This is a genomic window from Micromonospora sp. L31, from assembly GCF_052068075.1.
Lineage (GTDB): Bacteria > Actinomycetota > Actinomycetes > Mycobacteriales > Micromonosporaceae > Micromonospora > Micromonospora purpureochromogenes.
In genome coordinates this window covers 1-114,285 of sequence record NZ_JBQHDC010000006.1, presented here as the reverse complement: position 1 = coordinate 114,285, position 114,285 = coordinate 1, and the positions used below count along the sequence as shown (strand labels likewise).

Sequence of the window (114,285 nt, the reverse complement as noted above, 5' to 3'; positions counted from 1 at the left end):
CGCCGGGTTCTGGCAGGTGCACCCGGCCGCCGCCGACACCCTCGTCGGGGCGGTGCTCGACCTGCTCGACCCGCGCCCCGGCGAGTCCGCCTGGGACTTGTACGGCGGGGCCGGCCTCTTCGCCGCCGCCCTCGCCGGCCGGGTCGGCCCGCAGGCGCGGATCACCCTGGTCGAGTCCTCCGCGCAGGGGGTCGCCGCCGCCCGGGAGAACCTGGCCGACCTGCCCCGGGTGGAGGTGGTGGCCGCCCGGGTGGAGACCGCGCTGGCCCGCCGCCGGGTCACCGGCCCGGTCGACCTGGTGGTGCTCGACCCGCCCCGCTCCGGCGCCGGCGCGCCGGTGGTGCGGGACGTGGTCGCCGCCCGGCCGCGCGCCGTCGCGTACGTGGCCTGCGACCCGGCCGCCTTCGCCCGGGACGTGCGCACCTTCGCCGGGCTCGGCTGGCGGCTCGCCGGGCTGCGCGGGTACGACCTGTTCCCGATGACCCAGCACGTCGAGCTGGTCGGGTTGCTCCTGCCGCCCGCACGGTGACAGCCTGACCCGATGAAGATCGTCGGGTTGATGTCCGGCACCTCGTACGACGGGGTGGACGTGGTCGCCGCGGAGTTCACCACCGACGGCGACACCCTGCGGATGCGTCCGCTCGGGCACCGGGGGCTGGACTACGACGACGCCCTGCGCGAGTCGATCGGCGCGCTGCTGCCCCCGGCGGCCACCACGATCGAGGCGGTCTGCCGGCTGGACAACGCCCTCGGCGAGGTCTTCGCCGCCGCCGCCGCGCTCGGCGTCGAGCTGGCCGGCGGGCGCGCCGACCTGGTGGTCTCGCCCGGCCAGACCGTCTTCCACTGGGTCGAGGGCGGCGCCACCCGGGGCACCCTCCAGCTCGGCGCGCCGGCGCGGGTGGCCGCCCGGGTCGGCGTACCCGTGCTGGCAGACCTGCGCTCGGCGGACGTCGCTGCCGGCGGTCAGGGCGCGCCGCTGGTCCCGGCCTTCGACGCGCTGCTGCTCGACGCGGCCGGCGGGCCCCGGGCCGCGCTCAACCTCGGCGGCATCGCCAACCTCACCGTCGTCGCCCCGGGCGCGCCGGTCCTCGGGTACGACGTCGGTCCGGCCAACGCGCTGCTCGACGCGGCGGCCCGGCGGCTCCTCGGCCGCCCCTGCGACCTCGACGGCGCCCGCGCGGCCGCCGGCCGGGTGCACGCCGGCCTGCTGGACGCGCTGCTCGCCGAGCCGTACTACGCCGCGCCGCCCCCCAAGTCCACCGGCAAGGAGCTCTTCCACGCCGGCTACCTGGCCGACCGGCTGACCGCGCTGGGCGAGCCGGTGGCCCCGGACGACGTGCTGGCCACCCTGACCGAGCTGACCGCCCGCACGGTCGCCGCCGCGTGCGACCGGCACCGGGTCACCGAGGTGGTCGCCGCCGGCGGGGGAGTGCGCAACCCCACCCTGCTGGGCCGGCTGACCGCCCTCGGGGCCGGGCGCTGGCGGCTGCGCACCACCGACGAGCTGGGTGTCCCCGTTCAGGCCAAGGAGGCGTACGCGTTCGCCCTGCTCGGCTGGCTCTCCTGGCACGGCCTGCCCGGGGCGATCCCCTCGGTCACCGGCGCCCGCCGGGCCGCCGTGCTGGGCGCCTGGACGCCGGCCGGGCCGCCGCACGGCGCCACCCCGCCCACGCCGCCGCGGCGGCTGGTCGTCGTGGGCTGAACCTGGGAACCAGCTGGGATGATCCACGGCCGAGCTGCGGTGCGGCGGGCGGCCGATAGACTCTTCGCTCATGAGTGTTGAAGAGGGCACGGCCAACCACGGTCGGCTGCTGGGCGCCGTCCGCGGTCCGCAGGACGTCAAGCGGATGACCGCCGAGCAGCTGGACATCCTCGCCGCCGAGATCCGTGACTTCCTGATCGCCAAGGTCTCCCGCACCGGCGGGCACGTCGGCCCCAACCTGGGCGTGGTGGAACTCACCCTGGCGATGCACCGGGTCTTCGACTCTCCCCGCGACCGGCTCCTGTTCGACACCGGCCACCAGTCGTACGTGCACAAGATCCTCACCGGGCGGCAGGACGGCTTCGACAAGCTGCGCCAGCGCGGTGGGCTCTCCGGCTACCCCAGCCAGGCCGAGAGCGAGCACGACCTGATCGAGAACTCGCACGCCTCCACCGCCCTGTCGTACGCCGACGGGCTGGCCAAGGCGTACGCCCTGCGCGGCGAGCAGCGCAGCGTGGTCGCCGTCGTCGGCGACGGCGCGCTCACCGGCGGCATGTGCTGGGAGGCGCTGAACAACATCGCCACCGCCGGCAACCCCCTCGTCATCGTGGTCAACGACAACGGCCGGTCCTACTCGCCGACCATCGGCGGCCTCGCCGACCACCTCTCCTCGCTGCGGCTCAACCCCGGCTACGAGAAGGTCCTCGACACCGTCAAGGACGCCCTCGGCTCCACCCCGCTGGTCGGCAAGCCGATGTACGAGGTGCTGCACGCGGTCAAGAAGGGCATCAAGGACGCGGTCGCCCCGCAGGCGATGTTCGAGGACCTCGGCATCAAGTACGTCGGCCCGGTCGACGGGCACGACATCGCCGCCGTCGAGTCGTCGCTGCGCGCCGCGAAGAACTTCGGCGGCCCGGTGATCGTGCACGCGGTCACCCGCAAGGGCTACGGCTACCGCCCCGCCGAGGAGGACGAGGCGGACTGCCTGCACGGCCCGGGCGCCTTCGACGCCGAGACCGGCAAGCTGCTCGCCGCCCCGTCGGTGAAGTGGACCCAGGTCTTCGCCGACGAGCTGGTGGCCATCGCCGACGAGCGCCCCGACGTGGTCGGCATCACCGCCGCCATGGCCGAGCCCACCGGCATCGCCACCCTGGCCCGCAAGCACCCCGAGCGGGTGTACGACGTCGGCATCGCCGAGCAGCACGCCGCCACCTCGGCCGCCGGCCTGGCGATGGGCGGCCTGCACCCGGTGGTGGCGGTCTACGCGACCTTCCTCAACCGCGCCTTCGACCAGGTCCTGCTGGACGTGGCGATGCACAAGCTGCCGGTGACCTTCGTGCTCGACCGGGCCGGCATCACCGGCCCGGACGGGCCGAGCCACTACGGCATCTGGGACATGTCCGTCTTCGGCGTGGTGCCTGGGCTGCGCATCGCCGCCCCCCGGGACGCCGGCAGCCTCCGCGAGGAGCTGCGCGAGGCGGTCGCCGTCGACGACGGCCCGACCATCATCCGCTTCCCGACCGGCACCGTCGCCGCCGACCTGCCGGCCGTACGCCGGATCGGCAGCGTGGACGTGCTGGCCGAGTCGGCGCGTACCGATGTGCTGCTGGTCGCGGTCGGCTCCTTCGGCCAGCTGGGCATGGAGGTCGCCGCCCGCCTCGCCGAGCAGGGCTACGGCGTGACCGTGGTGGACCCGCGCTGGGTCCGCCCGGTCCCGGCCGAGCTGGTCGAGCTGGCCGCCGGGCACCGGCTCGTGGTCACCGTCGAGGACGGCGTCCGGGTCGGCGGCGTCGGCGACGCGCTCGCCCAGTCGATGCGGGACGCCGACGTCCGGGTGCCGCTGCGCGACCTCGGCGTGCCCGCCGGCTGGCACCCGCACGGCACCCGCGCGCAGATCCTCAGCGACCTGGGGCTCACCGCCCAGGACGTGGCGCGCAACGTCATCGGCTGGATCTCCGGCCTGGACGCGGAGCCGGTGGAGCCGGTCCGGCTGCCGGCCAGCGAGGCCAGCTCCAACTGAGGACAGGACCCCGCCGACGGGCGGTCCCGGTGCCCGGGGCCGCCCGTCGGCGCGTCCGGGTACCGGCGGGAGCCCGGGAGCCGGCAGGGTGCCTCCGGCTTCCTGTCGAGCTGATGTCGTGGACGAATCGGCGACGCCCGGCGCATGGGCAAGCTCGGCGTTGAGTCGGTGACGACATCAGCTCCACAGGAGGTGGAGGTCCACCCCGGTCCCGACGGCTCTCCCGCCGTGCGGTGCCCCCGGAGAGGCGCGCCCCAGCGGGTCAGCGGCCGCCGACGGAGCGGTAGTAGGTCTTCTCCGCGCCGGCCAGGCTGAAGGTCTGCTTCGCCGCCGGCATCGGCACCACCGCCAGGCCGGGGCGGTCCACCAGCCGGGGCGTGCCCGGCGGCACCGAGAGCGAGGCGTCCCGGGTGCCCCGCCAGGTCAGCACCACCAGCGGCTGCCCGGGCACCGGCAGCACGTACGTCTGCAGGGGGTTGGACCGGTCCGCCGGGGAGACCACCGGGGTGCCGCCGTCGGCGGGCCGGTAGACCACCGCGGTCATCGTGCCGGCGTCCGTCTCCCAGGTGAGCTGCTCCAGGTCGCCCGGGTCGCCGCCGCCCAGCGCCATCTCGCCGATCGCCCGGACGCTCACCTTCTCCATCGGCCACGACTCGGGGGCCGAGCGGGGCGCGTCCCGGTCGCCGATGCGGCGCGGGACGCTGCCGAACGGTCCCCGCTCGTCGGCGAGCACGCAGGTGTCCAGCCCGTCCAGGGCCCGGCGGCCGGAGCCGGTCTCGTCCCGGACCAGCGGGTAGCGCGGCTCGGCGGTGGCGGTGCCGAGGTCGAGCAGGCGCTCGGCGGCGCGACCGCGCGGCAGCGACTCGGTGGCCCGCAGCGTCGCGGTGACCGGCACGGCCGCGCAGGCCGGCACGCGCACCGGGCGGCTCAGCCCGTCGGAGAGCACCAGCGCCCGGCCGTTCGGGCCGAGCAGGCGTTCCACCCGCCCGGAGGTGAGGTAGCGCCGGCCGTCGGCCAGCTGCACCGGCAGGACGTCGGCGTAGGCGAGGTAGCCGGGGTCGGAGTACTCGCTGGCCCGGGTCACCGTGTACCGGCCGCCGTCGCCGGTGAGCTGGAGCAGCCAGGACGCGCCCTCGCCGGGCACGTCGGCGGCGACCAGGGCCAGCCGGGTGCCGTCGACCTCCCCGGAGAAGAGGATGCCGGAGGAGGGCAGGTGGGCGCGGTCGTCGATCGGCGACCGCCAGGCGCGTACCGCCTCGGTGACCGCCCGCGTCGCCGCGGCGTCCCCGGCGAGCGAGCCGCGCGGCGGCCAGACCGGCAGCGTGCCGTCCAGGCTGTCGTAGCCGACCCGCAGCTCGCGGGCCCCCCGGTCGGCGACCGGGCCGCAGGCGGTCACGGCCAGCACCATGGTGAGCAGTGCGGTGGCCGTCGTGCCGCGGCGGCGGACTGAAGCCACCTGTACGCCTCCCGATCGCCTCGCCGTCGTTGCCGGAAGCCCACATGGTACGCAACGGTCGGGGAGCGCCTCGCGGCCGTGTCCGACGGCCACAAGGGACAGCAGTGTGAATTTCGGGCTATTCTCCGGCTCCGGTAGACTCCGCCGACTGTGACGTCTGTCGAGCCCCGTGGCGCCTCCGCACCGGACCCCGACGCCTCTCCGGGCTCCGCCCGCGGCGCCACGGCGACCGCGACCGCGTTCCCGGCGCGGGTCCTCGACACACCGGCGGCGAAGGCACCCGCTGCCACCGCGCCGACCGGGAGTGCTCCGATCGTGGACACACCGGCCGGCCGAGCGCCGACCGTGGACGCACCGGCCGTGGACACACCCGCCCCGACGGCACCGACCGTGGACACACCTGCCCCGACGGCACCGGCCGTGGACGCGCCCGCCCCGACGGCGCCGGCCGTCGGCGCGCCGGCGCGGGGCGTACCCGGGAAGCGGCCGGCGACGGCGGACGGCGACGGTGCGGCGGCGCCCGCGCGGCGCTGGCGCTGGACGGCCCGGCGCAAGGACCTCGCCGTCTACGGGATCTTCCTGCTCGTCGCGCTCTGGGTGACCAGCCAGCTCTGGGTCGACCCGGCCGGCCGGGTCGCCTCGCTCTACAGCAGCGACCCAGCCCAGGTGCAGTTCTTCCTCGCCCACTCGGTACGCGTGGTGCTGCACGGCGAGTTCCCGTTCTTCACCGACCAGTTCAACTACCCCGACGGCGTCAACCTGATGGCCAACACGGCCGTGCTGGCGCTGGGCATCCCGATGGTGCCGGTCACCCTGCTCTTCGGACCGGCCGTGTCCTTCGTGGTGCTGGTCACCCTGGGTCTCGGCGGCACCGCCGCCGCCTGGTACCACGTGTTCTCCCGGCACCTGGTCCGCCGGCGGCTGGCCGCCGCGGTGGGCGCCTGGTTCTGCGGGTTCTCACCGGCGATGCTGTCGCACGCCAACTGGCACCCCAACATCATCTCCCAGTTCCTGCTGCCGTTCATCGTCTGGCGGGTGATGGTGCTGACCCGCTCCACCCGGCCGGTGCGCGACGGCGCGCTGCTGGCGCTGCTGGTCACCGTGCAGGCGTTCATCAACGAGGAGATCCTGCTCTTCACCGCGCTGGCCTGCGGCGTCTTCCTGACCGCGATGGTGGTGCAGCGCCCGGCGCTGTGGTCGGTGGCCTGGCGTCCGCTGGCCAAGGGGCTGCCGGTGTGCACGGTGCTGGCCGGGGCGCTGCTGGCGTACCCGCTCTACATCCAGTTCGCCGGGCCGATGGCGTACCACGGGCTCAGCGACGCGGTCCGCGACTACGGCAACGACATCGCCGCCTTCTTCGCCCCAGGCTCGCCGACCTTCGGCGGCAACGAGCGGGCGAACGTCAACCTGGCCCCGAACTACTCCGAGGAGAACGCCTTCTTCGGCTGGAGCCTGTCGCTGCTCGCCGTCGGCATCGTGGTCTGGCTGCGCCGCGAGGTGCTGGTCCGGGCGCTCGCCGCGACCGGGTTCTTCTTCGCCGGGCTCTCGCTGGGCGAGCGGGTGTCCTGGTGGGACCGGGACCTCTTCACCGGACCGTGGGACCTGCTGGTCCGGCTGCCGCTGCTCGACGCGGTGGTGCCGACCCGGTTCGCCCTGATCACCAGCGTGGTGATCGGCATGCTGCTGGCGCTGGCCGTGCAGCGGGCATGGACGCTGCGCGGGATCGAGTGGCGGCACGCGAAGACGGTCACCGTCGGCGCCCTGGTGCTCGCGCTGCTGCCGATCGTGCCGATGCCGTTGAAGGTGACCTCCCGCCCGCCGGTGCCGACCTTCATCACCGCCGACCGCTGGCGGCAGTACGTCGGCCCGGACCAGACGCTGGTGCCGGTGCCCGTGCCGAGCATGGGCAACACGCACGGGATGCGGTGGGCGGCCTCCACCAACCTCGACTTCAAGATCCCCGGCGGCTACTTCCTCGCCCCGCGCAACGGCAACACCGGCGACCCTGGTCGCTTCGGCGGCCGGCCCAGCGGCATCGGCGAGCTGCTCGACGAGGTCGCCACCACCGGGCGTACGCCCAAGCTGGACGACCGGCAGCGCCGCCGCTGCCTGGACGAGCTGCGCCACTGGAACGCGGCGGTCCTGGTGCTGCCGGCAGGCCACCAGCACGCCGAGCCGCTGCGGCGCACCGTCGAGCAGCTGGTCGGCCCGGCGAAGCGGGAGCTGGACGTCTGGGTCTGGGACGTCCGGCCGCTGACCGCCCGTACCGCCTGACCTCCCCGCCCTCGGCGGGCCGGGTGGGCGGTCAGCCGACCAGCGGGCGCACGTCCCAGAGCCACACGTCGTCGACCCGCTGCGCCGGCCCGATCAGGCCGGTCATCAGCTCGCGCAGCACCGCCTCGCGCGGGTGTGCGCCGAGCACCACCACCGAGGCCTTCCAGTAGCGCAGGTCCTCGACCGCCTGGCGGCGGTTCTCCTCGGTCAGGGCCGGCACGGTGCCGGTGTCCATGCTGGCGTAGATCAGGGTGCTGGTGGGCCGGTTCGGCGCGCCGAAGACCCCCTCACCATCGAGGTTGGGCCCGATGAAGTAGCCGCCCGGCACCGGAAACTCGTGCCCGGTCAGCGCGCTCCAGCGCAGCGTGGGCAGGCCGTGCACGTTGCTCGGGATCGGCACCGGCACCAGGGTCCGGCCCGCCGGGACGTACGGGCGCCAGCCGCCGGCGGTGATGAAGTGCGGCGGCGGGTCGACCGGCTGCGCCGGCAGCGGGCGCGGGAACAGCGGCAGCACGGCGAGCGTGATCGCCGCGTACCCGACCGGCCGGACCCAGCGCCGCCGGGCCGGCGTGGCTCTCGCCGCCGTCGTGCCGGCGTCGTCGGCCGCCGCGCGGGGCGCGGGGACCCGGGCGCGGCCGTAACCCGCCGCCGCGTCCCAGGCGAGCGCGAGCAGGACGCCGACCGCCGCGGCCACCACCAGGGCCAGCCGGGTCGGCATCATCATCTCCACCAGCGGCAGGTCGTCCGGGATGTACGCCCACGGGCCGTCGACCGTCGTCTCCACCCCGTCGAAGCGCACCTTCGGGCCGATCGCGGCGACGGTGAAGACCAGCACCAGCACGCCGGCGATCCGGGCCGGCAGCGAGCGACGCCAGAGCAGCACCAGGGCGACCAGCGCCACCAGCACCAGCGGCCAGCCGAACCAGGTGTTCTGCTCGGTCAGGCCGATGGTCTTCTCCACCGCCTCGTCACCGGCCACGGTGTCCCGGGCGAAGGTGACGAAGGCCATCAGGTCCTCGCCCCAGTTGTGGAAGATCCCACCCTGCAAGCCTCGGTAGGACTGCGGGCCGTTGAACTGGTACCAGATCGGGTAGGCGGTCAGCAGCAGGGCCAGCCCGCCGCCGAGGCCGAGCGCGGCCAGGAAACCGCCCGCCCGGGCCCGCGCCGCGCGGGGCCGCTGCACCACGTACGCCAGCACCGCCACCAGGCAGGCCAGCGCGGTGAGCAGCAGCATCTCCTCGTTGATGAAGATCTGGTACGCCACCAGCAGCCCCAGCACGACCCCGTCGCGCCGCCACCGGCCCGGCTCGCCCAGGCGCAGCACCCGGGCCACGATCACCGGCAGCAGGAAGTTGGAGACGAAGTTCGGCTGCCCGTTGGCGTGGTGCACGATGCCCGGCGCGAAGCCGAGGAAGGCGCCGCCGACGAAGGCCGCCGCCCGCGAGCGCACCAGGTGGCGCGACAGCATCCAGTACGAGGTGCCCGCGGTCGCGGCCAGCGCGCCGCCCAGGTAGAGCGCGTACGTCACCTGCGGACCGAAGAGGAGGGTGACCGGCGCCAGCGGCAGGGTCATGCCCAGCAGCGAGGTGTTGGCCATCATGTTCACCCCGTCCGGGGCGTTCTGCCGGGCGCTGAACAGCGGGTTCTCCAGGTGGCGCACCGAGTACGCGCCGTGCTGGAAGAGCCACTCGAACCAGCTGTGGTCGGTCGGCAGGTGCGACGAGACCCGGTGCTGCACGTCCATCCAGTAGTTCAGGCACACGAGAACGCCGAGCAGCACATAGGCTCCGATGGCCAGCACGTCGGCCCGGCTCGGGCGCCGACGGGGCCGCCGTGCCGGATCGGCCGCGACGGGCTCGACCGCCTCGGGCGCGGACGTCTGGTTCAACGAGGGATCTACCACCGGCACAGCCACGACGGGCCATCGTACAGGCGGTGACCCGGCGTACCCGCCGGGCCGGTGGGGCGTCCCGCAGGGTGCGCTGCGGCCGGCAGCCGGTGGTCGGGGGGTGGTCGGGCGTGGCGCTCATTGATCTGGGTGACGTCCGCGAGGAGCCCGTGCCGGAACCGGGCCGACGTCGGCCGCATACCGTCGGGCGGCCGGCGCGGGTGGCGGCGGCCCTCGTGCTCACCCTGGTCTCGCTGGCCGGAGCGGCCCCGGTGACGGCGCCGGCCAGCTTCACCGTCCCGGCCCGGTCCACCACCACGGCCTACCTCCAGGGCGACCGGCTGTTCCTGCTGGAGCCGGCGGACGCACCCGCCGGGCGGGGCGGGCAGTTGACCGCGTACGCCGTCCCGGAAGCGGGCGACGGTCCACTCGCGCCGCTGTGGCGCACGCCGCTGCCGGCCGCCGGCACCGACGGTGCGGTCATCGTCCACCGGGACGTGGTGCTGGTCACCGGCGGCTCGGTCGAGGGCGGGCCGCGCCGCGCCCTCGCGTTCGACCTGGGCACCGGGCGGCTGCGTTGGGAGCGGCCAGGGCACGTCGCACCCGCCGGGGACGCGTTGCTGGCGGTGGAGAACGAGGGTGAGGAGCCGGGGCGGGTCAGCTCCGTCGACCCGGCCACCGGGCGGGTCGACTGGTCGGTGGCGACGCCGGTGGAGGCCACCACCTACCGGTTCCGGCCCGACGGTGTCGACCGGATCGTGGCCAGCCCCTCCTCCGGGCAGGTCGAGGTCTGGGACGCCCGCAGCGGGGTGCGGCTGCGCAGCGTCGACCTCCGCCCCGGCGAACTCCCCGTCCACCAGCGGAGCCAGTCGGTCGACGAGCTGCTGCTGATGCTTCGGGACAACGCCGCCCTGGTGACCGCGTACGGCCTGGACGAGCTGGACCGGCGCTGGGAGATCCGGCTGGGACTGGTGGCCTACTTCGCCGCCTGCGGGCCGCTGCTCTGCGCGTACGGGCAGACCGGCGGGATGTGGGCGCTGGACCGGGCCACCGGGGACGTCCGGTGGCGGGCCACCCGCTGGCACGAGACGCTCGTCGAGCGGGAGGGCCGGATGCTGGTCAGAGGCCCGGGCAGCGGCGCGCAGGACTCCTTCGCGGTCCTCGACACGGCCACCGGGCGGGCCGTCGCCGACCTGGGCACCTGGGAGGTCTCCGGCCGGGCTCCGGCCGAGGACCGCCCGATCGGGGTACGGCCCGCCGACGGCGACCTGCTGTTCGTCGCCGAACTGGACGTCGCCGGCGGCCGGACCCGAGTCCTCGAGGTGCTCGCCGGGGTGACCGGCGACTGCCAGGCCGGCACGCGACTGCTGCTGTGTCGCCGCAGCGGCGGTGGCTTCGGCATCTGGCGGCTGAACCGATGACCGTCATCGACCTGGGCGAGGTGGGCCATTTCGTCGAACCGGTCCGCCCGCCCCGCTGATCACCAGTTCGGCTGGGCGGGCGGCGCGGGCAGCGGCACCGACGCCGGGTGGACCACGTACGTCGCCCCGCCGCTGCCGTCCTGCCAGGCCGCCTCGAAGCGCGCCCGGTCCACGGTCCGGCGCACCGACGCGTCGTCCGGCGCGTACGGGTCGTTGAGCACCGGGTCGCCGGCCTCGGTGAAGCCGACCAGCACCATCAGGTGCCCACGGGTGTCGTAGTCCAACCCGGGCACCTGGCCGGCGCGGAACGCCGCGGAGACCACCAGCGGCACGCCGGCGGCCACGAACGCCTCCGCCTCGGCCAGCGAGCGCAGCCGGGTGACGAACGCCTCCACCCCGTGCAGCCCGGCGTACGCGGTGTTGAACGCCCAGTTGCCGGCCCCGGCGTACGCGTGGTCGTAGCAGTGCCGGGCGGCGTGCACCACCACCGGGCGGGGGCCGGGCGGCTCGACCCAGGCGTACCGCTCGGCCGGCGGCCCGGCGCCCCAGAAGGCCAGCACCATGGACATGCAGGTGGGGCTGCACCAGGAGTCCCCGCCGCCGCCCCAGCGCGACTCGCCCCCGATGGCGTGCCGGCGCTGGGAGTAGCGGGGCACGGCCAGCACCACGCCCCGCGCGCCGGCCACACCCGCGCCCGCCGCCGGCCCGTGAGCGGCCGCGCCGGCGTTTGGCCCGGTCGCGGACTCGTCGGTCTGTCCGTTCGTTCCGTGCGGGGGCTGGCCGGTCGGGTCGGCCGCCGGGCGGCGGGCCGGTCCCGAGGCGACCGCGCCGACCGTGCGCAGCACCGGGCCGGTCGTCGCGCCCACCGGGCGCAGCAGGGTCACCCGGACCTGCCAGCCGGTCACCGTGGCCTCGCCGACCACCAGCGTGTCGGTGTCCACCCGGGCGTCGGGGTCCCGCTGGCCCGGCACCGAGGTGCGGCGTACCGGCTCCTCGCCCTCCGCCCAGCGGGCCAGCGTGTACCAGCCGGTGGTCGGGGCGTCCGCGTGCCAGCCGCGCAGCTCCACCTCGGCCCAGCAGCCGGGCGGCGTCCGGGCCGTCCAGGACGGCACCAGCTCCGCGACGGCGAAGCCGGCCGGCACCGGGGGAGAGGTCCAGCTCCCGACCTCGTACGTCCCGCCGTCGTGCGCGCGCCGGTCGACCGGGTCGGTCAGCTCCAGCCCGCCGGCGTGCGGCCGGACGCCGACGCCGGTGCCGAGGCGCGCGTCGACGGCGAGGCGGAAGCCCCGGTAGGCGATGTCCCGCCCGGTCGGTGTCGCGGTCACGGCCCGTCCCCCTGTAGATCAGCGCCGAAAGCATCCCGTACCCCGGAGGTTTCTTGCAACGACCCGGGCGGGCGGTGACGCCGGTTTGGCGGCCGGCACTAGGTTGTCGGGCAGGTCGGCGAGGAGGTCGGGATGCGGGTGCTGGTGGTCGAGGACGAGCGGAATCTCGCCGACGCGATCGCGCGCGGGCTGCGCAAGCGCGGCATGGCGGTCGACGTGGCGTACGACGGCGACACCGGCCACGAGGCCGCCTTCGTCACCCGGTACGACGTGGTGGTCCTCGACCGGGACCTGCCCGGCGTGCACGGCGACCAGATCTGCGCCGACCTGGCCGCCTCCGGCACCCTGACCCGGGTGCTGATGCTGACCGCCAGCGACAGCGTCGCCGACCGGGTGGAGGGGCTCGGCCTGGGCGCCGACGACTACCTGCCCAAGCCGTTCGCCTTCGACGAACTCGTCGCCCGGGTGCAGGCGCTCGGCCGGCGGGCCACCCCGGCCGCCCCGCCGGTGCTGGAGGTCGGCGACGTGGTGATCGACCCGGCCCGCCGGGTGGTCACCCGGGGCGGGGCGCCGGTCGACCTGACCAACAAGGAGTTCGGCGTCCTCTGCGAGCTGGTCAAGGCGCGCGGCGCGGTGGTCTCCAGCGAGGAGCTGCTGGAGCGGGTCTGGGACGCCAACACCGACCCGTTCACCACCATCGTCCGGGTGACCGTGATGACCCTGCGCAAGAAACTCGGCGACCCGCCACTGATCGAGACGGTCGTCGGCGCTGGCTACCGGACGGCCGAGGTGAGCGCGTGACCCGGCGGCTGCGTCCGACCCTGCGGCTGCGGCTGACCCTGCTCAACGGGGTGCTGCTGGTCGGCGCCGGGGCGGTCCTGGTGGTACTGGCCTGGCTGCTGGTCCGCGACGCGCTGCGCCCGAGCGACGAGCTGCGGCCGGGCACCACCGTGCTGCTGGCCGACGGCCGGTCGCTGGACGCCGCCGACTGGCAGCGCCAGCTCGTCGACGCCGCCTCGCAGGAGCTGCTGCTCAAGGGGCTCGTCGCGCTGCTGGCGATCAGCGTGGTCGGGGTGGCCGGGGCCTACCTGGTGGCCGGCCGGGCGCTGCGCCCGTTGCACCAGGTCACCGCCACCGCGCAGCGGCTCGGCGAGGCCACCCTCGACCAGCGGATCGGCTGGTCCGGGGCGGACGACGAGGTGGCCGAGCTGGCGCGCACCTTCGACGCGATGCTCGACCGGATCGCCGCCGCGTTCGAGTCGCAGAAACGCTTCGTGGCCAACGCCTCGCACGAGCTGCGCACGCCGCTGGCCGTGATGCGTACCGAGATCGACGTGACGCTCAGCGACGACGACGCGGACACCGCCGAGTACCGCAGGATGGCCACCGTGGTGCGCGACGCCTCGGAGCGGGCCAACGGACTGGTGGACGCGCTGCTGGTGCTGGCCCGCAGCGAGGCGCAGACCGGCCGCCGGCTGGCCCGGCGTACCGAGTGCGACCTCGCCACCGGCACCGCCAACGCGCTGTCCGCGATGGCCCGGGAGGTGGAGCGGATCGGGCTGCGCGTGCAGACCTCGCTGCGGCCCGCCCCGGTGGTCGGCGACCCGGGGCTGCTGGACCGGCTGGCCGGCAACCTGATCGAGAACGCGGTCCGCTACAACCACCTGCACGGGCGGCTCTGGGTGCGCACCGACTCCGACGGGCGGACGTCCCGGCTGGTGGTGGGGAACACCGGGTTCGAGGTGGACCAGGCCGACGTGCCGGGGCTGTTCGAGCCGTTCCGGCGGGGCGGACGGGAACGGACCGGGGCGCGCGGCTCCGGGCTGGGGCTCTCCATCGTCCGGGCGGTCTGCGACGCGCACGGGGGCACCGTGACGGTGCTCGCCCGCCCCGGTGGCGGCCTGGAGGTGACCGTCGCGCTGCCGGCCGCCGACGTCGACTGCCCGGCGACCCCGGCCCGCTCCGGCGGCGCCGCGCCGGCCCTCCGGTCGGAGCCGCACCGGAGGCGGTGACGCCGGCCCGCCCGGGCGTCCGTACGCTGCCCAGGTGCTCGCCGCCTTCGTACCCATCTGGGTGCTCACCGGGCTCGGCTGGCTGACCGGACGACGCGGACTGCTGGGCGGTGCGGCCGAGCGGGTGCTCGGCGGCTTCGTCTTCCACCTGGCGATGCCCGCCGCGCTGTTCACCGCGCTGTCCCGCACCGAGCTGGACGTGCGCCTGCCCGCACTTGGCGCCTTCGCGGCGAGCACCGCCGCCACCATGGCGCTGGCGTTCGTCCTCTGCGCGGTGACTCGCCGCCGTGCGGGCGGCGAGGCGACGATCGGGGCGATGGCGGCCGGCTACGTCAACTCGGCAAACCTGGGCATCCCGGTGGCGCTGCAGGTGCTGGGCGACGCCACCTTCCTCACCGGGGTGCTGCTCTTCCAGGTGCTGGTGGTCACCCCGGTGGTGCTGGTCCTGCTGGACCGGTCCGCCGGGCGGGCGTGGCGGCCCGGGCGGCTGCTGACCCTGCCGCTACGCAATCCGGTGATCGCGGGGCCGGCCCTGGGCGCGCTCTGCGCGGCCCTGCACTGGCGGCCGCCGGAGCTGATCGGCGCTCCGCTCGCCCTGCTCGGCGCCGCGGCCGTGCCGACCGCGCTGGTCACGCTCGGCCTCTCGCTCACCGCCGGCTCGCGCGCCGCCGGGCCGCCTGCCGGCGACCGGCCGGTTCCCCACGCCGGACCGCCCGTCGGCACGGGACCGCACGCGGCCGGCCCCCCGGCCTCCGGCGGTGTCGCCGCCACCGGCGCCGTCGTGGCAGTGCGTGCGGCGCCGGCGGTCGACGGCGCGGCGGGCAGCACCGTCGGCGAGGTCACCGAGGGCGTCCCGGCGGCCGGCGGTCGGTCGCGCGGGGGCGGCGCGAAGATGGAGGTGGCCCTGCTCTCCGGCCTGAAGCTGCTGGTCCAACCGATGATCGCCTGGTCGGTCGGGCGGCTGGTCGGGGTCGCCGGCACGGACCTGCTGGCCCTGGTGGTCTGCGCCGCGCTGCCCACCGCCCAGAACACCTACATCTTCGCCCGCGAGTACGGGCGGGCCGAGGTGGTTGCCCGGGAGACGGTGGTGGTGACCACCGCGTGCGCGATGGGGACGCTGGCGCTGATCGGCGCGCTGCTGGGCTGACCCGGGTTGTCAGCCCCGGGCCGGGATGACAAGATCGTCGCGTCGGCCCGACGGGCGGAAGGGGGTGCGCAGATGTCCATCACGATCAATGCCGCGCCCCACCCCGTTCACCGCTGACATTCCACGCACCCGGGGCGCGTCCATCCACTGCGGAGGAACACCGTGAGTGCACGGATCCACAACATCGGCATCGACTGCCGCGACACGTACGCCCTGGCCGGATTCTGGGCCCAGGTCTTCGAGTGCCCCCGCCAGCCGGACGACTTCCCCGGCGACCCGGAGGCGATGCTGCTGCCCCCGGGCGGGCCGGAGGTGCTCTTCCTGGCCGTGCCCGACGAGAAGGTGGTGAAGAACCGCCTGCACCTCGACCTCGAGCCCACCGACCGGACCCGGGACGAGGAGGTGCAGCGCCTGCTCGGCATCGGCGCGGTCCAGGTCGCCGACCACCGCCGACCGGACGGCTCCGGCTGGGTGGTGCTGGCCGACCCGGAAGGTAACGAGTTCTGCGTGCTGCGCAGCGCCGCCGAGCGGGCCGCCACGGCCGGCTGAGCCGACGAAGGCCCCGTCCACCTCGGTGGACGGGGCCTTCCTCAGGTCGTACGGGTCAGGACTTCTGCTCGATCTGCCCGCGCATGGTGGGCAGTTCGGCGGCGGCCTCGTCACCGGACTTGAAGTAGACGATGATCATGCCCAGGCTGCCCTTGTCGCTCCACACGCAGACGCCGAGCGGCACGTTGGCGGCCTCGGCGTCGCCGCACTTGGCCTCCCCGCCCAGCGGTCCGGCGTCGACCTTCTTCATCTCGCCGAGCTGCACGTCGCTCTGGCCGGCGCCCTTGATGGTGTCGTCCATCGTCTTGGTCGGGTTGGTGTTCAGGCCGGAGGCGGCGGCGATCATCACCAGGTTCTTCTTGGCCGCCGTGCCGTAGAACGCGCCGACCGTGCTGGTGGCGTCCGGAAGGGAGCTCTTCAGCTCCGTCTCGAGCTGCTTGGCGCCGTTGAGCAGGGCCGGGTCGGTCGACTTGGCTCGACCGGCGAGCGTCGCCGGGGCGACCACCCGGGTCTTGGTGGCGTCGACGGTCTCCTTGACCTCGTCCTTGACCGCGAAGAACGTGATCGCGGCGCCGCCCAGGCAGAGCACCAGCACCACGGCGAGCGAGATCAGCACGATCTTGCCGACGTTGGACTTCTTCTTGGCCGGCGGCAGGCTCGGGTCGCCGTACGGCTGGCCGCCCTGGGCCGGGAAGGCGCCCTGCTGCTGCGGTGCCGGGTAACCGCCCTGCTGCTGCGGCGGCGGGTAGCCGCCGGGCTGCTGCTGCGGCGGGGGATAGCCGCCGGGCTGCTGCGGTGCCGGGTAGCCGCCCGGCTGCTGCGGCGGCGGGTACGAGCCGTAGGGCGCGCCGCTTCCCGGCTGCGACTGATAGGGATCGGACGGCGGCTGCGACATGAGGTCAGCTCCAGATCGTCAGGTGAGGACGCGTGATATTAGCCAGCTCACCCGGCACCCGCTGCCCCGTCCGCACCGGGCACCCCCGGTCGGTCCGAGGTCGACGGTCGCGGTGGCCGGTGCCGCCCGAGCGGGGCGTCCGGCCACCGTGACCTGCGCTTTCCGTCTCAGGAGCGCTTCTCGACCTGACCCCGGATGGTGGCGAACTCGGCCTTGGCCTTGGTCGCCGAAGAGAAGAACATCACGATCAGGCCGACGCTGCCCTCGTCGGCCCAGGTGCACACCCCGAGCGCGATGCCGGAGCTCTTGCCGGCGCCGCACTTGGCCACGCCGCCGAGCGGGCCGGGGTTGACCGTGGACATCTTCTTGACCGCCAGCGACGAGGACAGCCCGGCGACGGCGTCGTCCAGCTCCTTCTCGGGGAAGAGCACCGGGCCGGAGGCGCCGGCCACCATCACCAGGTTGCGCTTGCCGGCGCTGCCGTAGAAGGCGCCGACCGCGCCGGTCTCGTTGCGTACCCCGGACTTCATGTCCCGGACCATCTCGTCGGCGATCCGGCGCAGCTGCGGCTCGGTGTTCCTCGGCCGGCCGGCCAGCGTCTTCGGCGTGACCAGCCGGATGTCCGGGGCCGGCTCGGCCTCCTCCTCCGACGGGCTCGGCTCGGCGGCCGCCGAGGTCGGGGCGGCGGAGACGCCGGGGCTGGAGCTGGCCTTCGGGTCCGGGTCGTCGTCGGAGAGCGCCACGTAGGCCAGGCCGCCGCCGCCCGCGCAGAGCACCAGCAACCCGGCAAGGACCAGCGACAGGATCAGACCGAGCCGGGACTTCTTCGCCGGCGGCGCCGGCGGCAGGCCGTACGCCGGGGCGCCGGCGAAGCCGTCCGGCTGCCCGCCCGGGTACCCGCCCGGCTGCGCAGGCGGGTGGACCCCCGCCTGCCCCGACTGGTACGCGGGGTACGGCTGGGTGGGCTGCGGATCGGCCGGCCGGCCGTACGGCTGGGTGGCGTCGGGGTGGCCGCCCTGCTGCGGCACGTGCGGCCAGGCCTGGGTCGGCCCGGTGCCCGGGGGCGCTGGTGGCTGGTGCGGAGGCGGGTACGAGCCGGGCTCCGGCTGCGTGGACCAGGGGTCGACCGGCGGTGTGGACATGCATCAGCTCCAGGCGAGGGTGAGAACGCGTGATGTTAGCGAGCCGTGGACCGGCCGCGCTGCCCCGTCCGAGTCTGACCGGGCCGGGCAAGTGGCGTCCGGGCTGGCCCGCACCGGTGCCCCAGACGCGACCGCGGTGGCCGGCGACGCCCTGTGACGGGCGTGCCGACCACCGCGATCGCGGTACAGCGGGAGGGATCAGCCGCGCAGGCTGGCGACCCCGCGCGGCAGGAACCGCTTGCCGGTGACCTTCTCGGAGGTGCCGGTCCGGTCCAGGTACGGCGTGACGCCACCCAGGTGGAACGGCCAGCCGGCGCCGAGGATCATGCACAGGTCGATGTCCTGCGCCTCGGCGACGACGCCCTCGTCGAGCATCAGCCGGATCTCCTGCGCCAGCGCGTCCAGCGCGTTCTGGCGTACCTGCTCGGCGGTCAGCGGCTGGTCGCCGACCACGAGCAGCTTGGCGACCTCGTCGTTGATCTGGTCGTCGACCACGATCGGCTGGCCGGAGTCGGCGATCCGCTTGAGGTTCTCGCTGACGCCGAACCGGTCCGGGAAGGCGGCGTGCAGGGTGCCGCCCACGTGGTACGCCACGGCCGGCCCGACCAGCTGGAGCAGGGCGAGCGGGCGCATCGGCAGACCCAGCGGGTCCAGCGCGCTGTTCGCCACGTCCAGCGGGGTGCCCGCGTCGACGGCGGCGAAGACCGTGCCGAGGAAGCGGGTGAGCAGCCGGTTGACCACGAACGCCGGGGCGTCGGAGACCAGCACGGAGGACTTCCGGAGCTGCTTGCCGACCGCGAACGCGGTGGCCAGCGTGGCGTCGTCGGTCCGCCCGCCGCGGACGATCTCCAGCAGCGGCAGCACCGCGACCGGGTTGAAGAAGTGGAAGCCGACGACCCGCTCGGGGTGCTCCAGCTCCTCGGCCATCGCGGTGATCGACAGCGACGAGGTGTTGGTGGCGAGCACCGCCTCCGGCTTGACGATCTTCTCCAGCTCGGCCCAGACCTGCTTCTTGACGTTCAGGTCCTCGAAGACCGCCTCGATGACGAAGTCGGCGTCGGCGAAGACGCCCTTGTCGACCGAGCCGCTGACCAGGCCGTACAGCTTGGCGGCGGTGCCCTTGTCCATCCGGCCCTTACTGACGGCCTTCTCGATCTGGGTGTGCACGTAGCCGACGCCCTTGTCCACCCGGGCCTGGTCCAGGTCGGTCATGACGACCGGCACCTGGAGGCGGCGGGCGAAGAGCAGGGCGAGCTGGCTGGCCATCAGGCCGGCGCCCACGATGCCCACCTTGGTGACCGGCCGGGCCAGGCCCTTGTCCGGCGCGCCGGCCGGCCGCTTGGCCCGCCGCTGCACCAGGTCGAAGGCGTACAGGCCGCTGCGCAGCTCCTCGGAGAAGACCAGGTCGGCCAGCGCCTCGTCCTCGGCGGCGGTGCCGGTGGCGAAGTCGGCGTCCTTCGCCGTCTCCAGCAGGTCCAGCGCCTTGTACGCGGCCGGGACCGCGCCGTGCAGCCGCTGGTCCAGGGTCTGCCGGGCGAAGTAGAGCACGCCGCCCCACATGTCCTTGTCGACCTCGGGCCGGGTCACGGTGACCTCGCCCCGCACGACGCCGGCGGCCCACTCCAGGGACCGCTCCAGGAAGTCGGCCGGCTCCAGCAGTACGTCCGCGATGCCCATCTCGGCAGCCTGCTTCGGCTTGAGCATCTTGTTCTGCATCAGCGGGTTCTGGATGATCACCTGGGTCGCCGCCGGGATGCCGATCAGGTTCGGCAGCAGCTGGGTGCCGCCCCAGCCGGGGACCAGGCCGAGCGAGACCTCGGGCAGCGCCAGCGCCGCCGCGCCGCCGGAGAGGGTCCGGTAGTGGCAGTGCAGGGCCAGCTCCAGGCCGCCGCCCATCGCCGCGCCGTTGACGAAGGCGAAGGTCGGGATCGGGCTGTCCTTGAGCCGGGCGAAGACCCGGTGGCCGAGCCGGCCGATCTCCAGCGCCTGCTCGCGGTCGGCCAGCGCCGGCAGGCCGACGATGTCGGCGCCGACGCAGAAGATGTACGGCTTGCCGGTGACCGCGATGAACGCCGGGTCGGCGGCCAGCGCGGCGGTGATCGCCTCGTCCAGGCTGGTCAGACCGGCCGGGCCGAAGGTGTTCGGCTTGGTGTGGTCGAAGCCGTTGTCGAGGGTGATCAGGGCGGCCGGCTTGTCCAGCCCCGGCACTCGTACCGCGCGCAGCAGCGCCTTGGTGACGACCTCGTTCGGTGCGGCGAGCGCGCTCACTTGTTGCCCTCCCAGTGCGGGTTCTCCCAGATCACGGTGCCGCCCATGCCGATGCCGATGCACATGGCGGTGAGGCCGTAGCGGACCTCGGGGTGCTCGGCGAACTGGCGGGCCAGCTGGGTCATCAGCCGTACGCCGGAGGACGCGAGCGGGTGGCCGATGGCGATCGCCCCGCCCCACGGGTTGACCCGCGGGTCGTCGTCGGCGATGCCGAAGTGGTCGAGGAAGGCGAGCACCTGCACGGCGAACGCCTCGTTCAGCTCGAACAGGCCGATGTCGTCGATGGTGAGGCCGGCGATGCGCAGCGCCTTCTCCGTCGAGGGGATCGGGCCGACGCCCATCACCTCGGGCTCGACGCCCACGAAGCCGTACGACACCAGGCGCATGGCGATCGGCAGGCCCAGCTCGCGGGCGGTGGCTTCGTCGGCGAGCAGGCTGGCGGTGGCGCCGTCGTTCAGGCCGGCCGCGTTGCCCGCGGTGACCTTGCCGTGCGGGCGGAACGGGGTCTTCAGGGTGGCGAGCTTTTCCAGCGAGGTCTCCCGGGGAGCCTCGTCGGTGGTGGCCAGGCCCCAGCCGCCGTCTTCGTCGCGGATCGCGACCGGCACCAGGTCGTCCTGGAGCTTGCCGTTGGCGTACGCCTTGGCGGTCTTCTGCTGCGAGGCGAGCGCGAACGCGTCGGTGCGCTCCTTGGTGATGTGCGGGACCCGGTCGTGCAGGTTCTCCGCGGTGGCGCCCATGACCAGCGCGGACGGGTCGACCAGCTTCTCCGCGATGATCCGCGGGTTGGGGTCGACGCCCTCGCCCATCGGGTGCCGGCCCATGTGCTCGACGCCGCCGGCGATGGCGATGTCGTACGCGCCCATGGCGATGCCGCCGGCCACGGCGGTGACGGCGGTCATCGCGCCGGCGCACATCCGGTCGATGGCGAAGCCGGGCACGGTCTTGGGCAGGCCGGACAGCAGGGCGGCGGTGCGGCCGATGGTCAGACCCTGGTCGCCGATCTGGGTCGTGGCGGCGATGGCGACTTCCTCGACCCGCTCCGGCGGCAGCTGCGGGTTCCGGCGCAGCAGCTCGCGGATGCAGCGGATCACCAGGTCGTCGGCGCGGGTGTTGGCGTACATGCCACCCGCCTTGCCGAACGGGGTACGGACGCCGTCGACGAAGACGACATCCCGAACTTCACGGGGCACTTGGAGCCTCCTCTTCGACCATGATTCGGCCTTCGCGCCGCTAGGCGGCGCTACGGACCGAATGAGGGTCGGCCGGCGCGGGCGTGTTCCCCCGGATGCTACTCGCCAGTAACCAACCCCGACAGCACCCCCCATGTGGCCCACCCCACACCCGGCCGCGCCCGCCCGAGCGCCGTCGATCATGAAGTTATCGCCCCGACACGCTGAGTGGGAGGGCGACAACTTCATGATCAACGAAGGGCGGGGTGGTCAGGAGGTGGGGAGGGCCTCGGTGAGGGCGGGAACCAGGAGGGTGAGCTGCCACTCGCGGGCGCCGTAGCCGCGCAGGGTCTCGGCGACGGTGGCCTCGGTGATCTCGTCCGGGGGCACCCAGGCCAGGCGGCGTACGGAGTCGGGGGCGATCAGGTTCTCCGCGGGCAGGTTGTGCTCCGCGGCCACCCGGACCACCACCTCGCGGCAGCGGGCCAGCCGGCCGGCGGCCACCGGGTCCCGCTCCGCCCAGCGGTGCGGCGGCGGCGGACCCTCGACCGCCGGGGTGACCGGCAGCGCGTCGTCCGGCAGCTGCCGGGCGTCGTCCAGCGCCGCCAGCCAGGTGCGGGCCAGCCGGCGCACCGAACGGCCGCCGAACCCCGGCAGGGTCAGCAGCGTCCTCTCGTCCTTCGGGTCCAGCTCGGCGGCGGCGACGATCGCCGAGTCCGGCAGTACCCGACCCGGGGCGGCGTCCCGGCGGGCGGCGATCTGGTCCCGGGCGTACCACAGGGAGCGGACCCGGGCCTGGGCGCGCGCTCCCCGTACCCGGTGGATGCCGGAGGTGCGCCGCCACGGCTCGGCGCGGACCCGGGGCGGGCGGGCGCCGTTGCGGATCAGCGCGGCGAACTCCTCCGCCGCCCACTCCGACTTGCCTTGCCGCTTCAGCTCCTCGTCGAGGGCGTCGCGCAGGTCGACCAGCATCTCGACGTCCAGGGCGGCGTAGGTCAGCCAGGACTCGGGCAGCGGCCGGCTGGACCAGTCGGCCGCCGAGTGGTGCTTCTCCAGCGTGTAGCCGAGCAGCTGCTCGGTGAGGGCGGCCAGGCCGACCCGTTCGAAGTTGGCCAGCCGGGCGGCCAGCTCGGTGTCGAAGAGCCGGCGCGGGCGCAGCCCCACCTCGGCCAGACAGGCCAGGTCCTGGCTGGCGGCGTGCAGCACCCACTCCGCCCCGCCGATCGCCTCGTCGAGCGCGGTCAGGTCGGGCAGCGGCAGCGGGTCGATCAACGCCGTCCCGGCGCCCTCCCGGCGCAGCTGCACCAGGTAGGCGCGCTGGCTGTAGCGGTAGCCGGAGGCGCGTTCGGCGTCCAGGGCCACCGGGCCGTCGCCCGCGGCGAAGCGGGCCACGACCTCGTCGAGTTCGCTCGGGGTGGCCACCGGCTGGGGCGTGCCGTCGCGGGGAGCGGTCAGCGGAACGGGTCCGCCGTTGGGCTGGTCGGTCCCCACGTCCTCCGGCTCCGGCGCGGCCGAGGGCTGGTCGTCTCCCGTACGGCTTTCGGCGGCCCGACGGCGCAGGGGTGGTTCGTCGGTCACCTGACAACCCTAGTGCGCCGCGCGATCCGGTGTGTGCAGCCGGTCCGGCGTGTGTCGGCGAAGCGGCCGGACGGTGTCGCGAAAGGCCGGACAACGTGGGAGACAAAGCGCGTACGCGCAGGTACGGTCCATCGGGCGTCGCGCCGGTCGAAGTGCCCGAGGTGGCGCCACACGGGGGCGACGGGAAGGGCGGGGGCCACCATGACGACTGGGTACGGGCCGGGCGGCGGGACACCGAGGCAGGGCACGGAAGAGCGCGGGCCGCAGGCGGCCGGCGACGACCGCCCCGGACCGCTGGCACCCCGGATCGAGCGGCCCTGGCCGTCGGCGTACCCGCCGCCGAACGCACCCGGCCAGCCGACCCCGCCGTCGGCGGCCGGCGCCGAGCATCCCGGCCTCGCGGGGCAGCCGACCATCGACATCGCGCCGGCCGGGGCCCACCCGCCGCCCAGCGGCACCTGGTCCCCGCCGCCGCAGCCCGGCCAGTGGGGCGCTGCGGCGCCCGCCGCGCCGGCCTACCCGGGCACACCCGGGCCGTTCCCCGGTACGCCGGCTCTCGGCCCCTTCCCGCCCGCGGCGCTGCCGCCGCCCGGCCCGTCGGCGCCGCACCGGGGGCGTGGGCTCACCGTGTCCGCCCTCGTGCTCGCGGGCGTGCTGGCGGTGGTCACGGGGGTCCAGGCGTACCAGATCGACCGGCTCTCCGACCGCGTCGCCGCCACCGACGGTCGGCTCGCCGCGGCGCGGGAGGGCGCCGAGGTCCGGCTCGACGGCCTCGAGCAGCGGGCCGGGGCGCTGGAGAAGCAGGCGGGCGCCGCCTTTAGCCCGGAGGCCATCGCCAGCGCCGTGCTGCCCAGCGTCTTCCGCGTCCGGGCGGGCCAGTTCACCGGCACCGCCTTCGTCGTCGGCAAGCCCGCCGCCGGGGGCGCGGCGAACCTCTTCACCAACTTCCACGTGGTGGAGTCGGTCTGGGAGGGCGGCGGTCGGCAGGTCTTCCTGGAGCGGACCGACCAGCGCTTCCCGGCCACCATCGTCAAGGTCGACAAGGACAACGACATCGCCCATCTGCGGGCCACCGGCAGGTTCAGCGGCCTGACCACCGCGCCCAGCCCGGTGAAGTCCGGGCAGCAGATCGTCGTGGTCGGCGCCCCGCTCGGGCTGGCGGACAGCGTCACCACCGGTGTGGTGAGCGCCTTCCGCAAGAACGAGGACGGCCCCGGACAGGTGATCCAGTTCGACGCCCCGATCAATCCCGGCAACTCGGGCGGGCCGGTGATCAACGGCGCGAAACAGGTCGTCGGCATCGCCACGGCCAAGGCCCGCGACGCCGAGGGCATCGGGCTCGCCGTGCCGATCAAGACCGCCTGCGACGGATTCCGGATCTGCTGATCCCCGCCCCGGGTCGGCGCTGCGCCCGGCTCCGGCCGGTGTCCACCGACCGCCCCTCCTTCCCGCCGACCGTTCCCGGCCGGCCCCGCCGACACCCTGTCGGCCATCGACCCAGCTCATCCCCGGTCCGTCGCGGCGCATCGCGGCGGACCAGTCACCTGGAGGAAGAACAGATGTCCCAGCCACCGACCGGGCCGGAGGGCTTCCGGCCGGCGTACCCGCCGCAGCCGCCGACCGTCCCCGGTCAGCAGCCGCCGGCGGCCCCCCATGCCGCCGCCGCGCCGAGCGCGCCGCACCCGGGCGGGCCGGTCTCCGCGCCCCCGGTCCCCGGCCAGTACGCGCCCGCCCCGCCGGTCTCCGGGCCCGTGTACGGCCAGCCGATGTCGGCTCCGCCGGTCTCCGGGCCCGCGTACGGGCAGCCGATGTCGGCTCCGCCGGTCTCCGGGCCCGTGTACGGGCAGCCGATGTCCGCCCCGCCGGTGTCGGGGCCCGTGTACGGGCAGCCGATGTCCGCCCCGCCCGGATCGGCGCCCCCGTTCGGCGTGCCCGCCCCGGGTGCCGGCAAGGGCCGGACGGTGCTGATCCTGGCCCTCGTTGCCGGGCTGCTCTTCGTGCTGAGCGGCGTGATGACCGGCCTGTTCGTCGTGAAGAGCAGCGAGCTGGCCAGCACCGAGCGGCGGCTGTCGGGTCAGGTGAGCGAGCGGGACGGCACCATCGCCGCCAACACCAAGGAGATGGAGAAGCTCCGGGTCGACCTGCAGAGCGCCCAGGACAAGCTGGCGGACACCGAGCAGGACCTCACCGGCACCCGGAACGACCGGGACGAGCAGGCCCGGCAGAAGAAGGTCATCGCCACCTGCCTGGACAAGCTGACCACGGCGCTCGGCGCGGCGGCGGCCGGCAACCGCAGCGCCTTCGACAAGGCCAGCAAGGGTATGAACAAGGTCTGCGACGAGGCCGAGAACTACCTCTGAGCGTCCTCGCCAGGGGTCAGGCCGCGCCGGCCGAGCGGCGCTCGGAGAGCGCGGTCACCCCGGGCGGCGGCAGCCCCGCCGTCGAGGCGAGCAGCGCGCACCACGCCTCCAGGTGCGGGGCGAGGTCGTCGCCGAGCGGCGTCCAGGAGGCGCGGATCTCGACGTCCCCGGCGGCGGGCGGGCCGGCCAGCTCGCCGAACCGGGTCGACATCGTCTGGGTGACGGTGCCGCCGGCCGCCCGGTAGCGCGCGTCGTGCGCCTCCAGGGCGTCGACCAGCCAGGTCCAGCCCACCCCGGGCAGCAGCGGGTCGGCGGCCAGGTCGACCTCCAGCTCCGCGGTGACGTAGGTGACCAGCCGCAGGGTGCCCTGCCACGCCTCGTGACCGGCCGGGTCGTGCAGCAGGATCAGCCGCCCGGTGGCCACCTCGTCCTCGTCGCGCAGCACGGCGGCGGAGAGCGCGAAGGCGTACGGGGCGAGCCGCTGGGGGGCGCCGACCTCCTCCAGCGCGATCTCCGCCCGAGGGGTCACCGACCGCAGCCCGGCGACCGCGCGGGCGAAGGTCTCCGGGAGCGCGATCGGGGGGGCCATGACCGGCAGCCTATGCCGCGCCCCGCCCGCCCGCGCGGACGGCGCGCCGAACGCCGGGACCACGGTGGGGGGCCGCAGCGATGCGGCGCGGCGGACCGGCGGCACGGTTCCGCCCGTCCGCACCAGGGCCGGAGGGCCCGGCGGGCGCGGGTCACAAAAGCCGGCGCTGCCCGCTGGGGTCCTCCCCGCGCGTGGCACGATTGCCGCGATGACCACCGACACCACGGGCACTGCCGCCCGAGACGGAGCACCCCGCCCCGGCGGACCGGCCGACTCGCCCTTCGTCCGGGCCTGTCGCCGCGAGCCCGTCCCGCACACCCCGGTCTGGTTCATGCGCCAGGCCGGCCGGTCGCTGCCGGAGTACCGGGAGATCCGGGCCAACGTCGGGATGCTGGAGTCCTGCCGCCGCCCGGACCTGGTGGCCGAGATCACCCTCCAGCCGGTGCGCCGGCACGGGGTCGACGCGGCGATCCTGTTCAGCGACATCGTGGTGCCGGTCGCCGCGGCCGGGGTCGACCTGGACATCGTTCCGGGCACCGGGCCGGTGGTGGCCGAGCCGGTGCGCACGGCCGAGGACGTCGAGCGGATCCGCCCGATCGGCCGCGACGACGTGTCCTACGTGGACGAGGCGGTCCGGCTGCTGGTGGCCGAGTTGGGCGCCACCCCGCTGATCGGGTTCGCCGGCGCGCCGTTCACCCTTGCCAGTTACCTGGTCGAGGGCGGCCCGTCGCGGACCCACGCGAAGACCAAGGCCCTGATGTACGGCCAGCCGGAGCTCTGGCACGCGCTCTGCGCCCGCCTGGCCGAGGTGACGCTGTCCTTCCTGCGGGTGCAGATCGGGGCCGGGGTTTCCGCGGTGCAGCTCTTCGACTCCTGGGCCGGCGCGCTCTCCGAGGCCGACTACCGCCGCTATGTGCTGCCGCACTCGACGACCGTGCTGTCCGGGCTGGCCGACGCCGGCGTGCCCCGGATCCACTTCGGGGTGGGCACCGCCGAACTGCTCGGCGCGATGGGCGAGGCCGGCGCCGACGTGGTCGGCGTGGACTGGCGCACCCCGCTGGACGTCGCCACCCGCCGGATCGGCCCGGACCGGGCGGTGCAGGGCAACCTCGACCCCACCGTGCTGCTCGCCCCCTGGTCGGTGGTGGAGACCGAGGTCCGGCGGATCGTCAAGCAGGGCCGCGCGGCCCCCGGCCACGTGTTCAACCTCGGCCACGGCGTCCTGCCGGAGACCGACCCCGAGGTGCTGACCCGGGTGGTCGCGCTGGTGCACGAGGTGTCCGCGCGCCGGGCCGAGCAGGGCTGAGGCGTCGTGTCGCGGCCGTGGCGGGTGGCGGTGGTCGGCGGCGGGATCGCCGGGCTGGCTGCCGCCGTCCGGTTGCGCGACCGCGCCCCCGCCGGCACCGAGATCACCGTGTACGAGCAGTCCGGCGCGCTCGGCGGCAAGCTGCGCACCGGTGAGCTGGCCGGGCAGCCGGTCGAGTTCGGCGCCGAGTCGTTCCTGATGCGCGACCCGGCCGGCGGGGAGTCCGCCGCCGTCACGCTGATCCGCCGGCTCGGCCTGGCCGAGAGGATCGTCCACCCCACCGTCGGGCAGGCCGCGCTCGCCGTCGACGGCGGGTTGCGCCCGGTGCCGGGCGGCACGCTGGTGGGCGTACCCGGGGATCTGGAGCGGGTGGCGACGGTCGCCCGGCCGGCGGCGGACGCCGACCGCGACGGCGGCCGGCCGCTGCTCGGGCCGGACGAGGACGTCGCGGTCGGGACGCTGGTCCGGGCCCGCCTCGGGGATGAGGTGGTGGACCGGCTGGTCGACCCGATGCTCGGCGGCGTCTACGCCGGCCGGGCCGACGACCTGTCGCTGGTCACCACGATGCCGGCGCTGGCCCGCGCGGCCCGCGTCGAGCACACCCTCACCGGGGCGGTCCGCGCCGCCCAGGCCGCCGCGCCGCGCGCGCCGGGCGCGCCGGTCTTCGGCACCCTGGCCGGCGGGCTCTCCACCCTGGTCGAGGCCGCGGCGACGGCCAGCGGCGCGACCGTCCGGCTCCACGCCGCGGTCCGCGAGCTGACGCCCACCGCGGAAGGTTGGCGGCTGACCGTCGGCCCGACCCGCGCCCCGGAGCTGGTCGAGGCGGACGCGGTGGTGCTCGCCCTGCCGGCCCGGCCCGCCGCCCGGCTGCTCGCCCCGGTCACCTCCGAGGTGGCCACGACGATCGGCGGGCTCGACTACGCCAGCGTCGCGCTGGTCACCCTGGCCCTGCCCGACCCGGAGCTGCCGGCGCTCTCCGGCTTCCTGGTGCCGGTCACCGAGGGCCTGCTGATCAAGGCGTCCACGTTCTTCACCATTAAGTGGGGGCACCTGGCCCGGCCGGACGGGATCGCCCTGGTCCGCGCCTCCGTCGGCCGGTACGGCGACGAGACGTCCCTGCACCTGGCGGACCCCGACCTGGTGGCCACCGTGCACCGGGAACTGTCCGGCGTGCTCGGGGTGGCGCTGCCCGCGCCGCTCGCCAGCCACGTGCAGCGCTGGGGCGGGGCGCTGCCGCAGTACGCCCCGGGTCACGGCGACCGGGTCGCCGCCGCCCGGACGGCGCTGCGCGCGGCCCACCCGACGCTGGTCCTGGCCGGCGCCGGCCTCGACGGGGTCGGCATTCCGGTCTGTGTCCGCTCCGGCGAGACGGCGGCCGGAGAGATCATCGAAGCACTGGGAGGATCGGGTTCATGACCGAGCAGACCAACGCGGCGCGGCTCAGGGAGCTCAACGCGAGCATCCGCTACACCATGTGGTCGGTGTTCCGGGCCACCAGCCCGCTGCCGTCCCTGCGGGAGAACGTCACCGGCGAGGTCGAGGCGCTCTTCGAGGAGCTGGCCGGCAAGGACGTCGTGGTCCGTGGCCTGTACGACGTGGCCGGCCTGCGCGCCGACGCCGACCTGCTGATCTGGTGGCACTCCTCCTCCAGCGACGCCCTCCAGGACGCCTACCTGCGGTTCCGCCGGACCACCCTGGGTCGGGCGCTCACCCCGGTGTGGTCGCAGATGGCCCTGCACCGGCCGGCGGAGTTCAACAAGAGCCACATCCCGGCGTTCCTCGCCAACGAGGAGCCCCGCCCCTACCTCTGCGTCTACCCGTTCGTCCGCTCGTACGAGTGGTACCTGCTGCCCGACGCCGAGCGGCGCGAGATGCTGGCCGAGCACGGCAAGATGGCGCGCGGCTACCCCGACGTCCGGGCCAACACGGTCGCCTCGTTCGCCCTCGGCGACTACGAGTGGATGCTCGCCTTCGAGGCCGACGAGCTGCACCGGATCGTCGACCTGATGCGCGACCTGCGCGGCTCCGGCGCCCGTCGGCACGTCCGCGAGGAGGTCCCGTTCTACACCGGTCGGCGCCGCTCGGTCGCCGACATCGTCAACTGCCTGGTGTGACGGGCTCGCCGGGATTGCGCACCCCCGGTAACGTGTCAGATCCATCACGGTAACTGTCGCTGCCGTGCGGATCCGTCTGGAGGCCCGGTGTCGCAGCTCGTCGAGTTCCCGCTGGACGGCGGTGGCGCGGTCCGGGTCGAGATCGCCGACGAGGAGGGCGTGGTCCCGGTCGGCCGGGCCGGCGAGGTGGTGGCGCGGGCGCACCAGACGCTGGAGTCCGCCCTGACCCAGTTGCGGCCGGTGACCGACGCCGTACTGCGCAACCTGCGCGACGCCGCCGAGCCGCCGGACCGGGTCTGCGTGGAGTTCGGCGTGAAGCTGGCGGCCAAGGGTGGGCTCGTCGTGGCCAGCGGCACCTCGGAAGCCAACCTCAAGGTGCAGCTCGAATGGAACCGCGCCGACCCCGCCGCCTGAGCCGGCGGCGCCGGACCACCGCGTGATGCCCGGCGCGACGGGGCGTCCACCGCAGCGGCCCGCGCGCCCCGTGCCCGGCGAGGCGACGCTGGCGGTGGCGGCCGTGCACGACCGGGCCGGGAACGTCGTCGGCGCGGCCTTCCTGATCGACTCCGCCCGCCTGCTGACCTGCGCCCACGTCGTGCAGGCGGCACTGGGTCCGGAACCGGTGGCGCCCGGGCCGGCCGACGCCGTCGTGGTGTCGGTGAGCTTCCCCCTGGTGGCGCCGGGGCGCCGCCTCGCCGCGCTGGTCCTGCCGCAGCACTGGCAGCCGGGGCGGCCGGACGGCTCGGGCGACTACGCCGTCCTCCAGCTCGTCGCGCCGGCGCCGGTCGGGGCCCGGCCGGTCCGGCTGGCCCGCCCCGGCCAGGCCGGCACCCGGGACCGGGTCTGCCGGGTCTTCGGCTTCCCCCGCGCGCTGCCCGAGGGCCGCTGGTTCGAGGGGTGGGTGGTCGGGCCGATCGGCGGCGGCTGGATCCAGCTCGCCAACCGCAGCGACTCCGGCTACCAGATCGAGCCCGGATTCTCCGGAGCCCCGGTGTGGGACAGCCGACTGCGCTGCGTCATCGGCATGATCGTCGCGGTCGACCAGGTGGTCCGGCCGCAGCCGGCCCGCCCGGCCGCCTTCATGATCCCGATCCGCCGGCTGCCGGTGGCCGACCAGTACGGCCGGCCCCGGGTGCTGCCCCGCTGGCGGCAGCCGTTCAGCCGGTGGCGCACCGGCCCCGCCCCGGCCGCCGCCCGCTGGTCGACTCGGGTCCGGGCCCGGGTGGCGGCGCTCCTGGTGGCGCTGCTGGCGGTCGGCCTCGCCGCCGTGCCCGAGCCGCTGGGCGGCTGCGCCGGGCCGGTCGAGCTGCGGGTCGCCGCCGCCCCGGACGACCTGGTGACCTACCAGGCGGTGGCCGCCGCGTACGAGTCGTGGACGGCGGCCCGCGCCGGGGGCTGCCGGACGACGAACGTCTTCGTCTACCCCGCCGCGCCGCGCGAGGTGGCCCAGGGTCTCCAGCTCGGCTGGTCGGAGTCCGCCGGCCGGCCGGCGACAGAGGGGGACCCGGGCACGCCCGGCTGGTACCCGGCCGACGTCGGCCCGCGCCCGGACGTGTGGTTGCCGGGCGCCGAGATGCCGTCGCAGCAGGTGCTGAACCTGACCACCGTCCGGGACTACCTGACGGTGGCCCGCTCGCCGCTGGTGCTGGCGGTGCCGCGCGCCCTCGTCGATCCCGCCCGCGACGACGCCGACCGGCAGCGTTCGCTGTCCTGGCCCGAGCTGTTCGCCAAGGCCAGCCGGAGCCCGGGGGAGACCCCGACGGCCACCGCCTCGGGCCGGCGGGTGACCGGCACCGGGTGGCAGGTCGTCCGCCCCGATCCGGCGGTGTCCCCCGAGGCCCGGATGGTCGACGTGGCGCTGTACGACGGTGCACCCGACACGGCGTGGATCCGCCAGCAGGTGGAGCAGCGCCTGGAGGCCGCCCAGGACGAGCGCGGCTTCCCGCTGGGCAGCCTCGCCGCCGTGCTGTGCCGGCAGCGGCAGCTCGCCGCCGACCCGGCCGCCCCGGCGCCGCCCGCGGTGGTCACCACCGAGCAGGCGCTGGTCCAGTTCAACCTCGGCGAGCGGCTCGGCGACGGCTGCGTCGAGCGCGGCCGTCCCGCGCCGGGCCGGGCGCTGGTGGCCTTCTATCCGGAGCTGACCCCGGGGGTGGACCACCGCCTGGTCCTGCTGCGCTGGCCGGATTCCGTGCAGAGCCCCGCCGCCCGGGCCGCCGCGGACGACCTGCGCCGCTGGTTGACCGGGCCGGGGCGGGACGAGCTGCTGGCCCGGGGCTTCCGGGTGCCCGGCCGGGACGGGACCGGCCCGGCGCTGACCGAGGAGAACGGCGTGCTGCCGGGCTGGCTGCTGGACAACCCGCAGTGGGAACTCGTCGACGGCTCCGACGCGCTCGCCCTGAACACCGCCGACCAGCGCTACCGGGAGGCCCGGCGGCCGGCCCGGGTGCTGCTGGCGCTGGACACGTCCGGCTCGATGCTGGCGCAGGCGGGCCGGGGCACCCGGTTCGACGTGGCGGTGGACGGCATCGCCGCCTCGCTGCGCCGCCTCGGCGGCCGGGACGAGGTCGGGGTGTGGGCGTTCTCCACCGCCTACCGGGGTAACGCCGGGCGGCTGCGGGAGGTCGGGCGGGCCGACCGGGCGCGGGACGAGGCGCTGGTCGCCCGCCTGCGGCGGACCGTGCCGGCGGGGGACACGCCGCTGTACCGGACCATCGACGCCGCGATCGGCGAGGTGCGCCGGCGGGGCGGCGGGGACGACCACCTGCGGGCCGTCGTGGTCCTCACCGACGGGCGGGACACCGCCAGCGGCGGCCTGGTGCCCCGGGTCGAGGGCGACCCCCCGGTACGCCTCTACGTGATCGCCGTCGGCGAGGCGAGCTGCGACGACCGGGTGCGGACCCGCACCCTGCGGCAGACCGCCCGGGCCAGCGGCGGGCAGTGCCTCCAGGCCGAGGCGAGCACCGTGGACCGGGCGCTGACCGGGCTGTTCCGTCAACTCTGGGAGAAGGGGGCCGGCCAGTGACCGACCGGAAGCCGCACGGTGCGTCCGGGACTCCTCGTCGCCGGCGCCGGGTGCCGGCGTCGTTCCTGCTCGGGGTGGCCGTCGGCACGGTGGTCGGTGTCGTCGCCACGCTGGGCTGGTACGTCGCCACCCGGGAGGAGCCGCTGGAGCGCGGCGAGCTGGTGATCCTCAGCGGCAAGGACACCAGCTCCGGCGGGCAGCGGGAGGAACTGGTCAAGCTCTGGAACGTGCTGCACCCGCAGAGCCCGGCCCGGATCCGGGAGGCGCCGGTCACCACCGACCAGCAGCACAGCGAGATGGTGGGGATCGCCCAGGCGCAGGCGGCGGGCGGCGGCGACGACCCGGACGACGCCGTGGACATCTACAACCTCGACGTCACCTTCACCGCGGAGTTCGCCGCCGCCGGTCACCTGCGCCCGATCGACGAGGCGCGGCTGGCCCCCGGGCACCTCGACGCGTTCGTGCCGGAGGTGCTGGACAGCTGCCGCTACCGGGGCTCGCTCTGGGCGCTGCCCTTCAACACCGACGCCGGCCTGCTCTTCTACCGGTCGGACCTGGTGACCGGCGGGACGCCGGCCGCCCCCGGCGAGGCGCCCCGCTTCGACTGGGACGCCATCATCGACCGGAGCGCGGCGCTGACCGGCGCGGGCGGCGCGACGCAGCGGCCCGCCGCCGGGTACGTCGGGCAGTTCGGCCCGTATGAGGGGCTGACCGTCAACGGGATGGAACTGCTCTGGGCCGGCGGCGTCGACCGGCTCGTCGACGAGACCGAGAACCGGGTGGTCTTCCAGCGGGAGCGGTGGGAGCGCCGGCTGCGCGACGTCGCCGCGGCCCGGCGCGACGGCCTGCTGGTGGGCGACGCCTTCACCGTCCCCGGCGACGAGGCGCGCAGCCTGCGGGACTTCCAGGAGGGCCGGGCGCTGTTCATGCGCAACTGGCCGGTCAACTACCGGTCGCTGGCCGACACCGACACGCCGGGGCCCCGGGTGCCGTTCGAGGTGACCCGGCTGCCCGGCCCGTCGGCGCTGGGTGGCCAGAACCTCGCCATCGCCAAGCAGAGTCGGCAGCCGCGCGCCGCCCAGGCGCTGATCGAGTTCCTGACCCGGGAGGAGGCCCAGCGCACCCTGTTCACGGTGGGCGGCTTCGCCCCGACCCGGACGGACGTCTACGCCGACGCGGCGCTGCGGCAGCGGTTCCCGTACCTCGCGCTGCTCGGCGAGGCGGTCCGGGAGGCCCGGGTACGGCCCCGGGTGCCGCACTACTTCCAGTTCAGCCGGGTGTTCCGGGAGGGCGTCCGGACCGCCCTGGAGGGGGACGGCACGCTGCCGGAGGACTTCGAGTCCCGGCTCAACCGGGCGCTGCGGGGTGGCTGACGCCGGCCGGGTTCGTGACCCGGCGCTCGCCGTCGACGCGGTCGGGGACGGCCGTGACCCGGCTGGCTGCCGGGTCACGGCCGTTTGCGGATCAGAGCGTCGCGGTGCAGGTCGGGGTCGGGTTGGCCCCGCTGCCGGAGCCGAGGAAGCCGAAGGACGTCCTCGCCCCGGCGGCCAGTGACCCGTTGTAGCTGACGTTCCGGGCGGTGACGGCGGACCCGCTGCTCGTCACCGTCGCGTTCCACGCCTGGCTGACCTGCTGGCCGCCGGCGAACGTCCAGGTCACGGTCCAGCCCTTGACCGCGGTGGCGCCGGCGGTCACCTCCACCTCACCCTGGAAGCCGCCGGACCACTGCGCGGTGACCCGGTAGCTGGCGGTGCAGGCCCCGGCCGGCGGCGGCGTCGTCGGCGGCGGGGTGGTCGGCGGCGGGCTGGTGGGCGGCGGCGTCGTGGTGGGCGGCGTACCGGGCCCGCCCCCGAAGTCGACGTCGCTGCACAGGTAGTACGACTGGTCCAGGTGGCTGGCCTGCCAGATCGTGTAGACGATGTGCCGGCCGGTGCGCCCCGGCGCGTTCGCCGGCACCTGGATCGACACCCCCGGGGCCTCCGGGGTCCACTGGGCCGCCGGGGTGTTGCCGATCTGGCCGACCAGTTCCAGGTCGCTCCAGGCCAGCGGCTTGGTCAGGGCGTTGAAGCCCTGCTTCGTCACGTACACCCGGATGTAGTCGGCGCCGTGACTGGCCTGGTCGTACAGCTTGATCCTGAAGTTGGTCGTGGTCGGCACGGTCTTCCAGGCGCCGACCGCGTCCAGCGCGTTGTAGCGGCCGCTGGCGGTGTGCCCGGCACTGCACAACTGGCCGTCCGGGATGGCGCCCTGGTGGTTGCCGGCGACGCCCTCGCGGAACAGGCCGTTCCAGTTCCACATGGCATTCGGGTCGGCCTGCCAGGCCTGCCAGCACATCGGGTCCTCGGTGGCCATCTTCGGGTTCTGGAAGTCGCTGCCCCAGCGTTGCCAGCAGCCGTAGTTGCGCGACGCCGGGTCCACCACCGATCCGTGGGCGGAGGCGGACCGGGCCAGGGCGGTGGTGAGCAGCAGCGCGACGATCGCGCCGACGGTGAGCAGCGCCGCCACCAGTGGGGTGGGGCGTCTGCGCAGCAGGACGGACATGGAGCCTCCGGGGTCTGGAGTGTCGGTCGACGACGCCCGGACGGCCGGGAGTTGCCCCCTCCCGAACCCCTGCGTGGCTCCCGCGACGGCTCTGCCTCGCAGGCTCCCACGGGAAAACGCTATTCGTCAATGTCTCCCGGGTGACCGGGTCGGCTCTGCCGGCGCATCGGGACGTGCGGGATGCCGTCCTCGACGTACTCCGGGCCGGTCACCGCGAAGCCGTGCCGGGCGTAGAAGTCGACCAGGTAGGACTGCGCCTCCAGCACACATGGCCGGTCGCCGACCAGCCGCAGCGCCTCAATCATCAGCCGGCCGGCGTGCCCGCCGCCGCGCGCCGTCGGCGCCACCACCACCCGGCCGATCCGCGCCGAGCCGTCCGGGTCGGCCAGGATCCGCAGGTACGCCAGCACGGCGCCGTCGCGCTCCAGCCAGAGGTGCCGGGTGCCGGGCTCGACGTCCCGGCCGTCCAGCTCCGGGTACGGGCAGTGCTGCTCGACCACGAACACGTCGATGCGCAGCCGGAGCAGGTCGTGGAAGGTGCGGGCGTCCAGGTCGGCGAAGGCGGCGACCCGGACCTGGGTGGTCTGCGGCGGCATCCCGCGATGGTAGGCCGGGCGGTGGCGCGTACTCCGGAGAGCCCCGGCCCGGTGCGGGGCCGGGGCGCGCGGTCAGGCCGGGCGGGCGCCGACCGCGTCGCGGATCTCGGCGCCCTGGGCCTCCTCGGCGCGGGCGCAGTGCGCGCAGCAGAAGAACCGGCCGCCGACCTCCACGCCGTGGCCGAGGATCTTGACCTCGCAGTGCTCGCAGATCGGCGCCAGCTTCTGCGCCGCGCACTCGAAGCAGTCGAAGGTGTGCGTGTCACCGCTGACTGTGCGCACCTCGAACGCCATCCAGTACTCGTTGCCGCAGACCTCACAGGTAGCCACGATCAAAAACCCCCCGAATCAGGACATGTGACATCAGGGTGCGCCAGGGCGGGGCCGTTGGGGGCGAAATGCCGCGAGTGGATCCGGCCGGACGGCGTTTCGCCCCCGGCGTGTCGCGCGTTGGGCCTGGTGAACCGCCTCGACCCCGGAGGACCACGTGATCAAGCGCAACAAGCTCTTCGGCAACCAGACCCGGGTCACCTTCTGCCTGCCCCGGGACACCCCGCCCGGCCCGGTCAGCGTCGTCGGCTGCTTCAACGGCTGGGAGCCCGGCCGGCACGAGCTGGTCGCCCGCCGCGACGGCACCCGGACGGTGACGGTGAAGCTCGGCCCCGGCGAGTACCGCTTCCGGTACCTCGCCAGCGGGGGCGTCTGGCTGGACGACGACTCCGCCGACCGGGTCGACGAGAAGGGCAGCCTGCTGCGGCTCTGAGCGGAGGCCAGGAGCATCATGGACGTCGATGTTTTTATTGACAGGAGTCTTTACTGTTAACAAGGTTTAAATTATGTTGGTGGCACCTTCAGCAGGCCGAAGCCGAGGAGTTGCCATCATGCGTCGAAGAGTCACCGTCCCGGTCCTGGCGGCGGGCGCCGTCGTGTCCTCGCTCGCCGTCGCCGCCCCCGCCCAGGCGCACGGCTACGTCTCCGGACCACCCAGCCGCCAGGCGCTCTGCGCGCAGAACCGGGTGCCCGACTGCGGGCAGATCAAGTACGAGCCGCAGAGCGTGGAGGGCCCGAAGGGGCTGCGCAACTGCCACGCCAACATCGCCCACTTCGCCGTCCTGAACGACGACAGCCGGGGCTGGCCGGCCACCTCGGTCGGCAGCTCGGTGACGTTCACCTGGACCAACACCGCCCGGCACGCCACCAGCAACTGGGAGTACTTCATCGGCGGCACCCGGGTGGGCGTCTTCAACGGGGGCGGCCAGCAGCCCGGCGCCACCGTGTCGCACACCGTGAACCTCGGCGGCTTCTCCGGCCGGCAGAAGATCCTCGCGGTGTGGAACATCGCGGACACCGCCAACGCGTTCTACTCCTGCGTGGACGTGCAGATCGGTGGCGGCGGCGGTCCGGCTCCCAGCCCGACGCCGACCCCCACCAGCTCGCCCACCCCGACGCCGCCGGCTCCCACCACGCCGCCCGCCCCGAGCGGCAGCTGGACCGCCGGTCGCGCCTACCAGGTGGGTGACCAGGTCACCTACAACGGGCTGAGCTACCGGTGCCGGCAGGCGCACACCGCGATCCCGGGCTGGGAACCGCCGAACGTGCCGGCGCTGTGGTCGCAGGTCTGACCGGACGGGTACGGCCCGTGCCGGTGCGGGCCGCATCCGCCCCTCGGCGCTACCCGGTCGGGAGCGGCGTGGCGCGGGTCTCGGCGCTCGCCGGGCTCGCCACCCTGCTGCTGGCCGCCGGCTGCGTCGACGCCCCGTCCCCGCAGGCGACCCCTGCCGCGACCGCGGGCCCGACGGACACCGCGCTCGGCACCCTCGACGTGCTGTACCTGACCATGATGGTGGCCCACACCGAGCAGACGATGGAGATCGTCCGGCTGGGGCGCGACCGGGTGACCGACCCCGAGCTGCGCACCCTGGTCGCCGCCATCGAGGTGACCGAGGCCGACGAGCTGACCACCATGCGCGCCTGGCTGCGCGACGCCGGTCCGGCCGCGACCGCCGGGCGGCACGACCACAGCGGGCACCTCGCCGCCCCGGCCGACCTCGCCCGCCTGCGCAACGCCCCCGCCGGCCAGGTCGACACCGTGCTGCGCGAGCTGCTCGGCAGCCACCAGCGGGAGGCCGCCGACCTGTCCCGGGCGCACCTGGCGACCGCGACCGATCCACGGGTACGCGAACTGGCCCGGCGGGTGGAGCAGTCCCGCACCGCCGAGGTGCGGCTCCTGACGACGGCCGCCGGGCGGTAGGCGACGACGCGCCGACCCCCCCGGCGGCGCCCGGCGGGTCAGGCGTCGGTACGTGGCTCCAGCCGGATCGACAGCGAGTTGACGCAGTGTCGGGTGTCCTTCGGGGTGAAGCCCTCGCCGTGGAAGACGTGCCCGAGGTGGCTGTCGCAGCGCGCGCAGCGGATCTCGGTGCGGCTCATGCCCAGGGTGCGGTCCTCGATCTCCTTGACCCGGCCGGGGATGGCATCGTCGAAGCTCGGCCAGCCGCAGTGCGAGTCGAACTTGGTGTCACTGGAGAAGAGTTCCAGGCCACAGGCCCGGCAGTGGTAGACGCCGGGGGTCTTGGTGTCGACGTACTCGCCCGTCCACGGTGGCTCGGTGCCGGCCTCGCGCAGCACCCGGAACTCCTGCGGGCTCAACCGGACCCGCCACTCTTCCTCGGTGCGGGGCAGCTCGTTCTCGTCAAGACTCACCCGCCAACGGTACGTCGGATGTCGGGGGCGTCGCATATGGTCGCGGAATGGGCGGCTCCTCGAAGGCGACGGTGACCGAGATCGAGGTCGCCGGGCACACCGTCCGGCTGAGCAGTCCCGACCGGGTGATCTTCCCCGGCCGCGGCTTCACCAAGGCGGACGTCTTCCACTACTACCTGGCGGTGGGCGACGGGATCATGCGCGCCCTGCGGGACCGCCCCACCACGCTCCAGCGCTTCCCGGAGGGCATCGAGGGGGAGATGTTCTTCCAGAAGCGGGTGCCGACCCGGGGTGTCCCGCCGTGGGTGCGCACGGCGAAGATCAGCTTCCCCAGTGGGCGCAGCGCCGACGAGCTGTGCCCGGCCGACCTGGCCCACGTGGCCTGGGCCGCCCAGATGGGCACCATCGTCTTCCACCCCTGGCCGGTGCGGGCCGCCGACGTCGACCGCCCCGACGAGCTGCGCGTCGACCTCGACCCGCAGCCCGGCACCGACTTCGCCGACGCGGCGACCGCGGCCGGCGAGCTGCGCGCGCTCCTGGCCGAGCTGGGTGCGACCGGCTGGCCGAAGACCTCGGGCGGCCGGGGCGTGCACGTCTACCTGCGCATCGAGCCCCGCTGGACGTTCACCGAGGTGCGCCGGGCCACCATCGCGCTCGGCCGCGAGCTGGAGCGCCGCCGTCCCGACCTGGTCACCACCGCCTGGTGGAAGGAGGAGCGGGGCCGGCGGGTGTTCGTCGACTACAACCAGATGGCCCGGGACCGCACCATCGCCTGCGCCTACTCGCTGCGCGCCAATGCCCGGGCCACCGTCTCCACCCCGGTCACCTGGGACGAGCTGCCCGACGTCGATCCGGACGACTTCGACCTGCGCAGCGTGCCGGCCCGGCTCGCCGAGCGGGGCGACCCGCACGCCGGCATCGACGACGCCCCGTTCGACATCACCCCGCTGCTTCAGTGGGCCGAGCGGGACGCGGCCGCCGGCCAGGGCGACATGCCGTACCCGCCGGACCACCCGAAGATGCCGGGGGAGCCGAAGCGGGTGCAGCCGAGCCGGGCGAAGCGCGAGGCCGACGAGACCGCCTGAACGGGCGGCAGCGCGGCTCGTCGACTACCTCCGCCGCCGGGCCGTCCAGGCCAGAAACCGGTCGAACAGGTCGGCTGGTGACGGCGCCGGGTGAGGGTTGAGGCGGATCAGGTCGGCGGTGGCGTCGAAGAGGCAGCCCGCCATGTAGACGGAGAGCGCCACCGGGTCCCGGCGGTACTCCATGCCCAGCAGCAGCCGTGCCGGCGGGCACGGCCAGGCGGCGGCGCACACCCGACACAGCCACAGCGGTCGCATCGGCACGTGCGGGCGGACCGCCCGCTGCTGACGGTCGGGTACGGCGGAGGCGTGCGGCATGGCCATGCACCCATGCTGGCTGATGCCATTGTCTACGTCAATAGACACCGTAGTTGTCGGCGTATGGCGACTGCGCCGCTGTCATCGTCAACGTGTGGAGCTTGTCGGCGTGTCGGAAATTCGGGAGATGCTCGGTGGCGTCTCCCGGCAGCGCGCGTCCGTGATCGCCAATCAACGGAACTTCCCGGAGCCGATCGCCGTCCTCGCCATGGGCAAGGTCTGGCGGAAGTCTGACGTCGAGAAGTGGATCAAGCAGCACCGGCCGGACTCGCGGGACTGAGCACCCGCCGACAACTCGTCAGCGGTGCGGATCGGCGTCCGGCACACTGGCCGGCATGACCTCCACCTCGGGCGTGATCCGGCGACTGGTCGGCGTCTACCACGCCGACGGCGGACTGCGCGGCGAACTGGCGTACCTGGTCGGCAAGGTCCGGGGGACCGCCTCGTGCGCGCTGTGTGACGTCACCCACCACGGTCTGGGCCGCAAGCGGGAGTGGCGCGACCTCCAGCCCGAGCTGGGGGTGCCGATGGAGCTGGTGCACCTCAACGAGCGCAGCCCGGCGGTCCGGACGGCCAGCGAGGGCCGTACCCCCTGTGTGCTGGCGGTGACCGACGGCGGCCTGGTGGTGCTGCTCGGCCCGGACGAGCTGGCCGCCCTCAACGGCAGCGTGGCCCGCTTCGCCGAGGCGCTGCGCGCGGCCGCTACGCTGGCCGGTCTGCGTTGGGACGACGTCGGATAACGATCATGTAAAGGGCGCGAACCTTTTCCGGACCGTACCCGCTCTACCTGGTCACCGGCCCAGCGAGGGCCCCGGGGGAGGCGTACGGATGAAGCTGGTGTGGAGGCGGGCCTACGAGGCGCGGGGCCTGCTGGCGGCGGCGGCGGTCGCCGCGTTGGTCGCCGTCGCGCTGGTCACCGGGTTGTCCGACTACAACCAGCGGGCGATCGACGCCGGGCAGCGGGCGATGTTGGCGGCGGCGCCCGCCGCCGAGCGCAGCTTGCTGATCAGCGGGTCCGGTGGCCGGGACGCGGCCGAGGCCGCCGGCCGGGACCGGGCCGTCCGGGACAGCGTCGCCGGCGGGTTGGGCGGGGCGAGGATCGTCGTCTCCGCTGCCCGCCACGGCACCGGCCGGGAGCTGACCGGCGACCTCGGCGCGGCCCGCACCGACGACGACCCGGTCTTCGCCGACCTGGCCACCCTCGACGACCTCGCCGCGCACGCCGAGCTGGTCGGCGGATCCTGGCCCGCCGCCGGGGCGAACCCCACCCAGGTCACCGTCCCCGAACGGGTCGCCGGCGCGCTGCGGCTCACCCCCGGCACCCGGGTGCCGATGACCGACCGCAGCTCCGGACGGGCCACCGACGTGGTGGTCGCCGGGATCTTCCGGCCCCGCGACCCGGCCGCGGCGTACTGGCAGCTCGCCCCCGGTGTGAGCGGCGGCGGTGACACCGGCGACTCGTACGGCCCGTTCGCCCTCGACCCGGCCGACTTCGCCCGCACCTTCCCCGGCTCCACCTCGATCTCCTGGGTGGTCGAGCCGGACCTGCGCAGCGTCGCGTCGAGCCGGCTGCCGGAGGTCAAGGAGGCCGTCGCGACTGCCGCCGTCGAGGTGCCCGAGAAGGCCGGTCTCGGCTCGTCCGCGCAGAGCGTCACCGGCCTGGACCGGCTGATCGACCGGCTCGGCCGCGCCGACCTGGTGGGCCGCTCGGCGCTGCTCACCCCGCTGCTGCTGATCGTGGTGCTCGGCGGCTACGCGTTGGTGCTGGTCGCCGCACTGCTCAACGAGGACCGGCGGGCGCAGACCGCGCTGCTGCGCGCCCGGGGAGCGGCCCGTAACCAGCTCGCCAACCTCGCCGTACGGGAGGCGACGCTGGTGGTGCTGCCGGCCGCGCTGCTCGCGCCGCCGCTGGCCGGCGTGGCGCTGCGCGGGATCAGCGGCGGCGAGGGTACGGGCGGCCTGCGGCTGGACAGCGGCGGCGCCGGGGCGGTCTGGGCGGTCGCCCTCGCCGCGGCGGTGGGCTGCCTGCTCGCCATGGTGCTGCCGGCCCTGCGTCGCGCCGGCAGCTACGTCGCTGACATGGCCGCCCGGTCCCGCCCGACCCGGGCCGCCACCGTGCAGCGGGCCGGGGTGGACCTGGCCCTGGTGCTGCTCGCCCTGCTCGCCTGGACGCAGCTCCGGCAGTACTCCTCGCCGCTGGCCGGCGCGGGCGGCCGGCTCGGCATCGACCCGCTGCTCGCCGTCGCGCCCACCCTCGGCGTGCTGGCCGGGGCGGTGCTCGCCCTGCGGCTGCTGCCCCCGGCCACCCGGTTCGCGGAACGGTTCGTCGACCGGCGACCGTGGACGGCCACCATGTTCGGCATGTGGCAGGCGGGCCGCCGTCCGCACGCCGGGCCGGTGCTGCTGCTCACGCTCGCCGTCGGCGGCAGCACCCTGGCCTGGTCACTGGTCAGCACCTGGGAGCGGTCGCAGCGCGACCAGGCCGACCACAGCGTCGGCGCCGACCTGCGGGTGACGGAGCGCGGCGGTGCCGCGCCGGTGGACCGGGCCGCCGACCTGGCCGGCCTGCCGGGGGTCCGGGCCGTGCTGCCAACCTGGCGGGACGAGGTGCGGCTGGGCCGCGACAGCCTGCCGGCCACCGTGCTCGCCCTGGACGCCGGCGCGGCACCGGACGTGGCCCTGATCGCGGACCGGCTCGCCGACCGGCCACCGGGCGAGCTGCTCGGCCGGCTGGCCCGGGACCGGGGCGCGCCGGCCGGTGTCCCGCTGCCCGCCGACGCCCGCCAACTCACCGGCACCCTCCGCACCCCGGTCCGCGAGCCGGTGACCGGCCAGCGGATCCAGGCGTCGGTGCTGCTCACCCGGGCCGACGGGCTGGCCCTGCAACTGCCGCTGGCCACCACCGACTCCCTGGTCGACCGCCCGGTGCCCTTCGCGGTCGACCTGCCCGCCGGCGCCGCCTGGCGGGTGGCCGGCTTCCAGGCCGAGGCAGGCGACGCGGCGGCCCGCGGTTACGGCCTGCGGATCGACGGGCTGCGGGTGACCGACGCGGCGGGCACCGCCCAGCCGGTCGCGCTGACCGGCGAGTGGTCGATGGTCGACGCGGTCGGCGAGGCGCCGGTGCCGACGAGCGCCGTCACCCCCGGCGGGGTGGACGCCGACTACGACATCGCGCTGACCGAGGGCGGCCGCTTCGCCCGGCAGCCGACGGTCCGCTTCGCCGTCGTACCGGCGGGGCCGAACACGCCGGTGCCGGCGCTGGTCACCCCGCAGGTGCTGGCCGCGCTGAACGTCCGGCCCGGCGACGTCGTGCCGCTCGCCCTCTCCGGGGCGTCCGTGCCGGTGCGGGTGGTCGGCGAACTGGACGCGGTGCCGGGTGCCACCGAGGCCGGCGGCGCGCTGCTGATCGACCTGCCGGCCGCCACGGACTGGCTGGTGCGGCACCGGGCCGCCGTTCGGCCGGTGCCGGAGTGGTGGTTGCGTACCGACGACGGCGGGCACGCCGCCGCGGCGGCGGCGATCCGGGAGCTGCCCGGCGTGACCGTCCTCGACCGGCGGGCGGCGGCCGAGGAGGCCGCCGGCGACCCGTACTGGCGGGGCGCGCGGACCGGGCTGCTCGCCGCGGCCCTCGGCTCGGTGCTGCTCGCCCTGGTCGGCCTCGCCGTGGACGTGTGGGCCACCGCCCGGCACCGGCTCGCCGAGTTCGCCGTCCTGCACACCCTCGGCGCCGGACCGCCCCTGCTGGCCCGCGCGATGCTGGCCGAACAGACCTTCCTGGCCGGCATCGGGGTCGCCGTCGGCCTGCTGGTGGGCGCGGGGGTGGGCGCTACCATGGCCCCACTGGTGATCCTCACCCCGAGCGCCGGCCGGCCCGTGCCGGAGGCGGCCTTCACCCTGCCCTGGACGCCGATCGGCCTGACCGCGCTCGGGCTGCTGCTGGCCGCGCTCGCGTGCAGCGCCGTCCTGGCCACCGGCATTCGGCAACGTGTCGCGGCGGCCCAGCTGCGGATCGGGGGAGAACGATGAGCGTGCTGGCCGTGCTGCGCAGGGTGCGCGCGTACGGGGGGCACTTCCTGCTCCTCGCGGTGCTCACACTGGTCACCGCGCTGCTGGTCACCGGGATGCCGCGGGTGGCGGACCGGCTGTCCGGCCAGGGGCTGCGCGAGCAGCTGGCCGACCTGCCGGGTCTCCGCCGCGACGTGCTCTACCAACGGCCGGCGGAGCCGCAGTTCGGCACGAGCAGGGTGGCCGCCACCCACCGGGCCAACCTGGACTCGCTGCTGGCGGGGATGCCCGCGCCGGTACGCGAGGTGGTGGGCGAGCGCTGGTACGTCGCCGACACCGAGTTCGGTCGGCTGACGGGACCAGAGCTCACGGCCGACAAGGGGCTGTTCGACCTGAGCCTGCGCACCATGACCGGGCTGCGGGAGTCGGCCACCCTGGTCGACGGCCGCTGGCCGGGGGAGGGGGCGGACCGGGCCGCGCCGGTCGAGACCGTGCTCGCCGAACCGGTCGCCCGGCAACTCGGCCTGCGCGCCGGCAGCCGGCTGCGCCTGGCGCTGCTCGATTCCGACGGTCGGGAGTTCTCCGCCACCACCGTCGCGGTGGTCGGCCTGTTCCGACCGGTCGACGCCGGCGGCGGTGCGTGGGACGCGCTCCCCTCGGCGCTGCGGCTCACCCCGCCGGTCGGCGACGGCGAGCCCTTCCAGATGGTGGGGCTGACCGACGACGCCGGCTTCGACGACCGGGCGGCGGCCGGCTGGGCGGTCGGCTTCGGCTGGCGCTACCGGGTCGACCCCGGGCGGCTCACCCCGGGTCGCCTAGACGCGGTGCTCGACGGCATCGCCCAACTGGACCGGGAGCGCCCCGCCGGGCTGCTGCTCGCCCAGGGCGTCGACATTCCGCTGCGGCAGTACGCGGATTCGCTCGCCGCCGCCCGTACGCTGCTGACCATCATCGCCGCCGGGGTGCTCGCCACCCTCGCCGGCCTCACCGTGCTCGCCGCCCGGCTGGCCGTGCGCCGCCGCCGCGACGAGTACCTGCTGCTGCGCGCCCGGGGCGGCTCGACCACCACCGTGGTCCGGCGCGGCCTGGCCGAGTCGCTGCTGGTGGTGCCGGTCGCCGCGGTTGCGGGGTGGCTGCTCGGCGGCCTGCTCCCCGCCGACCCGCTGGGCGCCGGCACACCCGACGCGGCGAGCCGGCTGACCGTGGCGGCGGCGGTACTGGCCACGCTGGCGCTGCCGGTGGCGGTGCTGACCGGCCAGCGGGGCGGCGGTGGCCGGCGGGACCTGCTGCGCGCCCGGGGTGGCGCGAGCCGGCTCACCGTCGAGGTCACCGTGGTCGGCCTGGCCGCGCTGGCCGCGTTCCTGCTGCGCCGCCGGGGACTCGCCCTCGGCGACGAGGTGGACCCGCTGCTGGTGTCGGTGCCGGTGCTGCTCGCGGTCGCCGCCGCGCTGCTGGCGCTACGCGCGTACCCGTGGCCGTTGCGGCTGTTCAGCCGGCTGGCCGCCCGGGCGCGCGGCGCGGTCGCCTTCCTCGGCACCGCCCGCGCCGGTCGGGTCGGAGTGGCCGCGCCGCTGGTGGTGGTCGTGCTGGCGATCGCCACGGCGGCCTTCTGCGGGGTCGTCGCCGTCGGTATCGAGGACGGGCGGGACCGGGCGGCGACCCGGACGGTGCCGGCCGACGCGCTGGTCAGCGGCGACCGGTTCGCCCCGGACACGGCGACCGAGCTGGCCGGGCTGCCCGGGATCAGGGCGGTCACCCCCGTGCTGGCCACCCCCGGGCAGCGGCTCTACGCCGACTCGGAGGGCAGCCCCGGCGGGGCCGGCGAGGCGTACGTGCTGCTGGTGGAGCCCGCCGGTTTCGCGGAGGTGGCCCGGCGCTCCGGGCTCGACCCGGCGGTGCCCGCCGCGCTGCGGGCCGGCGGGGACGCCGCGACGGCGCTGCCCGCGCTGGTGTCGCCGGACTTCGCCGCCGCCCTCGCCGACGCGGAGCTCGCCGACGGCGCGGGCCGCCGGCCCGGCTGGGTGGACGTGCAGGGCAACCGGCTGCCGTTCCGGATCGCCGGCACGGCGGAGGAGTTCCCGCTGATCCCGGGCGGGACGGGACGGTTCCTGGTGCTGCCCTGGCCGGGGCTGCCCGCCAACGCCCCGCACCCGCTCGCGCCGACCGGGTTCCTGCTCGCCGCGGGGGACGCCACGGTCGACCCGGCGGCGCTGGGGCGGGTCGCCGAGGAGGGACAGACCCGCTACCAGACCAGCGGTGCGGTGACCGGCGGGAAGCGACCGCTGCCCCCGCAGGTGACGACCTGGGCGGCCGAGCGGGAGCGGCTGGGCGGCAGCGGGGTCAACGGGCTGCTCGTCTTCGGCTTCGCCACCGGCGCGGCCGGCGGCGGCGTCCTGGGCCTGCTCGCGCTGGCGTTCGCGGTGCTCGCGGGCGCCCGCGGCCGGGCGCAGGTGCTGTCCCGGCTGCGCACGATGGGGCTGTCCCGCCGGCAGTGGCGGGGCCTGCTGCTGGTGGAACTCGCCCCGCTGGTGGTGGTCTCGGTGCTGACCGGCGCCGTGGTGGGCGCCCTGCTGCCGCTGCTGCTGAACCCGGTGCTGGGGCTGTCCGCGTTCACCGGCGGGGCGCCGGTGACGGTGCGTTTCGAACCCGGCCTGGTGGCCGGGGTGCTCGGGCTGGCCCTGCTGGCGCTGGCCTTCGCCGTCGCGGTCGAGGCCGTGAACAACCGTCGGATGCGCCTCGGCGAGGTGCTCCGGCTCGGAGAGGAGAGCTGAGATGACGGCTACCGCCGAGACGTCCGCCGTACCGGATCTCGCCGCGTTGCAGCGGCGGGCCGCGCAGCGCGCGGCCGAGCGGGCCGGCGGGCAGGACCGCCTGCGCGGGCACATCGTCTGCGACGGCCTGGTCCGGATCTTCAAGACCGAGGGGGTGGAGGTGGTCGCCCTGCAGGGGCTCGACCTGGTCATCGACCGGGGCGAGCTGGTGGCGATCGTCGGCGCGTCCGGCTCCGGGAAGTCGACGCTGCTCAACATCCTGTCCGGGCTGGACACCCCGACCGCCGGGATCGCCCGGGTCGCCGACTACGACCTGCTCGCCCTCTCCAACCGGCGACGGTTGAGCTACCGGCGGGACGTGGTCGGCTTCGTCTGGCAGCAGACCGGCCGGAACCTGCTGCCGTACCTGACCGCGCGGGAGAACGTCGAGCTGCCGATGAAGCTGGCCGGCCGGGCCGGCGGCGGGCGGGCCCGGCGGCGGCGGGCCGAGGAGCTGCTGGACCTGGTCGGGGTGGGTTACTGCGCCGACCGGCGTCCCGGCCAGCTCAGCGGCGGTGAGCAGCAGCGCTGCGCGGTGGCGGTGGCGGTGGCGAACGACCCGGAGGTGCTCTTCGCCGACGAGCCGACCGGTGAACTGGACGAGGCCACCGGCGTGGAGGTCTTCGCGGCGCTGCGCACCATCAACGCCGAGTTGGGCGTGACGATCGTGGTGGTCACTCACGACCAGGCCGTGGCCACCCAGGTCCGCCGGACCGTCGCGATCCGCGACGGCCGGACCGCCTCGGAGGTACGCCGGACGGCGCGGATCGGCGCCGACGGCAGCACCGAGCTGGTCAGCGAGGAGTACGCCGTGCTCGACCGGGCCGGCCGGATGCAGCTGCCGGCGTCCTTCGTCGACGCGTTGGCGCTGCGCGACCGGGTCCGCCTCAACCTCGAACCGGACCACGTCGAGGTCCGCCCCGGCGACCGTACGCCGGATGTGAACGGGAGTGACGCATGAGCGAGCAGGTTTCCGCCGGCCGGGCCGGTGCCGCGGCCGTCGTCGACGAGGTGGTCCGGGTGGAGGGGGTGAGCCGGACCTTCGGCCGGGGTGAGCACGCCGTGCACGCGGTGCGCGACGTCTCCTTCGTGGCCGGCCGGGGTGAGCTGGTGGCCGTCCGGGGTCGTTCGGGCGCCGGCAAGACCACGCTGCTGAACCTGGTCGGCGGGCTGGACCGGCCGGACAGTGGCCGGGTGCGGGTGGCCGGGCACGACGTGACCGCCGCCGGTGAGGCCGAGCTGCTGCGGCTGCGCCGGGGCACGGTGGGCTTCGTGTTCCAGACCTTCGGGCTGGTGCCGATCCTCTCCGCCGCGGAGAACGTCGGCGTGCCGCTGCGGCTGGCCCGGGTGCCGGCCGCGGAACGGGAGGAGCGGGTGGCCGTGCTGCTGGAGCTGGTCGGGCTGGGTGGGCACGCCGCGCAGCGGCCGTACGAGCTCTCCGGCGGGCAGCAGCAGCGGGTGGCGGTGGCCCGGGCCCTGGCCAACGAGCCGGCCCTGCTGATCGCCGACGAGCCGACCGGCCAGCTCGATTCGGAGACCGGGCGCTCGATCATGGACCTGCTGCGCGCGGTGGTGCACGCCCGGGGCATGACGGCCCTGGTCGCCACGCACGACCCGGCCCTCATCGAGCTGGCCGACCGCACCCTCACCCTGCGCGACGGCCACCTGGTGGACGCCTGAGCGGCGCCGCTGCGCCGGCACGGTTCGGGGACGATGCCGGCGGGGTCTGGCTTGGTCGGGCCGCTGCGCCGGGGTGGCCGGGGTGGCCGCTGCGCCGGGGTGGCGCTGCGCCGGGGTGGTGCTCCGCCTCTGGAAGGGGGTGGTCGGTCGCTTTGGAGCTGATGTCGTAAACGGATCAGCCCGGGGCGACGCCGGTTGGCCTTCGACCGGGATGCCTCCCGACGTCGCGCCGGAGCGGCCGCGGGAACGGGTCGGGGGGCTTTCGGCGACCTGCCGGTGAATCGTTTACGACATCAGCTCCAAAGGGCGCCGATGTCATCCGGTCGGGCCGCGCCGCGTCGGGCCGGGCGGTCGCGTCGGCGGCTGGCGCCTCAGAGGGGGAGTTTCATGCCCTCGTGGCTGGCGACGAAGCCCAGGCTGCGGTAGAAGCGGTGGGCGTCGGCGCGGGTCTTGTCGGTGGTGAGCTGGACCAGGGCGCAGCCCCGCTGCCGGGCCTGGTCGACGGCCCACTCCATCATCCGTCGGCCCAGCCCCCGCCCGCGCAGGTCGGAGCGGACCCGTACCGACTCGATCAGGGAGCGCTCGGCGCCGTGCCGGCCCAGCCCCGGGATGTACGTGATCTGCATGCAGCCGACCAGCTCGCCCGCCTCGTCGGCGACGATCAGGTGGTTGCGCGGGTCGGCGGTGATGTCGGCGAAGGCCCGCTCGTACGCCTCGTCGACCTCGGTGAAGTCCCGCGCCTTGCCGAGCACGTCGTCGGCGAGCAGGGCGATGACGGCGGGCAGGTCCGCCCGGACCGCCTCCCGGAAGATCACATCGGTCATGGCCGCAGCCTGCCACAGCGACACTCGACGATGTGCGGGCGTGGGTTGCCCGGAGCGGGCAGCATGGTGCGGCATGGAGCCCCTGCTGCAGCCCTTCCGGTGGATCTACCGGGGACTGGTCTGGTTCGCGAACTCGCCGCGCACGCTGATCATCTCTTACCTGCTCATGATCGTGGTGGCCGGCGTCATCTACGCCCAGGTGGAGAACGCCAGCGCCGCCGACGCGGTCTGGTGGGCCGTCGTCACCGCCTCCACCGTCGGGTACGGCGACATCTCGCCGACCACCTGGGCGGGACGCTTCCTCGCCGCCCTGCTCATCTCGACGATGGTGCTGCTGGTCATCCCGCTGATCACCGCGCACTTCGCCAGCCGACTCATCGTCGACGACGACGCCTTCGAGCACGACGAGCAGGAGGAGCTGAAGCACGACGTCCGCCGGATGCGGGCGCTGTTGGAGGAGCTGGCCACGCGGTACGACATCGACCTGCCCGAGCCGGAGCGGCGTCAGCCGCTCAACGCGCCGGACAGCGAAGTCCCTCTCTGGGAACGGTCAAAGAGATCAGGTAAGCGTCCACCGCGTTCGTGACGCAGGTCGTCTGCGGGTAGGCGGTGTGCCCCTCGCCCTCCCAGGTCAGCACCCGCCCCACGCCGAGCATCGAGGCCAGCCGCGGAGTCTGCTCGTACGGGGTGGCCGGGTCGCCGGTGGTGCCGACCACCAGGATCGGCGGCGCGCCGACGGCCTTGCCGGTCGGGTACGGATCCCGCTGCCCCGGCCACTGGGCGCAGCCCAGCATCCCGACCGCCAGGGCCGGCCCGAACAGCGGGTACTTCTGCCGCCACTGCGACTGCATCTGCCGGATCTGCTCCAGGCTCGGCTTCTCGGTCTCGTCCGCGCAGTTGATGGTCAGGTTGGCGTCGAAGAGGTTCGAGTAGCGCCCGTCCTCCTCCCGGCCGGCGTACGCGTCGGCGAGCCGGAACACGTCGGCCGGGTCGCCGCCCTCCAGCTTGTCGATCGCCCGGCCCAGTTCCTCCCAGCCCGACTCGGTGTAGAGCGAGGAGATGACCGCGTAGAAGACCCAGCCGGAGGTGGCCTCGCGCCCGCCGGCGCCGCGCACCGGCGAGGCCTTCGCCTTGTCGATCGCGGCGGTCACCGCCGCCCGGGCGTCCGGTGCGATCGGGCAGCGGCCGGCGTTGGCCGCGCACCAGCGGGTGAAGTTGCCGAACGCCCGCTCGAACCCCTTGGCCTGGCTCTCCGAGCCGGCCATCAGCTTCTGCTGCGGGTCGACCGCGCCGTCGAGCACCAGCGCGCGCACCCGCTGCGGGTAGAGCTGGGCGTACGTGGCGCCGAGCAGGGTGCCGTACGAGTAGCCCAGGTAGGTCAGCTTCTCGTCGCCGACCGCCGCGCGTACCGCGTCCATGTCCCGGGCGGCCTGCTCGGTGCCGTAGAGCGGCAACTGGTCGCCGTACTTGTCGCCGCAGCCGGTGCCGATCTTCCGGTTCAGCGCGACGTAGTCGTCGAACAACTCCTGGCTGGCCGGGTCGGGGTCGAAGCCGAAGCTGGTGTCGAGGTCGGCGTCGGAGATGCACTTGACCGGGCTGGACCGGGCCACCCCGCGCGGGTCGAACCCGACGATGTCGAACCGGTCGGTGATCGAGGCGGGCAGCCCGCCGAACGCCTGCCCGAAGGAGAGGTAGACAGCGGTGTCCACGCCGGACCCACCCGGGCCGCCCGGGTTGATCACGAGGGAACCGATCCGGTTCCGCTGCTTCGACGAGCGGGCCCGCAGCAGCGAGATCTCGAAGGTCTCCCCGCCGCCCGGGCCGGCGGTCGCGCCGCCGCCGGTGCCCCAGTTGCGCGGTACGGCGATCTTCGCGCAGTCGTACCGCATCCCCGGCGCGCCCCGCCCCACCAGGTCCTCCGCGACCTCCGGGCAGCCCCGCCAGGTCGGGGTGCTGCCCGGCGCCGCGGCTTCGCCCTGCGTCTCGGTGCGCGGCGCGAGGGCCGGCAGCGTGCACCCGGCGGCGAGCAGCGCCGCCGCGGCGAGCCCGGCGACGGTGAGCCGGACCCGGCGGACGAGGTGGGGAGTGCGGATCACCAGCGAGCCTCCATGATCGTGTCGACGGCCAGGCTACGCGGGGCCGGCGGCGGCCGGCTCCACGGTGGCCGTCGGGTCGCCGCGCAGGACCTGGTCCACGTCGAAGCGGACCGGCCGGTCGAGCTGGTCGTAGCGGCAGGACCGGGGGTCGCGGTCGGGTCGCCAGCGGACGAACCGGGCGGTGTGCCGGAACCGGTCGCCCTCCATCGCGTCGTAGCCCACCTCGACCACCAGCTCGGGGCGCAGCGGCTCCCATTCGAGGTTCTTGGTGCCGGTCCAGCGGCTCACCCCGCCCGGGATGCGCTGGCCACGCTCGTGGTCGCCGTGCACCCACGGGTGCTCGTCGCCGATGTCCCGGTAGGGGGCCAGTTCCTCCAGCAGCTCCGCGCGCCGGGCCATGGTGAAGGAGGCGCTCACCCCGACATGGTGCAGCACCCCGGCGTCGTCGTAGAGGCCGAGCAGGAGCGAGCCGACCACCGGGCCGGACTTGTGCCAGCGGAAGCCGGCCACCACCACGTCGGCCGTCCGGGCGTGCTTGACCTTGAACATCGACCGCTTGCCGGGCTCGTACGGCAGCTCGGCCGGCTTGACGATCAACCCGTCCAGCCCGGCGCCCTCGAACACGTCGAACCAGCGGCGGGCCGTCTCCGGGTCGGTGGTCACCTGGGTGACGTGCACCGGCGGGCGGACGCCGGCCAGCGCCTGCTCCAGCCGGGCCCGGCGGCGCGGGTACGGCTCGTCGAGCAGCAGGTCGTCGCCGAGGGCGAGCAGGTCGAAGGCGACGAAGTCGGCCGGGGTCGTCTCGGCCAGCAGCTTCACCCGGGAGGCCGCCGGGTGGATGCGCTGGGCGAGCAGCTCGAAGTCGAGCCGGGGCTGGCCGCCCGGGCCGTCCCGGCGGATCACGATCAGCTCACCGTCGACGGCGCACCGCTCGGGCAGCTGCCGGCGGGCCTGCTCGACCACCTCGGGGAAGTATCGCGTCATCATCTTGCCGCCCCGGCTGGCCAGCTCGACCTCGTCGCCGTCGCGGAACACGATGCACCGGAAACCGTCCCACTTCGGCTCGTACGTCAGGCCGGGGTCGGTGGGCAGCTTGGCCACGCTCTTGGCCAGCATCGGCTCCACTGGGGGATTGATCGGCAGGTCCACGGCGACCAGTCAATCAGACGGTGCCGACAGTCGTGAGGCAGATCACCGGCGGTGGCGGTGCGGCCTGTCCCCGTCCGTCCCGCCCGTCCTTCCCGTACGAATCACGTTTGCGCAGGTCAGAGCTACCGTCGCCGGGTGGAGTGGGTGTGCTGCTGCTGCGGGCGGTGGCGGGTCAGCGTGGAGCTGATCCGGGGCCGGCAGCGCTATCGGCTGGTCCGCCGCTACCCGGCCGAGTTCGGCGGCGGCAAGGACGTGCTCGGCGAGGTCGGTACCGTGACCGAGCTGGAGGAGCTGCTGCGCCGGCGTACCCCGCTCGACCTGGCCGACCTCCGCGAAGCCGCCTGACCCCCGCCCCCGCACCGAGGCGGGCCGCTCGCGCCGCCCCCGGCGGGCGTCCACCGGCGGGACCTAGGCTGGACGGGTGTCCGAGCTGACGTACCAGGAGGTCGGGGCGACCCGGGACGGGCGGCTGCCGGCCGGCTGGCACCACGTGCGCCACCGGTACCGGCTGCCCGAGGGGTGCTACGCCATCGCCGCCGAGGCGGTGCTGACCTGGCGGCTGCACCGGACGGCCGGCTTCCGGATGCGCACCGACGCGCCGCGCGCCACCCCGGGCGTCCGGGTCACCACGGGCCTGGGGGTGGGGCCGCTGCGGGTCTGGGGCCCGTGCGAGGTCATCTGGGTCTCCGACGACGAGCGCAGCGCGGGATTCGGCTACGGCACCCTGCCCGGGCACCCGGCGCGCGGCGAGGAGGCCTTCCTGGTCACCCGCGACGACGCCGGCGCGGTCTGGTTCGAGGTGACCGCGTTCAGCCGGCCGGACCGCTGGTTCATGCGCGCCGCCGGGCCCGCCGGCCGCGTCGTCCAGCACGGGTACGCGCACTGGCTCGCCCGCACCCTGCGCCGCCTCTGCGCCCGGCGCTGACGCCGGCCGCCACGGCCGGGCGCCCGCCCGCCCGAGGCCGGAGACGGCCCGGATCAGAAGCGGGCGAAGGAGCGGATCGGCGCGCGCGGCCCGAACTTCGGCGCCTGGATCCCGGCGGCCTCCAGCAGCCCGCAGACCCGCCCCCGATGCCCCCGGAACGGCTCCAGCAGGGTCAGCATCCGGGCGTCGTCGCCGCGCGCCTCACCGGCCAGCGCCCAGGCGACCGTGTTCGGCACGTGGTAGTCGCCGACGCTGACCGCGTCCGGGTCGCCGTACGCGATCCGGACCACCTCGGCGGCGGTCCACGGGCCGATGCCCGCGATCGCGGTCAACCGCCGGGTCGCCTCGGTGCTGTCCGCGCAGCGTTCCAGTCGGTCGGCGACGGCGGCGGCCCGGCGCAGCGTGTCGGCCCGGCGCTGCTCCACCCCGAACGGGTGGAAGACCCAGTACGGCGCGGCGGCCACCACCTCCGGCCCGGGCGGCAGCAGCAGCGGCTGCATCGGCCCCGGCGCCGGCTCGCCGAAGTGCCGGACCGTCGCCGCGTACGCCCGGTACGCCTCCTTACCGGTCACCTTCTGCTCGAAGATGGCCCGCAGCAGCCGGGGGAAGACCTGGCCGGTGGTCGGCATCCGCCGCCCCCGGTGCTGGGCGGCCAGGCGGGCCACCAGCGGGTGCGCGGCGGCCAGTTCGGCGAATCCGGTGAGGTCGTCGCGCAGCCCGGCGATCGCGTCGGCGCGCTCGACCACCCAGTCGGCCCCGGGGCCGTACCCCTCGGCCAGCAGGTCCCCGCCGCCGGAGCGCAGCGCGAGGGTGGCCGGCCCGGCCGGGGTGCGGGTGGCGTACCAGAAGGTGTCGGCCGCGATCCGCGCGCACGGGTCGTACGGGCTGAAGGTGAGCGACCGGACGGAGGCGGCCAGCCGGTAGTCGGCGGGCGGGCGCAGCGCCCGGCGCGCGGCGGGCTCGGTCCAGGTCACCAGCCCACTCTGCCACCTCTGTCGTCGGCAGTCGGAAGAGGTACGTGCCGACGGTCCGGCGGGAGAGCTCAGCGGACAATTTCCGCCTGCCCGTCCTGGTGCGGCTCCACCACCTGAACGGCCAGGATTTTTCCGGCAAGTGCTACAAATCCATATATCTCCAACATGCGAGCATGCCGTTCCGCCCCCTTCCGCCGATTCGTTGGTTTCTCGCCGGTGAACTCGCTGCTAACGTGCCATCTGCGCTGGCCGGAGACCCGCCTCGGGAGACGGCCGCCGGTACGGATCGCGAGGGTCACACCTGACCGGGAGACGGCTCACCGCCCATCCCTGTCCGACCGTCCGGCAGCGCAACGGGGGCTCTGCAGAGAGGCATGCGGTGATGACTGCTCGTGCGGTTGTTCGGCCGGGGCAGGTCGGGTGCGGCGTTTCGTCCCGCCACCAGCAGCACTGACGATGGTCACCGACGAGGTGGCCGTCCGACCGGAACGGCCAGCAGCATGATCGCCCTGCGCGTCTACCGCCTCCTCCCGCCCGCCGCTCGGCGCCGGCTGCTCGGCCTGCTTCCCGCGCACCGGCGGCTCCGCCTCGTGCGCACCTTCACCCGCCCGCGCGGCGGTGACACGGTGCACCCGGTCGGCGCTCGGGTGACCGTCGCCGACGGCGGCGTCCGCACCAAAGCAGAGGTGGTCGCCAGGGCGACACCGCTGGAGATGTGGCACCGCAACCTGGTGGCCGTCACGTCCACGCTGGAGTCGGCCGGGATCGAATACCACTGCCTGCGCAACGACGACTACCTGCGTAGCTCCGTGGCCATCCTGGTCGGCCAGCGGGACGCGGTGCGTCGCCTGGTCCGGTCCGCACCGGAGTTGTCGGGCGCGCACGTGCGCACTGTCGAGGTGCAGCCCGGGCGGAACCAGCCGGACCTCGCCCCGGCCGAGGTGATCCAGGTGTGGTTCCCGGTGACCGACGCCCGGGCGGGCGTGGTCCTGGGGGCCCAGTTCGCCTGCGAGATCGAGTTCTGGACCCGGGTGGGTGACGTCGTCCGGGCACCCCGGCACAACGCGGTGATCGACGAGGCGCCGGCCCGGGCCGAGCCGGTACGCGTGGCCGCGGCTCTGCTCAGCCACTTCGTTCCTGAGGCGGACGACAACACCTACGGCACCCGCCGCGATCTCACCGTCCGCGCCCCGGACCGGGTGGGCTTCCCGATCGACGCCGTCTACACCTGGGTGGACGGCTCGGATCCGGAATGGCTCAAGCGCAAGATGGCCGCGCTCCGTGCTCCCGACGCGCCGCGGCACGCGGTGGCGGCAAACTCGTCGCGCTACCACAACCGGGACGAACTGCGGTATTCCATGCGGTCGCTGCACGGCTTCGCGCCCTGGCTGCGACGGATCTTCCTGGTCACCGACAGCCAGCTGCCGAGCTGGCTCGACCCGACCCACCCGATGATCACCGTCGTCACGCACGCCGAACTCTTCGCCGATCTCGGCGGCCGGTCGTCGTTCAACTCGCACGCCATCGAGTCCCGGCTGCACCGCATCGAGGGCCTGGCGGAACACTTCCTCTACGTCAACGACGACGTCTTCCTCGGCCGGCCGCTGCTGCCGACCCACTTCTTCCATGCCAACGGGATCGCGAAGTTCTTCCTCTCCCCGGCGCAGTTCGGGCTGGGCGAGGCGAGGGCCACTGACCCGCCGGTGAACGCGGCCGGCAAGAACAACCGCCGGCACATCCAGCGGCTCTTCGGCGTGACCATCACGCAGAAGATGAAGCACACTCCGTTCGCCCTGCGGCGCAGCATCATGCACCAGATCGAGCAGATGTTGCACGCGGACGTGACCGAGACGGCACGGCACCAGTTCCGCCACCACGGCGACCTGTCGATTCCGTCCTCGCTGCACCAGTACTGGGCGTACCTGACCGGGCAGGCGGTGCCGGGCGACATCGAGTACGAGTACGCGGACCTCGGTCATCCCTCGACGCCCGCCCGCCTCTCCGAGCTGCTGACCCGTCGGCACCGCGACGTGTTCTGCCTCAACGACACCGACTCGGATCCCGAGGCCTTCGCCGAGCAGGAGCGGATGCTGGCCGACTTCCTGTCCCGCTACCTGCCGTTCCCCGCCCCGTTCGAGCTGCCCGACGACGTGGTCGCCGAGCGGCGGAAGCTGGGCGCCAGCGCGCTGTGGCGGCAGTCGCGCGGCGCGGATCGGTACGGCCGGCAGGTGGATGCCCCGACCACGCCCGCCCTCGGCCGGCAGGTGGCCGCACATACCGCGCCCCCGCTGCGGGTCGGTCCGCGACTGGACGCGCCCACGCTGCCCTCGATGCGCATCGCCGCCACCCGCGAGGCGCAGGAGGACATCGTGTCGCCCGGCTGGTGGGGGACGTACCCCGCCGAGCGGCCCGATGCCTGAACCTGATTCCCGTCGCACCTTACGCTTCGACCAGCTCGTCAACATCTCTGCGAACCCCCAGTGGAGCCCAGTGTGGTAGGCCCTGCCCCCCAGGTCACGATCATCGTCCCGGTCTACAACGTCGAGGACTACCTGCCCGAGACGCTCGAATCGATCGCGGCGCAGACCGTGTTCGCGCAGTGCAACGTCATCCTGGTTGACGACGGCAGCACCGACGGTTCGGTGATCCTGGCGAAGCAGTTCGCTGCGGAGCACCCGAACGTGACCGCGATCCAGCAGGAGAACAGCGGACCGGGCGCGGCCCGGAACCTGGCGCTGGACATGGCTGACACGCCGTACGTCGCGTTCGTCGACTCCGACGACATCCTGCCGCCGCGTGCCATCGAGGTGCTGCTCAACGCGATCGTGGCGAACAAGGCGAGCATGGCCGTCGGCGACATGGACACGTTCCCCAAGCCCACCCCCTTCCTCTGGAAGAAGCCCTTCGGCAAGGGCGACCGCCTGCTGGAGACGGTGGTCGACGCGCCCGACCTGATCTTCGACGCCGGCCCGTGCCACAAGCTCTACGACCTTGCCCAGCTCCGGGCGCACGGCCTGCGGTTCCGCGAGGGGGTCCACTTCGAGGACGCCTTCCTGGCCATCCCCATGCTGCTCAAGGCGGAGCGCATCGCACTGGTCGACGAGGTGGTCTACAAGTACCGCAAGCGGGCGGTCAGCAGCTCCATCATGGACAATCTGTTCGTCCGGGAACAGAACTTCTGGGACCATCTGGAACTCTGCGAGACCCTCGCGGAGCTTCGTTCCGAGCTGGACGTGTTCCGCCGCGAGGTGCTCGAACGCTTTCTCGTTCGCAGCTACCAGGGCTTCGCCATGCGCGCGCACGACCTCTTCGAGGACGCCGACCTGTGGAAGATCTTCGACCGGTGCAGTCGGATCTACCACGACATCGACCCGTCCTTCATCGCGCGTTGGACGCTGGACACCCGGCACCGGGTGGCGTACCTGGCCTTCAAGTCGTACGACTTCGAGCTGTTCGCCCGGCCCTGGGAGCGGTTGCGAGGTGTCGTCGCATGCGGCGGTGACCTGCACCTCGACTACCCGGTCACACCGGCGTTGCTGCCGCTGACCAAGGTGACCGCCGTGGGGGCGCGGCTGGAGCAGGTGCTTCTCTCGCCCTCCGGGGACACGCTCAAGGTGTCCGGGCACATGGTGATCAACGGGCTGCCGATGCGGGCCCCGATGGCCACGCCGCTCGGGCTGCGGGTGCGGGGCAGCAACCTGACCGCGCCGGTCACCGTCGAGAGACGGGCCGACCTCAAGGCGGGCGACGACAACCGGGAGTGGAGCGGCTTCTCGGCCGAGCTCCCGGTGGACAAGCTCCGCAGGGGGCAGCACCACCTCCGGCTCGTGTTCCTGACCGAGACCGGCCAGGCCTCCCGGCAGTGCCTGATCTCCGCCGCCTTCCTGCGTGACGCCACGACGAAGGTGGCTGGCGACACCCGGATCCTGCCCACCTTCACCGGGCGGGAGAACGCGGCGCTGCTGGTGCAGCGGGGAGGCGGGACCGCGGGGCGGCGGCGGTGGCGGCGACTCATGGCGCGCAAGGACCTGCGGCACATCGCCTCGCGGGCCCCCTTCTGGAAGCAGCGCCTGCTCCGCCTGCTCACGGCTCCGCTGATGAGCCGGCGCGACGTATGGCTGATCGGCGAGCGCAGGGACACGGCGCAGGACAACTCCGCGCACCTGTTCCGGCACCTCCGCCAGGTGGAGCGCAGGCGGAACGTCTACTACCTGCTGGCGAAGGAGAGCGCTGACCGTCAGCGGCTGCGAGGGCTGGGCAACGTCGTCACCCACGGCTCCTTCCGGCACAAGTTCCTGATGCTGCACGCCACCAAGCTGATCAACTCGTATGACATCGACGCCTACATGTTGCCGGAGCGTTGGGAGCGGTCGCCGTTCCTGAAGCACCTGAACTGGCGGATCGCCTCGTCCCGGGTCTTCCTCCAGCACGGCGTGACCGAGAAGGACGTGAGCGCCGGTCTGCACCGGGGCCGGGGTTCGTTCGACCTCTTCGTGGCCTCGGCGCACCGGGAGGCCGAGTACGTGGCGAAGGAGCTCGACTACGGGGACATGGTGAAGACCACCGGCATGCCCCGGTTCGACGCGCTGGTACCGGACCGGGGCAGGCGGAGGATCCTGTTCATGCCCACCTGGCGCACGTACCTGGTGACCCCGTCGTACAACAGCTCCGCCCGACCTCGGGTCGCCTTCGACGGATCGGCCTACCAGGTCTTCATCGCCGAGCTGTTCGGCAGCGAGCGGCTGCGGCAGGCGCTGCGCCGGCACGGCTACGTGCTGGAGTTCCTTCCGCACTACGAGATGCGCTCGCTGCTGACCGATGTCGTCCCGGCAGACGACTGCTTCGCCATGGCGGACCAGACGACCCGCACGGTGCAGGACGCGCTGCGCCAGTGTGACCTGTTCATCACGGACTACTCGTCCACCGCCTTCGACGTCGCCTACCTCGGCACCCCGCTGATCTATGCGCAGTTCGACGAGGAGGAGTTCTTCACCGTCGGCGGTTACAAGAAGGGCTACTTCGAGGCCCGGGAGGACGGGTTCGGCCCGGTCTGCGAGACCGCGGAGGAGACCGTGAACGCGATCATCAGGTACCTGGAGAACGGGTGCGTCCGCGAGGAGGAGTACTCGCGCCGGGCGGCCGATTTCTTCGCCGTCCAGGACCGCAACAACTGCCAACGGGTCGCCGACGCCATCGCCGCGCTGCCCGGGCCCCAGCAGTGATCCGGCGACACGTCCCCGTACGGCGGTCGGCGGCCGGGGCGGGCGGACCAGGAGGACACCCGTGACCGAGCCCGGGCCGAGGCCGTCCGAGACCCCGCCGGCGCTCGCGGAGCCGTCGGGGCTCGTCGACGTGTACCGCCGGGTGCTGAGCCCGCAGACACGCCGCGCCATCGCGACCAAGGTGAGTCCGCGGACCCGGCACCAGTTGAAGCAGTGGGTCGCCCGAGCGTCGGGCAAGGGCGTGGCCCCCGGACGCCGGGGCGAACGGATCGCGAGGCGGCAGCCGCAGTTGCTGGCCGAAGGCGACCGGGCGGTCGTCACCGCCGACCGCGCACCCCGCATCGCCCAGGTCGACGCCGCCCTCACCCCGCTGCGCGCCCGGGAGGGGAACCTCACCGCCGTCACGGCGGCACTTCACGAGGCCGGCGTGGACCACTTCCGAGTGCGCGGCAGGGCGGACGTCGCATCGGTGGTCGGCGTCGACGACGCGGACCGGGAACGGGTGTACGCCGCACTCGCCGCCGCCTGCGCCCGGGTTCCCGGCTATGTCACCGTGCCGCGTACCCACGCGGAGCGACCTCCGGCGGCCGGCTTCGAGCCGCGCACCTGGGAACGCCTGGCAGACGCTCCGGTCGTCCGGCTCACCTGGTACCGCACCGACCCCCGGCACCGGCTCGTGCTCGGCCAGGCGTACGGGTGCGAGGTCGAGTTCTGGACCAGGCAGGGCGACGAGCTCATCGCTCCCCGCCCGAACCCGGTGGCCGAGCGGGTCCAGGTGTCGGCGCCGCCGGTGCTGACCTCGGAGTCGCTCTTCACCGGCCTGGTGTCGCCGACCGTCACGACGACGGCGCGAACCCGGCACGAGTTCGCCGGACGGCAGCCCGAAGACGTCGCCTTTCCGGTCGACGTCGTCTACACCTGGGTGGACGGTGCGGACCCGGAGTGGCTGCGCCGCCGCGCCGAGATCGCCGGCGTCCCGTACCACGCCGAGGCGGCGAGCGCGGCGCGCTTCCTCAGCCGCGACGAACTGCGTTACTCGCTGCGGTCGCTGCACCAGTTCGCGCCCTGGGTACGCCAGGTCTACCTGGTGACCGACGACCAGGTGCCGGAGTGGTTGGACCGGTCGGCGCCGGGGATCCGGGTGGTCAGCCACCGGGAGATCTTCGCCGACCCGTCCGTGCTACCGACCTACAACTCGCACGCCATCGAGAGCCAGCTGCACCACATCGACGGGCTCTCCGAGCACTTCCTCTACCTGAACGACGACGTCTTCTTCGGCACCGAGGTGCTGCCCCGGGACTTCTTCCTGGCCAACGGCATCTCCCGGTTCTTCCCGTCGCCGGCTCTGGTGCCGCCGGGTGCCCCGACCGCGGAGGACATCCCCTCCTCGGCGGCCGGGAAGAACAACCGTGCCCTGATCGCCGAGCGCTTCGGCACGGTGCTCACCCGGAAGATGAAGCACATGCCCCACGCGCTGCGACGCAGCGTGCTGTACGAGATCGAGGAAACCTTCGCGGCCTCGCACCGGGTCACCGCCGGCAGCCGTTTCCGCAGCATGTCGGACATCTCGATCGCCTCGTCACTGCACCACTACTATGCGTTCCACACGGGCCGGGCGGTGCCGGGGGACCTGCGCTACACCATCGCTGAGTTGTCCCACCCCGACACGCCGGCACGCCTGGCGCACCTGCTCGCCCGCCGGGACCGGCACGTCTTCTGTCTGAACGACGCGTTCTCCACCGAGGAAGACCTGGCGGCCCAGCTTTCGGTCCTCACGCCCTTCCTGGACACCTACTTCCCGGTGCCCAGCCCGTGGGAGAAGGGCTGACCCTGCGTACGCGCAGCGGCGCCGGCCCGCCTCCGGGCGGGCGCCGTTGCGGGCTCTGCGGATCGTGGCGCGCACCCGCAGCAGTCGTTCCAGGTGGAACGGTGATCCCTCACTCCGAGGAGTCCAGGCCTACCTCCGGGAGCGCCTCGACTCGATCCTGCAGCAATCGTCTGGGGCCGTCGAGGTCATGCCGGTCCGGTCCGGATCGGCTTGCGGAGGTCAGGCGCCGGTCGGGTTGGGGTAGAGGTGGTAGCGCGCCGCCAGCAACCGGTGGTCGGAGAGCGGCGCCTGGATCGCATCGCAGCCGAGCGGCTTGAGGCCGGGTCCGGAGAACAGGTAGTCGATCTTGACCTTGCCGAACGTCGCCTGCATCCTGCCCAGGTCGCAGTCGACGCTCTGGTCGTACAGCGGTTGCAGGACGAGCTGGCGCCTGCCGGTCACCGTCGCGGCCGGGGTGGTGTTGAAGTCGCCGCCCACGATGGTCAGATATCCCTGTGCGCGGCCGCGGCGCGCCTCGGCGGCGAGCCGCGCGGCCTGCGCGGCCCGAATCCCACCGTCGGGATCCTGCTCCGGCGTTGACAGGTGGGTGCCACAGACCTGGAGCCGGGGCACGCGCAACCGGACGCACACCGCGAACCGCTGCTCCATCCACCTGCTGTTCCTGGGTTTGGGTGACGGGAGCTGAACCAGCCACGACGCCTGGACGGGCGATGCCGCACGGGCGCCCCGCTCGACCGCCGCCCGCACCGCCACCGCCTGGCCGTACCGGTCTCCGTTGGCCCCGCAGGTGGTCGGTCGGCTGACCCTCGTGCCGCGCTTGACTGCGGCCGTCGTGGCCTGGCGGAAGTGCACCGTCCAGTCAGTGCCGAGGCTGCTCCCCAGCGCGGGCAGCAGGTCGGCGCACATCTCCTGCAGCAGCACCACGTCGGCCGAGCGATTCCGTGCCGCCTGACCAATGGCGGCGGCGAGCTGCCGGTGCCGGCTGGCGGCGGGACAGCGCTGTTTGGCGTTGGCGCACGCGTTCCAGGTGAGCACCGTCAACGGAACCAGCGCGGGCGGTGCGGGAGCCGGCGAGGTGGACTGGGTGGGTGCCGCGATCGCGGGGCGGTCGTCGTCCACGGGCCACCGCGCGGCTGCCGTCGCGCCGATGGCGCCGATGAGGGAGCAGGCCAGCGCGAGCACCACCGGCAGGGGTGTTCGGCTCCGCTTCGGCGCCATGCCGCCCCTCTTCCCCGGATATCGGCGGTGCCGTGCTGTCGACCGTGGACAACCATGTCGCAGCCGCCGCTGGGCTGCCAGATTAGCGGTCGGCGGGCCCGGTGGCGGAGGCAGGGGCCATGCCGGACGAGAGGTGCTACCGGTACGACGGCGTACATGACGATGGCCGGCCGCGCCCTCCCCGGCTGCGACCGGCCACCGTGTCCGAGTGGCGGCGGGAGATCAGTACGAGTAGCCGGAGCCGCCCGCGTCCGCGCCGCCCGAGTCGCCGGCCGCCGGCGGAGCGACCGCCTTCGGGGTGCCGGTCGGCAGGCAGGTCAGGTTCTTCTTGCCGTTCGGGTCCACCACGAACCAGGTGCCGCCGACGCCCTGGCCCTTCCACTGGCCCGGCTTCTTGTCACCGATGTAGCGGTAGACCGGCCAGCCGCCGATGGTGATCTGCCGGGTGCCGTCCTGGCGGGTGACGGTGCCGACCTTGTCGTCGGAGACGCCCTGCAGCTGCGGGTTGCCGTCGGTCAGCGCGGGCGGCCACACCTGGGCGCACTTGTCCACGCAGTTCGACGACGGCGGATCGTCGGAGTCCTTGTCGAAGCGGTAGAGGATCCAGCCGTCCTGGTCGGTGACCACGTTGCCCATCCGGGCGACCTTCTTGCCGACCAGCTCGTCGGTCAGGCGCACGTCGGCGGGGGGCGGCGCCTGCTCGGCGGCGGGCGCCTCGGCGGAGGCGGAGGCCTCCGGTTCGACCGCCGCGGTGGGCTCGGCCGCGGCGACGGCGACCGGCTCGGCAGCGCTGGAGTTCGCCCCGTCGTAACCCGCGGGAGCGCAGGCCGTAAGTGCGACCATCGCGCTCGCGACGATGACGGTTCGCTTCATCTGTGCCACGTGCCCTCCTCATTCTTGGCAGTTCACCGAGTAGTACGGAGGGTCCACTGTCAAGGTTGAACGATTGACAGTGGGCAATTTCACTCAAGCCCGTTGAACCGTTCCGGGTCCCCGTACGTGTGCAGGCACGTCGGCGTCGCCGCGGCCAAAGCCGAAACGGCGCCGGCCCATGCGGGCCGGCGCCGATCGGGAGTTCGCCGGTCAGGGAACGACGGTCACCAGCGGGCTGGCCACCCCGTTCGCGTCGACCGACTGCACCTGGACCTTGGCGATGTCGCTGGGCGACGCCGAGGTGGACGCCTCCAGCTGGAGGTCCTGCGGGTTCAGGTTGGTGCCGTAGCCGGTGCCCGGCACCGACCAGGTGGAGACCACCTCGGTGGTGGAGTTCTTGCGGAGCACCACCAGCCGGCAGGTGCGCGGACCGGGCAGCCGGGTCAGGTTGAACCCGATCCAGGTGCCGTACTCCTTGCGGGCCAGCCACATGGTGGCCTTCACCCCGGTGCTCGGGTCGGTGGCGTCGTGCTGCTCGCCCTCGATCTCGTTGCCGCCGACGGCCGGCCCGGAGCGGGTCGGCTGCGGGCTCGCCGGCCCGTCCACCGTCGCGGTCACCGTCGGCTCGGCGATCACCTGGTCGCCGCCGCCGTTGCCGTCGAGGACGGCCACCCCCAGGCCGCTCAGCGCGCCGACCGCCACCACCGCGGCGGCGGTGGCGAAGACCCGCCGCAACTGGGCGCGACGCCGGTGGGTGCGGACCGCGACCAACGTACGGTCCAGCAGGGCCGGGTCGGTGGCGGTGTGCTCCATCGCCATCATCGTCTCGCCGTCGATGTCGGAGAGCAGCCCCACCACCGGGACCATCGTCTCCAGCTCCGCGGCGCAGGCCCAGCACGTGGCGAGGTGCTCCTCGAACCGTTCGGTGTCCTGCTCGTCCAGCACGCCGAGCGCGTACGCGGCAACGTCCATGTGGTCTGCCCGGCTCATTCCGTCACCCCCCTCTCCTGCAGAGCCGTGCGCAGCGCGCGCAGCGCGTAGTAGACCCGCGACTTGGCGGTGCCGAGCGGAAGGCCCAGCTCCTCGGCCGCCTCCGGCACAGTGCGACCCCGGAAGTACGTGGCCACCAGGATCTCCCGGTGCGACTGGCTCAGCGTACGCAGCGCGTCGGCCACGGTCATGGTGCGCAGCACCCGGTCGGTGCTGTCCGCCTCGGCGAACGCGGTCAGGTCCCGGTCGTACGTCTCCGCCGGCCGGGCCTGCTCACTGCGGTGCTCGTCGATGGCGATCCTCCGGGCCACGGTCACCAACCAGGGCCGAAGCGAACCCTGGCCCTGCACGCCGAGGCGGTGCGCGTTGCGCCAGGCCCGCAGCAGGGTCTCCTGCACGATGTCCTCGGCGCGCTGCCGGTCACCGCCGGTCAGCCGCATCACGAACATCAGCAGCGGCCCGGCGTGCTCGGCGTAGAGCAGCCGGACGAGCTGGTCGGAATGGCTGGCCTCGGGGGACGCCGCCTGGTGGCGTCCGGGCGCCGGTCGCGGCGTCACCGGGCCATTCTGGCGATCGGTGGGGCCCGCGTCGACCCCCCGGCCCGACCTCGAGGCACGGGACTGGGGCTGGGCCCGGGCGAACATCCACCCTGGCCTGGCCATCTCGCCGTGCAAGCCGGCCGCGACCGCGTGCATGCAGACCTCCTGGTGTCCAACGACATCAGCCGGCCCACGGGGAGGGCCGCCCCGTGATACGTGCGGGTCGGCCCGGCGGATCAACGACGTACCGAAAAAATTCCCGGCGGCGGCGGGGTGGAGTCGGTCGCGTCGGCGTCGCACACCACCGGCGCGCCCCCGGCGAACCGGTCGAGTTCCGCGCCGGCTACCACCCGCCCGGGGAACCAGTCCCCGGCGGCGCGCCGGGTCAGCTCCGGCACCGGCGGCTCGACCCGGCCCGCGACCAGCACCAGGTTGCCGTAGCGGCGCCCGCGCAGCACCGCCGCGTCGCCGACCAGGCAGGCCCGGGGCAGCACCGTGCGGACCGTGGCCACCTGGGCCCGGGCGTGCCGCAGCGGCGGACCGTCGGCGAGATTGGCCAGGTACCAGCCGGACGGGGCCAGCACCCGGGCCACCTCGGCGGCGTACTCGACCGAGGTGAGGTGCGCCGGGGTACGCGCGCCGGCGAAGACGTCGGCCACCACCACGTCGTACGCGGCGTCCCGGGTGGACGCGAGGGTCGCGCGGGCGTCGGCGACCCGCACCTTCAGCCGGGGGTCGGCGGGCCAGGGCAGCGCCCGCCGCACCAGCTCGACGAGCGCGGCGTCCACCTCGGACACCCGTTGGGTGGAGCCGGGGCGGGTGGCCTGCACGTAGCGGGGCAGGGTCAGCGCGCCGCCGCCCAGGTGCAGCACCCGCAGCGGCGCGCCGGCCGGGGCGAGCAGGTCGAGCGCCGCGCCGATCCGGCGGACGTACTCGAACTCCAGGTGGGTCGGGTCGGCCAGGTCCACGTGCGACTGCGGGGCGCCGTCGAGCAGCAGGGTCCACGAGCGGGGCCGGTCCGGGTCCGGCACCAGCTCGACCTCGCCGGTGTCGACCGGCGCCACGACCCGGTCGTCGCCACGGCGGCGCCCCATCAGCGGCCCGCCACGCCGGCCCGGGTGGCCATGGTCAGCGCCCGGTGCAGCAGTCGGGCGTCGCCGAGCAGCCCGCGCAGCCGCCGCTCCAGCCCGGCGATCGGCACCAGGTTCTGCGGGGCGCGCGGATCCTTGTACGGCGAGGAGGCGAACCGGGGCAGCGTCACCAGCGACAGGTCGGCCAGCGCGATCGCCTCCTCCGGTGGCAGCTCCGCCGAGCACTCCATCCGAACGATGCCGGCCCAGGGCGCGCCGAGCGCCACCGGCAGCCGCAGGTACCAGGACCAGCCGCCCCAGGCGGTGCCGAGCCGGAACACCGGGGACCGCTCGCCCGGCGCGAGCCCGGTGACCACCGCGGTGAGCCGGGCGTCGAGGTACTGGCTGTGCTGCGTCTTGATGTAGCCCAGGGTGCGCGGCAGCTGCCGCCGGCTGCGCAGCGGCCCGTCCACCACCAGCAGGTCGCCGTCCACCCGCGCGGCGTCGGAGACCGCCACCTCCAGCGCGGTCAGTGGCGCCTGCACCGCCGCGGGGAGCTTGCTCAGCTCGCCCGTGCCGCCCACCCGGTGCACCGGGTAGCGGACCCGCCCGCAGACCACCTCCTGCGCCGACGGGCTGGCGGTGAACAGCCCGCGCCCGACCTGCGCGCCGGCCAGCTCCGCCGCGCCCCGCTCCAGGTCGCAGCGGACCACCCCGGCCGCGTACGAGGCGGCGATGCCGGGGAACGAGGCGCCGTCGTCCTCGGCCGTCCAGACGCTGGCGTCGATCCGGCGTACCCCGTCGACGAGCAGCACCACGTCCGGCGCGCGCAGGCCCGGGCGGGGGCCGATCGCCCGCCAGTCCACGGCCGGCAGCTCGACGTCCGCCTCGACCTGGGCGCTGCTCTGCGCCGCCGGCCCACCCACCGAGGCCTCGAAGGAGGCCCCGTACGACGGGTCCCAGGCGTCGACGAAGAGCCGCGGCCCGGTCACGCCACGCACCTCGCGCTCACAGGCCGGTCCGTTCGACGCGGGCCGTGCGGGCGTCCTTGCGGACCTCGTAGCGCACCGGGATCCGCTCGGCCAGCGCCGGCACGTGGGTCACCACGCCGACCATCCGGTCGCCCCGGGCGGCCAGGCTCTCCAGGGTGGCGGCCACCGTGTCCAGGGTCGCCGCGTCGAGGGTGCCGAAGCCCTCGTCCAGCACGATCGACTCCAGGCTGGCCGCGGTGGTGGACATCCCGGCGAGCTGCTCGGACAGCGCCAGCGCCAGGGCCAGCGACGCCTGGAACGTCTCCCCGCCGGAGAGGGTGCGCACGCCCCGGCGCAGCCCCGCGTCGTGGTGGTCGACCACGGCGAACTCGCCCTTGTCGTGGACCAGGTCGTACTGGCCGTTGGAGAGGTCGCGCAGGATCCGGGAGGCGCCGTCGACCAGCAGGTCGAGCGCCTCGGCGAGCAGCCACCGCTCGAAGTTGTTGGCCCGCAGGTGACCGGCGAGCGCCCGCGCGACACGGGCCTGCCGCTCGTGCTCGTCCCGCTGCCGGCGCAGCTCACCGGCCTGCTCGCGGCGTTCCTCGATCCGGCGCCGGTCCGCCTCGGCCCGCTCGGCGGCGACCGCGACCGCGTGGACCGGGTCGTCGGCGGGCGGCAGCCCGGCGGCCGACAGCAAAGCGGCCAGCCGTTCCTCCACCGCCTCGGCCGCCGCCTGTGCCTCGGTCACCGCCTCGGCCAGCCCGACCCGTTCCGCCCGCCGCCGCTGCGCCTGCCCGGCCGCCCAGTCGACCAGGGTGGCCCAGGCGGCGGCGACGTCGTCCCGGTCGGTGGCCGGTGGCCCGAAGGGGGCCAGCCCGTCCCGCGCGGCGTCGAAGCCGCGCCAGGCGGCGCGCAGCCGCTCCTGCGCCGCGTCCAGCGCGCCACGGGCCCGCCGGGCGGCGTCCCGGCCGGCGCGTACCGCCCCCGCCGCCTCGTCGAGGGCCCGGCGCAGCCGGGCGTGCTCGTCCAGCGCCGCGCGCAGTGCCGTCGGCGTCGCCGCGTCGGCGAGCTGGACGTCCAGTTCGGACAGTCGGGCCGCGAGCTGGTCGTGCCGGGCGCGGGCGTGCACCAGCACCCGCTCCAGGTCGCGGGCCGCCGCGTCGCGCTCCTGCACCAGCGCCTGGGCCGCCTTGCTGGCCGCCCGCGCCGCCTTGCCGGCGGCGGTGGCCGCGGCCACCGCCGAGCCGGCCGGCACCGCCGGCACCCGGGCCACGGTCTGCTCGCACACCGGGCAGGTGCCGCCGTCGGCCAGGTGCGCCCGCAGGGCGACCGCCTGGTCGGTGGCCTTGGCCTCCTCGTGGGCGCGGAACGCCGCCTCCAGCTCGGCCTCGGCCCGGGTCGACGCGTCCCGCGCCGCGGTCAGGGCCGCCACCGCCGCGTCGTGCTCCCGCTGCGCCTCGGCGACCGCCGCGCGGACCGTCTCGGCCTCGCCGGTCAGCCGTTCCCGATCGGTGTACGCCCGCAGCAGCAGCCGCAGCGTGCTCTCGTCGCCGGCCCCGGCCAGCTCGCCGCGCAGCTTCTCCTCGCGCTCCTCGGCCAGCGTCACCGCGGCCGCCGCCTCGTCGGCCGCCGCCCGGGCGGTGGTCACGGCCCGGGCCACCTCGGCCACCCCGTCCGGCGCCCGCACCCCGCTCAGCCCGGCCAGATCCGCGTCGAGGTCGGCCAGCGCCGCCGTCGCCGCCCGGGCCGCCGCCCGCGCGCTCTCCCGCTCGGGTACGGCCGATCCGACCGCCTGAGACAGCTCACGCATCCGGTCGACCTGCGCGGTCGCGGCGGCCAGCGCCGCGTCGTCGACGTCGGTCAGCCCGGCGAGCACCTTGTCCACCGCGGCCAATCCCGCCTCGGCCTGGCCGGCCCGTTCGGTGGCGCGTTTCTGCACCTCCTCGTAGACGCCGAGGCCGAGCAGGTTGACCAGGATCTGCTGCCGGGTGGCCGGCTTGGCGTGCAGGAAGTCGGCGAACTGCCCCTGCGGCAGCAGCACGCAGGAGGTGAACTGCTCGTACGGCAGCCCGACCGCCGCCAGCACCGCCAGCTCCATCTCGGCCGGCGTCCCGGCGACCACCTCGCCCAGGTCCTCCGGGCTCAGCCCGGTGTCCAGCTTGGTGACGTCGAAGCCGGCCGGCATGAGCTGCAACCCGGCGTTGGCCGTCTTGACGTTGCCCCGGCCGTCCCGGCGGACCACCCGGGTGGCCACGTAGCGGGAACCGGCGGATTCGAAGACCAGCCGGACCCGCGCCTCGGTGGCCGACGGGGCGAGCGCGTTCGCCAGGCCCCGCGTGCCGCCCCAGCGGGGCACCGTGCCGTAGAGGGCGAAGCAGATCGCGTCCAGCACCGTCGACTTGCCCGAGCCGGTCGGGCCGACCAGCGCGAAGAAGTCGGCGTCGGTGAAGTCGACCGTGGTCTCGTCCCGGAAGACGGTGAAGCCCGCCATGTCCAGCCGCATCGGACGCATCAGCGGTCGACCTCCTCGAAGAGCTCGTCGAAGAGCTCCCGCACGCCGTCGTCGTCGTGGCCCCGGCTGTCCAGGTAGTCGGCGAACAGCTCCCGGGGGGAGCGGCCGGCCCGCTGGGCGACCCGGGTGCCGCTGCCCGGGGCCGGGACCAGCTCCGGGTCGATCCGGATCTCCAGCGCCCGGGGGAGCAGCTCCTGCACCTCCTCGCGCAGGCCGGCCCGCGGCTGCTCGCGGACGAACACCCGCAGCCAGCCCTCGGGCGGGGTCAGCTCGGCCAGTTGGGCGAGGGTGCCCCGCACCGTGCGCAGCGGCACCGCCGCCGGCACCGGCACCTCGCGGACCTTGGCGGCGGTCTGCGCGGTGACCTCCACCAGTGTCACCGAGGGGACGTTCTCCTGCTCGCCGAAGTCGACCGCCAGCGGGCTGCCGCTGTAGCGGATCGGGCAGGGCCCGATCACCCGCTGCGAGCGGTGCAGGTGGCCCAGCGCCACGTAGTGGGCGTTGCCGGGGAAGACCGTCGCCGGCACGGCGTAGCCGAGCACGGTGTGCGCGTCCCGCTCGCCGCCGCCGGTGGTCGCGCCGACCACGGTGACGTGGGCGGTGACCAGGTGCACCCGGTCCGGCTCGGTGAAGCCCTCGGTGAGTCGGGCGAGGACCCGGCCCAGGTGGTCGGCGTACGTCTGGGTGGCCTCGGCGGCGGTCAGCTCGTACATCTCCACCGCGCGGACGGCGTACCGCTGGGAGAGGAAGGGCAGCGCGGCGAGCTGCCAGCGCTCGCCGTCACGGGTGGTGCCCTCGATCACGTGCTCGGCCGGGTTCTCCCGGACGCCGCCGCGCAGCGTGATGCCGGCCGCCTCGGCCCACGGGCGCAGCGCGTCCAGGGCCTGCCCGTTGTCGTGGTTGCCGCCGATCGCCACCACGTCGGCGCCGGTGCGCCGCAGCGCGGTCAGCGCCCGGGTGACCAGTCGGGTCGCCTCGGGGCTGGGGGCGGCGGTGTCGTAGAGGTCGCCGGCGACGATCACCAGGTCGGGGCGCTCGTCGCGGGCGATCTCGATGACCCCGGCCAGCACCTGCTTGTGCTCGTCGGCGCGGGACTGCCCCTTGAGCACCTTGCCGACGTGCCAGTCCGAGGTGTGCAGGATCTTCATGGGTGCGCGCTCCCTAGAACGGGATGTCGTCGTCGCCGGCGCCCGAGCCGACCACCGCGAACGGGTCGGCCGACTGGGTGATCGAGCGCAGCGTCTGCGAGGGGGGCCGGCCCGCCTCGGAGACCCGGGTCGCCCAGGCCGGGAAGGGGAACTCCAGGCAGAGCGGGACCGGGATGTCGGGCTGGTTGACGAACATGGTGCCCGGCTTGGCCAGCAGCGCCCGCTGGCGCTGGGCCGGCGGGAGGAAGCCGTACTCGGGGCGGGACGCCTCGGCGGGGTCGAGCCGGCCGACCACCCGGATCGCCGAGTTGGTGACGATCCGCCGTTCCACCTCGCTCGCCGTCTGCTGCGCGCCGATCAGGATCACCCCGAGCGAGCGGCCCCGCTCGGCGATGTCGAGCAGCACCTCCTTGATCGGGGAGGAGCCCTCGCGCGGGGCGTACTTGTTGAGCTCGTCGAGGACGACGAAGAGCAGCGGCTTGGCGGTGCCGGACTTCTCCTTGCGCTCGAACTCGCTCTTGAGCGTCACACCGACCACGAAGCGCTGCGCGCGGTCCGGCAGGTTGTGCAGGTCGACCACGGTGACCTGGGCGCTCTCGGCGGTGTTGATGCTGTGCGGGCGGCGGGTGGCCAGGTCGCCCCGGATCAGCCGGCCCAGGTCCTTCTTGCTGCCGATCAACCGGCGGGCGAAGGCGTTGACCGTGCCGAGGCCGACCGCGCTGCCCGCCCAGTCGCCCCGGGTCTCGTCGTCGTTGAGCTGCTCGACGATGTGGTCGACCAGGTCGCCGTACGAGCCCAGCCGGACCCCGTCGACGCTCACCCCGCCGTCGGCGGGCTGGGCGTACCGGGCCAGGTGGGCGGCGACCGAGTGGACCACCATCGTGTACTGCTGGCGCTCGTCGTCGGCGTCGGCGAAGACGTACGGCAGGAGCCGGTCGGCGCAGAACTCGCTCAGCGTCCAGTAGAAGCTGTCCACGCCAGTGAGCCGGCTGCTCACGTCCGGCGTGCCGGAGGCGTCGCCGACCCGGGGCGGGGCGTAGACCCGCACGTCGGGGAAGGCCCCGGCGTCCAGCCCGAGCTTCGCGTACGCGGCCCGGGTCGGGTCGTCGAGCCGGGCGTTGGGGTGGTCGAGGAAGAGCAGGTCCTCGCCCTTGACGTTGAAGATCAGCGCCTTGGCGTTGACCGCGTCGCCGCCGAGCACCCCGGAGCGGAAGACCGAGTAGAGCAGGAAGGTGGCGAAGCTGGTCTTGGTGGCCACGCCGGAGATGCCGGAGATGGAGACGTGCGCGCCCCGGCTGCCGTCGAGGAAGTCGGCGTTGAGGTAGACCGGCACGCCGTCGCGGCCCATGCCCATCGGGATGCGCCGCTCCATCCGGTCGAAGTGCAGCGCCCGCGCCCGGGCGTCGCCCTCGGCCCGGTAGACCGCCGCGCCCGGCGCGGGCGGCACGTAGAACTCCGGGTCGACCCGGGTCGTGGTGATTTCAGCGGCCTCCTGCACCTGGGCGGGGAGGGTGCCGTCGGCGATGGCGAACACGTCCGAGTCGAACTGGGCGCCCTCGTGCCGGGCCCGGACCTGGGTGACCACCCCGGCGATGGTGACCGGCTCCCGGTCGGGCAGCTCACGGCGGGTGACGACCACGTCGTCGAGCTGGAGGTAGCTGTCGGGGGAGACGGCGGTCCAGAACTGCAGCGGGGTGGCGTCGGCGGTGCCGAGCACCCGGCCGACCGGCTGGCCCGGGCCGTCGAGCAGGTCGTCGGTCATCGGGGGACTCCGGTCAGCTGCTCGTCTGGGTCAGGGCGCACGCCCTGCATCCTGCCCGAGGAGTACGACACGTTGCCACGCGACGCGGCGGACGCCACGCGTCGTCGTCGCGGGCCGTCGCGCTGCGGGACGGCGCGACCACGGTGCGTCCCTCTCGTCCGTGCGATTCCGCCACCGAGGGGCGGGATACGCGAGAGCATCGGAGGGCCGCGAGAGCGAGGAGTGCCGTGGGGACGACACGAGGCCGACTGGTGGGGCTGCTCGGTCTCGCCGCGCTGCCCCCGGTGCTGGAGGAGGCGCTGCTGGTCGGCGTCGGCCTGCACGCCGCCCGGGGCCTGGCCCCGCAGGTCACCGCCGTGTGGCCGTACGACTCGTACCACGACCTGCGCTGGCTGCTGGTCTACCACAACTCCTGGGAGATGTTCCTGGTCGGCCTGCTGCTGCTGACCGTGCTCCGGGGCGTGCTCTCCGCCGGGCTGACCGCGCTGGCCTGGCCCGCCGGGGTGCCCCGGCCCTCCTGGCGCTGGCTGATCCGGCGCAACCTGGAGGTCGCGGTGCTCGCCGCGGTGGTCATCTCGCCGTGGGCCGCGCTCTCCGTCGCCTTCTCGGCGGTGGCGTTGTCGTGGTACCTGTTCGCCTCGCTCGGCCCGATGCTGGTGCTCGCCCCCTTCCTGGTCCGGGCCGGAGTGGTGAGCCGGTGGTGGAAGGGGCTGCCGACCATCGAGCTGTTCGGCTGGGCGTCGCTGAACTTCGTGGTGCTGACCCTGGCCGGCGCGGCGATCTCCACCGCCCCCGGCTGGTGGGCGGTCGTGATGGCCGGCCTGGCCGGCGCGGTGAACGGGCTGCTCTGGCAGCGGACCGTGGCCGCCGCGGCGGCGCCGGTCCGGCGCTGGGGGCGGGTGCCGGTCGGCCCGATCGCGATCGCGCTCACCCTGGCCGGCTCCATCTGGGCCCAGGCGTTCATCGGGTTCGCGGCCGGTGGGGGGCAGGGGCAGTGGCGGCCACCGGTGCTCACCCAGCGGTTGCCCGACCGGGTGCCGCACGCGGTGATCGTCCTGGGCGGGCACAACTCGAGCTGGGACGGGACTCCTGCCGCCGACCCGCGGGTCGAGCGCTTCTCCTACCGTGGCCTGGACGCGCAGGGCCGGCCCCTGCCGTACCCGCCCGAGGCGACCCACCGGTCACTGGACTCCAGCAGCGCCCTGCTCGCCGACCAGGTCGAGTCGGTGCACCGGCGCACCGGACGCCCGGTGGCCCTGGTGGGGCAGAGCGAGGGTTCCATGGTGGCCCGCACCTACCTGGAACGGCTTCCGCGCGGCCCGGTGACCACGGTGGTGATGTTCAGTCCGCTGGTGCAGGCCGGCCGGACCTACTACCCGCCGCCCGGGCACGCCGGCTGGGGAGTGGCGGCCGGTTGGGAGCTGCGCGTCATGTTCTGGCTGGCGAACCTGCCCCTGGCGGTGAAGGACCACCCCGACAGTTCGTTCGTGCGGTCGGTGCTGAGCAACGCGCCGTTCTACCGCAACCGCACCCTCTGCCCGGTACCCGGCGTCCGGATGATCGCCTTCCTGCCGACGATCAGCGCCGCGGAGGCGCCGCCCGGGGAGTACAGCCACGTCCCGGTCTACCAGCAGCCCGCGCTGCACGGCGGCCTGGTGGGCGAGCGGGCGGTGGCGGACCGGGTGGTCGCCTTCCTGGCGGGCGAGCCGGTGGAGATGCCCCGGCGGGAGTACGGCCTGCTCCAACGGCTGGGCGCGGCCTGGCAGGCCCCGCCGCTGGCCCTCATGCTCAATCCGATCTGGTCGGCGACCAGGGAGGGGGATCCGGCGATGACGGGCCGGGTCTGCGAGGCCCGCTGAGCCCATCCGTGACCCGGCCCGTGCGACGGTGTCGCAGCAGCAGTCGCAGGACCGCGGCGTCGAGCCCCACCACCAGCAGCGCGGGGACCGGCGCGTACGGGAACAGCAGCAGGTCGACGGCGGCGCTCACGGTGGCGCAGCCGAGGGCGACCGCCGTCGTGCCCCGGCGTCCGGTGGCCGCGGCCAGGCCGGCGAGCGTGACCGCCGCGCCGATCGCGACGTGCAGCCAGGCCCAGCCGGTGATGTCGACGAGGTACATGCCCCGGGCGGTCTGCACGACGAACGGGTCGTCGGTCGTGTTGGCCCACGAGGACAGCAGGTCCACCAGGCCGCTGGTGGTCAGCAGGGCGCCGGCCAGCAGCGGTGGTCCGGATCGCTGCGCCCGGGCGGTGTCGACCGGCTGCGGAAAGCCCATCTGCCCAGGTTAGGGCCGGCACGTGAGTTCGCCGCCGCGAACGGCAGGGACCCGCGCCCGTCGTCGTGGCCGGGGCGGACTGTCCGCGTACCCCCGTTGGTGGCGGCCGGGGGACGGCCCGGCGCGGCCGGGGCGCGCCCGATGGCCGGCGGACCCGGCAGTTCAGGGCGGCCGCTAGGCGGGCGGGGCGGCTCCGGCGGGCGGCGGCGCGGCGGCGTCCCGGGCGTGGCGCAGCATCAGCACGCCGTCGTCGGCGGCGAGCACGTGCCGCAGCGGCAGCTCCCGGGGCGCGCCCGGGTCGCCGGCGGTGATCCGGCCGGGACCCGCCCCGGCGAGCAGCGGGGCGACGGTCAGGCAGAGCTCGTCGACCAGGTCGGCGGCGGTGAGCGCGCCGAACAGGTGCGGGCCGCCCTCGCAGAGCAGCTGGCCCAGCCCCCGCCGGCGCAGCTCGGCCAGGCCGGCGGCGACGTCCACCCGCTCGTCGCCGCAGCGGACCAGCTCGGCGACGTCGGTCAGCCCCGGGGGCGGCGCGGCGCCGGCGTGGGTCAGCACGACGGGTCGCACCGGCGCGTCGGCGAACGCGGCCTGCGCCGGGTCGAGGTCCAGCGACCCGGAGACGACCACCAGGGTGGGGTACTCGGGCAGCCCCCGCTCGCGCCGCCAGGCCCGGCGCGGCTCGCTCAGCCGCACCGCGCGGTAGCCCTCGTGCCGCAGCGTGCCGGCGGCCACCAGCAACCCGTCGCAGAGCATCCGGAGCAGCCCGAAGACCCGCTTGTCGGGCCCGCCCGACAGCCCGGCGGAGTAGCCGTCCAGGGTGACCGCGCCGTCGAGGCTGGCCACGAAGTTGACCCGCAGGTGCGGGCGGTCGGCGCGACCGTAGAGCGCGGTCAGCTCGGCGTCGTTCAGGGGCGGGGTGGCCGGCGTCGGCCAGATCCGGCGGATCGGGATTCCGACGGTCATTCGCCGGCCGGACCGGTGACCGGAGGGATGGGTCCGGGGGTACGGTGCTGGCAGTCGCACCACTTCCGGCCGGGACAGTCGTCGTGCCGCCGCTCCCGGCAGGCTCGGCAGATCATGTCGGCAGCCTATGCGGTGGGAGGAGGGGGCAGCATGCCACGTCAGATCTTCCAGCTGAAGATGTCCCTCGCCGGGGTCCGCCCGCCGGTCTGGCGGCGGGTGCTGGTGCCCGGTGGTTACACCCTGGACCGGCTGCACCGCGTGGTGCAGCACGCGATGGGCTGGCGCGACTGCCACCTGCACTCGTTCGAGATCGACGGGGTGCAGTACGGCGAGCCGGACCCGGACGGCGAGCTGTCGCTCCGCGACGAGCTGGACGTCCGGCTCGACGCGGTCCTCGGCAAGGGCAGCAGGTTCCGCTACACCTACGACTTCGGCGACTGGTGGGAGCACGACCTGGTGGTGGAGGACGCCTTCACCGCCGACCCGGTGGAGCGGTACCCGTCCTGCCTGGACGGCGAGCGCGCCTGCCCGCCGGAGGACGTCGGCGGCCCGTCCGGCTACCTGCTCCTGCTCGCCGCGCTCGCCGACCCGCGGCACCGCGAGCACGCGGCGATGCGGGAGTGGGCGGGCGGCGGCTTCGATCCCACCCGGTTCGACCCGGGGCGGGCCAGCACGCTGCTGCGTCGCCTCTGCTGATCGCCTCCGTCCGGTGAGGACCGGTCGAGGGCATCGGCCGTAACGATCTGGGAACGCTCCCATCGGTCTATTGACACCCCTGACACCTCCCGGCAATCTCATGGGAGCGTTCCCAGAGCGTGGCGCGGATCACCACGGCACACCGCCCGGGCCGACCCGGTACGCCGGCCGGCGGGAGCGCGCAGATCACCCCCCACCACACCCAAACCCAGCCTCACCACTGAAAGAGGGGTCAGGATGAGCGTCACCACGCGGCGTACCCGCCTCGCGGCTGCCGCCCTGGCCGCGGTGACCGCACTCGGCGGTCTCGCGGCCTGCGGCAAGGACGACGACGACGCCACGGCGTCCGGCGGGAAGCCCGCCAAGCTGGTCGTGGACACCTTCGGCGAATTCGGCTACGACGAGATCGTCAAGCAGTACGAGAAGGACACCGGCATCAAGGTCGAGCTGCGCAAGACCGCGCAGCTCAACGAGTACCGGCCGAAGATCGTCCGGGCGCTGGCCACCGGCAAGGGCGCCGCCGACGTGGTCGCCCTGGAGGAGGGCATCCTCAACGAGTTCAAGGCGAACCCGGCGAACTGGGCCGACCTCGGCAAGCTGGTCGCCAAGGACCACAGCGGCGAGTACCTGCCCTGGAAGTGGGAGCTGGGCAAGGCGCCGGACGGCCGGCTGATCGGCCTGCCCACCGACGTCGGCAGCCTCGCCGTCTGCTACCGGCGGGACCTCTTCCAGGCCGCCAAGCTGCCCGTCGAGCGCGACCAGGTCGCGGCCCTCTGGCCGGACTGGAACGCCTTCATCGAGACCGGCAAGAAGTATCGGGCCGCCACCGGCAAGGGCATGCTCGACTCGGTGACCACCGCCTCCAGCGCGGTGATGTTCCAGCAGGGCGGCGACCTGTTCTACGACAAGGACGACAACGTCGTCGCCGACAGCAGCGCCTCGGTGAAGAGCGCCTGGGACACCGCGATCGCGATGGCCGACGCCAACATCACCGCCGAGACGGCCACCTGGTCGCCGGAGTGGTCGGCCGGCTTCAAGCAGGGCACCTTCGCCGCGACCTTCTGCCCGTCCTGGATGCTCGGCATCGTGCAGGAGAACTCCGGCCCGGAGAACAAGGGCAAATGGGACGTGGCGCCGGTCCCCGGCGGCGCGGGCAACTGGGGCGGCTCCTGGCTCGCCGTGCCGACCCAGAGCAAGTACCCCAAGGAGGCGGCGAAGCTCGCCGAGTACCTGACCAACGCGCAGAGCCAGGTGGCGGCCTTCAAGGCCAAGGGCCCGCTGCCGACCAACCTGGAGGCGCTGAAGAACCCGGAGTTCCTCGCCTACACCAACGAGTACTTCAACAACGCCCCGACCGGCAAGATCTTCGGTGACAGCGTCTCCAAGATCCAGCCGCTGCACCTCGGTCCGAAGCACCAGGCCGTGAAGGAGAACGCCTTCGAGCCGGCGCTGCGGTCGTACGAGAGCGGGCAGTCGACCAAGGACAAGGCCTGGGAGCAGTACGTCAAGGACGCCAAGACCCAGGGCGCCTTCTGAGCACTGACCCACCACGGCGGGTGGCGTCCGGGTCTCCCGGGCGCCACCGGCCGCGTCCCGTTGCACGTACCGCCCGCCTCACCGGCCCCGCCGGCGCCGGGAAAGGATCCCGCATGAGCCTGTCGGCCACGACCGCGCCGCCGTCACCCACGGCGTCGCCGCCCCCACCCACCCGGCGCCGCAGCCGGGCGCTGTCGCTCAACCGCCTCGACCTCAAGCTCTCCCCGTACCTCTACATCGCCCCGTTCTTCGTCATCTTCGGCATCTTCGGGTTCTACCCGATGCTGCGCACCGCGTGGATGTCGCTGCACGACTGGAACCTGATCGGCGAGCACAGCTTCATCGGCGTGGACAACTACACCCGGCTGTTCACCGACGAGTACTTCTGGAACGCCACGGTCAACACCTTCGGCATCTTCCTGCTCTCGACGATCCCGCAGCTGCTGCTCGCGCTCTTCCTGGCGACCCTGCTCAACCGCACGTTCCTGCGCGCCCGGACGTTCTTCCGGATGGCCATCTTCATGCCGAACGTGGTGTCGGTCGCCGCCGTGGCGATCGTCTTCGGCATGCTCTTCCAGCGCGACTTCGGGCTGATCAACTGGTTGCTCGGCCTGGTCGGGATCGACGCGGTGGACTGGGACGCGCAGCGGTGGAGCTCCTGGACCGCCATCGCCTCCATGGTCAACTGGCGGTGGACCGGCTACAACACGCTCATCCTGCTGGCCGGCATGCAGGCCATCCCCAAGGACCTCTACGAGGCGGCGGCCATCGACGGCGCCAACCAGTGGAAGCAGTTCTGGCGGATCACCCTGCCGATGCTCACGCCGACCTTCGTCTTCGTGGTCACCCTCTCCACCATCGGCGGGCTCCAGCTCTTCACCGAGCCGCTCGTCTTCGCCAACGGCAACATCATCGGTGGCGACCAGCGCGAGTTCCAGACCCTGGCCATGTACATGTACGAACTGGGTATCGAGAACCTCAACACCGCCGGGTACGGCGCCGCCGTGGCCTGGGCGATGTTCGTGATGATCGCCCTGGTCTCGCTGGTCAACTTCCTGCTCGTCCGCCGTACGGTCAAGTGAGGAGCGACCGAGTGAACTCCGCGTCCCAGCGCCTCTGGCGCACCAGCCCGCTGATGTACGTCGCCCTCGTGCTGGCGGTGCTCTTCTCGATCTACCCCTTCTACTACATGGTCGTCATCGCCACCCGCAGCCTTGACTCGATCAACGACGTGCCGCCGCCGGTCACCCCGGGCGGCTCGTTCGGCGACAACTTCGACCGGGTGCTCGCCAACGACGCGGCGAACTTCCTCACCGGCCTGCTCAACTCGGTGATCGTGTCCGGCGTGGTGACCGTCTCGGTGGTGATCACCGGGTCGCTGGCCGGCTTCGCCTTCGCCAAGCTGCGCTTCCGGGGCCGCAACGTCCTGCTGCTGTCGATCATCGTGACCATGATGATCCCGACCCAGCTGGGCCTCATCCCGCTCTGGGGCATGATCCAGGACCTCGGCTGGTACGACACCCTCTACGCGGTGACCGTGCCCTTCCTGGTCAGCGCCTTCGGCGTGTTCATGATGCGGCAGTACGCCACCCAGGCCATCTCCGACGAGCTGATCGAGGCCGGCCGGGTCGACGGGGCCAGCACCTTCCGGATCTACTGGAACATCGTGCTGCCCGCGCTGCGCCCGGCCGCGGCCGTGCTCGGCCTGCTCACCTTCATGGAGACCTGGAACTCCTACCTGTGGCCGTACGCCGTGCTCACCCCGGAGAATCCGACCCTGCAGGTGTCCCTGGCGTTCCTCTCGTACGCCTACTACACCGACTACTCGCAGGTGTTCGCCGCGACCGCCATCGGTACCGTGCCGTTGGTGCTCGTGTTCGCCCTGTTCGGCCGCCAGATCATTGGCGGGATCATGGAAGGTGCCGTCAAGTCGTGAGCAACCCAGACCACCCGCCCGCAGTCGGCGTACTCGACCAGGGGCCGGAACTGATCTTCCCGCCCGGCTTCCTGTGGGGCGCGGCGACCGCCGCGTACCAGATCGAGGGGGCGGCCACCGAGGGTGGCCGGACCCCGTCGATCTGGGACACGTTCAGCCACACCGAGGGGCGGGTGGTCGCCGGGCACACCGGTGACGTGGCCTGCGACCACTACCACCGGATGCCGTCGGACGTCCGGCTGATGGCCGAGCTGGGCCTGAGGTCGTACCGGTTCTCGGTGTCCTGGCCGCGGGTGCAGCCGGGCGGCTCGGGCCCGGCCAACGCCGCGGGCCTGGACTTCTACCGGCGGCTCGTCGACGAGCTGCTGGGGCACGGCATCGAGCCCTGGCTGACCCTCTACCACTGGGACCTGCCCCAGCCGCTGGAGGACGCCGGCGGCTGGCCGGCCCGGGACACCGCCGGGCGGTTCGCCGACTACGCCGAACTCGTCGCGGACGCCCTCGGCGACCGGGTGACGTACTGGACGACGCTGAACGAGCCCTGGTGCTCGGCGTTCCTCGGCTACGGCTCGGGCGTGCACGCGCCCGGCCGCTCCGACGGGGCGGACGCCGTCCGCGCCGGGCACCACCTGATGCTGGGCCACGGGCTGGCGGTGCAGGCGCTGCGGGCGTCCCGGCCGCAGGCCCAGCTCGGCATCACCGTCAACCTCTACCCGGTCACCCCGGCCAGCGACGCGCCCGCCGACGTCGACGCGGCCCGGCGGATCGACGCGCTGGCCAACCGGTTCTTCCTCGACCCGGTGCTGCGCGGGTCGTACCCGACCGACCTCGCCGCCGACCTGCGCGAGGTCACCGACTTCGGGCACGTGCGCGACGGCGACCTCGCGGTCATCTCCACCCCGCTGGACCTGGTCGGCGTCAACTACTACAGCCGGCACGTGGTCGCCGCCCCGGTCGAGGGCGCCGAGCCGGAGCCGTACTGGCGGGCGCCGTCGTGCTGGCCGGGCAGCGAGGACGTCCGGTTCGTCACCCGGGGCGTGCCGGTCACCGACATGAACTGGGAGATCGACGCCCCCGGCCTGACCGAGACGCTGCGCCGGGTCCACGAGGAGTACACCGACCTGCCGCTCTACGTCACCGAGAACGGCTCCGCCTTCGTCGACGCGGTGGTCGACGGGCAGGTCGACGACGTCGACCGGCTGGCGTACTTCGACGCCCACCTGCGGGCGGCGCACGAGGCGATCAACGCCGGGGTGCCCCTGCGCGGCTACTTCGCCTGGTCGCTGATGGATAATTTCGAATGGGCCTGGGGCTACACCAAGCGGTTCGGGATGGTCTGGATCGACTACGACAGCCAGGCCCGTATCCCCAAGTCCAGCGCCAGGTGGTACGCCGAGGTGATCCGACGTAACGGTCTGGCCGCACAATAGGCGAAGGCCAGCCAGTTCTCGGGCGGCTCCGCGCCCACCCGCTCCCCACGGGTGGCGCGGATCCGCCCGACGTCGGAGGAGCAGACGATGACAACGCAGCGCACCCGGTCGCTCGGGCGCCCGACCCTCGACGCGGTCGCCGCCCGCGCGGGCGTCGGGCGCGGCACGGTCTCCCGGGTCGTCAACGGCTCGCCGCAGGTCAGTCCGGAGGCCCGGGCCGCCGTCCAGCAGGCCATCGCGGAACTGGGGTACGTGCCGAACCGGGCCGCCCGGGCGCTGGTCACCCAGCGGACCGACTCGGTGGCCCTGGTGGTCTCCGAGTCCGGCGACCGGGTCTTCACCGAGCCGTTCTTCGCCGGCATCGTCCGGGGCGTCAGCTCCGGGCTGCTGGAGACGCCGTTGCAGCTCTGGCTGGCCATGGTGCAGTCCCCGATCGAGCGGGAACGGGTCGAGCACCACCTGACCAACCAGCACGTGGACGGGGTGCTGCTGCTGTCGCTGCACGACTCCGACCCGCTGCCCACGCTGCTCGAGGAGCGCGAGCTGCCGACCGTGCTCGGCGGCCGGCCCGCGCGGATGCTCCAGCCCGGGGCGCGGCCGTCCTGGTTCGTCGACGTGGACAACGTCGGCGGCGCCCGGCAGGCGGTGGAGCACCTGGCCCAGCGGGGCCGGCGCCGGATCGCCACCATCGCCGGCCCGCAGGACATGGGTGCCGGCCTGGCCCGTCTCGCCGGCTACCGGGACGCCGTCCGGGCCGCCGGGGCCGAGGTCGACCCCCGCATGATCGCGTACGGGGACTTCAGCGAGGGCAGCGGCGCGGCGGGGATGCGCCGGCTGCTGGAGGTCTGCCCCGACCTGGACGCGGTCTTCGTCGCCTCCGACCTGATGGCGTTCGGCGCGCTGCGTACCCTGCGCGAGGCGGGGCGTCGGGTGCCCGAGGACGTGGCCGTCATCGGCTTCGACGACGCCCCGATCGCCCGGCAGGCCGACCCGCCGCTGACCACCGTCTTCCAGCCGGTCGAGGAGATGGGCCGCCAGATGGCGCGGCTGCTGGTCGCCCGTATCCGCGGCGATGAGATCCCCGCCCCCCACATCCTCCTCGACACCCAACTCATCCACCGCGCCTCCGCCTGACCCACCCCCGGCGCTCCGCGCCCCCCACCATCCGACCCCGCCCCGTCACCCGCGCGCCGCACTTCCTACCTGCGGGCACTTTCAGAGAAAGCGTGGCTGTTCGGCCGTGAATAGCCACGCTTTCTCTGAAGTTGCAGGCGCGTGGCGCGTGGCGCTGGCGCGGGGCGCGGGTGACGCGGGGTGGGGGAATGCGGGGCTCCGGTGGCCGAGCTTGCCGCTTGGTGCGGGATGTCCCGGGGGCCTCGTCGGGGCGGTCGTGCAGGCGGAGCTGCGGCCTGGGCCGGCGTCCGGCGGCTCGGCGGGGCGGGCGGCGAACCCGCCGTCGTCACCTCTCGCGGGCTGCGCGTAGGCCGTGCGCTACCAGCGGGGCCACCATGTCGCCGATGCGGTCGAAGCCGGGGCCGAGCGTCTGCCCGAGGGTGTGCCGGTAGTGGATGCCCTCGCAGATCACCGCGAGCTTGAAGCAGCCGAGCGCGACGTGCCAGTGCAGCGGCCCGACGTCGACGTCGCTGCGGCCGGCGTACCGCTCGATCAGCTCGGCGCCGGTGGGGAAGCCGGCGCGCGGGCCGAGGCCGTCGGCGACCGGGTTGCCGGCGGCGAGGTCGCTGTCGCCCAGCACGTCCCAGTAGGTCAGCAGCAGGCCGAGGTCGGCCAGCGGGTCGCCGAGGGTGGCCATCTCCCAGTCGAGCACGGCGCGCACCGACACCGGGTCGACGGTGGCGAGGAGGTTGTCCAGCCGGTAGTCGCCGTGCACGATCCGCCCGGCGTTGGCGCCCTCCGGAACGGTGCCGCCGAGCAGGTCGCGCAGCTCGTCGATGCCGGGCAGCGGACGGCTGCGGGACCGGTCGAGCTGGCCGGCCCAGCGGCGTACCTGCCGGCCGAGGTAGCCCTCGGGGCGGCCGAAGTCGGCCAGCCCGACCGTGGCCGGGTCGACGGTGTGCAGGGCGGCGAGGGTGTCCATCATCGCCAGGGCCAGCTCGCGCCGCTGCTCGGGGCGGAGCGGGTCGGTCTGGGCGCGGCTGCGGAACACCTCGCCGCGGACCCGCTCCATCAGGTAGAACGGCGCGCCGAGCACGTCGGTGTCGGCGCAGTGCAGCAGCGCCGCCGGGACCGGCACGTCGGTGGGCGCGAGGGCGGAGATCACCCGGAACTCGCGGGCCATGTCGTGCGCGGTGGCCAGCACGTGCCCCAGCGGGGGTCGGCGCAGCACCAGCTCCCGCTCGCCGACGCGCAGCAGGTAGGTCAGGTTCGACTTGCCCCCGGCGATCAGGGTGGCCGACAGCGGCGCGTCGGCCAGCTCGGGCCGGTGGGTGGCCAGGTAGCCGGCGAGCCGGTCGAGGTCCAGCCCCCGGGGGGACCCGTTCCGTGCGGCGGCGGTGGGCGGGGTATCGGGGGCAGCCGGAGAACTTCCCGGCCGGAGCGCGTCGACGGCCGGATCGGTCATCCGAATAGTTGATGGCAGCTCAGCTTTCTTGTCAAGCCGGGGATTTCCCCCTGGGACATGCCGCTGCAACAGGGGCGAAATGGTCAACCGGCAGGCTGGTGCCCAGCCTGCCGGCCGCCACGGTCGGCCCGCCGAGCGGAGGGACAGACATGTTGCTGAGAGTTCGGGTGACCCTGCCGGACCGTCCCGGCACGCTCGGCCAGGTGGCCCGGACGCTCGGCGTCTCCGGCGCCGACATCGTCCAGGTGGTCGTCCTGGAACGGCTCGGCGGGCGGGCGGTGGACGACTTCACCGTGGTCTGGCCGGGCGCCGCCCGGCTGGAGCGGTTGATGGCGGGTCTGGCCGCCATCCCGGGGGTACGGGTGGACGGGGTCTGGCGGGCGATCGGCGCGCCGACCACCACCGGCCAGGACGCCGAGCTGCTGGCCCAGGTCGCCGCGAACCCCGCCGACGGGGTGGCCACCCTGGTCGACGCGGTGCCCGGGCTGCTCGCCGCCGACTGGGCGGTGGCCGCGGTCGTCCCGATGGACTGGGCCTCGCGGGCCGGCGGAGGGACGGCGACGGTGGGGCACGCGAGCTGGCGGGCGCCCCAGCCGCCGCTGCTGCCCGAGGTGACCCCGCTCCGGGCGCGGGCACTGACCGGCGCCGACGGCAGCCACTACGCGATCGCGCCGTTCGGCCGCAACGGCCTGGTGCTGGTGGTCGCGCGCGAGCACACCGAGCCGCTCACCGCGGCCGCCTTCCACTCCACCGAGGTGGACCGGCTGGCCCAGCTGGTCCGGGCCAGCGCGGTGATCCTCGGCGACCGGCTCGACCTGGTCGGGGCGCCCTCGGTGACCAGCGTCACCTGATCACGCGCAACGGTTCCCGGGGTGTCACCGCCGGGCAACGGCGTGGCAACAGCCCTCCGGCAGTCTCATAGGTGGGGAAGGGAGCAGACATGGTGCTGTGGCGGATTCGAGCCACCGTGGACGACCGGCCGGGCTACCTGTCGGTGCTCACGGCGAGTCTCGCGTTGCGGGGGGTCAACATCCTCACCGTGCAGGTGCACACGACCGAGGCCGGGGCGGTCGACGACTTCCTCGTCGACGCGCCGGCCGCGGTGGGCGAGGCGGAGCTGGTGGCCGCCGTGGAACGGGGCCGGGGACGGGACTGCTGGGTGGCCCGCAGCGAGGCGCGGGGCCTGGTGGACCAGCCGACCCGGGTGCTCGGGCTGGCCACCCGGCTGGTCCGGGACCCGGACGCGACCGGGGAGATGCTGCGTGCCCTGCTCGGCGCGGACGAGGTGACCTGGCGACCGGCGCCGGCCGTCCCGCACGGCGGTGTCGGCGCGGCGAGCATGCTGGTGGCCGACCCGTGCGGCGGGTCGTACGAGCTGCGCCGGCGGGCGCCCAGCTTCACCCCGGCGGAGTACGCCCGGGCGCAGGCGCTGGTCGAGCTGGCGGCCACCGCGGCCCGCCGGGCGGCCGACCGGGTGACCCTGGTGCTGCCCGACGGCGGGGAGCTGGTGGTTCGCCCGGCCACCGTCGACGACCTGGCCGGCGTGGTGGACCTGCACGAGGCGTGCTCGGCGCGCAGCCGCCAGCGCCGCTATCTCGGTGGGGGCGCGTTGCCGTCGCCGAGCCGGATGCGCCGGCTGCTGGAGCCGAGGCGGGGGACCACGCTGGTGGCGACGACCGGCTCCGGTGCGGGGGAGTCGGTGGTCGCGATGGCCAACCTGCTCGGTGAGGGCGACGAGGCCGAGGTGGCCCTGCTGGTGCGCGACGACTGGCAGCACCGTGGCCTCGGGTCGGCGCTGCTGCGCCGGCTGCTCGGGCAGGCCGGCCGGTCCGGGTACGCGGCCGTGGTGCTGCACGTCCAGGCGGAGAACACCCCGATGCTGCGCACCGTACGCCGGCTCGGGCGGCCGACGCCGATCGAGCGGGACGGTGCGCTGCTCACCGTGACGGTGCCGCTGGCCGCCCGCCCCGCGGGGCCGGCGCGGCATGCCCTGCCCCGGCAGGCGGACGCGACCACCCGCCGAGACCGGGCGGGCTGAGACAACGGTCGTGGCCGCGCCGGCCCGGGTGCCAGCACCCGGCGGCGGCGCGGGGCGACCCTCACCGGCGCCGGGTGGCGTACCCACGTCGCCCGGCGCCACCGGGCCGACCTCCGGTGCGGAGGACGGTGAATCGGCAGGGCCCCCGGTGCGGGGGCCCTGCCCATTTCCGGCGGTCGGCGGCGGCCCCGCCACGGCAACCCAGGGACGCCGTCACGGCGGGCCGTACAGGAACTGTCACGGCGGGCCGTACAGGAACGCCGTCACGGCGGGCCGCACAGGACGGCCGCTACGGCGAGCCGCGGAGGAACCCGCCACGGCGAGCCGCGGAGGAACCGCCGCGGCGAGCCGCACAGGAACGGCGTCAGGGTCAGCCGAAGAAGAACCCGGCCCGGCGGTGACCCGAGACGCAGAACCGGTTCCCCTCGGTGTCGGCGAGCACGACGTAGGGCAGCTGGCCCGGTTCCGGCTCGGCCGGGTAGTGCCGCCAGTCGACCCGTTGCGCGCCGAGCGCGACCAGCCGCGCCACCTCGTCGTCGAGGTCGCGGTCCCCCGCGTCCAGGTCGAGGTGGACGCGGGGGAAGTCGGCCACCGGGCTGTCGCTGACGTCCATCGCGATCGCCGCGCCGGAGACTCCGGGTGGCGGCTCGACCACGATCCAGTCGTCGCCGTCGTGGCGCGGCGGTCGACGCACGTAGCCCAGGGCCGCCGCCCAGAACCGGCCGGCGCGGCGGTCGTCGGTCACGCCCAGCGAGATCTGCTCGATCCGTGCCATCGACCGAGGCTGGCGTCGCCTCAGGTGGCCGGGTAGCTGCTGTAGTCCGGGAAGTTGCCGTAGAGCCGCCCGTCGCCGCCCTGGGTGACCGCCTGCACCAGCAGGTCGCCGCCGACGAAGGCGCCCTTCCAGGAGGCGCCCCGGCCGCCGAACGGCTCCTCCCGGTCGCCCCGGGACCGCGGCTTGTTGATGCCCACCTTGAACGCCTGGAGGTCCACCGCGAGCTTGCCGGCCAGTTCCTCGTCGTCGCAGGCCAGCGAGGCCACCAGTGCGCCGTTGGAGGCGTTCATCGCGGCCAGCAGTTCGTCGGTGGTGTCCACCACGACGATGGTGTCGACCGGGCCGAACGGCTCGGCGTGCATCAGCCGGGACCGGCCGGGCGGGGCGAGCAGCACCGCCGGCGCCACGTACGCGGAGGTGTCCTGCCCGTCGAGGAAGGGCGCGCCGTCGAGCTTGCCGCGGTGCAGCGGCACGGCGCCGCCGCGTACCGCCTCGTCGACCTTGCGGCGCAGCTCGTCAGCCTTGGCGCCGCTGATCAGCGGGCCGAAGTCCAGCTCCGGCAGCGGGTCGCCGGCCTGCCAGGTCTCGTCCACCGCGAGCGGGTGTCCGAACCGGACGGAGCGGACCACCGGCAGGTACATGTCGAGGAACTCGTCGACCAGGTCACGCTGGACCACGAACCGCGGGTACGCGGTGCAGCGCTGCTTGCCGTACTCGAAGCCCTTCTTCAGGTGCGCGGCGAGCAGGTCCCACTGGGAGAAGTTCCAGACGCCCCAGGCGTTGAGGCCCTCCTGCTCGATGAAGTGCCGCTTGTCGGTGTCGAGCAGCGCGGCGGCCACCTTGCCGCCGTTGGACCGCCCGCCGACGAACGCGACGGCGCCGATCTCGGGCGCCCGGACGAGCACCTCGGAGAGTTCCTCGCCGCTGCCGGAGAGGAGGGTGGCGGGAAGCCCGGCGCGGCGCATCAGGGCGTGCGCCACGGTCAGGCAGACCGCGCCGCCCTGCGACGGGGTCTTGGCGATGACCGCGTTGCCGGCGAGCAGCTGCACCAGCTCCGCGTGGACCAGCACGCTCATCGGGTAGTTCCAGGAGGCGATGTTGCTGACCGGGCCGGGCAGCGGCTCGCGGCCGCCGGCCAGCATCCGATCGATCTCCTCGACGTACCAGCGGACGCCGTCCAGCGCGCGGTCGACGTCGGCGCAGGCGAGCCGCCAGGGCTTGCCGATCTCCCAGACCAGCAGCATGGCCAGCAGGTCGCGGTGCGCGGTGAGGGCGTCGACCGCCTCGCCGACCCGCGCCTTGCGCTCGGCGAGCGGGGTCGCCGCCCAGTCGCGGTGCGCGGTGGCGGCGTGGGCGACCGCCGCGCGCGCGGTGTCGGCGTCCAACCGGGGCAGGTTGACCAGCACGGTGTTGTCGACCGGCGTGCGTACGGCGCTCGGCGTACCGACCGCCTGCCACTGCCCGGAGACCAGGTTGTGCAGGGTGGTGACGCCGTCGACCTCGGGCCCGAAGGCCTCCGGTGCGGCGGCTGCCGCGCGGGCGAGCGTGTCGGACCAGGCGGTTCCGTCGGCGAGTCGTAGAGCCATCGCATTCTCCTCAGGGTCGACCGGGGGAGCGGCGGCGTCGACGGCACCGCTGGTGTGGCGTACTGTCCCGCGCCGGAAAGCGGCGCGGCAACAGTACGTTCGTATGGCGGAACGCGAGGCCCGCGCCGGACCGGTCCTGACGCGACCGTCCGGCCCGCGCAGCGGGCCTTGACCTGCGCGTACGCGGACAATGCATTCACATGTCTCGATGATGTGATGAATCTCCGGGCGACGTCGACCGGGTTACCCGTCAGTACGCGCGGACGCCTCGGACGGATCAACGCCCGGCGGAACCGGTGCGTAAACGGCGACCGGCCGCCGGACGAGGAGTCCGGCGGCCGGTCGGGCGCTGAATGAGATCAGCTGGTGAAGGTGATGTTGTCGCGTCGGCGGCGCAGCATCAGCAGCACGCCGCCACCGATCAGGACGAGGCCGCCCAGCGCGATGCTGCCGGTGGCCACGCCGGTCATCGGCAGGCTGCCCCCGTTGCTGCCGCCGCTGCCGCCCGTGCCCTCCGACGGGGAGCCGGAGGTCGACGGCGAGCCCGACTCCGACGGGGAGCCCGACTCCGTCGGGGTGACCGAGCTGGTCGGCGAGGTCGACTCCGACGGCGAGCCCGACGGCTGCGGCGACTCGGAGGTCGTCGGCGAGGGGCTCGGCGACTGCGTCGGGGCGGTGCCGGCGCAGGCGTGGCTCAGGTTGAACTGGTCGGCCTCGCCGCTGATCGTGGCGCTGCCGTCGACCAGCGTCCACCCGGCCGGGGTGAAGAGGTAGGCGTGGATCATCCGGTCGGTGTTCCCGGCCGGGTAGAGGTGGTCCGGGTAGGCGTCGGTGCTGTCGGGCACCTTCACCGTCACCGTGTTGGTGCCGTCGCTGAAGGTCAGGGTCAGCGTCTCGAAGCCGCCGGACTCGGCGCCGCCGGGAAGCACGAAGTGCCAGCCGTCCTGCCCGGACGTCCGGCCGGCAAAGCGCTCGTCCTTGCACTGCTGCTCGGCATCGGCCGCCGTCGAGCCCTTGTGGGCGGGGTTGAGCGGGGCCGTGCTGCTCGCCCAGGCCGGGGTGGCGAAGGCGAGGCAGGCCGTGGCGGCAGTCGCGGTGAGAGCCGCGCGCGCCACGTACCGACGCTGGGGCATGAGTATTCCTCCGGGATCGGTAGAGGGGACGGCACATGATCTCATGCACGGCATCGAAGTGCGACATCGGGCGAACGGTCTGAGCTGGGACGACGTGGCGGATCGGATTCGGGAATCCGGCCAAACGGCGGGGATTTCGCGGCGTGTCGATGTAACGCGGACGAGACTGTGGACGCTCCGCCTGCCGCCGTCCGGCCTTCCCAAGGACCTGACCGGCAGTTTACATTGTCGATCATCCATGGGAGCGCTCCCACGCCCTCGATGGCCACCCCACCACCACAGCCGCCGGCGGCGCCCACAACCCCCGACACCCGTCCCCGTCGGGCGTGCGCCGCCGGTGGCGCCCACCGACAGGAGTACCGCCATGCAGCACCCGTACCGGCCCCGCCGGCCGGTCCGCGGCCGGCTCCGCCGCCTGCTCGCCGTCGGCGCCGCGCTGAGCACCGGGCTGGCCCTGGCCGTCGGCGCACCGGCACCCGCCCCGTCCGCCGCCGCGCCGCTCGGCCCGGACGCCGCCGCGCCGCCTCCAACTACGGCGCGGCCCCCGCCGGCGCGGACGTGCGGACCAGGAGCCTCGCCGCCGCGCCCGCCTTCAACTATTCCGAGGCGTTGCAGAAGTCGCTGTTCTTCTACGAGGCGCAGCAGTCCGGGAGGAAGCCGTCCTGGAACCGGGTCTCCTGGCGGGGCGACTCCGCCCTCACCGACGCCGCCGACGTCGGCCTGGACCTCACCGGCGGCTGGTACGACGCGGGCGACCACGTGAAGTTCGGCTTCCCGATGGCGTTCAGCGCCACCATGCTCGCCTGGGGTGCGGTCGAGTACCGCGACGGCTACGTCGCCTCCGGCCAGCTCCCGCACCTGCTGAACAACCTGCGCTTCGTCAACGACTGGTTCGTCAAGGCGCACCCCGCGCCGAACGTCCTCTACGGACAGGTCGGCAAGGGCGACGACGACCACACGTGGTGGGGTCCGGCCGAGGTCATGCCGATGGCGCGGCCCGCGTACAAAATCGATGCGAGCTGTGGCGGCGCGGACCTGGCGGGGGAGACGGCGGCCGCGATGGCCGCGTCGTCGATGGTCTTCCGGCCCACCGACGCCGCCTACGCCGACAAGCTGCTCGGCCACGCGAAGCAGCTCTACACGTTCGCCGACACGGTGCGGAAGAGCTACCACGAGTGCATCACCGACGCGACCAGCTTCTACCGCTCCTGGAGCGGGTGGCAGGACGAGCTGGTCTGGGCCGCGATCTGGCTGCACCGGGCCACCGGCGACCCCGCCTACCTGGCCAAGGCCGAGAGCGAGTACGACCGGCTCGGCACCGAGAACCAGAGCACCACCCGCTCCTACCGGTGGACCATCGCCTGGGACAACAAGCAGTTCGGCGCGTACGTGCTGCTGGCCAACCTGACCGGCAAGCAGAAGTACGTCGACGACGCCAACCGCTGGCTCGACTACTGGACGGTCGGCGTCAACGGGCAGCGGGTGCCCTACTCGCCGGGCGGGATGGCGGTGCTCGACTCCTGGGGCGCCCTGCGCTACGCCGCCAACACCGCGTTCGCCGCGCTGGTCTACGGCGACCGGACCACCGACGCGACCCGCAAGGCGCGCTACCACGACTTCGCCGTCCGGCAGATCAACTACGCGCTGGGCGACAACCCGCGCAACTCCAGCTACGTCATCGGGTTCGGCGCCAATTCACCACGGAATCCGCACCACCGCACCGCGCACGGCTCCTGGTGGGACAGCCAGACGGTGCCCACCGAGACCCGGCACGTGCTCTACGGCGCGCTGGTCGGCGGCCCGTCGTCGGCCAACGACGCCTACACCGACAATCGGTCGGACTACGTGATGAACGAGGTCGCCACCGACTACAACGCCGGCTTCACCTCCGCGCTGGCCCGGCTCGCCAAGGAGTACGGCGGCAGCCCGCTCGCCGGCTTCCCGGTCGCCGAACAACCCGACCTGGACGAGCTGACCGTGGAGACCACGGTGATGCAGCCCGAGCCGCGCGCCACCGGGCTGAAGGCGATCGTCTACAACAGGTCGGCGTTCCCGGCCCGCGCGCTGACGACCGCGAAGTTCCGCTACTACTTCCGCCCCGACGGCACCGCCCCGGTGCAGGTCACCCCCGGCTACACCCAGGGCTGCCCGGCACCGGCCACCGCGAAGCAGTTCTCCGGCGACATCTGGTACGTCGAGGTCGACTGCACCGGGTACACCATCGCCCCGGCCGGGCAGTCGCAGCACCGGATGGAGGTCCAGTTCAAGATCGGCGTACCGGAGGGTGGCACCTGGGACCCGACGAACGACCCGTCGTACCAGCCGACTGCCGGGCCGAACCGGAAGGTGCCGCTCTACTCCGCCGGCACCCGGGTCTGGGGTGAGGAACCCGGACCGGCCACCCCGGACACGACCGCGCCGACCACCCCCGGCACCCCGGTCGCCTCGGCGGTCACCTCGACCGGGTTGACCCTCGCCTGGGGACCGGCCACCGACCACGTCGGGGTTACCGGGTACCGGGTGTACCGGGAGGCCGGAGCGACCGACGCGCTGGTCGGCTCGCCCGCCGGCGCCACGCTCACCCTCACCGGGCTGACCGCGTCGACCGCGTACACCTTCTACGTCGTCGCGGTGGACGCGGCCGGCAACGTCTCCGCGGCGTCCGCGCCGATCACCGTGACCACCGCGGACCCGCCCGCCGCCGGGGCCTGCACGGTCGGGTACGTCACCAGCGACTGGAGCACCGGCTTCACCGCGAACATCACCATCACCAACACCGGTACGAGCACCCTGACCGGCTGGACGCTCGGGTTCAGCTTCCCGTCCAGCGGGCAGCAGGTCGGCCAGGGCTGGTCGGCGACGTACCGCCAGACCGGCACGGCGGTGACCGCGACGAACCTCTCCTACAACGGCACGCTGGCGCCCGGGGCGTCGACCAGCCTCGGCTTCAACGGCACCCACACCGGCAGCAACCCCAGGCCCGCCACCTTCACCCTCAACGGCGTCACCTGCGCGACCGCCTGACGGCTGCCGCGTGTCGAGATCTTGGACAGTTGCCGTTCGCACCGGACGGCAACTGTCCAAGATTCATCTCGGCGGACGCCAGCCGGCGGCGGTCAGTGCGCGGTGGAGAGTGGCGGCGACCTCGTCGGGGCGGGCGCGGACCAGCCACGCCGGGAAGCGCAGGATGCGATCGCCGGACGCCCAGACGTCGTTCTGCCGCGCCATGTCCGCCGCCCAGTGCCGGACATCCATGTGGTGCGACCCGTCGACCTCGACGTGCACCCCCCACTCCCGCCAGTACGCGTCCAGCCAGCGGGCCCGTCCGGCCGCGTCCTTGCGACGATGTTGCAGCTCGGGTCGGGGGAGGCCGTACCGGCGGCAGAGCCGGAGGAAGTCGATCTCCGACAGCGCCTCCGCCCCACCGGCGATGTCGGCGACGGTCTCCCGGATCAGTTGCCGACGCGGGGTGCGGGGCAGGGCGTCGACCACCGCCCGGATCTCCTCCGGAGTGACCCGGCGCTGCTGGCAGCCGGCGGCCAGCGTCGACTGCGCCTCGTCGACGTCACGCGCCCAGCCGGCCGCGTCCACCAGGGCCCGGGCGGTGGTGGTGCGGGTGGGGCGGGCGAGTTGCAGATGCGCGTCGGGCAGCACCGACGTGCGGTGCACGATGACTGCGGCCATGTCGATGGGCAGCCGTCGCCGCACCGTCCGGGCGGCGCGGCGCGCTGCGGGGACCAGTACGTGCAGAGGCTCTCGGCGTAGCCCCCGCACGCCCGCTTCGGTGGCGGCGGTCGCACCGGCCAGCACCGCGCCCGGGCCGGCGGCGAGCACGGCCACCCACAACTGCTGGTCCCGCGTCAGCCGGCCGTTGCCGGTGAGCAGAACGCCTCGGCAGATGGGCCGCCAGCGTCCCGACCGGACCATGCCGCGTACCACGCCCTCGGTGAGCAGCCGGGTCGCCTGGGCGGTGGTGACGACGCCGGCCTGCTCGAAGGTGAGCCAGTCCAGCGCGTCGGCCTCGTCGCCAGGAAAAGTGAGCACCACCCCACCGACCCTGTCCGGCGAGCCGGGACCACGCCACCAGATCTTGGACACTTACCGTTCGGTCCGAACGGTAACTGTCCAAGATTCAGAGCCGGCGGCGGCTCCGGGTGAACCGCTCCGCCGGGCGGAAGGGGCTGGCTAGGCTCGACGGCGTGCGGGCCGCGGAACGCAGTGACACCGTGCTCTTCGTCGTCTACGACGGGGTACGGCTGCTCGACGTCACCGGGCCGCTGGAGGTCTTCACCGTCGCCAACGAGCACGGCGGGACGTACCGGCTGGTGCTCGCCTCCCCCGACGGCCAGGACGTGGTGAGCAGCGCCGGGGTCCGGCTCGGCGCCGACGTGGCGCTGCCGGAGGTGACCGGGCCGATCGGCACGCTGGTGGTGCCCGGTGCGCCGGACTGGCAGGCCACGGCCGCCGACCGTCCCTTGCTCGACCAGGTCCGCCGGCTGGCGGCCGGCTCGTCGCGCACCGCGTCGGTCTGCGCGGGGGCGTTCACCCTCGCCGCCGCCGGGCTCCTCGACGGCCGCCGGGTGACCACCCACTGGGACCTGGCCGACCAGCTCGCCGCGCACTTCCCGGCGGTCACCGTCGACGCCGACCCGATCTTCATCGCCGACGGGCGGGTGATCACCTCGGCCGGCATCACCGCCGGCATCGACCTGACCCTCGCCCTGGTCGAGGCGGACCTCGGGCCGGAGACGGCACGCACGGTCGCCCGGCAGCTCGTCGTCTTCATGCAGCGCCCCGGCGGGCAGTCCCAGTTCAGCGTCCGGGCCGCCACCCCGAGCACCCGGCACGACCTGCTGCGGCGGGTGCTGGACACCATCGCCGCCGACCCGGCGCAGCCGTACGACCTGCCGGGGCTGGCAGCCCTGGCTGGGGTGAGCCCGCGTCACCTGGGCCGGTTGTTCCGCACCGAGCTGGGCACCACACCGGCCGGGTACCTCGACCGGGTCCGGGTGGAGGCGGCCCAGGGGCTGCTGGAACGCGGTGACGACACCCTCGACGTGGTGGCCCGCCGGGTCGGCTTCGGCTCGCCGGAGACGATGCGCCGGACGTTCCTGCGGGAGCTGGGCATCACCCCGGGCGCCTACCGGTCCCGCTTCCGCACCACCGGGATCGACGAGCAGCGGTCACCGCCCGTCACCGGCGGGCGGGTCGTCCCCGACGACGTCGCGTCGGGGACGGCCCCCGCCTGACCCGGTCGCTACGGGGCCGGCCCGCGCGTGACCGGGCCCGGTCAGCGGCCGGCGGCCGACGCCGGCTCGGCGCTGCCCGACCCGACGGCCAGCGCCGGCTCGGCGGTGCCCGGCGCGGCAGCCGGGGCGGGGTCGCGCTGGCGCAACGCGACCAGCCCGGCGGCGGCGAGCAGCCCGACCGACAGCCAGAGCCCGACCTCCACCCCGCCGGAGTCGGCGAGCAGGCCCGAGAGCAGCGGGCCGACCGCCTGGCCCACCGAGAAGGCCACCGTCAGCAGGGCGATGCCGGCGGTCCAGCCGCTCGCCGGCAGGGCCCGGCGGGCGAGCATCGTGGCCGCCGTCGGACCGGCCATGAAGGAGCTGCCGAAGACCACCGCCGACACCACCGCCGCGGGCAGCCCGGCCGGCAGCAGCAGCACCGGCAGCACGCCGAGCAGCACCAGCAGGGAGACCAGCGCCGGGGCCCGGCCGCCCGCCAGCCGGCCGACCACCCGCCCCCACACGGTGAGGGTGGCGACCGCCGAGGCGAGACCCAACACCACGAAGAACGTGGCGACGCCGGGGGTGCCGAGGCCCCGGTCGCGCAGCAGCGCGATGACGAAGGTCAGGTAGCTCACGTAGCCGGCGCCGAAGAGGACGTACCAGCCGAACGTCGGGGCGAGCCGGGCCAGGTCCGCGCGGGGCAGCCCGGCCCGGGTGATCCCGGTCACCGGCGCGACCCGCCGCACCGCGAACAGCGCCGGGCCGACCGCCAGCACCGCGACCACGCCCAGCAGCAGCCAGCCGGACCGCCAGCCGGCGTCCCCGACCACGGTGAGCGCCGCCGGCACCAGCAGCCCCGAGAGCGCCACGCCGACGCCCACCCCGGCCATGTAGATCGCGACCAGCAGCGCGCCCCGGCGCTGCCCGTCGCCGGTGGCGATCCGGGCGGCCAGCGCCGAGCCGAGGACGAAGGCGACCGCGGTGGTCACGCCGCCGACGAACCGCAGGAGGTTCAACACCGGGTAGTCGGCGGTGGTCGCGGTGAGCAGCAGGGCCAGCGCGCCCACCGCCAGGGTGCCGACGAAGGCGGCGCGGTCACCGAACCGGCGGGCCCAGAACACCGCCGTGCCGGCGCCGATGACGTAACCCGCGGCGTTCGCCGTGTTCAGGCCCCCGGCCTGGGCGTACGTCCAGTGCAGGTCGTCGCGCATGGCCGGCAGCAGCAGCGCGTACGCGAAGCGGGTGAAGCCGAGCGCGACGACCGGCCCGGCGGCCAGGCCGAGCGCGGTCAGCGGGTCCCGCCAGCGCGGGGATCGGGACATGGTTCCTCCTTGGTCGGCGGGCTCGTCGACCCGCTGATCAGGTGGAACCGGGTGGGGTGGGTGGGTGATGGCCGGCGTTGCGGACAGCCGACCCTCGGATCGGGACATGCCGGGTCGCGGCCCGGATGACCGGAATGTGGCTCAGTCGGCCAGTTCGTCGGCGAGCAGCTCCATCAGCAGCGCGTCGTGCCAGGTGCCGTCCTCGCCGCGCTCGTACCGGCGCATGATGCCGACCGGCCGGAAACCGACCTTCGCGTACGCCCGGATCGCGGCGGTGTTCGCCGCCGCCGGGTCGATGGTGAGCCGGTGGTGGCCGTGCGCGGCGACCAGGTGCCGGGCCAGGGTGCGGATCGCGTCCCCGCCCAACCCCGAGCCGTGCACCGCCGGGTCGAGGTAGATGTCCAGCGCGGCGTGCCGGTAGTCCGGGTCCGGCTCGGCGTAGTACTGGACCAGGCCGACCACCCGCCCGTCGTGCTCGACGGCGTACGCGATCAGGTCGTCGTCGGCCAGCTCGGCGCGGACCGCCGCGGCCAGGTCGTCGCCGCCGCGCCACCACCGGCGCACCTCGGCGGTGGCCCGGATCGCCGCGAGGGCGGGCACGTCCGCGTCCGTCACCGGTCGCAGGATCACGCTCCGCCCCCGCAGCATCGCCTCAGCCCCGGATCTCGCCGTGCTCGACGCAGGTCGCCGACCAGCCGACCGGCAGCACCTGCACCTTCATCCGGCGGCGGCAGCGCGCGCAGTAGCGCGGCGGCTCCAGCGCCCGGGCCGCCGCGCAGGCCGCGTGCGGACCGGCCGTGGCGTCCTCGCCGCAGCGGTCGCACCAGGTCACCGCCGGCTGCACAACGTCGGTCACGGTCGGCCTCACAGCGTGGCGGAGAGCGCCTTGACGGGCATCTTCAGGTCGTCGAGCAGCTGCAGGTCGGCGGTCGCCGGCCGGCCCAGGGTGGTCAGGTAGTTGCCGACGATCACCGCGTTGATGCCGCCCAGCAGGCCGTCCCGGGTGCCCAGGTCACCGAGGGTGATCTCGCGGCCGCCCGCGTACCGGAGGATGGTGCGCGGCATGGCCAGCCGGAACGCGGCGATGGCCCGCAGCGCGTCCTTGCCCTCCACCACCGGCCGGTCACCCAGCGGGGTGCCGGGGCGGGGGTTGAGGAAGTTCAGCGGCACCTCGTGCGGGTCCAGCTCGGCGAGCTGCGCGGCGAACTCGGCCCGCTGCTCCACCGTCTCGCCCAGGCCCAGGATGCCGCCGCAGCAGACCTCCATGCCGGATTCGCGGACCATCCGCAGCGTCTCCCAGCGCTCCTCCCAGGAGTGCGTGGTGACCACGTTCGGGAAGTAGGAGCGGCAGGTCTCCAGGTTGTGGTTGTAGCGGTGCACGCCCATGTCGACCAGCTCGTCGACCTGCTCCTGGCTGAGCATGCCGAGCGACGCGGCGACCTGGATGTCGACCTCCGCCTTGATGGCGGCGACACCCTCGCGCATCTGCTTCATCAGTCGGGCGTCCGGGCCGCGTACGGCGGCCACGATGCAGAACTCCGTCGCCCCGGTCGCCGCGGTCTGCTTCGCCGCCTCGACCAGCGAGGGGATGTCCAGCCAGACCGACCGGACCGGCGAGGTGAACAGACCGGACTGCGAGCAGAAGTGGCAGTCCTCCGGGCAGCCGCCGGTCTTCAGCGACACGATGCCCTCGACCTCGACCTCCGGGCCGCACCAGCGCATCCGCACCTCGTGGGCGAGCTGGAGGGCGGCGGGCAGGTGCTCGTCGGGCAGGTTCAGCACGGCGAGGACTCCGGCCTCGTCGAGGCCGACGCCGTTCTCCAGCACCTGAGTACGGGCCTGGTCGAGGATCTCTGGCATGGCTCGTACCCTACAAGGCCGCCCCGGGGCGGAAAAATGACCGAGGTCGCACCCTCGCCGAGCGTCACCGGCACCGCGGTGCGGCGGCCCGCGCCACGCCGGTGCCGGCCGGGCGGGTGGTAATTTCGCCCGGCGGCGCGTTGCTCGCCGACGACCTCCTCCGCGTCGGATGCCGGGGGAGGCGAGCTGCGCGGCGGAGGGAGACGGTGACGGTGGCGGACTGGCTGGCGGCCCTGGAGCGCCGCGCCGAGCTGCGGGCCAAGGCGGGGCTCACCCGCACGCTGCGCCCGCGCGCCGCCGACGACGCCGTGGTCGACCTCGCCGGCAACGACTACCTCGGCCTGGCCACCCACCCCGAGGTCACCACCGCCGCCGCGCGGGCGCTGTCCGCGTACGGGCTGGGCGCCACCGGGTCGCGGCTGGTGCGCGGCTCCACCGACGCCCACCACGCGCTGGAGGACACCCTCGCCGAGTGGCTCGGCACCGACCGGGCGCTGGTCTTCTCCTCCGGCTACCTGGCCAACCTCGGCGCGGTCCGGGCCCTGGTGCAGCCCCGTACGCTGCTCGTCTCCGACGCCCACAACCACGCCTCGCTGATCGACGGCTGCCGGATCTCCGGCGCCGAGACGGTGGTGACCCCGCACGCCGACGTCGACGCGGTGGCCGCCGCGCTCGCCGCCGCCCCCGGCCGCCCGGCCGTCGTGGTGACCGAATCGGTCTTCTCCGTCGACGGTGATTTCGCCCCGCTGGCCCGGCTGCACGCCGTCGCCCGGGCGCACGGCGCACTGCTGCTGGTCGACGACGCGCACGCGCTCGGCGTCACCGGCCCGGGCGGCGCCGGCGGGGTGGCCGCCGCCGGCCTGGCCGGCCAGCCGGACGTAGTGATCACCGCCACCCTGTCCAAGGCGCTCGGCGGGTCCGGCGGGGTGGTCGCCGGCCCGGCCGAGTTCGTCCGGCACCTGGTCGAGACCGGACGCACGTTCATCTTCGACACCGCGCTGCCCCCGGCGGTGGCGGCCGGCGTGCGGGCCGCCGTGACGCTGGCCCGCGCCGGCGACGACCTGCGGGCGGAACTGGCCGACCGGGCCGCGCTGGCGGTCCGCCGGCTCGGCGCGGCGGGGCTGACCGTCTCCGCCCCCGACGCGGCCGTGGTGTCGGTGACCGCCCCCGGCCCGGAGGCCGCCACCACCTGGGCCGCCGACTGCCGCGACCGCGGCGTCGCGGTCGGCTGCTTCCGGCCGCCCTCCACCCCGGACAGCCGCTCCCGGCTGCGGCTCACCATCTCCGCCGGGGTGCCGCGAGCGGACTTCGAACGGGCCCTGGAGGTCATCGTGGAGTGTGCGCCTTGACCGAACCGTGGAAGGGCGCGGTGCTGGTCACCGGCACCGACACCGAGGTGGGCAAGACGGTGGTGACCGCGGCGGTCACGGCCGCCGCGCAGGCCGCCGGCCTGCGGGTCGCGGTGGTCAAGCCCGGCCAGACGGGTACGGCCACCGGCGAGCCCGGCGACGTCGACTCGGTGACCCGGCTGGCCGCCCCGCTGACCGGGCGGACCCTGGCCAGCTACCCGGACCCGCTCGCCCCGCTCGCCGCGGCCCGGGTCGCCGAGCTGGAGCCGCTGGAGCTGTACACCGCCGTCGACGCCATCCGCGAGGAGGTCGACAAGCACGACCTGGTGCTCATCGAGGGGGCCGGCGGGCTGCTCGTACCGATGGGGTTGCGGCCCTCCGGCGAGCCGTGGACGGTCGCGGACCTCGCGGTCTCCCTCGGCGCTCCGGCGGTGGTGGTGGCCCGGGCCGGCCTCGGCACGCTCAACCACACCGCGCTGACCCTCGAGGCGCTGGAGCGGCGCGCCATCCCGGCCGGCGTGGTGATCGGCGCCTGGCCGACGGAGCCGGAGCTGGTGCACTGGGCCAACCTCACCGACCTGGTGCCGCACCTGCTCGGCGCGCTGCCGGCCGGCGCCGGGGCGATGGACCCAGGCGTCTTCCGCCGCTCCGCCCCCGGCTGGCTCACCCCCGCCCTCTACGGGGTGCTGGACGACTGGCGCGCCTGGGCCGAGGACATCAGCTGACCACCTGACCTTCGTCGGTGCCCGGGGCCGCCGGGCGTCGGTAGCCTGGCCGACGTGCGCGAACGCGAGATCTGGCGCCGGGTGGACCGCCGGGTGGCCGGCGACGTGGCGCTCTGGGCCGGGCTCGCCGCCCCGGTGGCGTACGCCCGGCTGACCCCGCCCTACGAGCGGTACGTCGTACCCCTGCTGGTCGGCTCGGTGCTGCTGCTGGCCGCAGCGGTGGTGGTGGGCCGGCGGTTGCCGGCCGTGGCCGTGCTGCTGGTGCTGCTCGGCTCGGTGGTGGACGGTAACTTCGTCTTCGCCCTGCTGGTGTTCAGCTATCTGGCCGGGCGGCGCGGGGAACGAGCCGCCCCCGCCGGGGTGCTCTTCGCCGTGGTGGCGGCCGGTGGCACGGTGCTGCACCTGGTGCTGCTGGACACCGGCATGGCGACCTGGTTCCTGCTCAGCTGCGTGCTGCTGGGCGCCGGGGTGTTCCCCTGGCTGGTGGGCCGCTACCGGCGGCAGCAGCAGGCGCTGGTGCTGGCCGGCTGGGAGCACGCCGAGGCGGTGCAACGCGAGCAGCGGGGCGCCGCCGAGCGGATCCGGCTGCGGGAACGGGCCCGGATCGCCCAGGAGATGCACGACTCCCTCGGCCACGAGCTGAGCCTGATCGCACTCCGTGCCGCCGCCCTGGAGGTCGCCGGTGACCTGGACCCGCGGCACCGGGTGGCGGCCGGCGAGCTGCGGGCCAGCGTGGCGGGGGCCACCGAGCGGCTGCACCGGATCATCGGGGTGCTCCGCGAGGCGGACGTCCCGGCCAGCACCCGCCCCGCTGGCGAAAGCGTCGCCGACCTGGTCGACGGCGCCCGCGAGGCGGGGATGGCGGTGCGCCTGCACCACTCGCCGGACGCCGCCGACCTGCCGGAGCTGACCGCGCACGCCGCGCACCGGGTGGTCCGCGAGACGCTGACCAACGCCGCCCGGTACGCCCCCGGCGCCCCGGTCACCGTCACCCTCACCGGCCTCGGCGACCGGGTCGAGGTGCGGGTGGTCAACGCGCCGCCCCCGGCCGGTCCGCTGCCCGGGCCGCCGTCGCACGGCTCGGGCCTGCTGGCGCTCCGCGAACGGGTCCGGCTGGCCGGCGGCGTCCTCGACGCCGGCCCGACCGACGACGGGGGATTCGCCGTGGTGGCCCGGCTGCCGGTGGCCGACGCCGCCCCGCGCCCCGACCACGGCGACGGCGGACGGGCCGGGGAGCCCGTGCGGCTGCGCGACGCCCGGCGCGGGGTGCGGCGCAGCCTGCTCGCCGCGCTCGCCGCGCCGCCGGCCGTCGCGCTGCTGCTGTCGCTGGTCTACTACCCGGTCGTCACCACCGGCGCGGTGCTGGACGGCCCGGCGTTCGACCGGATGCGGATCGGCACGCCCCGCTCCGAGCTGACCGGGCTGCCCCGCCGCCAGGTCGAGCCGCCGCTCGACGCGCCGGCCGCGACCGCCGGCGTGATCTGCGAGTACTACACCGACGGCAACTTCCCGCTCGCCCAGCCGACCTGGCGGCTCTGCTTCGCCGACGGCCGCCTGACCAGCAAGGGACGGACCACGACGTGACCGCCGACGACGTGCCGCTGACGGTGCTGCTCGCCGACGACGAGGCGATGGTCCGGGCCGGGGTGCGGGCCATCCTCGCCGCCGACCCCGGCATCGAGGTGGTCGCCGAGGCCGGCGACGGCCGGGCCGCGGTGGAGTTGACCCGGGCGCACCGGCCCCGGGTCGCGCTGCTCGACATCAGGATGCCGAAGCTGGACGGGCTCGCCGCCGCCGCCGAGATCCGCCGGCTGGTGCCGGCGACGGCCACCGTCATGCTCACCACGTTCGGCGAGGACGAGCACGTGGCCCGGGCGCTCGGCCACGGCGCCAGCGGCTTCCTGCTCAAGGCCGGTGACCCCCGCGAGCTGCTCGCCGGGGTGCGGGCCGTCGCCGAGGGCGGGGCGTACCTGTCGCCGCGGGTGGCCCGCCGGGTGATCGAACTCAACGGCGACCGGATGGCCCGGGTGCCGGCGGCCCGGGACCGTACGGCCGGGCTGACCGACCGGGAGCGGGAGGTGCTCGGCCTGGTCGGGGCGGGGCTGTCCAACGCGGAGATCGCTCGCCGGCTCTTCCTCACCGAGGGCACCGTGAAGGGCTACCTGACCAGCATCTTCACCCGGCTGGACGTGCGCAACCGGGTGCAGGCGGCGATCATCGCGTACGAGGCGGGGCTGGCCGGCTGACCGGCCCGCCCCGCCCCGGGCCGCTCAGGCGTCGCGACGGCGCAGCGCGGCCCGGCCGACCGCCAGAGCCGCGCCGGCCCAGCCGGCCAGCAGCATCAGACCCACCACCGGCGGGTACGGGTCGGTGTCCCCGGCCAGGAAGTGCCCGCCGGCCACCCCCGGGAACGCGTCGGAGATCCGGGTGAGCAGGGTGATGTCCGGCTCCCGCAACGACAGCGGCACGATCATCAGCACGGCGAAGAGCACGGTGAGGGTCAGCACCGCGTTGCGCAGCGCCGCCCCCAGACCCAGGGCCAGCACCCCCACCAGCGCCAGGTACGTCGCCGTCGCCAGCACGTCGCCGAGCGTTCCGGCCAGCGGCGCCCGCCCCCACTCGCCGAGCAGGGGCCGGGCCGCGAGCACCCCGACCAGGCCGAGCAGCAGCCCGAAGGCGAACGTCACCGCGCCGGCCACCACCGCCTTGGCCAGCAGCACCCGGCCCCGCGACGGGGTGCCCTGCAGGGTGGTGCGGATGGTGCCGGTGGCGTACTCGCCGGTGATGGCGAGCAGGCCGAGCGCCAGCACCGCGTACTGGGTGAGTTCCAGCGCGCCGACCAGCACGCTGCCGGCGGTGACCACGCCCCGGTCGTCGGCCGGGTCGTCGTTGGTGTTGGCGTTGGCCGCGTAGATCGCCAGTTGGGCCGAGGTGGCGGCCATCAGCAGCACCCCGGCCAGCAGGGTCCACCAGGTGGCCCGCACCGACCAGAGCCGGGTCCACTCGGCGGCCACCGCGCCGGCGAGACCACCGCCCCGGGCGGCCGGGCGGGTGGGGGAGAGGGCGGTCACCGGCCACCTCCCGCGGCGTACTCGACCGCGTCGCCGGTCAACCGCATGAACGCCTGTTCCAGCGTCACGGCCACCGGGCTCAGCTCGTGCAGCGACACCCCCAGCTCGTACGCCAGGTCGCCGACCCGGTCGGCGGTGGCCCCGGTGACGGCCAGGCGGCGCGGGCCCTCGGCCGTGACCGCGTACCCCTCGGCGGTGAGCCGTCCGGCCAGCGCGGCCAGCCCCTCCGGGTGCGGCCCGCGGACCCGCACGGCGGCGGTGGCGCCCGTGGCGAGCACCTCCGTGACGGGCGCGTCGGCGATCAGCCGGCCCTTGCCGATCACCACCAGGTGGGCGGCGGTCTGCTCCATCTCGCTCATCAGGTGGCTGGAGAGCAGCACGGTCCGTCCCTCGGCGGCGAGGCCGGCGGTGAGCTGCCTGATCCAGCGCACCCCGTCCGGGTCGAGGCCGTTGACCGGTTCGTCGAACATCAGCACCGGCGGGTCGCCGAGCAGCGCGGCGGCGATGCCGAGCCGCTGCGCCATGCCGAGCGACAGGGTCCGTCCCGGCTTGGCGGCGGCCCGGTCGTCCAGGCCGGCCACGGCGAGCACCTCGTCGACCCGCCGGGCCGAGATGCCGTTGCTGCGGGCCATCGCCAGCAGGTGCGCCCGGCCCGCCCGCGCCGGGTGGATCGCCCGCGCGTCGAGCAGCGCCCCCACCTCCCGCAGCGGATGGCGCAGCTCCCGGTACGCCCGCCCGGCGACCAGGGCCCGGCCGGCGGTGGGCCGGTCCAGGCCGAGCACCATCCGCATGGTGGTGGACTTGCCCGCGCCGTTGGGGCCGAGGAACCCGGTGACCCGCCCGGGTGCGATGTCGACGGTCAGATCGTCGACGGCCGTCACCGCCCCGAACCGCTTCGTCAACCCACGTAATGTGATCATGCGTTGACGGTAGGAACCGACGGGCCGGTGCCGCCGCTGCCGATCGGCGTCCGCCGGACCCGACCTTCGTCAGGTACTCCGGCCGTTTTCGCCGTGCGCCCGCGCGGTGAAGTCGCGGTCGCGGAGCGGTCCGCCATCCCCGTCGGCCGTGGTGCTCATGCGCTGTCGAGCTGATGTCACAAACGACTCATGGGCCGGGGCGGGGCAGCCTGAATCGTTTGCGACATCAGGTCGACAGGACGCGGGGGAGGTGGTGTGGGGCTCGGCCACGGGCGCGGCACCGGACCCGAGCCGCCCGGCTGGCCGACGGAGGCGACCCTACGAGCCGGCCACGACACCAGCCCCGGGGGACGTGGTGCGGGCCCGGCCACGAGCGCGGCACCGGACCGAATGGCTCGGCTGGCCGACGGAGGCGACCCTGTGCGCCGGCTGCGACAGCAGCCCCAAGGGACGTGGGAGGTGGTGCCGGCCCCGGTCACGAACGCGGCAACCGAGTCGACCGCCGGGGCCGGCGCGGCCATCCCGTCAGCCGGCCGCGTCGCCCCGTGGGAGGGCGTGGAGGTCAGGACCGGCGGACCATGAACGCGTCCGGCATCCGGAAGGTCAGGTTGTCCGGGCACCAGGGCGGGCGGACCACGGTCACCCCGTCGAGCAGCGGGGCCGCCTCGGCCACCACCACCGCCGCCTCCATCCGGGCCAGCTGCGCGCCGACGCAGCGGTGCGCACCCGCGCCGAAGGCCAGGTGCCGGCGCGACCCGCGCTGCCCGGGCCGGAACGCCTCCGGTGCGGCCACCACCGCCGGATCGCGTCCCGCGCGGGCCAGCCAGAGCACCACGCTGGTGCCCGCCGCCACCGCCGTCCCGCCCAGCGTGGTGTCCACGGCCGCCACCCGTCGCCAGGTCACGATCGGCGGTTCCAGCCGCAGCCCCTCCTCCACCACGTCGGCGACCGCGACCGTGCCGGCGCGCAGCCCGGCGCGTACCTCGGGCTCGGCGGTGAGCCGGTGCAGCAGCAGGGTGAGGAACTGCGAGGTGGTCTCCTGGCCGGCCACCAGCAGGAAGAACAGCGCGCCGACCACCACGTCGGGGGAGTGCCCGTCGGCGCGCAGCGCGGCGGCCAGCCCGCCGCCGGTGGCGGCGAAGTCGCGCAGCACGGTGTGGAACCGGCCCACCTCGGCGGCGAGGGTGAGCTGACGGTCGGCGTCCAGCGGCGCCCAGAACAGCTCCAGCGCGGCCCGGGCGAAGTCCTTCACCGCGCCGACCGGGGCGTCCGGCAGCTCGACGAGCCGGGCCAGCACCAGCAGCGGCAGGTCGGCGGCGAGCTCGGCGTACAGGTCGACCGGTTCACCCGCGTCGAGCGCGGCGGCCAGCCCGGTCACCCGCCGCCGGACCAGCCCGGTCAGCCAGGGCTGCTGCGCGGCCACCCGGGTCGGGTGCAGGGCCTCCGCCACGATTCCCCGGATCGCCGGGTGGCTGGGGGTGGAGTTGTTCGCCAGCGTCGGCGGCAACCGGAACCGGTGCCCGGCGAGCACCCGCAGCGCGGCCACCGGGACCGGGGTCACCGCGTCCAGGGCGTTGTCCGGCCGCCAGGTGTCCGGGTCGGCGAGGACCTGCCGCACCAGCGCGTGCCGGGTGACCACCAGGTGGTCCACGCCGACGTGGTCGACGACGGTGGCCAGGTCCGGCCACCGCTCGTCGACGGACTCCCCCCAGCCCCGGAACAGCACGCCGACACGCTAGCGGGCGGCTCCCGGCGGGGCCGGGTCCAGCTCCCAGACGGTGGTGCGCTTCACCCGTACGCTCTCCAGCGCCTTCGGCACCGGCACGTCGTAGACGGCCAGCTCGCGGAACCGCTCGCGGGGCAGGAAGGCCCGCCCCGGGTCGCCGACCAGCACCCGGGCACCGGAGCGGGCGGCCCGCAGCAGGAAGCGCAGCACCCGCCGGGCCATCGCCTCGCTGTAGAAGACGTCCCCGGCGAGCACCACCTCGGCGTCCCCGGCGTCGGCGTCGAGGATGTCGCCGAACTCGGCGTCGACGCGTACCCCGTTGGCCTCGGCGTTGAGCGCGACGGCGGCCACCGCCCGCTCGTCGACCTCGACGGCGCGGACGGTGGTCGCGCCGGCCCGGGCGGCGGCGATGGCGACCAGGCCGGAGCCCGACGCCAGGTCCAGCACCCGGCGGCCGGCCACCAGCTCCGGATGGTCGGTGACGTAGCGGGCCAGCGCCTGCCCACCCGCCCAGGCGAAGGCCCAGAACGGCGGCGGCTGGGAGCTGCGGAACTCGCCCTCGGTCAGTTCCCAGAGCCCGATCGGCTCGTCGGCCTGGTGCAGCCGCACCTCCGGGACGAAGGCCACCGGGGTGAGGCGGGCGTGCAGCCGGACGAAGGCCGCGGAGAGATCCGACACCCGGGAATTGTCTCCCGGGGCGGTTCCCGGGCGTGTCGCGGGTCGGGCGTGACCGGTTCACCACCCAGCGTGATAACCCGACCTGTACTTCACGATTCGTGCGAACACGCCCGTCTACCGGCTACCCGGCACCCCTCATAGCGTTGCCAGGTGGATGCGACCGACGGGAGGGCGAGGCGGTGGTGACGGTGTGGCGGAACGCGCTGCGGGCCGGGGTGATGCTGGCCTGCCTGTCCACGGTGGGGCTGGCCGCGCCCACGCCGGCCTCGGCGGCGGCCGGCTTCGCCACCGAGCTGAGCGGCCTGCCGGACGAGTTCAGCGCCGGCGACCAGGTGAGCACCCTCTCCGCGGTGGTGTCGCGCAACGACGGCGGCCGGTGCGTGAAGGTCCGCTGGTCGATGGTGCTCAGCGTGCGGGGCCTGCGGCTGGACCAGGTGAAGGTGGACCGGGTGGAGGACTCGGGCAGCTTCCCGTTGCAGATCCAGACCGAGGGGGACATCGCCCGGCTCACCGACCGTCAGCTCGACCCGGGCACGCTCTGCCCGGACCGGACGGTCACCGCCCGCTACCGGGTGGCCTTCGCCGAGGACGTCGACCGGGGACGGGTCACGCTGGCTGCCGAGGCGTACGACGCCGACCTGCGGCTGCTCGCCCGGCAGAGCGCCACCCGCGACGTGGTCGGCCTGCTCGCCGCCGAGGCGTCCGCCACGCCGGAGCCGAGCGGCTCGGCCGTGGCCGTCGACCCGACCGAGCCCGTCGACGCGTCGACCGAACCGACCGAGGAGGCGGTCGCGGAGGTGCCGCCGGCGGCCGGGCGTCCGGTGGCCGGTGCCACCCGAGGGGGATTCGGTCTGGTGCAGGCCGCCTTCCTCCTCGGCGGGCTGCTGCTCTTCCTCGGCGCCGGGCTGCTGCTCAGGTTGCGGCAGCTGACCCGCGCGGCACGCGGGGGCGAAGCGGACCGCGGCGGGCCGGCGTACGAACGGGCCCGCCGGACCGGGCGCTGGGCGGCGACGCGTCGCTGATCGGGGGCCGCCGGGGCCGGGCGGCGACGCCACCCGACCCCGGCGGGGTTCACTTCGAGAACACCTGGAACTCGGCGATCCGGACCTGGTCGCGCGCCGGGCTGGCGGTCGCGCAGTCGGTGCTGGTGGCCGGGTCGTCGTCCTGCTCACCGGCGTACGCCGGACCGCCGGTGCACTGGCTGGCCAGCACCTCCAGCCGCACGTGGGTGGCGAGCGTGGTCGGCACCGGGAACGACCGCAGGTTGATGTCCCGGGTGTACGCCCGGTACTTCCCACCCGGGAACGCGTCGCCGGCGCTGGTGTAGATCCGCTCCCAGCGCGCCGGGTCGGCGCAGTCGGTGGTGGTCGCGTTGCAGGTGAGCACGGCGAAGGATCGCAGTGCGGTCAACGCGTTCTGCCCGCCCGCGTCAGGGTCCCCGGCGATCGCCGGGCGCAGCATGGCGCTGACGTTGACCCGCTTGACCACCTGCGGGGTGCCACCTGGCAGCGCCACCGTGACGCCCCGGCCGGCCACCCCGGTCAGCGACGCCCAGTTGGTGCTCTCGGTGTCGTCGCCGATCCGCTGCAGGTTCACCCCGTCGCCGGTGATGACCGCGCCGGAGGTGGTGGACGCCAGGTTGCGGCTCAGCCGCAGGTCGACGTACCCCTCCTGGCCGGCGCGGGCGACGACGCTGAGCCGCTGGTGGCCGAAGCCGGGCGCCACCGCGAGCAGCTGGTGCGTACCGGCGACCGCCTCGAAGGTGTCCGGCAGGGCGGTGGCCGGGTCGGTGTCGGCGATCGGGGTGGCCCGGGCCTCGTAGTCGCCCACGTACAGCCGGATCGGCGCCTCGGCGCTGTCCCCCTTCGGCCGCAGGGTGAGCGTGGCGTTGTCGCCGTACGGGCTGGCGAAGCTCGGCGTCGGGTCGGTGTCGGTGGCGCCGTTGGTGGCGGCGTCCCGGCCCATCCCGGAGCGGGCGAACTCGGCCCAGATCAGCTCCTGGTTGGCCCCGCCGAAGCGGAGCCGGTCGGCGGTGAGCAGGTTGTCCCGCATGTCGAGCATGCTGACCTGGCTGGCCGCCTGGAGCAGGAACGAGTCGAAGACCAGCTGCGCCCAGCGCCGGTTGCCCGGGCAGCTGTCCGCGGCGACCTTCCCCTGCGCGCAGTCGAGCTGCCGCTGCGGGGTGCCCGACCCGTACCGCTGCACCAGCGCGGAGCGGATCCGGTAGTTGGTGGCGCTCCAGATCTCCCCGTCGGCGTGCACCGCCGGGCCGGCGGTGTTGTAGCCGACGTCGGAGTAGTTGAGCGGGCTGCGGCTGAAGTCGTGGTTGCGGATGCCGCTGATCAGGTTGCCGGTGACGTACCCGCCGGTGACGAAGGGCGTCTGGCCGGGGGCGCGCAGGTTGTGCTCGTAGAGGTACTCGGCGGCGAGCAGGTCGCTCCACGACTCACCCATCGCGCCGCCCTGGTGGCCGCCGATGCCGCTGTCCGGGCCGGCGATCATGCGGTTGGTGATGGCGTGCGTGTACTCGTGCCCGATCACCGTCATGTCGTAGTCGCCGTCCACGCACGGCGGGTACGGCCCGCCGGCCTGCGGCTGCCACAGGTACATGTTGGTGGTGGGCGGCAGGCCGTCGCGCGGCGTGCCCTGGTTGGCGTTGTTCCGGTTGCCGGAGAGCGCGCCCTGCTGGGCGCGGCCCTGCTCGGCGTCGCCGCCGAGGCCGGCCCCGCTCACGTTGACCGCCTGAAGGTTCCAGGTGGCCTCGGTGAAGCCGAGGTGCCAGGCCCAGTCGTGCATCCGGTTGTGCATGGCGAAGAGGTTGGCGATGGCGGCGTCGGCGTCGTTGCGCTGCGCGGAGGTGAACACCGCCGGGTTGCAGCGGGCCTGGTGCCACTGGTCGGTGAACGGGTACTCGTAGCGGCGCTCCGGGCTGGCGGTGGCCGGCAGCAGCGGGCTGCCCGCGCCCCAGGAGACCACCGTGTTGGCGGAGTTGCCGCGCGAGGTGCCGGTCGGCAGGCCGGTGGCTTTGTCGACGTCCCAGGCGTTGCCGGTGGCCGGGTCGCGGAACGCGGCGGCGCAGCCTGGAGCGGGGTCGGCGCACCAGCGCACCCGGGGGTCCTGCCCGGGGGCGAGGTCCTGCGGCGGGGTGGCCGGGTAGACCGCCCAGCTCGGGTTGTCCGAGTCGAAGTCGACGAGGTCCTCGCGGACCAGCACCGCACCGGTGATGCCGTCGACATAGGTGGTGAAGGCGGCCGGATGGTCGCTGTCCGCGCCGATCAGGGTCACCTCGTACGCGGCCCGCGTGCCGTCGAGCGGGGTGGGCACCGCGACCGGGCGGACACTGTGGCTGGCCACCCGGGCGGAGTCCAGGCCGGCGTCGGCGAGCGCGGCCGCGTACGCCTGCTCGCCGCTGAGGGTGGCGGGGGCGGGCGCGGCGGCGTCCCGGGCCAGCGAGGAGCTGACCGAGATGACGGCGCCGTCGGCGACCGCCACGGTGACCAGCCCGTCGTGGCCGGCGGGCAGGTCGCCGAAGCGCTGCCGCAGGGTGACCACCGCGCCGTCGCCGATCGGCCGGACCAGCAGCCGGTCCATCGCGGCGACGGAGGCGGCGTCGAGGCCGAACAGGTCCCGGTTGTCGGTGAGGTAGCGCCGGGCGGCCGCCTCCGGGTCGGCGGGCAGGCCGGTGGCGAGCGGCGTCCGGGTCGGGCCGAGCGCGTGCGGGGTGCCGAGCCGGTTCCACCGCACGTCGGCGTCGACCCGTCGGGCGAGGCCGCGCTGCCGGGCGTCGGGCGCGGCCGTACCGGTGCGGTTGTCGAGGTCGGCGGCCTGGTGGCTGTCGTCGGCGAACGAGCCGGAGCGGCCCGGTGTCGCGGTCGCGGCGTCGCCCGGCGCGGCGGCGGTGGCGCCGCCGGGCAGCAGGGCGGCGACCACGGCGGCGGTCGCCAGTACGGGGACGAGCCGGCGGCGGGGCCGGCTCGTCGGAAGTGTCCACTCCGGTCTGGGCACGGGACCTCCTCGTGGGAGCGGGGGCCGACGCTGCGCCGGCCCGGTGCAGGCGCTGTTACGCATGCGCATCTGTGAATACCAGGCAGATCGGGCGAGGGCAAGGTCATCCGTGACGGTGGGTGCGGTGGCGATCACCGTGGTCGCTTTACAAAAACTTGCCTCTTGTAAAAAGGAGTGGCCGGTGCCACAGTCAGGACAGCCCGCGAGATCGGAGGTCGGCGATGGCCATCAGCCCCGACGCGACGGTTCCTCCCGTCGCCTGGCGCGACACCCGCAAGCCGCTCTGGCCGCTGGCCCTGCTCGTCCCGGTGCTGCCCTTCCTGGGCTGGCTGGGCTGGCGGGACGGCGGCGGCGCCTGGGCCTGGTGGCTCACCCCGGTGGTGGTCTTCGGGCTCATCCCGGTGGTGGACCTGCTGATCGGCGACGACCGGCGCAACCCGCCCGAGGAGGCGGTGCCCCGGCTGTCCGCCGACGGCTACTACCGCTGGCTCACCTACCTCTACCTGCCCACCCAGTACGCCGCCCTGGTGCTCTGCTGCGCCGTCTGGGCGCGCGGCGACCTGTCCTGGGTGGCCGCGGCCGGGCTGGTCGCCACCGTCGGGGTGGTCAACGGCATCGCCATCAACACCGCCCACGAACTGGGCCACAAGCGGGAGACCGCGGAGCGCTGGCTCTCCAAGGTCGCCCTCGCGCCGACCGGCTACGGGCACTTCTACGTGGAGCACAACCGGGGCCACCACACCCGGGTGGCCACCCCGGAGGACCCGGCCAGCTCACGGCTGGGGGAGAGCTTCTGGGCGTTCTGGCCGCGTACCGTCTGGGGCAGCCTGCGGTCGGCCTGGCGGCTGGAGACCAGCCGGTTCCGGCTCCGGGGCCGCAGCCCGTGGACGTGGCGCAACGACATCCTCAACGCCTGGGCGATGACGGTGGGTCTCTACGCCGCGCTGATGCTCGCCTTCGGTCCCGGCGTACTGGTGTTCCTGCTGCTCCAGGCGGTGGTCGGCTTCAGCCTGCTCGAGGTGGTCAACTACCTGGAGCACTACGGGCTGGCCCGGCAGCGCACCGCCGCCGGCCGCTACGAGAAGGTCGACCCCCGGCACAGCTGGAACAGCGACCGCACGGTCACCAACGTCTTCCTCTTCCAGCTCCAGCGGCACAGCGACCACCACGCCAACCCGCTGCGCCGCTACCAGACGCTGCGCAGCTTCGACACCTCGCCGCAGCTGCCGGCCGGCTACGCCACCATGGTGGTCGCCGCGCTGGTGCCCCCGCTCTGGCGACGGGTGATGGACCACCGGGTGCTCGCCCACTACGGCGGCGACCTCGACCTGGCCAACGTCCACCCGCCGGCCCGGCGCCGGCTGCGGGAGCGCCAGCGCCGTCGCCCCGCGGCCCCCGGGCAGGGGCACGCCGGCTGACCCCGCTGCCCGCGTCGGTCGGACGCCGGATCCCCCTCGGCGCCGGCGCACCCCCTCGACCGCGCCGGGTCGTTCCGGACCGACACCCTGCGCCAACTCCTGACCGGTAACGCGGTCCGGTCGTCCGCCGGCCCCGGTGACCGGTCAGGCCGGCGGCGTCCAGTCCGGGTCGCGGCCGAAGGCGGCGATCAGCCGATCCTGCGCGTCGGCGCCGGCCCGCACGTCGAGCCCGGGCCGGACCAGGTCGCCGCTGCGGTGGTCGGCGACGCGGGCGTCGAACCACCGGGTGCAGGCGGCGACCACGTCGCCGTCCAGGCGCGGGTCCGCCCCGATCGCCACCGCCAGGTCCCATCCGTGTACGAGGTGCTCGGCGACGAGCTGGTACAGGTACTCACCCGCCGGTGTCTCCCCGGCCGTGAGGTGCACCACGGTGTCGAGCGCACCCGGATGGCTGGCCGCCACCTCGGCCTGGGACGCCACCTGCCGGACCGCCCCGACCGGGTCGTCGCCGAGCTGGTCACCGTCGAACCGGTCGCCGATCTCCTCGACGGTCCGGCCGGCGAGCAGCGGCGCGGTCCACCGGTCCTCGGTGACCACGTGGTTGACCAGCGCGCGGACGTCCCAGTCGGGGCAGGGCGTCGGGTCCGACCACTGCCCGGGCGCGACCTGCTCGACCCGGTCGACGAACTCGGCCAGGCTCCGTCGGTACGTCTCCAGCAGGTCCATGCCGCCGATTGTCGCGGCTGTCCGTGGCGGGCCGGGCGGTTTTGCCCGGTCGTCCGGCCCTCGGGCGGCCGGTGCCGCGGCTCCCGGGTCGCTGCCCCCTGGCCACCGGGTCGGCCCCGGGCGGGGTAGGGCGGTCAGTCGAGCTGGGCGGGGTCGAGGCCCAGCTCCCGGGCGGTGATCAGCCGGATCCAGTCGGCGAACTGCCGCCGGGTGATCACCCGCTCGTGCACCGCGAGCTGGACGGCCAGCCCGTCCATCACCGCGTTGATCCGCCAGGCGGCGGCCGTCGGGTCGGCGCAGACGAAGGTGCCGTCGGTCACCCCGTCGGCGATCACCGCGGCGAGGTCCTGCCGCCACCGCAGGTCGAGCCGGCGGGAGACCCGCTCCAACTCCGGGGTGCGCAGCGACTCGGCCCAGCCGTCGATCCACATGGACCAGGAGATCGACCGCCCGGGCGGGGTGTAGAGGCGCAGCAGCTTGCGCAGCTTGGTCAGCGGTGGGGCGGAGGAGCGGACCACCACGTCCAGCCGGGCCAGGTCCTGCTCCACCGCGTACGCGAAGGCCTGTGCCAGCAGGCGTTCCTTGGTGGCGAAGTGGTAGAAGACGAGCGCCTGGCTGACCCCGGCGGCCTGCGCCACGTCGGCCGTCCGGGTGTTGGCGAGCCCCCGCTCGACGATCACGTCGCAGGCTGTACGCAGCAGGGAATCCAGGCGGACATCGGCGGCACGTCTCGTCACGCGGTTACCGTAACCCATCGATATGAGCACAGCGCGTTACCGAGCCGGCCGGTCGGGCGTGCCACAGTCGGAACCCGGACAGCTCTTCTTCGGCGCGTCGCGTCGCCCCCGACCTGGCCCTTCGGCTGACCCCCCCGCAATCCCTTCGACCACCCCACCCAGTCTCCTAGGAAGCTTTAGGGGGAGCCCCCGGTTTCTCGCCCGGGAACCCGCCAGGGACGCGCCGAGGGCACCCCCGAGTTGGCAACTCTTCCGAGCCTCGGCTAAAGTTCTCATCCGTCACCGGGAACGCCGGAGACAAGCGGACGTAGCGCAGCTGGTAGCGCATCACCTTGCCAAGGTGAGGGTCGCGGGTTCGAATCCCGTCGTCCGCTCGGAGCTGCCGCCACGCATGACGGGGGCAACCTCGGTGGGGTGGCCGAGAGGCGAGGCAACGGCCTGCAAAGCCGTGTACGCGGGTTCAAATCCCGTCCCCACCTCGGTATGAGCACGGGCGATTGGCGCAGTGGGAGCGCGCTTCCTTGACACGGAAGAGGTCACTGGTTCAAACCCAGTATCGCCCACAGAATGATCAGGCTGGTCACCGGAACTTCGGTGGCCAGCCTTTTCGTTTCCCCGCCCTTCCTGGCTCTGCATGCGAAGGCGCCGGCCACCCGTGGGTGACCGGCGCCCCGTCGTACGCCCGCGACCGATCAGCCCCGTCGGCCGGGTAGTGATGCGCCCTACAGCGGCGGAGCGATGTCCCGGCGCTCCTCCACCCGCCGGTACTCGACCGGCTCGGTGGTGGTGACCACCTGGCGGCGGCGACCCCAGACCAGCGCGGTCATGATGAGACCGAGCAGGCCGGCCGCCATCAGGATCCAGCCGATCACGTCCAGGTCGACGCCGCCGACGCTCGCGTCCAGGGCGAAGGTCAGGATCGCGCCGGCGGCGAGCAGGAAAATACTCGTTCCGATACCCACGACAGCCTCCTTCAGGGGATGCGGTGTGCTGTCGAGGTGAATCAGTACCCCGTGGGTGACCAGCGCAATCACCGGCGGTGGAGCGGGCGGGGCGGGGCGGCGGAGTAGGCGATCTTGCCATCGGGTAGAGTTCAACCTGTCGCCGGGGAGACCGGGTGGCACGCGGACGTAGCGCAGCTGGTAGCGCATCACCTTGCCAAGGTGAGGGTCGCGGGTTCGAATCCCGTCGTCCGCTCTCGACCACGGGCGATTGGCGCAGTGGGAGCGCGCTTCCTTGACACGGAAGAGGTCACTGGTTCAAACCCAGTATCGCCCACCAGGCATTTGCTCGACGTACGGAGCCCCGGCTGATGAGCCGGGGCTTCTGCCGTTCTTCCCCCTGCGGCTGCTGCTTTCTGGTCTGCCGCTTTCCTTGACCGCGCCGGTGTCTCTTGCTGTCGGTCCGTGGGTTGCGCTGGTCGGTGGTGGGGTGTGGCCCGCCGTGCCCGGCTCCGGGCGGTCAGGCTTGATCCCTGCGCCGGTCACGGCGGGCCACACCCC

General features: G+C 74.4%; 96 protein-coding genes and 5 tRNA genes (1 of these 101 only partly in view). 55 read left to right on the top strand and 46 right to left on the bottom strand.

The window, feature by feature from the left end:
* The 3 genes from ACTMS9_RS17980 to dxs all read left to right on the top strand — a co-directional run.
* On the top strand, window positions 1-529 hold the 3' portion of the coding sequence (locus tag ACTMS9_RS17980) for a class I SAM-dependent RNA methyltransferase (protein WP_441165528.1). Its footprint begins 737 nt before the window's first position; only the last 529 of its 1,266 coding nucleotides appear in the window; its start codon lies off the left edge, out of view; the stop codon is at window positions 527-529.
* A 12-nt stretch (window positions 530-541) separates the two neighbouring features.
* Window positions 542-1,702 (top strand): anhydro-N-acetylmuramic acid kinase, encoded by a 1,161-nt coding sequence (locus ACTMS9_RS17975; RefSeq protein WP_441165527.1) that lies wholly within the window; start codon window positions 542-544, stop codon window positions 1,700-1,702.
* 70 nt (window positions 1,703-1,772) lie between these two features.
* Window positions 1,773-3,722 carry a 1-deoxy-D-xylulose-5-phosphate synthase gene (gene dxs / locus ACTMS9_RS17970; protein ID WP_441165526.1) on the top strand — a complete coding sequence of 650 codons (1,950 nt, stop codon included), beginning with the start codon at window positions 1,773-1,775 and terminating at the stop codon, window positions 3,720-3,722.
* A 262-nt stretch (window positions 3,723-3,984) separates the two neighbouring features.
* Here dxs and ACTMS9_RS17965 read toward each other — a convergent pair whose 3' ends face one another.
* Entirely contained in the window at window positions 3,985-5,178 is a 1,194-nt protein-coding gene (locus ACTMS9_RS17965) for a hypothetical protein (RefSeq protein WP_441165525.1), read from the bottom strand.
* Window positions 5,179-5,538: 360 nt separating this feature from the next.
* On the opposite strand from ACTMS9_RS17965, the gene ACTMS9_RS17960 reads away from it, so the two are divergent.
* Window positions 5,539-7,452, top strand: coding sequence for a hypothetical protein (locus ACTMS9_RS17960; protein ID WP_441165524.1), 1,914 nt, complete (start codon window positions 5,539-5,541; stop codon window positions 7,450-7,452).
* A 31-nt stretch (window positions 7,453-7,483) separates the two neighbouring features.
* On the opposite strand, the gene ACTMS9_RS17955 is transcribed toward ACTMS9_RS17960, so the two are convergent.
* Window positions 7,484-9,355 (bottom strand): hypothetical protein, encoded by a 1,872-nt coding sequence (locus ACTMS9_RS17955; RefSeq protein ID WP_441165660.1) that lies wholly within the window; start codon window positions 9,353-9,355, stop codon window positions 7,484-7,486.
* 116 nt (window positions 9,356-9,471) lie between these two features.
* Between ACTMS9_RS17955 and ACTMS9_RS17950 the strand changes: the two genes are divergently transcribed.
* Window positions 9,472-10,761, top strand: coding sequence for an outer membrane protein assembly factor BamB family protein (locus ACTMS9_RS17950; protein ID WP_441165523.1), 1,290 nt, complete (start codon window positions 9,472-9,474; stop codon window positions 10,759-10,761).
* A 59-nt stretch (window positions 10,762-10,820) separates the two neighbouring features.
* Here ACTMS9_RS17950 and ACTMS9_RS17945 read toward each other — a convergent pair whose 3' ends face one another.
* Window positions 10,821-12,086 carry a C39 family peptidase gene (locus ACTMS9_RS17945; protein WP_441165522.1) on the bottom strand — a complete coding sequence of 422 codons (1,266 nt, stop codon included), beginning with the start codon at window positions 12,084-12,086 and terminating at the stop codon, window positions 10,821-10,823.
* A 132-nt stretch (window positions 12,087-12,218) separates the two neighbouring features.
* Here ACTMS9_RS17945 and ACTMS9_RS17940 point away from each other — a divergent pair, with 132 nt between their 5' ends.
* The 4 genes from ACTMS9_RS17940 (at window position 12,219) to ACTMS9_RS17925 (ending at window position 15,794) form a co-directional block, all read left to right on the top strand.
* Window positions 12,219-12,887, top strand: a complete 669-nt coding sequence (locus ACTMS9_RS17940) for a response regulator transcription factor (protein ID WP_088963314.1) — start codon at window positions 12,219-12,221, stop codon at window positions 12,885-12,887.
* Window positions 12,884-14,098: a sensor histidine kinase gene (locus tag ACTMS9_RS17935; protein WP_441144198.1), complete on the top strand. Its 1,215-nt coding sequence runs from the start codon at window positions 12,884-12,886 to the stop codon at window positions 14,096-14,098. The genes ACTMS9_RS17940 and ACTMS9_RS17935 overlap by 4 nt, the downstream gene beginning before the upstream one ends.
* Before the next feature lie 34 nt (window positions 14,099-14,132).
* A complete protein-coding gene (locus tag ACTMS9_RS17930; RefSeq protein WP_441165521.1) occupies window positions 14,133-15,245 on the top strand; it encodes an AEC family transporter in 1,113 nt (370 codons plus the stop codon).
* Between the two features lie 162 nt (window positions 15,246-15,407).
* The gene (locus tag ACTMS9_RS17925; protein ID WP_238450131.1) at window positions 15,408-15,794 is read left to right on the top strand and encodes a VOC family protein; all 387 of its coding nucleotides are present in this window, start codon (window positions 15,408-15,410) and stop codon (window positions 15,792-15,794) included.
* Between the two features lie 55 nt (window positions 15,795-15,849).
* On the opposite strand, the gene ACTMS9_RS17920 is transcribed toward ACTMS9_RS17925, so the two are convergent.
* The 5 genes from ACTMS9_RS17920 to ACTMS9_RS17900 all read right to left on the bottom strand — a co-directional run bounded on the left by ACTMS9_RS17920 (window position 15,850) and on the right by ACTMS9_RS17900 (window position 22,846).
* Window positions 15,850-16,689, bottom strand: a complete 840-nt coding sequence (locus tag ACTMS9_RS17920) for a hypothetical protein (RefSeq protein ID WP_441144194.1) — start codon at window positions 16,687-16,689, stop codon at window positions 15,850-15,852.
* Between the two features lie 167 nt (window positions 16,690-16,856).
* Window positions 16,857-17,831: a hypothetical protein gene (locus ACTMS9_RS17915; protein ID WP_441165520.1), complete on the bottom strand. Its 975-nt coding sequence runs from the start codon at window positions 17,829-17,831 to the stop codon at window positions 16,857-16,859.
* A gap of 198 nt (window positions 17,832-18,029) precedes the next feature.
* Window positions 18,030-20,099 carry a 3-hydroxyacyl-CoA dehydrogenase NAD-binding domain-containing protein gene (locus tag ACTMS9_RS17910; protein WP_441144190.1) on the bottom strand — a complete coding sequence of 690 codons (2,070 nt, stop codon included), beginning with the start codon at window positions 20,097-20,099 and terminating at the stop codon, window positions 18,030-18,032.
* Window positions 20,096-21,289, bottom strand: a complete 1,194-nt coding sequence (locus ACTMS9_RS17905; protein ID WP_441165519.1) for a thiolase family protein — start codon at window positions 21,287-21,289, stop codon at window positions 20,096-20,098. The genes ACTMS9_RS17910 and ACTMS9_RS17905 overlap by 4 nt, the downstream gene beginning before the upstream one ends.
* A 249-nt stretch (window positions 21,290-21,538) precedes the next feature.
* Entirely contained in the window at window positions 21,539-22,846 is a 1,308-nt protein-coding gene (locus ACTMS9_RS17900) for a ribonuclease D (protein ID WP_441144186.1), read from the bottom strand.
* Window positions 22,847-23,047: 201 nt separating this feature from the next.
* Here ACTMS9_RS17900 and ACTMS9_RS17895 point away from each other — a divergent pair, with 201 nt between their 5' ends.
* Together ACTMS9_RS17895 and ACTMS9_RS17890 are read left to right on the top strand one after the other, a co-directional pair.
* A complete protein-coding gene (locus tag ACTMS9_RS17895) occupies window positions 23,048-24,232 on the top strand; it encodes a trypsin-like peptidase domain-containing protein (RefSeq protein WP_441165518.1) in 1,185 nt (394 codons plus the stop codon).
* Window positions 24,233-24,405: 173 nt separating this feature from the next.
* On the top strand, window positions 24,406-25,206 hold the full coding sequence (locus tag ACTMS9_RS17890; protein ID WP_441144182.1) for a hypothetical protein: 801 nt from the start codon (window positions 24,406-24,408) through the stop codon (window positions 25,204-25,206).
* A gap of 16 nt (window positions 25,207-25,222) precedes the next feature.
* On the opposite strand, the gene ACTMS9_RS17885 is transcribed toward ACTMS9_RS17890, so the two are convergent.
* Window positions 25,223-25,795 (bottom strand): DUF3000 domain-containing protein, encoded by a 573-nt coding sequence (locus ACTMS9_RS17885; protein WP_357606506.1) that lies wholly within the window; start codon window positions 25,793-25,795, stop codon window positions 25,223-25,225.
* A 208-nt stretch (window positions 25,796-26,003) separates the two neighbouring features.
* Between ACTMS9_RS17885 and hemE the strand changes: the two genes are divergently transcribed.
* The 6 genes from hemE to ACTMS9_RS17855 all read left to right on the top strand — a co-directional run bounded on the left by hemE (window position 26,004) and on the right by ACTMS9_RS17855 (window position 33,610).
* A complete protein-coding gene (hemE, locus tag ACTMS9_RS17880) occupies window positions 26,004-27,101 on the top strand; it encodes a uroporphyrinogen decarboxylase (RefSeq protein ID WP_441165517.1) in 1,098 nt (365 codons plus the stop codon).
* A 6-nt stretch (window positions 27,102-27,107) separates the two neighbouring features.
* On the top strand, window positions 27,108-28,517 hold the full coding sequence (gene hemG / locus ACTMS9_RS17875; RefSeq protein WP_441165516.1) for a protoporphyrinogen oxidase: 1,410 nt from the start codon (window positions 27,108-27,110) through the stop codon (window positions 28,515-28,517).
* Window positions 28,514-29,215 (top strand): hydrogen peroxide-dependent heme synthase, encoded by a 702-nt coding sequence (hemQ, locus tag ACTMS9_RS17870; protein ID WP_441165515.1) that lies wholly within the window; start codon window positions 28,514-28,516, stop codon window positions 29,213-29,215. The genes hemG and hemQ overlap by 4 nt, the downstream gene beginning before the upstream one ends.
* An 87-nt stretch (window positions 29,216-29,302) precedes the next feature.
* Entirely contained in the window at window positions 29,303-29,629 is a 327-nt protein-coding gene (locus ACTMS9_RS17865; protein ID WP_211364584.1) for a CU044_2847 family protein, read from the top strand.
* Between the two features lie 25 nt (window positions 29,630-29,654).
* Window positions 29,655-32,237, top strand: a complete 2,583-nt coding sequence (locus ACTMS9_RS17860; protein ID WP_441165514.1) for a trypsin-like peptidase domain-containing protein — start codon at window positions 29,655-29,657, stop codon at window positions 32,235-32,237.
* Window positions 32,234-33,610, top strand: coding sequence for an extracellular solute-binding protein (locus tag ACTMS9_RS17855; protein WP_441165513.1), 1,377 nt, complete (start codon window positions 32,234-32,236; stop codon window positions 33,608-33,610). Before ACTMS9_RS17860 ends, ACTMS9_RS17855 begins: the two co-directional genes overlap by 4 nt.
* Before the next feature lie 91 nt (window positions 33,611-33,701).
* On the opposite strand, the gene ACTMS9_RS17850 is transcribed toward ACTMS9_RS17855, so the two are convergent.
* The 3 genes from ACTMS9_RS17850 to ACTMS9_RS17840 all read right to left on the bottom strand — a co-directional run bounded on the left by ACTMS9_RS17850 (window position 33,702) and on the right by ACTMS9_RS17840 (window position 35,704).
* Window positions 33,702-34,778 (bottom strand): lytic polysaccharide monooxygenase auxiliary activity family 9 protein, encoded by a 1,077-nt coding sequence (locus ACTMS9_RS17850; protein ID WP_441165512.1) that lies wholly within the window; start codon window positions 34,776-34,778, stop codon window positions 33,702-33,704.
* Between the two features lie 119 nt (window positions 34,779-34,897).
* Window positions 34,898-35,374 carry a GNAT family N-acetyltransferase gene (locus tag ACTMS9_RS17845; protein WP_441144168.1) on the bottom strand — a complete coding sequence of 159 codons (477 nt, stop codon included), beginning with the start codon at window positions 35,372-35,374 and terminating at the stop codon, window positions 34,898-34,900.
* Window positions 35,375-35,446: 72 nt separating this feature from the next.
* On the bottom strand, window positions 35,447-35,704 hold the full coding sequence (locus tag ACTMS9_RS17840) for a Prokaryotic metallothionein (RefSeq protein ID WP_280836355.1): 258 nt from the start codon (window positions 35,702-35,704) through the stop codon (window positions 35,447-35,449).
* 157 nt (window positions 35,705-35,861) lie between these two features.
* Between ACTMS9_RS17840 and ACTMS9_RS17835 the strand changes: the two genes are divergently transcribed.
* The 3 genes from ACTMS9_RS17835 (at window position 35,862) to ACTMS9_RS17825 (ending at window position 37,625) form a co-directional block, all read left to right on the top strand.
* Entirely contained in the window at window positions 35,862-36,137 is a 276-nt protein-coding gene (locus tag ACTMS9_RS17835; protein ID WP_441144166.1) for an isoamylase early set domain-containing protein, read from the top strand.
* 118 nt (window positions 36,138-36,255) lie between these two features.
* The gene (locus ACTMS9_RS17830; RefSeq protein WP_441144164.1) at window positions 36,256-36,996 is read left to right on the top strand and encodes a lytic polysaccharide monooxygenase; all 741 of its coding nucleotides are present in this window, start codon (window positions 36,256-36,258) and stop codon (window positions 36,994-36,996) included.
* Window positions 36,997-37,064: 68 nt separating this feature from the next.
* The gene (locus ACTMS9_RS17825) at window positions 37,065-37,625 is read left to right on the top strand and encodes a DUF305 domain-containing protein (RefSeq protein WP_441165511.1); all 561 of its coding nucleotides are present in this window, start codon (window positions 37,065-37,067) and stop codon (window positions 37,623-37,625) included.
* 38 nt (window positions 37,626-37,663) lie between these two features.
* On the opposite strand, the gene msrB is transcribed toward ACTMS9_RS17825, so the two are convergent.
* A complete protein-coding gene (gene msrB, locus ACTMS9_RS17820) occupies window positions 37,664-38,077 on the bottom strand; it encodes a peptide-methionine (R)-S-oxide reductase MsrB (protein WP_441165510.1) in 414 nt (137 codons plus the stop codon).
* A gap of 47 nt (window positions 38,078-38,124) precedes the next feature.
* On the opposite strand from msrB, the gene ligD reads away from it, so the two are divergent.
* Window positions 38,125-39,162: a non-homologous end-joining DNA ligase gene (gene ligD / locus ACTMS9_RS17815; RefSeq protein ID WP_441144158.1), complete on the top strand. Its 1,038-nt coding sequence runs from the start codon at window positions 38,125-38,127 to the stop codon at window positions 39,160-39,162.
* Window positions 39,163-39,186: 24 nt separating this feature from the next.
* Here ligD and ACTMS9_RS17810 read toward each other — a convergent pair whose 3' ends face one another.
* Window positions 39,187-39,483, bottom strand: coding sequence for a hypothetical protein (locus ACTMS9_RS17810; RefSeq protein ID WP_441144156.1), 297 nt, complete (start codon window positions 39,481-39,483; stop codon window positions 39,187-39,189).
* An 88-nt stretch (window positions 39,484-39,571) separates the two neighbouring features.
* On the opposite strand from ACTMS9_RS17810, the gene ACTMS9_RS17805 reads away from it, so the two are divergent.
* The 6 genes from ACTMS9_RS17805 to ACTMS9_RS17780 all read left to right on the top strand — a co-directional run bounded on the left by ACTMS9_RS17805 (window position 39,572) and on the right by ACTMS9_RS17780 (window position 47,972).
* A complete protein-coding gene (locus tag ACTMS9_RS17805) occupies window positions 39,572-39,757 on the top strand; it encodes a helix-turn-helix transcriptional regulator (RefSeq protein ID WP_441165509.1) in 186 nt (61 codons plus the stop codon).
* A gap of 55 nt (window positions 39,758-39,812) precedes the next feature.
* On the top strand, window positions 39,813-40,217 hold the full coding sequence (locus ACTMS9_RS17800; protein ID WP_441144152.1) for a hypothetical protein: 405 nt from the start codon (window positions 39,813-39,815) through the stop codon (window positions 40,215-40,217).
* Window positions 40,218-40,305: 88 nt separating this feature from the next.
* The gene (locus ACTMS9_RS17795) at window positions 40,306-43,503 is read left to right on the top strand and encodes an FtsX-like permease family protein (RefSeq protein ID WP_441165508.1); all 3,198 of its coding nucleotides are present in this window, start codon (window positions 40,306-40,308) and stop codon (window positions 43,501-43,503) included.
* On the top strand, window positions 43,500-46,253 hold the full coding sequence (locus ACTMS9_RS17790; protein WP_441165507.1) for an FtsX-like permease family protein: 2,754 nt from the start codon (window positions 43,500-43,502) through the stop codon (window positions 46,251-46,253). Before ACTMS9_RS17795 ends, ACTMS9_RS17790 begins: the two co-directional genes overlap by 4 nt.
* Window position 46,254: 1 nt before the next feature.
* Entirely contained in the window at window positions 46,255-47,253 is a 999-nt protein-coding gene (locus ACTMS9_RS17785) for an ABC transporter ATP-binding protein (RefSeq protein ID WP_441165506.1), read from the top strand.
* Window positions 47,250-47,972 (top strand): ABC transporter ATP-binding protein, encoded by a 723-nt coding sequence (locus ACTMS9_RS17780; protein WP_357606452.1) that lies wholly within the window; start codon window positions 47,250-47,252, stop codon window positions 47,970-47,972. Before ACTMS9_RS17785 ends, ACTMS9_RS17780 begins: the two co-directional genes overlap by 4 nt.
* Before the next feature lie 371 nt (window positions 47,973-48,343).
* Here ACTMS9_RS17780 and ACTMS9_RS17775 read toward each other — a convergent pair whose 3' ends face one another.
* On the bottom strand, window positions 48,344-48,796 hold the full coding sequence (locus tag ACTMS9_RS17775) for a GNAT family N-acetyltransferase (protein ID WP_179803777.1): 453 nt from the start codon (window positions 48,794-48,796) through the stop codon (window positions 48,344-48,346).
* A 73-nt stretch (window positions 48,797-48,869) separates the two neighbouring features.
* Here ACTMS9_RS17775 and ACTMS9_RS17770 point away from each other — a divergent pair, with 73 nt between their 5' ends.
* Window positions 48,870-49,382, top strand: a complete 513-nt coding sequence (locus tag ACTMS9_RS17770) for a potassium channel family protein (protein WP_441144142.1) — start codon at window positions 48,870-48,872, stop codon at window positions 49,380-49,382.
* On the opposite strand, the gene ACTMS9_RS17765 is transcribed toward ACTMS9_RS17770, so the two are convergent.
* Window positions 49,309-50,892 carry an alpha/beta hydrolase gene (locus ACTMS9_RS17765; protein WP_441165505.1) on the bottom strand — a complete coding sequence of 528 codons (1,584 nt, stop codon included), beginning with the start codon at window positions 50,890-50,892 and terminating at the stop codon, window positions 49,309-49,311. The genes ACTMS9_RS17770 and ACTMS9_RS17765 overlap by 74 nt on opposite strands.
* A 33-nt stretch (window positions 50,893-50,925) precedes the next feature.
* Window positions 50,926-52,041, bottom strand: a complete 1,116-nt coding sequence (locus ACTMS9_RS17760) for an ATP-dependent DNA ligase (protein ID WP_441144138.1) — start codon at window positions 52,039-52,041, stop codon at window positions 50,926-50,928.
* A 135-nt stretch (window positions 52,042-52,176) separates the two neighbouring features.
* Between ACTMS9_RS17760 and ACTMS9_RS17755 the strand changes: the two genes are divergently transcribed.
* Window positions 52,177-52,386: a hypothetical protein gene (locus ACTMS9_RS17755; RefSeq protein ID WP_088963283.1), complete on the top strand. Its 210-nt coding sequence runs from the start codon at window positions 52,177-52,179 to the stop codon at window positions 52,384-52,386.
* A gap of 76 nt (window positions 52,387-52,462) precedes the next feature.
* Complete coding sequence (locus ACTMS9_RS17750; RefSeq protein ID WP_441144134.1) at window positions 52,463-52,966, top strand: DUF1990 family protein; 504 nt, start codon at window positions 52,463-52,465, stop codon at window positions 52,964-52,966.
* 53 nt (window positions 52,967-53,019) lie between these two features.
* Here the strand turns inward: ACTMS9_RS17750 and ACTMS9_RS17745 are convergent, their stop codons facing one another.
* Window positions 53,020-53,940 (bottom strand): DNA-3-methyladenine glycosylase family protein, encoded by a 921-nt coding sequence (locus ACTMS9_RS17745; RefSeq protein ID WP_441165504.1) that lies wholly within the window; start codon window positions 53,938-53,940, stop codon window positions 53,020-53,022.
* Between the two features lie 500 nt (window positions 53,941-54,440).
* Here ACTMS9_RS17745 and ACTMS9_RS17740 point away from each other — a divergent pair, with 500 nt between their 5' ends.
* The 3 genes from ACTMS9_RS17740 (at window position 54,441) to ACTMS9_RS17730 (ending at window position 60,990) form a co-directional block, all read left to right on the top strand.
* A complete protein-coding gene (locus tag ACTMS9_RS17740) occupies window positions 54,441-56,360 on the top strand; it encodes a stealth family protein (protein ID WP_441144130.1) in 1,920 nt (639 codons plus the stop codon).
* Window positions 56,361-56,432: 72 nt separating this feature from the next.
* Window positions 56,433-59,162: a bifunctional glycosyltransferase/CDP-glycerol:glycerophosphate glycerophosphotransferase gene (locus ACTMS9_RS17735; RefSeq protein ID WP_441165503.1), complete on the top strand. Its 2,730-nt coding sequence runs from the start codon at window positions 56,433-56,435 to the stop codon at window positions 59,160-59,162.
* A 61-nt stretch (window positions 59,163-59,223) separates the two neighbouring features.
* Entirely contained in the window at window positions 59,224-60,990 is a 1,767-nt protein-coding gene (locus ACTMS9_RS17730) for a stealth family protein (protein WP_441165502.1), read from the top strand.
* Between the two features lie 219 nt (window positions 60,991-61,209).
* Here ACTMS9_RS17730 and ACTMS9_RS17725 read toward each other — a convergent pair whose 3' ends face one another.
* The 9 genes from ACTMS9_RS17725 to ACTMS9_RS17685 all read right to left on the bottom strand — a co-directional run bounded on the left by ACTMS9_RS17725 (window position 61,210) and on the right by ACTMS9_RS17685 (window position 72,073).
* Entirely contained in the window at window positions 61,210-62,175 is a 966-nt protein-coding gene (locus tag ACTMS9_RS17725; protein ID WP_441165501.1) for an endonuclease/exonuclease/phosphatase family protein, read from the bottom strand.
* 255 nt (window positions 62,176-62,430) lie between these two features.
* Window positions 62,431-63,090: a COG4315 family predicted lipoprotein gene (locus tag ACTMS9_RS17720; RefSeq protein ID WP_441144124.1), complete on the bottom strand. Its 660-nt coding sequence runs from the start codon at window positions 63,088-63,090 to the stop codon at window positions 62,431-62,433.
* Window positions 63,091-63,291: 201 nt separating this feature from the next.
* Entirely contained in the window at window positions 63,292-64,071 is a 780-nt protein-coding gene (locus ACTMS9_RS17715) for an anti-sigma factor family protein (protein WP_441144122.1), read from the bottom strand.
* Window positions 64,068-64,766, bottom strand: a complete 699-nt coding sequence (locus ACTMS9_RS17710) for a sigma-70 family RNA polymerase sigma factor (RefSeq protein ID WP_088963279.1) — start codon at window positions 64,764-64,766, stop codon at window positions 64,068-64,070. Before ACTMS9_RS17710 ends, ACTMS9_RS17715 begins: the two co-directional genes overlap by 4 nt.
* Window positions 64,767-64,846: 80 nt before the next feature.
* Window positions 64,847-65,704 (bottom strand): spermidine synthase, encoded by an 858-nt coding sequence (locus ACTMS9_RS17705; RefSeq protein ID WP_441144120.1) that lies wholly within the window; start codon window positions 65,702-65,704, stop codon window positions 64,847-64,849.
* A complete protein-coding gene (locus ACTMS9_RS17700) occupies window positions 65,704-66,672 on the bottom strand; it encodes a hypothetical protein (protein ID WP_441144118.1) in 969 nt (322 codons plus the stop codon). The genes ACTMS9_RS17705 and ACTMS9_RS17700 overlap by 1 nt, the downstream gene beginning before the upstream one ends.
* Before the next feature lie 16 nt (window positions 66,673-66,688).
* Window positions 66,689-69,163: an AAA family ATPase gene (locus ACTMS9_RS17695; RefSeq protein ID WP_441165500.1), complete on the bottom strand. Its 2,475-nt coding sequence runs from the start codon at window positions 69,161-69,163 to the stop codon at window positions 66,689-66,691.
* A complete protein-coding gene (locus ACTMS9_RS17690; RefSeq protein WP_441165499.1) occupies window positions 69,163-70,311 on the bottom strand; it encodes an exonuclease SbcCD subunit D in 1,149 nt (382 codons plus the stop codon). The genes ACTMS9_RS17695 and ACTMS9_RS17690 overlap by 1 nt, the downstream gene beginning before the upstream one ends.
* A gap of 13 nt (window positions 70,312-70,324) precedes the next feature.
* Window positions 70,325-72,073: an ATP-binding protein gene (locus ACTMS9_RS17685; protein ID WP_441144113.1), complete on the bottom strand. Its 1,749-nt coding sequence runs from the start codon at window positions 72,071-72,073 to the stop codon at window positions 70,325-70,327.
* Window positions 72,074-72,300: 227 nt separating this feature from the next.
* Here ACTMS9_RS17685 and ACTMS9_RS17680 point away from each other — a divergent pair, with 227 nt between their 5' ends.
* Window positions 72,301-73,932, top strand: coding sequence for an esterase/lipase family protein (locus ACTMS9_RS17680; RefSeq protein WP_441165498.1), 1,632 nt, complete (start codon window positions 72,301-72,303; stop codon window positions 73,930-73,932).
* Here ACTMS9_RS17680 and ACTMS9_RS17675 read toward each other — a convergent pair.
* Both ACTMS9_RS17675 and ACTMS9_RS17670 read right to left on the bottom strand, forming a co-directional pair.
* Window positions 73,862-74,347: a DUF7144 family membrane protein gene (locus ACTMS9_RS17675; RefSeq protein WP_441144109.1), complete on the bottom strand. Its 486-nt coding sequence runs from the start codon at window positions 74,345-74,347 to the stop codon at window positions 73,862-73,864. The two genes, ACTMS9_RS17680 and ACTMS9_RS17675, sit on opposite strands and share 71 nt — an antisense overlap.
* A gap of 174 nt (window positions 74,348-74,521) precedes the next feature.
* Window positions 74,522-75,307 (bottom strand): pyrimidine reductase family protein, encoded by a 786-nt coding sequence (locus ACTMS9_RS17670; RefSeq protein WP_441165497.1) that lies wholly within the window; start codon window positions 75,305-75,307, stop codon window positions 74,522-74,524.
* A 150-nt stretch (window positions 75,308-75,457) separates the two neighbouring features.
* On the opposite strand from ACTMS9_RS17670, the gene ACTMS9_RS17665 reads away from it, so the two are divergent.
* From ACTMS9_RS17665 to ACTMS9_RS17640, 6 genes are all read left to right on the top strand, one after another.
* Window positions 75,458-76,003 (top strand): plasmid pRiA4b ORF-3 family protein, encoded by a 546-nt coding sequence (locus ACTMS9_RS17665; RefSeq protein ID WP_441165496.1) that lies wholly within the window; start codon window positions 75,458-75,460, stop codon window positions 76,001-76,003.
* A gap of 237 nt (window positions 76,004-76,240) precedes the next feature.
* Complete coding sequence (locus ACTMS9_RS17660) at window positions 76,241-77,539, top strand: ABC transporter substrate-binding protein (RefSeq protein ID WP_441165495.1); 1,299 nt, start codon at window positions 76,241-76,243, stop codon at window positions 77,537-77,539.
* A gap of 113 nt (window positions 77,540-77,652) precedes the next feature.
* Window positions 77,653-78,621, top strand: coding sequence for a carbohydrate ABC transporter permease (locus tag ACTMS9_RS17655; RefSeq protein WP_238449727.1), 969 nt, complete (start codon window positions 77,653-77,655; stop codon window positions 78,619-78,621).
* A gap of 11 nt (window positions 78,622-78,632) precedes the next feature.
* Window positions 78,633-79,475 carry a carbohydrate ABC transporter permease gene (locus ACTMS9_RS17650; RefSeq protein ID WP_441144100.1) on the top strand — a complete coding sequence of 281 codons (843 nt, stop codon included), beginning with the start codon at window positions 78,633-78,635 and terminating at the stop codon, window positions 79,473-79,475.
* Window positions 79,472-80,905, top strand: coding sequence for a GH1 family beta-glucosidase (locus ACTMS9_RS17645; protein ID WP_441165494.1), 1,434 nt, complete (start codon window positions 79,472-79,474; stop codon window positions 80,903-80,905). The genes ACTMS9_RS17650 and ACTMS9_RS17645 overlap by 4 nt, the downstream gene beginning before the upstream one ends.
* Before the next feature lie 87 nt (window positions 80,906-80,992).
* On the top strand, window positions 80,993-82,039 hold the full coding sequence (locus ACTMS9_RS17640) for a LacI family DNA-binding transcriptional regulator (protein WP_441144096.1): 1,047 nt from the start codon (window positions 80,993-80,995) through the stop codon (window positions 82,037-82,039).
* 325 nt (window positions 82,040-82,364) lie between these two features.
* Here ACTMS9_RS17640 and ACTMS9_RS17635 read toward each other — a convergent pair whose 3' ends face one another.
* The gene (locus ACTMS9_RS17635; protein WP_441144094.1) at window positions 82,365-83,483 is read right to left on the bottom strand and encodes a phosphotransferase family protein; all 1,119 of its coding nucleotides are present in this window, start codon (window positions 83,481-83,483) and stop codon (window positions 82,365-82,367) included.
* Between the two features lie 149 nt (window positions 83,484-83,632).
* Between ACTMS9_RS17635 and ACTMS9_RS17630 the strand changes: the two genes are divergently transcribed.
* Together ACTMS9_RS17630 and ACTMS9_RS17625 are read left to right on the top strand one after the other, a co-directional pair.
* Window positions 83,633-84,334, top strand: coding sequence for an amino acid-binding protein (locus ACTMS9_RS17630; RefSeq protein ID WP_441144092.1), 702 nt, complete (start codon window positions 83,633-83,635; stop codon window positions 84,332-84,334).
* A gap of 89 nt (window positions 84,335-84,423) precedes the next feature.
* Window positions 84,424-85,521 (top strand): GNAT family N-acetyltransferase, encoded by a 1,098-nt coding sequence (locus ACTMS9_RS17625; RefSeq protein WP_441165493.1) that lies wholly within the window; start codon window positions 84,424-84,426, stop codon window positions 85,519-85,521.
* Window positions 85,522-85,891: 370 nt separating this feature from the next.
* Here the strand turns inward: ACTMS9_RS17625 and ACTMS9_RS17620 are convergent, their stop codons facing one another.
* The 3 genes from ACTMS9_RS17620 to ACTMS9_RS17610 form a co-directional block, all read right to left on the bottom strand.
* Window positions 85,892-86,296: a VOC family protein gene (locus ACTMS9_RS17620; RefSeq protein ID WP_441165492.1), complete on the bottom strand. Its 405-nt coding sequence runs from the start codon at window positions 86,294-86,296 to the stop codon at window positions 85,892-85,894.
* A gap of 20 nt (window positions 86,297-86,316) precedes the next feature.
* Entirely contained in the window at window positions 86,317-87,882 is a 1,566-nt protein-coding gene (locus tag ACTMS9_RS17615) for an aldehyde dehydrogenase family protein (protein ID WP_441165491.1), read from the bottom strand.
* 359 nt (window positions 87,883-88,241) lie between these two features.
* Window positions 88,242-89,015, bottom strand: a complete 774-nt coding sequence (locus ACTMS9_RS17610) for an LPXTG cell wall anchor domain-containing protein (protein ID WP_441144085.1) — start codon at window positions 89,013-89,015, stop codon at window positions 88,242-88,244.
* A gap of 261 nt (window positions 89,016-89,276) precedes the next feature.
* Here ACTMS9_RS17610 and ACTMS9_RS17605 point away from each other — a divergent pair, with 261 nt between their 5' ends.
* Window positions 89,277-92,039: a glycoside hydrolase family 9 protein gene (locus ACTMS9_RS17605; protein WP_441165490.1), complete on the top strand. Its 2,763-nt coding sequence runs from the start codon at window positions 89,277-89,279 to the stop codon at window positions 92,037-92,039.
* A gap of 63 nt (window positions 92,040-92,102) precedes the next feature.
* On the opposite strand, the gene ACTMS9_RS17600 is transcribed toward ACTMS9_RS17605, so the two are convergent.
* Entirely contained in the window at window positions 92,103-93,059 is a 957-nt protein-coding gene (locus ACTMS9_RS17600; RefSeq protein WP_441165489.1) for a hypothetical protein, read from the bottom strand.
* Window positions 93,060-93,214: 155 nt separating this feature from the next.
* Between ACTMS9_RS17600 and ACTMS9_RS17595 the strand changes: the two genes are divergently transcribed.
* Complete coding sequence (locus ACTMS9_RS17595) at window positions 93,215-94,264, top strand: GlxA family transcriptional regulator (protein ID WP_441144077.1); 1,050 nt, start codon at window positions 93,215-93,217, stop codon at window positions 94,262-94,264.
* 41 nt (window positions 94,265-94,305) lie between these two features.
* Here the strand turns inward: ACTMS9_RS17595 and ACTMS9_RS17590 are convergent, their stop codons facing one another.
* The 4 genes from ACTMS9_RS17590 to bioB form a co-directional block, all read right to left on the bottom strand.
* Window positions 94,306-95,568 (bottom strand): YbfB/YjiJ family MFS transporter, encoded by a 1,263-nt coding sequence (locus ACTMS9_RS17590; RefSeq protein WP_441165488.1) that lies wholly within the window; start codon window positions 95,566-95,568, stop codon window positions 94,306-94,308.
* 141 nt (window positions 95,569-95,709) lie between these two features.
* Window positions 95,710-96,216: a GNAT family N-acetyltransferase gene (locus tag ACTMS9_RS17585; protein WP_088963257.1), complete on the bottom strand. Its 507-nt coding sequence runs from the start codon at window positions 96,214-96,216 to the stop codon at window positions 95,710-95,712.
* A 4-nt stretch (window positions 96,217-96,220) separates the two neighbouring features.
* Window positions 96,221-96,436 carry a biotin synthase auxiliary protein BsaP gene (gene bsaP / locus ACTMS9_RS17580; RefSeq protein ID WP_441165487.1) on the bottom strand — a complete coding sequence of 72 codons (216 nt, stop codon included), beginning with the start codon at window positions 96,434-96,436 and terminating at the stop codon, window positions 96,221-96,223.
* Entirely contained in the window at window positions 96,433-97,428 is a 996-nt protein-coding gene (gene bioB, locus ACTMS9_RS17575) for a biotin synthase BioB (protein ID WP_357614809.1), read from the bottom strand. The genes bsaP and bioB overlap by 4 nt, the downstream gene beginning before the upstream one ends.
* Window positions 97,429-97,640: 212 nt before the next feature.
* On the opposite strand from bioB, the gene ACTMS9_RS17570 reads away from it, so the two are divergent.
* From ACTMS9_RS17570 to ACTMS9_RS17555, 4 genes are read left to right on the top strand one after another with little or no spacing between them, the layout of a single operon-like run.
* Window positions 97,641-98,777 (top strand): 8-amino-7-oxononanoate synthase, encoded by a 1,137-nt coding sequence (locus ACTMS9_RS17570; protein WP_441165486.1) that lies wholly within the window; start codon window positions 97,641-97,643, stop codon window positions 98,775-98,777.
* 20 nt (window positions 98,778-98,797) lie between these two features.
* Window positions 98,798-99,502 (top strand): dethiobiotin synthase, encoded by a 705-nt coding sequence (bioD, locus tag ACTMS9_RS17565; protein ID WP_441144970.1) that lies wholly within the window; start codon window positions 98,798-98,800, stop codon window positions 99,500-99,502.
* A gap of 54 nt (window positions 99,503-99,556) precedes the next feature.
* The gene (locus tag ACTMS9_RS17560) at window positions 99,557-101,086 is read left to right on the top strand and encodes a sensor histidine kinase (protein ID WP_441165485.1); all 1,530 of its coding nucleotides are present in this window, start codon (window positions 99,557-99,559) and stop codon (window positions 101,084-101,086) included.
* Window positions 101,087-101,097: 11 nt separating this feature from the next.
* Complete coding sequence (locus ACTMS9_RS17555; protein ID WP_441165659.1) at window positions 101,098-101,748, top strand: response regulator; 651 nt, start codon at window positions 101,098-101,100, stop codon at window positions 101,746-101,748.
* Window positions 101,749-101,772: 24 nt separating this feature from the next.
* On the opposite strand, the gene ACTMS9_RS17550 is transcribed toward ACTMS9_RS17555, so the two are convergent.
* The 4 genes from ACTMS9_RS17550 to ACTMS9_RS17535 all read right to left on the bottom strand — a co-directional run bounded on the left by ACTMS9_RS17550 (window position 101,773) and on the right by ACTMS9_RS17535 (window position 105,897).
* Window positions 101,773-102,573 (bottom strand): ABC transporter permease subunit, encoded by an 801-nt coding sequence (locus tag ACTMS9_RS17550; protein ID WP_441165484.1) that lies wholly within the window; start codon window positions 102,571-102,573, stop codon window positions 101,773-101,775.
* Window positions 102,570-103,493, bottom strand: a complete 924-nt coding sequence (locus tag ACTMS9_RS17545; RefSeq protein WP_441165483.1) for an ATP-binding cassette domain-containing protein — start codon at window positions 103,491-103,493, stop codon at window positions 102,570-102,572. Before ACTMS9_RS17545 ends, ACTMS9_RS17550 begins: the two co-directional genes overlap by 4 nt.
* 562 nt (window positions 103,494-104,055) lie before the next feature.
* The gene (locus ACTMS9_RS17540) at window positions 104,056-105,219 is read right to left on the bottom strand and encodes a cytochrome P450 (RefSeq protein WP_441165482.1); all 1,164 of its coding nucleotides are present in this window, start codon (window positions 105,217-105,219) and stop codon (window positions 104,056-104,058) included.
* A gap of 9 nt (window positions 105,220-105,228) precedes the next feature.
* Window positions 105,229-105,897, bottom strand: a complete 669-nt coding sequence (locus ACTMS9_RS17535; protein WP_441165481.1) for a class I SAM-dependent methyltransferase — start codon at window positions 105,895-105,897, stop codon at window positions 105,229-105,231.
* Between the two features lie 182 nt (window positions 105,898-106,079).
* Here ACTMS9_RS17535 and ACTMS9_RS17530 point away from each other — a divergent pair, with 182 nt between their 5' ends.
* Window positions 106,080-106,919 (top strand): hypothetical protein, encoded by an 840-nt coding sequence (locus ACTMS9_RS17530; RefSeq protein ID WP_441165480.1) that lies wholly within the window; start codon window positions 106,080-106,082, stop codon window positions 106,917-106,919.
* Window positions 106,920-106,968: 49 nt separating this feature from the next.
* Here the strand turns inward: ACTMS9_RS17530 and ACTMS9_RS17525 are convergent, their stop codons facing one another.
* Window positions 106,969-109,902 (bottom strand): M36 family metallopeptidase, encoded by a 2,934-nt coding sequence (locus ACTMS9_RS17525; RefSeq protein WP_441165479.1) that lies wholly within the window; start codon window positions 109,900-109,902, stop codon window positions 106,969-106,971.
* 221 nt (window positions 109,903-110,123) lie between these two features.
* Here ACTMS9_RS17525 and ACTMS9_RS17520 point away from each other — a divergent pair, with 221 nt between their 5' ends.
* Complete coding sequence (locus ACTMS9_RS17520) at window positions 110,124-111,320, top strand: alkane 1-monooxygenase (RefSeq protein WP_441165478.1); 1,197 nt, start codon at window positions 110,124-110,126, stop codon at window positions 111,318-111,320.
* Window positions 111,321-111,464: 144 nt separating this feature from the next.
* On the opposite strand, the gene ACTMS9_RS17515 is transcribed toward ACTMS9_RS17520, so the two are convergent.
* Window positions 111,465-112,046, bottom strand: coding sequence for a TIGR03086 family metal-binding protein (locus ACTMS9_RS17515; RefSeq protein WP_441165477.1), 582 nt, complete (start codon window positions 112,044-112,046; stop codon window positions 111,465-111,467).
* Between the two features lie 134 nt (window positions 112,047-112,180).
* The gene (locus ACTMS9_RS17510; RefSeq protein WP_441144051.1) at window positions 112,181-112,783 is read right to left on the bottom strand and encodes a TetR/AcrR family transcriptional regulator; all 603 of its coding nucleotides are present in this window, start codon (window positions 112,781-112,783) and stop codon (window positions 112,181-112,183) included.
* A 301-nt stretch (window positions 112,784-113,084) separates the two neighbouring features.
* Here ACTMS9_RS17510 and ACTMS9_RS17505 point away from each other — a divergent pair.
* The 3 genes from ACTMS9_RS17505 to ACTMS9_RS17495 all read left to right on the top strand — a co-directional run bounded on the left by ACTMS9_RS17505 (window position 113,085) and on the right by ACTMS9_RS17495 (window position 113,346).
* Window positions 113,085-113,157, top strand: a tRNA-Gly gene (locus ACTMS9_RS17505).
* 34 nt (window positions 113,158-113,191) lie between these two features.
* Window positions 113,192-113,262, top strand: a tRNA-Cys gene (locus tag ACTMS9_RS17500).
* A 12-nt stretch (window positions 113,263-113,274) separates the two neighbouring features.
* A tRNA-Val gene (locus ACTMS9_RS17495) sits at window positions 113,275-113,346 on the top strand.
* Between the two features lie 159 nt (window positions 113,347-113,505).
* On the opposite strand, the gene ACTMS9_RS17490 is transcribed toward ACTMS9_RS17495, so the two are convergent.
* On the bottom strand, window positions 113,506-113,745 hold the full coding sequence (locus ACTMS9_RS17490; protein ID WP_280836300.1) for a DUF6458 family protein: 240 nt from the start codon (window positions 113,743-113,745) through the stop codon (window positions 113,506-113,508).
* A 162-nt stretch (window positions 113,746-113,907) separates the two neighbouring features.
* Here ACTMS9_RS17490 and ACTMS9_RS17485 point away from each other — a divergent pair.
* Both ACTMS9_RS17485 and ACTMS9_RS17480 read left to right on the top strand, forming a co-directional pair.
* Window positions 113,908-113,980: transfer RNA gene (locus ACTMS9_RS17485), tRNA-Gly, on the top strand.
* 9 nt (window positions 113,981-113,989) lie between these two features.
* Window positions 113,990-114,064, top strand: a tRNA-Val gene (locus ACTMS9_RS17480).
* Window positions 114,065-114,285 lie beyond the last annotated feature (221 nt).

What these genes read in the sequence shown, in the direction of transcription:
- ACTMS9_RS17975 (WP_441165527.1), top strand. Translation starts at nt 542, where the DNA reads ATGAAGATCGTCGGGTTGATGTCCGGCACCTCGTACGACGGGGTGGAC.
- dxs (WP_441165526.1), top strand. Translation starts at nt 1,773, where the DNA reads ATGAGTGTTGAAGAGGGCACGGCCAACCACGGTCGGCTGCTGGGCGCC.
- ACTMS9_RS17940 (WP_088963314.1), top strand. Translation starts at nt 12,219, where the DNA reads ATGCGGGTGCTGGTGGTCGAGGACGAGCGGAATCTCGCCGACGCGATC.
- ACTMS9_RS17920 (WP_441144194.1), bottom strand. Translation starts at nt 16,689, where the DNA reads ATGTCGCAGCCGCCGTCCGATCCCTATCAGTCGCAGCCGGGAAGCGGC.
- ACTMS9_RS17915 (WP_441165520.1), bottom strand. Translation starts at nt 17,831, where the DNA reads ATGTCCACACCGCCGGTCGACCCCTGGTCCACGCAGCCGGAGCCCGGC.
- ACTMS9_RS17895 (WP_441165518.1), top strand. Translation starts at nt 23,048, where the DNA reads ATGACGACTGGGTACGGGCCGGGCGGCGGGACACCGAGGCAGGGCACG.
- ACTMS9_RS17890 (WP_441144182.1), top strand. Translation starts at nt 24,406, where the DNA reads ATGTCCCAGCCACCGACCGGGCCGGAGGGCTTCCGGCCGGCGTACCCG.
- ACTMS9_RS17885 (WP_357606506.1), bottom strand. Translation starts at nt 25,795, where the DNA reads ATGGCCCCCCCGATCGCGCTCCCGGAGACCTTCGCCCGCGCGGTCGCC.
- hemE (WP_441165517.1), top strand. Translation starts at nt 26,004, where the DNA reads ATGACCACCGACACCACGGGCACTGCCGCCCGAGACGGAGCACCCCGC.
- hemQ (WP_441165515.1), top strand. Translation starts at nt 28,514, where the DNA reads ATGACCGAGCAGACCAACGCGGCGCGGCTCAGGGAGCTCAACGCGAGC.
- ACTMS9_RS17860 (WP_441165514.1), top strand. Translation starts at nt 29,655, where the DNA reads ATGCCCGGCGCGACGGGGCGTCCACCGCAGCGGCCCGCGCGCCCCGTG.
- ACTMS9_RS17850 (WP_441165512.1), bottom strand. Translation starts at nt 34,778, where the DNA reads ATGTCCGTCCTGCTGCGCAGACGCCCCACCCCACTGGTGGCGGCGCTG.
- ACTMS9_RS17845 (WP_441144168.1), bottom strand. Translation starts at nt 35,374, where the DNA reads ATGCCGCCGCAGACCACCCAGGTCCGGGTCGCCGCCTTCGCCGACCTG.
- ACTMS9_RS17830 (WP_441144164.1), top strand. Translation starts at nt 36,256, where the DNA reads ATGCGTCGAAGAGTCACCGTCCCGGTCCTGGCGGCGGGCGCCGTCGTG.
- ligD (WP_441144158.1), top strand. Translation starts at nt 38,125, where the DNA reads ATGGGCGGCTCCTCGAAGGCGACGGTGACCGAGATCGAGGTCGCCGGG.
- ACTMS9_RS17810 (WP_441144156.1), bottom strand. Translation starts at nt 39,483, where the DNA reads ATGGCCATGCCGCACGCCTCCGCCGTACCCGACCGTCAGCAGCGGGCG.
- ACTMS9_RS17800 (WP_441144152.1), top strand. Translation starts at nt 39,813, where the DNA reads ATGACCTCCACCTCGGGCGTGATCCGGCGACTGGTCGGCGTCTACCAC.
- ACTMS9_RS17795 (WP_441165508.1), top strand. Translation starts at nt 40,306, where the DNA reads ATGAAGCTGGTGTGGAGGCGGGCCTACGAGGCGCGGGGCCTGCTGGCG.
- ACTMS9_RS17790 (WP_441165507.1), top strand. Translation starts at nt 43,500, where the DNA reads ATGAGCGTGCTGGCCGTGCTGCGCAGGGTGCGCGCGTACGGGGGGCAC.
- ACTMS9_RS17785 (WP_441165506.1), top strand. Translation starts at nt 46,255, where the DNA reads ATGACGGCTACCGCCGAGACGTCCGCCGTACCGGATCTCGCCGCGTTG.
- ACTMS9_RS17780 (WP_357606452.1), top strand. Translation starts at nt 47,250, where the DNA reads ATGAGCGAGCAGGTTTCCGCCGGCCGGGCCGGTGCCGCGGCCGTCGTC.
- ACTMS9_RS17775 (WP_179803777.1), bottom strand. Translation starts at nt 48,796, where the DNA reads ATGACCGATGTGATCTTCCGGGAGGCGGTCCGGGCGGACCTGCCCGCC.
- ACTMS9_RS17770 (WP_441144142.1), top strand. Translation starts at nt 48,870, where the DNA reads ATGGAGCCCCTGCTGCAGCCCTTCCGGTGGATCTACCGGGGACTGGTC.
- ACTMS9_RS17740 (WP_441144130.1), top strand. Translation starts at nt 54,441, where the DNA reads ATGATCGCCCTGCGCGTCTACCGCCTCCTCCCGCCCGCCGCTCGGCGC.
- ACTMS9_RS17715 (WP_441144122.1), bottom strand. Translation starts at nt 64,071, where the DNA reads ATGAGCCGGGCAGACCACATGGACGTTGCCGCGTACGCGCTCGGCGTG.
- ACTMS9_RS17710 (WP_088963279.1), bottom strand. Translation starts at nt 64,766, where the DNA reads ATGCACGCGGTCGCGGCCGGCTTGCACGGCGAGATGGCCAGGCCAGGG.
- ACTMS9_RS17705 (WP_441144120.1), bottom strand. Translation starts at nt 65,704, where the DNA reads ATGGGGCGCCGCCGTGGCGACGACCGGGTCGTGGCGCCGGTCGACACC.
- ACTMS9_RS17695 (WP_441165500.1), bottom strand. Translation starts at nt 69,163, where the DNA reads ATGCGTCCGATGCGGCTGGACATGGCGGGCTTCACCGTCTTCCGGGAC.
- ACTMS9_RS17690 (WP_441165499.1), bottom strand. Translation starts at nt 70,311, where the DNA reads ATGAAGATCCTGCACACCTCGGACTGGCACGTCGGCAAGGTGCTCAAG.
- ACTMS9_RS17685 (WP_441144113.1), bottom strand. Translation starts at nt 72,073, where the DNA reads ATGACCGACGACCTGCTCGACGGCCCGGGCCAGCCGGTCGGCCGGGTG.
- ACTMS9_RS17675 (WP_441144109.1), bottom strand. Translation starts at nt 74,347, where the DNA reads ATGGGCTTTCCGCAGCCGGTCGACACCGCCCGGGCGCAGCGATCCGGA.
- ACTMS9_RS17670 (WP_441165497.1), bottom strand. Translation starts at nt 75,307, where the DNA reads ATGACCGTCGGAATCCCGATCCGCCGGATCTGGCCGACGCCGGCCACC.
- ACTMS9_RS17665 (WP_441165496.1), top strand. Translation starts at nt 75,458, where the DNA reads ATGCCACGTCAGATCTTCCAGCTGAAGATGTCCCTCGCCGGGGTCCGC.
- ACTMS9_RS17660 (WP_441165495.1), top strand. Translation starts at nt 76,241, where the DNA reads ATGAGCGTCACCACGCGGCGTACCCGCCTCGCGGCTGCCGCCCTGGCC.
- ACTMS9_RS17655 (WP_238449727.1), top strand. Translation starts at nt 77,653, where the DNA reads ATGAGCCTGTCGGCCACGACCGCGCCGCCGTCACCCACGGCGTCGCCG.
- ACTMS9_RS17640 (WP_441144096.1), top strand. Translation starts at nt 80,993, where the DNA reads ATGACAACGCAGCGCACCCGGTCGCTCGGGCGCCCGACCCTCGACGCG.
- ACTMS9_RS17635 (WP_441144094.1), bottom strand. Translation starts at nt 83,483, where the DNA reads ATGACCGATCCGGCCGTCGACGCGCTCCGGCCGGGAAGTTCTCCGGCT.
- ACTMS9_RS17630 (WP_441144092.1), top strand. Translation starts at nt 83,633, where the DNA reads ATGTTGCTGAGAGTTCGGGTGACCCTGCCGGACCGTCCCGGCACGCTC.
- ACTMS9_RS17625 (WP_441165493.1), top strand. Translation starts at nt 84,424, where the DNA reads ATGGTGCTGTGGCGGATTCGAGCCACCGTGGACGACCGGCCGGGCTAC.
- ACTMS9_RS17620 (WP_441165492.1), bottom strand. Translation starts at nt 86,296, where the DNA reads ATGGCACGGATCGAGCAGATCTCGCTGGGCGTGACCGACGACCGCCGC.
- ACTMS9_RS17615 (WP_441165491.1), bottom strand. Translation starts at nt 87,882, where the DNA reads ATGGCTCTACGACTCGCCGACGGAACCGCCTGGTCCGACACGCTCGCC.
- ACTMS9_RS17610 (WP_441144085.1), bottom strand. Translation starts at nt 89,015, where the DNA reads ATGCCCCAGCGTCGGTACGTGGCGCGCGCGGCTCTCACCGCGACTGCC.
- ACTMS9_RS17605 (WP_441165490.1), top strand. Translation starts at nt 89,277, where the DNA reads ATGGCCACCCCACCACCACAGCCGCCGGCGGCGCCCACAACCCCCGAC.
- ACTMS9_RS17590 (WP_441165488.1), bottom strand. Translation starts at nt 95,568, where the DNA reads ATGTCCCGATCCCCGCGCTGGCGGGACCCGCTGACCGCGCTCGGCCTG.
- ACTMS9_RS17585 (WP_088963257.1), bottom strand. Translation starts at nt 96,216, where the DNA reads ATGCTGCGGGGGCGGAGCGTGATCCTGCGACCGGTGACGGACGCGGAC.
- bioB (WP_357614809.1), bottom strand. Translation starts at nt 97,428, where the DNA reads ATGCCAGAGATCCTCGACCAGGCCCGTACTCAGGTGCTGGAGAACGGC.
- ACTMS9_RS17545 (WP_441165483.1), bottom strand. Translation starts at nt 103,493, where the DNA reads ATGATCACATTACGTGGGTTGACGAAGCGGTTCGGGGCGGTGACGGCC.
- ACTMS9_RS17520 (WP_441165478.1), top strand. Translation starts at nt 110,124, where the DNA reads ATGGCCATCAGCCCCGACGCGACGGTTCCTCCCGTCGCCTGGCGCGAC.
- ACTMS9_RS17515 (WP_441165477.1), bottom strand. Translation starts at nt 112,046, where the DNA reads ATGGACCTGCTGGAGACGTACCGACGGAGCCTGGCCGAGTTCGTCGAC.